Raw genomic sequence first — 115,343 nt, 5'->3', positions numbered from 1 at the left:
TTATTACAACTAGCTGCTCACACCTCGTATACCTTTGCATTAAATTAAAAAGAATAAAAAAATGCGAGGAAAATATATTTTAACAATTATCACTTTATTTTTCACTGTAGTAATTGTAAATGCTCAGGAAACTAAGTTGGTTTCATTAAATGACATTTTACAAAAAGTTTCAGAAAACAATTACACTATAAAAATTTCTGAGCAAGATTATAAAGCTTCAAAGGCAGATTATAATCAAACTAATTCAATTTTTTTGCCTAACATTTCTGTTTCGCATTCTGGTATTTCAACCAACAACCCATTAATGGCTTTTGGTTCAAAACTAAATCAGGAAATTTTAACTTCTGAAGATTTTAATCCAGCATTGTTAAATGATCCAGATAACATTCAAAATTTTTCAACAAAAATTGAAGTATTACAACCAATTTTTAATGCTGATGGTATTTTTATGCGTAAAGCCGCAAAAGCAAAAATGAATGCTATGCAATTGCAAACAAACAGAACTGCTGATGGTATTAAACTAGAAGTTACCAAAGCATATATGCAGTTACAATTAGCTTATAAAGCTGTTGAAGTTCTAAAAAAAGCTAAAGAAACGGCATTAGCAAATAAAAAGATAGCAGACAATAATTTTAAACAAGGTTATATGCAAAAAGCAGATGTTTTATTGGTTAACGTTTATGTTTCTGAAGTAGAAAATAAATTGTTTACAGCAAAAAGCAATGTTGAAAATGCATCAGATTATATTCACTTTTTAATGGGAGAAACTTCAAACAGCACTTTAATACCGAATTCTGAATTGGTTTCTGAATTAAACTTAGAGGTTTACAATAATCAAATTTCAAACTCTAGAGCAGATATTGAGGCTATGGAAATAAGTACTGATGCTTATGAAAATATGTATAAAGCTTCAAAAATGAGTTATTTACCTCGCTTAAATGCCTTTGGAAGTTATGAATTTTATGATGACAAAGTATTTAATGCTGATGCTAAAGGTTATTTAGTAGGTGCTCAATTATCGTGGAACTTATTTGAAGGATTTAAAAGAATAGGAAAAACTCAAAAAAACAAAGCAAATTTAGATAAGGCAGAATTAAGTTTAGATCAATATAAAAATAAGAGCAACTTAGAGTTTAACAAAGCTAAACGACAATTAAAAGATGCTGAAAACAGTATGAATTTAACAAGCCTAGCGGTTGAACAATCTGAAGAAGCCTTAAGAATTAGAACTAATCGTTTTAAACAAGGTTTAGAAAAATCATCAGATCTATTAATTTCTGAAACGCAATATTTACAAAAACAACTAGAGTATTTACAGTCTGTTTTTAATTACAATTACACAAAAACATACGTAGAATTCTTAACTAAATAAGTCTAAAAAACTTCAACCATAAATCAAACATTGAAAATTTCTAAAAAATGAAAAATATAACAAAATTATTAATCATAGCAGCGTTACTTATTGTTGCTAGTTGTGGAAAAGAAAAAATTACAACTGCAGATAACAGACCAACGGTGAATGTAAAAGTTAGCACTCCTGGTAGCGAAATTGGAACATTTATTTCGGCAAGTGGTAAAGTTGAAGCTGTGCAAAATGCCAATTTAAGCACACGAATGATGGGTTATGTAAATAAGGTGTATGTAAAAGTAGGTGAAAAAGTTTCAAAAGGACAGTTATTAGTAAGCATTAACAGTGCAGATATAAACGCTCAAAAAGCACAAGTTAGTGCTTCTATAACTGAAGCTACAGCGGCTTTAAAAATAGCAAAAAAAGATTATGACCGTTATAAAGCGTTATTTAATGAGAATAGTGCATCTCAAAAAGAAATGGATGACATGACTGCCAATTATGAAATGTCTAAAGCACGTGTAGAAGCTGCTACGCAGATGAAAAACCAAATAAACGCACAACTTTCTTACTCTAACATAACTGCTCCGTTTAGGGGAGTTGTAACGGGAAAATTTATTAATAAAGGAGACATGGCAAACCCTGGAATGCCATTAATAAGTGTTGAAACACCTGATAAATTTCAAGTAATAGCAATGGTTCCTGAAAGTGAAATTACTTCAATAAAAAACGGGACAGATGTAAATGTAGTTATAAGATCTACAAACGATGTTTTAAAAGGAAAAGTTACAGAGGTGAGTACTTCAACAAAAAACACAGGAGGACAATATTTAGTAAAAGTGATTTTAGATAAAAGTGCTATTAAACTTTTATCTGGAATGTTTGCTTCGGTTCAATTTCCAATTACTAAAAACGAAAAATCTTCAACAATTCTCATACCAACTTCAGCAATTGTAAAACGCGGTGAATTAAGAGGTGTTTACGTTGTAAGTCAATCTAAAACAGCCTTATTACGTTGGTTACGTTTAGGTAAAGAATTTGGAGACAAAACAGAAATATTATCGGGATTATCTGCAACTGAAAACTTTGTATTATCATCTGACGGTAAATTAGTTAACGGAGCAAAACTTAACATCCAATAATTATGAAAGAAGGATTAGCTGGTAGTATTGCCAAAGTATTTATAAATTCAAAATTGACAATTTTACTAATGATCATGTTTATGGTTATTGGTGTTTATAGTTCATTTTTAATTCCACGAGAAGAAGAACCTCAGATTGATGTGCCAATTGCAGATATTTTTGTTAGCTATCCAGGTGCAAGTCCGCAAGAGGTTGAGTCTAGAGTTATTAAACCTTTAGAAAAAATTGTTTCGAACATTAAAGGTATTGAGTATGTGTACTCTACTTCAATGAACGAACAAGCAATGTTAATTGTTCAGTTTTATGTTGGTGAAGATATTGAGCGTTCGTTTGTAAAGCTTTATAACGAAATTATGAAGCATATGGATGAAATGCCACAAGGTATTTCTATGCCATTAGTAAAAACCAGAGCTATTGATGATGTGCCAATGTTAGCATTAACATTGTGGAGCGAAACGTATGACGATTTTCAATTAAAGCAAGTTGCAAACGAGTTAACTAGCGAAATTGAAAAAATAAACGATGTTGCTATTACTAAAAAAATTGGTGGTAGAAACAGGCAAGTTCGTGTGGTGTTAGATAAAGATAAAATGGCAGAAAGCGGTTTAGATTTATTAAGTATTACACAAAAAATTCAAGCTAACAATCAACAACTAACTTCTGGTAGTTTTGATAACAACAATACTGAATACCTAGTAAATACAGGTAACTTTTTAAGTGATGTTGAAGATGTTGAAAATTTAGTAGTTGGTGTACAACAAAATCAGCCTATCTATTTAAAACAAATAGCGACCATTACAGATGGACCTGAAATACCAAAGGAATATGTGTCTTTTGGTTATGGAAAAGCAAATAAATTATCAGAAACTTATACTTCGGAATATCCTGCAGTAACCATTTCAATAGGAAAAAGAAAAGGTGCCGATGCAATGAAAATTTCAGAAAAAATACTGAATAAAGTTGAGTATTTAAAACAAGACTTATTACCTGACGATGTGCATATGACAGTTACACGTAACTACGGTGAAACAGCATCTCACAAAGTTTCGGAATTATTAATGCACTTAATTGGTTCTATTTTAGCCGTTACTATTGTTGTTATGTTAGCAATGGGTTGGCGTGGTGGTTTGGTAGTATTTCTATCAGTTCCAATTACGTTTGCTATGACATTGTTTAGCTATTATATGCTAGATTATACATTGAACAGAATTACATTATTCGCTTTAGTATTTGTCACCGGTATTGTGGTGGATGACTCCATTATTATTGCCGAAAATATGCATAGGCATTTTAAAATGAAACGATTGCCTTTTAAACAAGCTGCGTTATATGCTATTAACGAAGTTGGAAACCCAACTATTTTAGCAACTTTTACAGTAATTGCATCTGTGTTACCTATGGCATTTGTATCTGGTTTAATGGGGCCTTATATGAGTCCAATGCCAATTGGAGCTTCAATTGCTATGATTATTTCATTATTTGTAGCATTAACAATTACTCCATATTTAGGATACTATATTTTAAGAGAAAAAGAAACTCAAGAAGAGAAACAAGTAAAAGGTTTAGAAACTACTTTAATTTATAAAATTTATAACAAATTTGAAAAACCTTTAATAGAAAACAAAAAGAAGCGTTGGGCATTCTTAGGGTTTACATTCATACTTTTATTAGGTTCATTAGCGTTGTTTTATACAAAAGGTGTAGCAGTAAAAATGTTGCCTTTTGATAATAAAAATGAATTTCAAGTTGTGGTAGATATGCCTGAAGGTGCTACATTAGAAAACACATCAGCTGTTACAAGAGAAATTGCAAACTACTTGTCTCAAAGACCAGAAGTTGACAATTATCAAAGTTTTGTTGGTACTTCTGCGCCTATTACTTTTAATGGTTTAGTTCGTCATTACGATTTACGTGGAGGATCTAATATGGCAGATATTCAAGTAAATTTAATTGATAAATCTTTACGATCAGAACAAAGTCACGATGTTGCTAAAAAATTAAGAGCAGATATTCAAGAAATTGGAAAACGATTTAATGCAAATGTAAAATTAGTTGAAGTTCCACCAGGACCTCCAGTACTTTCTACTATTGTTGCTGAAGTTTACGGACCGGATTATCAAGAGCAAATTAAAATTGCAAAACAGTTAGAACATATTGTTGCTACTACTGATGATATTGTTGATGTTGATGACATGGTTGAGGCTGATCAAACAGAATACAATTTTGTTATTGATAAAGAAAAAGCAATGTTAAATGGAGTTGCTCCTCAGCAAATTGTAGCTACGTTAAAAATGGCACTTTCTGAACAACCAATTTCAACAATGTATAAAGAAACAGCTAATGAGCAAGTTGGTTTGGTTTTAGCTTTTGATGAAAAAGAAAAATCATCATTAAACGATATTAAGCAGGTGAAAGTTATTTCACAAATGGGAGTGGCAATTCCTATTGGAGATTTAATTAAGGTTGAAGAAAAAGTAAGAGCTAAAGCTATTTACCGTAAAAACCAAAAGCGCGTTGTTTATGTAGTTGCAGATATGGCTGGTAAATTGGAAAGCCCTGTTTATGGAATTTTAAATATGAGCGATCGTTTAAATGAAATTGAAGTTCCTAAAGGGTATACTTTAAACGAAGAATTTAATCAACAACCAGAACACGAAGATGATTATACTATTAAATGGGATGGAGAATGGCAAATTACTTTTGAAGTATTTAGAGATTTAGGTGCCGCTTTTGCCATTGCAATATTTGTAATTTACTTATTAATTGTTGGATGGTTTCAAAACTTTAAAGCTCCATTAGTAATGTTGGTTGCTATACCACTTTCAATGGTTGGTATAATGTTAGGTCATTGGATTTTAGGAGCTTTCTTTACAGCAACTTCAATGATTGGTGTAATTGCTTTAGCAGGAATAATGGTAAGAAACTCGGTGCTATTAATTGATTTTATAGAACTACGTTTAGAAGATGGAATACCTTTAAAACAAGCAGTAATTGAAGCTGGAGCAGTAAGAACAACTCCAATTTTATTAACTGCAGGAACAGTTGTAATTGGAGCATTTGTAATCTTGTTTGATCCTATTTTCCAAGGATTAGCAATTTCATTAATGGGAGGTACAATTACAGCAACTGTATTAACATTATTGGTGGTGCCATTAGTGTATTATATGACTGAAAAACATAAACACGAGGATAAAAAATAAGAATTTAGTGAAAACAAAAACACGTCATTCTGAATTTATTTCAGAATCTCATCGTATTGATTACCATAGTTATGAGAACCAGAAACAAGTTTAGAATGACGAATAAAAAAGCATAGCATTATTCACCAAAAACACCTAAAATGAAACTACTATTAATAACAAGCGTATTAGAATTTGAAAAAGAAGTTTGTAAACTTTTTAAGAAAGCAGAAGTAATAGTTTATAGTACTTCTGAAATTCAAGGGCATAAATTTTTTAAAGGAAACGATATACAAACTAATTGGTTTTCTGCACAACAGGATACGGTTAATTCTAAGCTATATTTTTCTTTTACATCAGAAGAAAAAATTGATACTATTTTTAAAGGTGTTAAAGAATTTAATGCTGAAAAATCAGACTCTAATCCAATTAAAGCAATTGTTTTAGATATTGAAAAATATATAAACTAAAATTTAAAAAAAGATGAAATCAAGATTAATGAACATAATTCCAGGAGCTTTAGTATTAATCAGTTTAGCTCTAGCTATAAAATTAAATATTAATTGGTTGTGGTTGGCTGCATTTGTTGGTGCAAATTTATTTCAACGTGGAATTACAAAATGGTGTTTGCTAGAAATAATATTAACTAAATTAGGAGTTAAAGATTAATTTCTTGTAATTTCGCCGCAAATATTAGATAATTAAAAACATAGTAAAACATATTATAATAAATGTACTAACAATAGCTGTATTGCTTCCTTTTGCAGTACAGTTTGTACATTCATTTGAGCATCATTCTCATGATGTATGTACTGTTAGTGATTTACATATTGATAAACATAAATTTGATTGTTCGGTTTTTCATTTTAAAATCAATCAGAATTCTATAGAATTTTCTTCGGAAATAGTAATAACTGAACACTTTATTTCAGATAAAATAATTATTTCTTCAGAAGCACAGTTAGCTTCAATTTCAACAACTTACAAAGCTTCAAGAGCACCACCTACATTATTGTTTTAAATAGAATTATTAGAATATTTTAACAATAAAATACATTATATATGAAATCATATATCATAATCCTATTTTTAGGATTATCTGCTGTTTTGCATTCTCAAAACACAATTACAGGTACCATTACAAATACTGAAAAAGAAAAACTACTAGGTGTTGAAGTTTATATTAATGAACTTCATAAAGGTACTTCAACCAATGAAAAAGGTTATTTCGAATTAAAAAACCTCCCAAGCAATACCTTAAAAATTACTGTTGCCTATATTGGTTATAAAACACAAATAAAAACAATTAAATTAACTAAAAAAATAACAACTTTAAACTTCATTTTAAAAGAAAGTGTGTTTAAAATGGATGAAGTTATTATCTCTACACCTTTCAATAAATTGCAAAGTGAAAATGTAATGAAAGTTGAAAAAGCAACCATTAAACAATTAAAAAATAAAGGAATTGTAACTTTAAGCGAAAGCATAAGTACTATTCCTGGAGTTTCAACAATGTCTACTGGTATAGGAATAGGAAAACCTGTAATTAGAGGTTTACGTGGAAACCGAGTATTGGTTTACAGTCAAGGATTACGACTTGAAAATCAACAATTTGGAGATGAACACGGCTTAGGTGTAGATGCTTCGAGTATTGAAAGTATGGAAGTTATAAAAGGACCAGCATCATTACTTTATGGTTCAGATGCTTTGGGTGGCGTACTGTATTTTAACCCTGTGAAATTTGCTTCAGAAAATAGCTTTGATCTTTCAGGGTCTCAAACTTTTTATTCGAATACCGAAGGAACAAACACAGCAATTAGCGCAAAACAATCGTTCAGTAAATGGAAATTTTTAGCTAATGGATCTTACAATTCACATAGCGATTATAAAACTGCCAATAATGATCGAGTTACTAATACACGTTTTAACGAAACCAGTTTTAACTCTGCTATTGGTTACAACAGCGAGTTAATTTCTAGTACTTTACGCTTTTTATACAGCAAAAGCACTATTGGTATTCCAGATGAGATTGGAGATCAAACTGCTTCAAAAGATAAATTATTTCCGTATCAAGGGTTAACAACAAAAATGGTTAGTTTAAGTAATACTATATTTTTAAATAATTCTAAAATTTCTACAGTTTTTGGATTTACTAGAAATAATAGAAATGAATTTGAAGAACACCATGATGACGAAGATGAGCATCACGATGATGAAGATCACGAAGAAGAGGAAGAACAACACGAAGATGAAGATTTAGAAGCAGCCTTACAATTAGTCTTAGATACCTATAGTTATGATGTTAAATGGCAATTACCAACATTTAAAAATATTGAAACAGTTGTTGGTGTTCAAGGTATGTACCAGGAAAACAGAAATTATGGCGAAGAAATATTAATTCCAAATGCAGATATAAATGATATTGGTGTTTTTGCTACGGCAATGCACACTTTTAATAATAATAGTATTCAAGGAGGAATTAGATTTGATAATAGAAATTTAAAAACATATTATCATGAAGTTCCTCACGATGATGAAGTTCATATTTTTGAAGCTATTGATAAATCATTCAATAATGTTTCTGCTTCATTAGGTTATAAAACACAACTATTTAACAAAATAACTAGTAGAATTAATTTAGCTTCAGGATTTAAAGCTCCTAATTTAGCTGAATTAACTTCAAACGGGGTGCACCACGGTTCTAATAGATTTGAACTTGGAAACAATAAACTTGAACAAGAACAAAATTATCAATCGGATATTTCTTTTGAATACAAAACAGATCATTTTGAACTAGTTTTAAATGGTTTTTACAATTATATAAACGATTATATATTTATTGCTCCAACAGGTGAAATTGAAGACGATTTTGAAGTGTATAGTTACACACAAGACAATGCAAAGTTATATGGTGGAGAATTTGGTTTACATCTGCACCCACATCCTTTAGACTGGCTGCATTTACATAGTAATTTTGAAATGGTAATTGGTAAACAAAACAATGGAGATTATTTACCTTTAATTCCAGCAAATAAATTAACAAATACTATTAGAGCAGAAATTAACAGTATTAAATGGTTACAAAATGGTTTTGCTTCAGCAACATTAGAAAGTACTTTTGAACAAAATAATTTAAGCAATTATGAAACAAAAAGTAATGCTTATAATTTGTTGAATTTAGGAATTGGTGGAACAATAAAACTAAATAAGTTAAGTTTTGATGTTAATTTCAACATAAATAATGCATTAGACAAATCTTATCTTTCACATCTATCTCGTCTAAAAATCAACGGGATAGAAAATATGGGGAGAAATTTTATAACAAGTTTAAAATTTAACCTATAAATAAGATAGATTAATTCTAAATTAAGAGTTAACAGAACAATCTAAAGCCTGATATTTAGATTGTTCTGTTTTTATAATTAGTTTTGTGGGATTTTAAAATTAAAAACCCAAGATGAAACTAACTAAAACCCAAAACATTTCAAACATTAAAAGTCCTGCCAGGCGCATAATTATTGGAATCCAATTTTTATTTGTTGCCTTTGGAGCAACTGTATTAGTTCCTTTATTAATTAATGTTGATCCTTCGGTAGCATTATTTACAGCTGGTGTAGGTACGCTAATTTTTCATATAATTACAAAAGGTAAAGTTCCAGTATTTTTAGGAAGTAGTTTTGCTTTTATAGCACCAATTGTAGCGGCAACAAAATTATATGGCTATCCAGGAACACTTGGAGGGTTAATTGCTGTTGGTATTGTTTATGGAGTAGTTTCTGCTATTGTAAAACTATGGGGATTAAAAGTTATTGAAAAAATATTTCCTTCAATTGTAGTTGGGCCAGTTATTATGATTATTGGTTTATCACTTGCTTCTGTAGGGGTAGATATGGCTAAAAACAATTGGTTAATAGCAATGGCGGTTTTAATAACTGCAATTGTTATTGTTGTATATGCAAAAGGAATATTAAAATTAATTCCAATATTTATTGGTATTGTAGTTGGTTATATTATATCAATTATTGCTGGTTTGGTAGATTTTACATCAGTAAATGAAGCAGCTTGGTTTGCGTTACCAAAGTTTACAGCACCTGAGTTTAACTGGGGAGCTATTTTATATATGATCCCTGTAGCTGTTGCTCCAATTATTGAACATATTGGAGATATGTATGCCATTGGAGGAGTTGCAAATAAAGAATTTGTAAAAGATCCAGGATTGCATAGAACATTACTTGGTGATGGTATTGCGACAGCTTTTGCAGGATTTTTAGGAGGACCACCAAATACAACATATAGCGAGGTTACTGGAGCTGTAGCATTAACAAAAATTACAGATCCTAGAGTTTTACGTATTGCAGCTGTAACTGCCATTGTTTTTTCATTGGTTGGGAAAATTAGTGCTTTATTAAAAACCATTCCTCCTGCCGTTTTAGGAGGGATTATGTTGTTGCTTTTTGGTATGATTGCTAGTATTGGTATTAAAACATTAATTGATGCTAAAACAGATTTTTCTAAAACTAGAAATCAAGTAATTGTATCAATTATTTTAACAATTGGGATTGGTGGAGCTCAAATGAGTTATGGTAATTTTTCACTTGCAGGTATTGGCTTAGCATCAATTGTTGGTGTTGTTTTAAACCTTGTATTACCAAGTAAATCTTCTCCTATTAAAGGAAGTCATGTGGAAGAATAATCAATATTAATTATAAAAAAAGAAGCCAATTTTAATTTATTAAAATTGGCTTCTTTTTTTATAATAGATTCTTATTTAAGATTCACTAACTTTTAGTCTTGCCGTAGCAGAAATAGTTTCTTTTGAAAAATCTTCTTCTAAATATTTTAAATAACCTACAATAGCAATCATACCTGCATTGTCGGTAGTGTATTCAAATTTTGGAATGTAGGTTGTCCAGCCAAGTTTAGCTTCACTTTCTTTTAAAACTTTTCTTATTTCAGAATTGGCACTTACACCTCCCGCAATTGCAATATGTTTAATTCCAGTTTGTTTCACAGCTAGTTTTAGCTTGTCAAATAAAATTTCAACAATTGTGTATTGAATAGATGCGCAAACATCATTTAAGTTTTCTTCAATAAAATTTGGGTTTTCTTTTACTTGTTTTTGAATAAAGTATAAAATACCTGTTTTTAATCCGCTAAAGCTAAAGTTTAAACCATCTACTCTTGGTTTGGTAAATTTAAAGGCTTTTGGGTTTCCTAATCGGGCATATTTATCTACCAACGGTCCGCCAGGATAGGGTAGTCCTAATATTTTGGCTGATTTATCGTAGGCTTCTCCAACTGCATCATCAAGAGTTTCACCTAAAACTTCCATTTTAAAATGACTTGAAATTTTAACAATTTGAGTATGTCCTCCACTAATTGTTAAACATAAAAAAGGGAATGGTGGTTTTTTATGGTTTTCGTCTTCAATAAAATGAGCTAAAACGTGCCCTTGCATATGGTTTACAGCAATTAAAGGAATGTCTAAAGCCAATGAAAGTGACTTGGCAAATGAGGTTCCAACTAATAAAGAACCCATTAATCCAGGCCCACGCGTAAAAGCTATGGCATTTAAGTCTTTTTTGTCGATATTTGCTTGGTGAATTGCTTGTTGAATAACAGGAACAATGTTTTGTTGATGTGCACGTGAAGCTAATTCAGGAACAACACCGCCATATTTGGTATGTATTTCTTGATTTGCAACAACATTTGATAGTATTTTTCCGTTGCAAATAACGGATGCACTAGTATCGTCACAAGAAGATTCAATACCAAGAATGTAAATTGGTTTATTTTTAATCATTTATTATTAAATAAAGGCACGAAAATTGCCGTAAAAATGCAAATTTAGCGCATATCAAACGAATTAAAAAAATAGTAGTTAAAATTTTTCTGGCACTAATTCTAATTTTAGTAATTGTCAGCCTGTTATTAAGCATTCCTGCTGTGCAAACTAGTTTGGGAAAAGCGGCTACAAATTATCTTCAAAAAGATTTTGGAGTTGATATTAATGTTAGTAAAGTGGATTTGTCTTTTTTAGGAGATGTTCAACTTAAAGAAATTCTTATAAAAGACCATCACTTAGATACATTAATATATGCTGAAAATTTACAAACATCAATTTTTAGTTATAAAAATATTATAAATAATAAACTTGAATTTGGAACAATTTCACTTGAAGATTTTATTTTTAATATTAAAACATATAAAAATGAAAATGATGATGGGTTAACTGTTTTTGTAGATAAATTTGATGATGGATCTACAAGTACAAAACCTTCTACTTTTTTACTTACAGGTACTAAATTGAAATTAAAAAATGGTTTTGTTGAAATATTAGACGAAAATGATGAGGATCCAAAACCAATATATTTTAAAAATATAATTGGAAGCGCAGAAGATTTTAAAGTTGAAGGGCCAAATGTTTCAGTGAAAATTAATAATTTTAGTTTTGTTGAAAATCATAATTTAGAGGTAAAACACTTTAGTAGTAAGTTTACATATACTAAAGAGTTTATGAATTTTGAGAATACTGAAATTGAAACTGCATCTTCAAAAATTTTAACAGATTTAAAATTCACTTATAATAGAGAAGACTTTTCAGATTTTAATAATTTGGTAAATTTAAATGCCCAAATTAAAAGTGCAGATGTTTCACTTATTGATTTAAAAAGTTTTTATAAAGAATTTGGAACCCATGATGTGTTGCACTTTTCTGGAAATCTAGAGGGGAAATTAAATAATTTCACATTTAAAAACTTAAAGTTAAATACGGATAAAAAAGCTATTATTAATGGTGATTTAAATTTTAAAAATGCTTTTAATCAAGAAAATGGTTTTGCTTTAGATGCTGATTTTTTAAATTTAACTTCAGATTATAATCATTTAAAAACACTATTACCTAGAGTTTTGGGTAATACATTACCATCTAGTTTTAAGGATTTAGGGAGATTTACAATAATTGGAAAATCTCATATTACTCCAAAAAAAATAGATGCTCAATTATTATTAAAAACGGATTTAGGCACCTCTATTTCGGATTTGGTTTTGACTAATATTGATGAAATTGATAATGCTTCTTATAAAGGTCATATTCAGGTTGTAGATTTTAAGTTAGGAGAAGTAATGGGAGATAGTTTGGTAGGTTTACTATCAATGGAAGCTGATATTGATGGTAAAGGTTTTACTCTTGAAAATTTAAACACTTCGGTTAAAGGTAAAGTATCTAAACATCAATATAAAAATTATACATATAGAAATATAAGCTTAAATGGGGTGTTTAAAAACAAACTATTTGATGGAGCAATGGAAGTTAATGATGATAATATTAAGCTTAATTTTAATGGGTTAGCAGATTTATCTCAAGAAATATATAAGTTTGATTTTAAAACTTCAGTAGACTATTGTGATTTAAACACACTTAATCTTTTTAAACGTGATAGTATTTCAAAAATAAAGGGAGATATAATTATTGATTTAAAAGGAAATTCTATTGATGATTTAGAAGGTAATATTAATTTTAAAAATTCACTTTATTTAAATCAAAAAGGAAACTATTTCTTTAAAGATTTTAATGTTACATCTTTATTTACAGATAGTATACGAACTATTACAATTAATTCTCCAGAAATAATTACAGGAGAAATTGTAGGTAATTTTAAATTTAAGGAGCTTGGGAAATTAACCCAAAACTCCATAGGTAGTATTTATTCAAATTATAAACCTTTTATTGTTGCTGCAAATCAAAAATTAGATTTTAAGTTTAATGTTCATAATAAAATTGTAGAAGTATTTTATCCCGAGGTAATATTGTCTCCAACTACTACAATTAGAGGAAGTATAAATTCGGATAATAATTTATTTAAATTAAATGTAAAGTCCCCAAAAGTTGATGCATTTAATAATGAAATTGAAAAATTAAGTTTACAAATAGACAATAAAAATCCACTTTTTAATACACAGCTAACAGTTGATAAAATTAACTCTTCAATTTATGATATTTCAAACTTGCATTTGGTTAATATTACCTTAAGTGATACGCTTTATTTTAGAACCGAATTTAAAGGAGGTACAGATAAAACTGAAGATTTTAATTTATCTTTTTATCACACCTTTAACAAGGAAAATAAATCTGTTTTTGGTATTCAAAAATCAAATTTTACATTTAAAGATAACAAGTGGATTATTAATCCCTTGAATGATTTAAAGAATAATGTTATTTACGATAGTAAAATAAATGAATATAATATAAGTCCTTTTTTAGTTGAATCTAATAATGAAAAAGTTGAATTTTATGGACGCTTAAAAGATTCAACTTACAAGGATCTTAATTTTAAATTTAAAGATGTAAAATTATCAAGTATTACGCCAAATATTGATAGTTTAAAGCTTGAAGGAATAATTAATGGTGTTTTAAATTATAATCAAATTAAAAAAGAAATTAAACCAAATGCAAAATTAACAGTAGCTAATTTTAAAGTAAACAATTCTCAACAAGGAGATTTAAAGATTAATATTGAAGGGGAGAATACCTTAACAAAGTATGATGTTAAAATGTCTTTGGAGAGAGATAAAAACATAACATTTTCAGCTGTTGGGGAGTTAGATTTTGAGCCAGAAAAACCAACAATGGATATTATTGTCGATTTTGAAGCCTTTAAATTAGATGCATTTAGTCCATTAGGAGAGGATGTATTAACCAATATAAGAGGTTTTGCTTATGGAAATGTAAACTTAACAGGTCCAATTAATAATCCTAATATGTTGGGAGATTTATATCTAGATCAAGCTGGTTTAAAATTTCCTTATTTAAATGTCGATTATAATTTTGACGGAACAAGTGTTGTATCTTTAAAAGGCCAATCTTTTAATTTTGAAGATGTTTTAATTGAAGATAATGTAAAAAAAACAAAGGCTAAATTAAATGGTTCAATTTCTCATAAATATTTTGATCGTTGGAAACTAGATTTAGATTTAGTAACTTCAAATTTATTAATATTAAATACAGAAGAGGAAGAAACATCGGTATATTATGGGAAAGGTTATTTATCAGGAGGTGCTACCATAAAAGGTTTAACAGATAAGTTGGTGATTGATGTAAATGGGAAAACCAATAAAGGGACATATTTTGTAATTCCAATAAGCGATGTAAAAACATTGGGCGAATCTCAATTAATAAGGTTTTCAAATTCAGAAATTGTAGTTAAAGGTTCTAAATCTAGAAAAGAATTTCTTTCTGAAAAGTTAAAAGGATTATCCATTAACTTTAATATAGAAGTAACTAAAGATGCCGTTGTAGAAATGGTATTGGATAAAGCTACCGGTAGTTATTTAAAGGGAAGTGGAACAGGTAATTTACAAATAGAATTAGATACAAAAGATAAATTTAAGATGTATGGAGATTTTATTGTTGATAATGGAATTTATAATTTTAAATATGGAGGTATAATAAATAAACCTTTTAATGTTCAAAGAGGTGGTAGTGTATCTTGGAGTGGAGACCCTTACACTGCAGATATTAATATTGAAGCCGTATATCGTGTTTCTGCCAATCCAAAATCATTATTAGAAAATATAACAACAAATAGAAAAATACCAATTGATTTGATAACTCGTTTTTCTGGAGAATTATTTAACTCAAAACGTACTTTTGATATAGAAATACCTAATTCAAGTTCAACCGTAGCTTCTGAGTTAGCTTTTAAATTAAATAATAATGATACAAATAGTAAAACTATTCATTTCATGGCTTTATTAGCTACAGGTAGTTTTTATAATGAAAGTAATTTAAGTGTTAATAGTTCAGGTTTAGTATATGGAACAACCTCAGATTTATTGTCAAATGCGTTTGATAATATTGTAAACAAAGGAAATAATAAGTTTAAATTGAAACCTGTTTATACCTTTGGAGAAAAAAATAATATTGATAATTTAAATATTAATGATCAATTAGGGCTAGATTTTGATTATCAGGTTAATGACAAAATTATAATAAACGGGAAAGCTAGTGTTCCAATAGGTTCAAAAGAACAAACAAGTGTAATAGGTGAGGTTACAATTAATTTTCTAATGAATGATGAAGGAACTTTAACGTCTTCAATTTTTAATCGTCAAAACGAAATACAATATTCAGAGCAAGACGAAGAAGGATATACACAAGGAGCAGGGTTAAACTACCAGATTGATTTTGATAGTAGTAGGGAGCTTTTTGAAAAATTAGGGTTAAAAAAGAAAAAACAAATTGATACTACCACTGTATCAAAAAAGGATTCAATATATAACACAAGAGTAACCAAGTTAATTAATATAAAAAGTAAAGAAAAATAATTATGAACAAGCCAACATTAGTAATTTTAGCTGCGGGTATTGGAAGTAGGTATGGTGGATTAAAGCAATTAGATACATTTTCAGCTCAAGGAGATACAATATTAGATTTTTCAATTTATGATGCTATTCAGGCAGGATTTGGAAAAGTTGTTTTTATAATTAGAAAAAGTATAGAACAAGATTTTAAAGATTTTTTCAACCTCAAATTAGAAGGTAAAATAGATGTTGAATATGTTTTTCAAGAAATTGATAATATTCCAGAAAAGTATAAGGATAATAATAGAGAAAAACCTTGGGGAACAGGACATGCTTTGTTAATGGCAAAAGATGCAGTTCCTGGAAATTTTGCAGTTATAAATGCGGATGATTTTTATGGAAGAGAGGCTTTTGAAGGGATTGCTTTAGCTTTAAATTCAATAGATGAAAATTCAACCAACTTTAATATGATGGCATATGTTCTTAAAAATACAATTTCAGATTATGGATTTGTTTCTAGAGGAGAATGTAGAGTTGATAATAACGACTATTTAACGGGAATAACCGAGAGAACTCATATTGAAAAAGTAGATGGTGTTTTAAAGTTTAAAAATGAAAATGAAGAATTAATCCCAATATCAGAAGAAACAGTTGTAGCTATGAACTTCTTTGGGTTTACACCAAAATATTTCGAGTTATCAGAATCTATGTTTATAGATTTTTTAGAAAAGAATTACAAAGAGCCAAAAAAGGAATTTTTTATTCCAACGGTTGTTAATAATTCTATTTTGAATAAAACGGCAACTATGAAAGTTTTACAATCCAATGCTCGTTGGTTTGGAGTTACTTACAAGGAAGATAAAGATTATGTAACCTCTGAAATTCAGAAATTAAAAGCATTAAAGGTTTATCCAGAAAACTTGTGGTAAGCTCTATAAATAAAAATGACACTAGTAGCAAATAAATAAAGTTTAATTAAAATTTAGTATTAAATTTGCTCATTAATTATGAAGAAAAAAATAAAAAAAATAGGTGTAATTACATCAGGAGGTGATGCACCAGGAATGAATGCTGCTATAAGAGCAGTTGTTCGTGCGTGTTCATATTATAAAATTGAGTGTGTAGGAGCATATAGAGGTTATCAAGGTTTAATTGAAGGAGATTTTAAACCAATGACAGCAAGAGATGTAAGTAATATTATTAATTGCGGAGGTACAATACTAAAATCAGCTCGATCAAAAGATTTTAGAACTAAAGAAGGCCGTAAAAAGGCACATGAACAACTGGTAAAAGAAGGAATTGATGGTTTAGTTTTAATTGGAGGTGATGGTACTTTTACAGGAGGAATGATTTTTAATGAGGAATATAATTTTCCTTGTATTGGAATTCCAGGGACTATAGATAATGATATTTTTGGAACTAATTATACAATAGGGTATGATACAGCTTTAAATACAGTTGTTGAAGTTATTGATAAAATTAGAGACACAGCTAGTTCACATAATAGATTGTTTTTTGTTGAAGTAATGGGGCGTGATGCAGGGTTTATAGCCTTAAATGCAGGTGTTGGAGCAGGAGCCGAAGAAATATTAATACCAGAAGAAAATTTAGGTTTAGAAAGACTTTTAGAATCTTTAAAAAGAACTAAAAGATCTGGAAAATCATCTAGTATTGTTGTTGTATCTGAGGGTGATAAAATTGGTAAAAACGTATTTGAGTTAGCTGATTATGTTGAGGAAAATTTGAAGGAATATGAAGTGAGAGTGTCAGTTTTAGGACACATGCAAAGAGGAGGCTCTCCAAGTTGTTTTGATCGTGTTTTAGCTTCTAGATTAGGTGTAAAAGCAGTTGAATTACTATTGGAAGGAAAAACGAACTTAATGGTTGGGCTTATTAATGAAAAAGTAAAAACAACAAATTTAGATAACGCAGTTAAAGGGCGTCACGAAATTAATAAAGAATTACTTCGTGTAAGTGATATAATGTCTATTTAAAATGGGATTAAAAGCTTCAGCTAAATTTAGTAAATGATAAGAGTTGGAATAAATGGATTTGGAAGAATAGGAAGACTAGCTTTTAGATCCATTATAAAAAGAGAAGGTATTGAAGTTGTTGCTATAAATGACTTACAAGAAGTAGATCAATTAGCTTATTTATTAAAGTTTGACTCTGTACATGGAGCCTTTAAAGGTTCAATTGAAATAGATAAAAACAATTTAATTGTAAATAAAAAGAACGTTAGAATTACTTCAGAAAAGAATCCTAAAGATATTAACTGGGGAGCTTTAAATGTAGATTATGTAATTGAATCCACAGGGTTTTTCACCACAAAAAAAGAAGCAGAATTGCATTTGTTGGCTGGAGCAAAAAAGGTTGTAATATCTGCTCCGTCTAAAGATGCTCCTATGTTTGTTATGGGAGTTAATAATTTTAAATTAACTAAAGAAAATATAGTTTTTTCAAATGCATCTTGCACTACTAATTGCTTAGCTCCAATTGTAAAAGTTTTAAACGATAAGTTTGGTATTATTGAAGGGTTAGCGACTACGGTGCATTCTACAACTTCAAGTCAGAATACTGTTGATGGTGAATCAGATAAATGGAGAAGAGGAAGAGCCGCATTAAATAATATGATTCCTACTTCAACTAGTGCTTCAGACGCATTAACTAAAATTATTCCAGAAATTGAAGGGAAAATTTTAGCTATGGCAGTAAGAGTTCCTGTTGCAAATGTGTCATTAGTAGATTTAACTGTAAGGCTAAAAAAAGAAACAACTTATTCTGAAATTAAAAAAGCAATGAAAACTGCATCTGAGAATAATTTAAAAGGAATTTTAGGTTATACAGAAGATGAGGTGGTTTCTAGAGATTTTATTTCAGAAACTAGAACTTCAGTTTTTGATGCATCTGCAGGAATGGAATTGAATAATCATTTTTTTAAAATTATTTCTTGGTATGATAATGAATTTGGGTATTCAACAAAAATTGTTGATTTAATAGAATATTCAGCATCATTAAAATAAAATAATTGAACTATATTTGAATAGTTTAAATAAAAAGTTATGGAAATTGCAATTATAGCACACGACGGTAAAAAGGCAGAAATGATTCAGTTTTTAATGGATTTTAAAGCCTTATTAATTTCAAAAGAAATTCAATTAATTGCTACTGGAACTACTGGTAAGAATGCAGAAAAAGCAGGATTTAAAGTCACTAAATTTTTATCTGGTCCTTTTGGTGGAGATGCTCAAATAGCAGCAAGAGTTGCGGAAGGAAAAACTGATATGGTTTTGTTTTTTAGAGATCCGCTAGGAATGCATCCTCATGAACCAGATATTGCAATGTTAATGCGTTTATGTGATGTACATAATGTACCTTTAGCTACAAACCCATCAACTGCTCAACTTTTAATTAAGTCTATTTAGAATTTGATACTTTCTTTAATTTTTGACTTCAATTATAAAGTGATTTATTTTATCGCAATCATTGAGATTTCAACATGAACAAATTTTGGTAAATTAGATACTTCTACAGTTTCACGTGCTGGAGCTGTATCAGCATTAAAGTAACTTCCATAAATTTCATTTATTTCAGAGAAATCATTCATATTAGTAATGGATATGGTTGATTTTATCACATTTTCAAAATTCATTTCAGCTTTTGCTAAAACAGCTTTTAGGTTTTCCATAACCTGCTTTGTCTCAGCTTTAACAGTTTCTATAACTAAATCTCCAGAAATTGGATTAATTGCAATTTGACCAGAAGTATATAATGTATTTTGAACTAAAATTGCTTGGTTGTAAGGTCCTATAGGTGCAGGAGCATTTTCTGTATTAATAATTGTTTTCATGTGTTTACATTTTTATGATAATGGTGACACAGGGCATTCGCTATTAGTCATTTCCATATGTGTCAAATTTGGATATGCTTGTTTCATATTAAAAAAGTGCTTTATCTGGTATTTGTCTTTTATCGTATTTTAAATCGCTTAACATTGATGATTTAATACCAATAAAAAAGTAATAGGTTTGTCTATCTCCAAAGGGTACCCAATTAAAGTTTAATTTCCAACTATCAAGATCTCTTGAGAATTTTAAATTTGTATAAGTAAATCCTTTTTCATTAATATCATAACCCGATGAAAATCCTATAGACCATTTAGGCGTTAGTTCTAAATCTCCATTAAACATTAAAGAGTTAGATGAAATATTCTTTTCCCGTGAAGTATTTGTATAATTAAGAGCGTAGGCCAATTGTAAAGTCCATGGTATTTTAGCTCCAAATAATTTAACTTCTGAACCTCCAGATTTTCCTTTATCAGGTTTGTTGTCTCTATTTGAGGTAGTTATATCTTCACCAAAAATCCCATCAGAATTATTAGCTTTAGCGTTTTTCTCTTCTTTAGATATTCCTTTTTCATTTTCTTTTTTGCTAGATAAAGAATAATTAAGTGTTAAACCAGCGTTTGTTAACCTAAATAAACTTCCTCCATTATCAAAATTAAACTTATCAATCTTTTTTCCGTTTACATCTAAAGCGTAAGGATCTAAGGTTGCTCTAACATTAACATTTAATTTATCATTAAATAATTTAGTTCCTGCATTCATACTAACGGGACTCCATTTTAGGGAGTCTGAAGCCATATTATAACTGGTTGAAAAGTTTAAATTATTTAACAATATAATTTTTTTAGCTTCAGTTTCTGATGAGTCTTTCTTTCTTAATTTAGCTTCTAGGTTGTTGTTTAAAGATAAGTTTAAACTATTTGAAAGCCCTGATCCTGGACTTCCAAAAATACCTTCACTAAAAGGAGAGTATTCAATAATATCAGTTGGATCTTCACTATTTTGAACTTCTTCGTTCTGGTAACTAAAATCTGGACGGTAACTATATGAAATACTAGGCCTTACAACGTGTCTTATTGCTTCAATATTTCCTTTTTTAAATTTAAACATACCATAAAAAGTAGTGCTCAAAGAAACGGAGGTGGAATATTCATTAAAACGACTAAAACTGCTAACTGTATCTGTAACAACTGCATTTTCTACATCATCAAAAGTTTTCTTTAGTCTGTCAAAATACCAAACATCTTTATATGTTAAACTTGGAGAAATAGTAAAAAATTTCAATGCTTTCATATTGGTATTCATTGTTAAATTATGTTGAATACCAGATTTAGCTTCATCAAACATCTGTTTTTTGAAAAAGAATTCTTCAGTAGTTTCTATTCTGTTATCACCTTTCATAGTATAAGATAACCCTGTTTTTTGAATTGCATTACTCTTTTTTCCTCCTTTACCCGTAAAAGGGTAAATTCTATCCATATTAACCTGTAAAGACGGCAAAGTCATATTAATCGCTTCAGTATTGGTGTTTTGAGAGTGAGTTGCTGACAAAGACATATTAAAAGGAGTTCCTACAAATGTTTTAGAATATGAAATAGACGAACTCATTGTGTTATTTAAGAACGCATTTGTATTTATTTCATTATTAGATTGCTTAAAATATTGACTACTACCTAAATTTACAGATGCTGAAAATCTTGAATTAGGACTTGCTTTTGCATCTTGAGAATGGCTCCATCTAATATTATAATTTGTGGCTTTTGAGTAATCATCAAATCCTTTTAAACTACTTTTTAGATTCTCATATCTAACATCAAAATTCCCGGAATATTTATACCTTTTTTTATAACTAGATTCGGCACGTAAACCCCAACTACCGTTTGAATAAATATCACCTAAAACGGCTAAATCAAAATTATCATTAAGAACAAAATAATAACCTCCATTTTGTAAAAAGAAACCTTGACTGTTATTATCTCCCCATGTAGGCATTAAAAAACCAGACGTTCTTCCTTTTGTTAATGGTATATATGCAAAAGGTAAAACAATAGGAGTTGGTATATCAGCAATTACAAGTTGGCTTGTACCAGCTACCAATTTTTTATCTTTTATAAATTTGGCTTTAGGAATTCTAATATAATAATCAGGATTTTTTTTGGTAGATGATGTTAATCTTATGTTTTTTATAAATATAATAGAATCATTAAACTTTTTACTTTCTTCACCTAAAATAATAATACCTTGTTGTTCAGTTCTTAAGTTCCAAATTTTAGCTTTTTCAGATTCAAAGTTAAAACTTATGGTGTCTTGAGTAGATTCTTGTTCTCCTTGTTTAAAAACAGGTAATTCAGAATATTGGCCAATACTATCTTTTATACCTTTAGCAATTACGGTACTAGTATTGTTATTAATTTCTATATATCCTGCATTTAAATCTATATCCTTATAATGAATATGAGCATTTTTATATAAAATAATTCTATTATTTAAAACATCTTGTCTAATTAAACTATCTGCACTATGCTCAATAATACCTTCTAATAATTCTTTAGGTTTCTTTATAGAATCTTTGCTTTTAATAAGTAATGAGTCTTTTTTAGAAATTTGAAGACTATCTCTAACGGGTTTAATTAAAGTGTCTATAGCTCTTTTAGGAATAGTATCCTTAGAAATCTTGTTTAGTTCTTGTGCATATCCATTTGCATTGAACAAGTGAAACACTTGAATCAAAAAAAAGATAAAACATATTTTTTTACTAATTGTTTTAATAATTAAAATATTTGTAAAATCATTATATAAAATTGGGTCGATCCCATAAGTTTTTTTATTTTAGCTTTTAAGCAATCAACCTTATTTTTCTAACATTATAAATGTATGGCTCAATAATTGTATTACCAAATAACAGATGCCAAAAATAATTAAAAATATTGATGAACTCACAACTCTTTTGCAAATTTAAATTAACAACGAAAAGCATAGTGTTTTTCGTATTCTTAACTGTATTTCTTTTTGGCGAAAATACTCTTTTTGCTCAGAAAAAAGAATTTGTTGTCGTATTAGATGCCGGTCATGGCGGAAAAGATCCTGGGAAAGTAGGATACAAAAAGGTTAAAGAAAAAGATATTGCATTAAAAATTGTACTTCAAGTAGGTAAACTTTTAAGTAAAAGAAAAGGTATAAAAGTTATTTATACCAGAAAAACAGATGTATTTGTTGATTTATGGGAACGTGGAAAAATTGCAAATAGAGCAGATGCTGATCTATTTGTGTCTATTCATTGTAATGCTCATAACTCTCAAGCTTCTGGCGCTGAAACTTGGGTTTTAGGAACGCATGCTAACCAAAGAAACTTTGAAGTTGCTAAAGCTGAGAATGCTGTAATTTTAATGGAGGATAATTATAAAACTAATTATAAAGGTTTTGACCCTAATTCACCTGAGTCTGTTATTGGACTTACTTTAATTCAAGAAGAATATCTAGATAAAAGCATACAATTGGCTAGTATTATTCAAACTGAATTTACCAATAAATTAAAAAGAAAAGATAGAGGTGTTAAACAGGCGGGATTTGTTGTGTTATACCAAACCTATATGCCAAGTATTTTAATAGAAACAGGATTTATAACAAATTATAAAGAAGGCGTGTTTTTAGGTTCAAAATCAGGTCAATCAAAATTCTCGGAAACTATTTATAGTGGGGTTTCTAAGTATATAGATCAATTAGAGTTGAATACAATAGCGGTTGAACATAAAATTACTCCAAAAACGGCTGAATCTGAAAAAAAGTCAAATATTGTTGCCAATTATTCCAACGTAGCTTTTAAAGTTCAGATTGCATCAGGTTCTAGAAAACTTGAAACTAAATCATATAATTTTAAAGGGTTGAAAAATGTTGATAGAGTTAAAGTTGGTAGGAGTTATAAATATTATTTAGGAAATACATCAGATTATTCTAGAATTAAAGAATTGCATTCATTAGCAAAATCTAAGGGCTATAAATCAGCATTTATAGTCGCATTTAAAAACGGTGAAAAAATTTCAATAGACGAGGTTTTAAAAAAATCGTAGTATTTTTGCCGTTTACAACCAAAAATTATTAGTAATATTGCTTTAAAAATTATAGAATTTTGAAAATTTCAAGAGAGTTTAAAACAGGATTTATAGCTATAGTAATAATTGCATTATTTATATGGGGTTATAACTATTTAAAAGGACAAAACTTGTTTGATGGTCCAATAAAAACATACTTTACAGAGTACAATAATGTTCAGGGGTTAAATACTGCAAGTGTAGTTACTATAAATGGTGTTGAAGTTGGTAAAGTGATTAATATTAACTTTAGTAAAGAAGAAGGTAAACAAGGGAATTTAATTGTAGAATTTAGTGTTGAACAAGATTTTGAATTCTCTAAAAATAGTATTGCCAAAATTTATAGCGCTAGCTTAATGGGAGGGAAATCTTTAGCTGTTGTACCTTCTTATGAAGGAGAAAAAGCACATCCGGGTGATTTTTTAAATGGAGAAATTGAATCTGATATATTTTCATCAGTAACGGAAAAATTAAATCCTTTACAAGCTAAAGTTGAAAATGTAATTGTAAGTGCAGATTCTTTAATGACTGGTTTAACCAATATTTTGGACGTGAAAAGCAGACAAAATTTAAAATTAAGTATTAAAGAATTAGGTGAAACTATTTCTAATTTTAAAACAGCTTCTCAATCTGTAAATAAATTAATTGAAAATAATGATGAAAAATTATCTGAAACATTAGATAATGCTAATCTTATGACTCAAAATTTATCTAAACTTTCAGATACATTGGTAAATGCAAATATTGGTTTAACAATTAAAAATATTGAGTCTACTATAGCAAATTTAAATTCAGTTCTATCTGGTTTAGAAGAAGGAGATGGTTCTTTAGGTAAGCTATTAAAAGATGAAGAAATGTATAATAACCTTACCAATGCTTCAAAAGAATTAGAAGAATTATTAAGAGAAATGAAATTACATCCAAAGAGATTTGTTCATTTTTCATTATTTGGTAAAAAAGAAAAAGGCTATGCACCTAACCAAGTAGAAAAATAATAATTAATAAGTTTATTAGTGGGGTTTCATATTAAAAAGGTAATCTAAACCTAAAAAAAATTATACAATTGTAATATAGAATCTAATAATAATGTAAATAACGTTATGTTTAGCAACATTTATTAGTGTTAGAAATACTTTTTAATGACAAAACTAAATTTAATCAGATTGTTTTAAATTTACAATCTGATTTTTTTTGTATAATATTTATTATTAAATAAGAGAAAACATTAAATTGCACTAAATTGATAATTAAATCCTGAAAGATTTAAAAAAGCTCCTTAAAAGATTTTATTAACATGAGTTTAATAAAAGTGAAATATTGAAAATCACTTAGGAAGTTGGATATTTTAATTAATCAAATAGAAAATATTAAGTTTGAGAGTAAATACTCAAGATGATATTTTAAGAAATTCGGAAAATTATAATTCTAATTATTGGTAATTGGAATCATCTATAAAAAGTAAAATGAATTATATTGACAACATAGCATTTGCAATTATTCTTTTTTTAGGAGTAGGTTTTTTTGTGAAAAACTTTCAAAAACTTATAAGAAATATAAAGCTAGGAAAAGATATTAATAGAAAAGATAATTCTAGCGCTCGCTGGAAAAATATGGCAAAGATTGCTTTGGGGCAGTCAAAAATGGTGAAAAGACCTATTGCCGGAATACTTCATATTATTGTTTATTTAGGTTTCATTATAATAAATATTGAAGTTATTGAGATAATAATTGATGGTTTATTTGGAACTCATCGAGTATTGTCCTTTTTAGGTAGTTTTTACAGTTTTTTAATAGGATCCTTTGAAATATTAGCATTTTTAGTTCTAGTCTCTGTTTCTATTTTTTGGATTAGAAGAATGGTGTTAAAAATTCCTCGTTTTTGGAATAAGGAAATGAAAGGCTTTCCAAAAAATGATGCACTTTATATACTGTATTTTGAAATGGTGTTAATGTCTTTGTTTCTTATAATGAATGCTACGGACGTTCCTTTTCAGCAAAACGATATAGGTAATCCAATTAGTCAATTTTTGGTTCCTTTATTTGAAGGATTTAACGCTTCAACCTTATTTATAGTTGAACGGACAGCTTGGTGGTTGCATATTACAGGTATACTAATTTTCTTAAATTATTTATATTATTCTAAACATCTTCATATTTTATTAGCATTTCCAAACACGTATTTTGCAAACCTTAATCCAAAGGGACAATTTACAAATTTAGAAAGTGTTACTAATGAAGTAAAAATGATGTTAGATCCAACAATAGATCCATTTGCTGCTCAACCCGAAGGAGCTGCAGACGAAATTCCAGAAAAATTTGGAGCAAGCGATGTACAGGATTTAAATTGGGTTCAACTATTAAACGCCTATACTTGTACTGAATGTGGTAGATGCACCGCGGCATGTCCTGCAAATATTACAGGGAAAGAACTTTCGCCAAGAGCTATTATGATGAAAACTCGTGATAGGCTAGAGGAAGTAGGTGAAAACATCAATAAAAATGGAAAATTTGTTGATGATGGCAAACAATTATTAAATGATTATATAAAACCAGAAGAATTATGGGCGTGTACAAGTTGCAATGCCTGTGTTGAAGAATGTCCAGTAAATATTGATCCGTTAGCTATTATTCTTGATATGAGAAGGTATTTAGTAATGGAACAATCAGCTGCACCACAAGAATTAAATTTGATGATGACAAATGTTGAAAATAATGGTGCTCCATGGCAGTATAACCAAATGGATAGATTAAACTGGAAAGACGAAAAGTAATACTAAATAAAAAAAATAATTACTTAGTAATAGCAACAAGATACCGAAGAAATTTATAGATTAAGTACTTAAAGATGTTACTATTGAAGTTTTTAAAAACGGTAAACACGAATAATATTAAAAATAGTTAGTATGAATGTACCTACAATGGCCGAGATGACGGCACAAGGAAAGCAACCAGAAATTTTATTTTGGGTTGGTTGTGCAGGAAGTTTTGATGACAGAGCAAAAAAAATAACAAAAGCATTTGTTAAAATTTTAAATAAAGCTGGAGTTGAATTTGCCGTTTTAGGAACAGAAGAAAGTTGTACAGGAGACCCAGCTAAAAGAGCAGGAAATGAATTTTTATTTCAAATGCAGGCTATGACTAATATTGAGGTCTTAAATGGTTATGAAATTAAAAAAATAGTAACAGCTTGTCCGCACTGTTTTAATACACTTAAAAATGAATATCCTCAACTAGGAGGTAATTATGAAGTTCTTCATCATACAGAATTGATAGAAACTTTATTGAATGATGGAAGGCTTTCTATTGAAGGAGGTAAATATAAGGGGCAAAAAATCACATTTCATGACCCTTGTTATTTAGGTAGAGCAAATGATATTTATGAAGCACCAAGAAGTTTAATTGAAAAATTAGAAGCTGAATTGGTTGAAATGAAGCGTTGTAAATCAGATGGTTTATGTTGTGGAGCTGGAGGAGCCCAAATGTTTAAAGAACCGGAAAAAGGAACTAAAGATATAAACGTTGAAAGAACCGAAGAAGCCATTAAAACAAAGTCAAAAATTATTGCAACTGGTTGCCCTTTTTGTAATACTATGATGACGGATGGTGTTAAAGCAACTAATAAAGAAGATGATATAAAAGTTCTTGATATTGCTGAACTTATAGCGAATACTGAAGACCTTTAAATTAATAGTACTACTTTTTTTAAATGATAAAACATTATATTGAAGCAGCACGGCTTAGAACTTTACCTTTGTCTGTATCCGGTATTATTGTGGGGAGTTCAATCGCCGCTTTTCAAAATATTTTTAATTGGAAAATATTTGTTTTAGCACTTTTAACAACAATAGGATTTCAAATTATTTCAAATTTTGCAAATGATTATGGAGATGGTGTAAAAGGGACCGACAATGATAATCGTATTGGGCCAAAGCGTGCCATTCAAAGTGGTGTTATTAGTCCAAATCAGATGTTATTGGCAATAAAAATTTCAGTAATTATAACTTTTTTTATTGCTATTCTTTTAATTTATACTTCTTTTGGTAAAGACGATTTTCTTAATCTGTTTGTGTTTTTTATTCTTGGGGTCTTAAGTATAGTTGCTGCAATTAAATATACAATGGGGAAAAAAGCATATGGTTATAGCGGTTTTGGAGATTTCTTTGTATTTGTTTTTTTTGGAATTGTAAGTGTAGTCGGTAGTTATTATTTACAGACTAAGGAGTTAAATACTTTCGTGTTATTGCCTGCAGTTACTATTGGTTTTTTAAGTATTGGTGTATTAAATTTAAATAATATGCGAGATAGAGAATCTGATATTAAGACAAATAAAAATACAATTGCCGTAAAAATTGGAAGTGAAAATGCTAAATATTACCATTATTTTTTATTAATTACCTCTTTTCTTTTTACTTTAGTTTTCACCATTATAAATTATAAATCTGTTTATCAGTTTCTTTTTGTAGTTGCATATATTCCTATTATAAAACATTTTATAGTTGTTTTTAAAAATAAAGAATCTAAGTTATTAGACCCTGAACTAAAAAAACTAGCAATAAGTACATTTGTTTTTTCAGTATTATTTGGGTTAGGTTTGTTTTTGTCAATTTAACAGATATCTTTGGCTTTTATTATTGTAATTTAATGAAGAATCAATTTTTCGGCATCTTTTTTTACATGCTCTATTTGTTGGCAATGGTTAGACCAATTGTTCCAATAATGGAGTACTATGCCAATTATGATTATATAGCTTCAGTACTTTGCGAAAACAGAGATAGACCATATTTGGAGTGTAATGGTAAGTGTTATTTAGAAAAACAATTAAACAAACTAACGAATAACCAACACGATCATAAATCAAATATTCCTCAAATTAGTTTTAAAGATTATCCAATAAGCCCGGTTACTCAATATTTATATGAGATTAAGGGCATAAAGGAATTCACTGTTGCAAATTTTGCACATGTTAATATATTACCAAAGAGTTTTTTCACAACCTTATTTAAACCGCCCCAAGATTCACTTTACTTTATTGTATAAATTTTTTAATTAAGTATTTTAAAAAGAATACCTAGTAAATATTTATACCTACTACATAAATTAATGAATCAATATTTAGAATAAAAATGAAAAACGTATTACTAAGTTTTACAGTAATGTTGTTTGCTATAACAATATATGGGCAAACATTACAAATAAAAGGGGGGATTATTGATGAGGATAGTTTCAACGCAATTGAAAATGTATCAATTATAAATTTAAATAATGGTACTAAAACAGTCTCAAACGCGAAGGGGGAATTTGCTATAAAAGGAAAAAGAAACGATGAAGTTAAAATATCTCATTTAGGATATAAAACTAAAATTGTAAAACTTCAGCAAAACATTAAAATTAAATTAGAATCAACTCAAATTGAATTGAGTGAAATAATAGTTTCGGCAAATCCGTTAAATGATATTTCACAATCTACAGTAATTAATGATGCTGAAAAAAGAATAAGTCAACCAAGAAGTGTTGGACATTTATTTAAAGAAATTCAAGGATTTGGTATTGCTAAAAGAGGAGCATATGCCTCCGAACCTGTTTTTCGTTCGTTTAAATATGAACAATTAAATATTCAATATGATGGTGGATTTAAAATGTTAAACGCTTGTCCTAATAGAATGGATCCAATTACTACACATGTAATTCCAGAAGAAATTGAAAAAATAGAAATTGTAAAAGGTCCTTTTACAGTAAGATTTGGACAGAATTTTGGAGGAATTATAAACTTGGTAAGTAAGAACCCTTCAAAAGGGAAAAAGGGATTACAAGGAAGCGTTGAAGGAGGTTATGAATCTAACGGAGGTAATTTAGTTACTGGAGCATCTTTATTGTATGTTGCAGATAATTATGATGTTTTGTTTACAGGTTCTTATCGTGAATTTGGTGATTATGAAGATGGTAATGGAGATGAAGTTCCTTCTTCTTTTAGAACTACAGATTATTCATTAAAAATAGGGTTAAATCCAACAGAAAATCAACGTTTGCAAGCTACTTGGAGACAATCTTTTGGTAGGGATATAAAACACGCCGGATTACCTATGGATTCTCCATTTGATGATAGTTATTTAGCTGGGTTAGATTATAAATGGGAAAACATTTCAGAAAAAATAGAAAATTTTAATGCAAAAGTTTTTTATTCATATGTTGATCATTTAATGACAAATACAAATCGTCCTAATTTTAATATGGTTGATGCTCAATCTCCAGTTGAAGTTTCAACTTATGGAGGAAAAGCAGAAGTTGTATTAACGCCTAGTGTAAAATCGAAAATATTTGTTGGTGTAGATGCGAATCTTATTCAAAGAGATGGTTCAAGAACTAGAATTGTTAAAATAATGAATGGTTCAATGTTACCAGAACCTAAAGTATTTATTGATAAAATTTGGCAAGATTCTAAATTAAATGATTTTGGGATTTTTGCTGAAGGTAAATTTAAAGTAGCAGATAAGTTAACTTTAACAACTGGAATTAGAGCAGATTTTATAAAAGCAGTAATAAATGATCCAGCAGCTGATTTTTTAGCGTTATATGGTGGTGAAATTGATGATAAAACAGAAACAAATATAAGTGGTAATGCAGCTATTAAATTTCAAGATAATGGTTTTCAAGCTCAGTTAGCTGTTGGTAGAGGAGTAAGAACGGCAAATATGATTGAACGATTTATCAACCATTTTGCAGTAGGTGTAGATCCATATGAATATGTAGGAAACCCAAATTTAGATCCGGAAATTAATAATCAAATTGAACTTTCAATTAATAAAAGGTTTAAAACGGTCGAAATTGGAGCATCTGTATTTCATTCCTTTTTGGAAGATTATATTGTGCCAGTAGTAAATTCTAGTATTCCTAGAAAATTTATGCCAACAACTCCACCAATTGAAGCAAAGCAATTTATTAATATTGATAAAGCTTCGCAATCAGGTGTTGAATTTAATTTTAATTATAATATAACAAGTAAATTAAAGTTTAATTCAGAATTGTCATATACGTATGCTAAAAATGAAGATTTAAATGAGCCTTTAGCTCAAATACCACCTTTTATGACAGTTTTAGGAGTTAAATTTGAAAATAAAAATTATTGGCTTTCATTAAATAGTCGTATTGTAGGAAAACAAAGTAGAGTATCTGATTCATTTATGGAACAGGAAACTCCAGGTTTTGAAACGTTAGATTTTAGGGCAGGTATAGAGCCTTTTAAAAATTTAACAATAGGAGTTGGTATTCTTAATATTTTTGATAAAACATATTATGAGCATTTAAATTTTTCATATGCAAATTCAAGCACTCTTTCCGGTCGTATTTATGAACCAGGTAGAAATTTCACTACTTATTTAAAGTATAAGTTTTAAATTTAAATAATAATTGTTAATTTGTTAAGAACCGCAAAGATTAATTCTTTTGCGGTTCTTTTTTGTGGAAAATATTTTTTAAATTGCAGTAACCAACAATAATAAACTTCACTATGAAAATAACTTATTTAGGACACGCCTGTATCAGTATTGAAACAAAAGACAAAACATTATTAATAGACCCATTTATTACAGGAAATGAATTAGCTAAAAACATTGATATTAATAAACTACAAGCTGATTATATTTTAATAACTCATGCACATGAAGATCATATATTAGATGTTGAAGCTATTGCTAAACGAACTGGGGCTAAGGTAATTTCAAACTATGAAATTGTAACTCATTTTGAAAAAATGGGAATTGAAGGCCACCCAATGAATCATGGAGGAAAGTGGAAGTTTGATTTTGGAACTGTGCATTTTACAAATGCAATTCATTCAAGTTCATTCCCGGATGGAACTTATGGAGGGCAACCAGGAGGGTTTGTAATAGAAACAAGTCATCATAGAATTTATGTAGCGGGAGATACAGCTTTAACTCTTGATATGAAATTAATTCCAGATGTTATTGGTGAGTTAGATTTAGCTATTTTACCGGTTGGAGATAATTTTACAATGGGAATAAAGGAAGCTATGAAGGCGAGTGCTTTTTTAAATTGTAATAAAGTTTTAGGAGTTCATTTTGATACTTTTGGATTTATTAAAATTGATAAAGTGGCAGCAATAAATAAGTTTGCAAAAGCTAAAAAAGAATTGATATTATTACCTATAGGTGAAAATGTTAAAATTTAAAATTATCTTAACTGCTAATATTAAACATTTATTATGAGTATTTTACTCTATATTTTTTTAGCAATAATATTTCTTGTTATTGTGTTGGGGTTAATTGCGCCAAAAAGTTATAACGTTAATAGATCAATAACAATTAGTAAACCGTTACCTGAAGTTTTTCAATATTTAAAATTATTAAAAAATCAAGATAATTGGTCACCATGGGCGGAAAAAGATCCAAATATGAAAAAGACATTTAAAGGAACTGATGGCGAAATTGGTTTTTTGTCTGCTTGGGTAGGAAACAAAGATGTTGGGGAAGGAGAACAAGAAATTACTGGAATTGTTGAAAATGAAGTTGTAAATTCTCAACTTCGATTTTTAAAACCATTTAAATCTACTTCCAATGCTTATTTAAAAGTGAAAAAAGAAGGGAATGGGACAAAGGTAATTTGGGGATTTTCGGGAAACAATAAATTCCCAGTAAGTATTATGATGTTGTTTATGAATATGGATAAATCTATAGGTAAAGAATTTGAGTATGGTTTAAACAAATTAAAAATTATTTTAGAAAGATAATTCATGAAGAAAAATTTAGTATGTTGGTTTCAAATCCCTGTAAATGATATGGCTAGGGCTGTCAAATTTTACGAAACAATATTTAGTGTAAAAATTAAAGTTGAAAATTTTGGTGAAGAATTAATTGGATGGTTTCCTGCTTCAGAAGATAAAACAGCACCCAATGCTGGCGGGCAGTTAATATTTAACCCAAAATACTACAAGCCAAATCCGAATGGAACACTTATTTATTTTGCCTCTCAAACTAATAATTTGAATGATGAATTAAGTAGAATAGAAGCTGCAGGAGGAAAAGTAATTGTTGAAAAAATGCAAATTACCGAAAAAATTGGTTTTATGGGGGCATTTATTGATTCCGAAGGGAATAGAATGGCATTGCATTCAACTAATTAAATTGTATAAAATATATTATTTTCAAAGACTTATATTGCTTTTTAATAAAGTAGATTTTAACTAAGTTTTTAGATAGCTAATATTCATTAAAAATTAATTATTCGTACTTTTCCGTTTTTTAAATTATTAATGAAAGCAACCTATAAAAAGTACCTATTAAATTTTAAACAAGCTAGTGGAACTTCTCGTGGAATTTTAAAAACTAAAGAAACTTATTTTTTAATTATTTACGATGAAGAAAAAATTGGATATGGAGAATGTGGTTTATTTAAGGGATTAAGTATTGATGATAGACCAGATTATGAAGAAAAACTACAGTGGTTATGTGCAAACATTCATTTAGATAAAGAATATTTACTAAATGAGTTAATACAATTTCCTTCCATTCAATTTGGTTTAGAGCAGGCGTTGTTAAGTTTAAAAAAAGATAATTCATTTGAAATATTCCCTTCCAATTTTACAAAATCTAAAGATGCTATTAATATAAATGGTTTAATATGGATGGGAAGTGAAGCTTTTATGAAACAACAAATTTCAGATAAATTAAAAGCTGGTTTTTCAACAATAAAAATGAAAATTGGGGCTATAGATTTTGAAACGGAACTTGAATTACTAAAAAGTATTCGAAAAGAATTTTCTTCAGAACAGATAGAATTAAGAGTGGATGCAAATGGAGCTTTTAACCCAAATATAGCTTTAGAAAGATTAAAAAAATTATCTGAATTTAAAATTCATTCTATAGAACAACCAATAAAACAAGGCCAAATAGAGGAAATGGCAGACTTATGTTCTAAAACTCCAATACCAATTGCTTTAGATGAAGAATTAATTGGTGTTTTTAATGTAACAAAAAAGCAAGAATTACTACAAACAATTAATCCGCAATATATAATTTTAAAACCAAGTTTGGTTGGAGGGTTTAAAGGAAGTTTAGAATGGATTAATTTGGCAGAAAAACAACAAATTGGTTGGTGGATAACATCAGCTTTAGAAAGTAATATAGGTTTAAATGCAATTGCCCAATGGACTTATTCTTTGGGTAATAAAATGCCGCAAGGCTTGGGCACAGGAAGCTTATTTACTAATAATATCAAGAGCCCGTTAGAAGTTAAAAAAGGGTATTTACATTATAATAACACAATAAACTGGAAAGTAGAACTATGAAATTTATACAAGAAGCTTATAAAGGTAATAATAGTTGGTGGGCGTATTTAATAACAATATCTATTGTTACTTTTCCGTTCTTAATGAATGTAGTAATTTACCTATTCTTTCCTGAATTATTGGATACTATGTATAAAGAAATGGAGGGAAGGGAACCTAGTAATTCAGATTTCTTAGCTAATTTATTACCATTTTTATTTTTGTTAATATTATTATTTCTATTTGTAAGTAAATTGCATAAAAGGAAAATTAAGACAATAATAACATCAAGAAAATCAGTAGATTGGAGCCGTTTTTTTTATGCTTTTTTTGTTTGGTTTTCTATTGGAGTGATAATGATTGGGGTTGATTATTTTATGTTTCCTAATAATTATGTTTGGAATTTTAAACCTGCTCCATTTTTTGGATTATTATTTATTTCCATAATATTTTTACCTATACAAACAAGTTTAGAGGAGCTATTGTTTAGAGGTTATTTAATGCAAGCTTTTGGGGTTTGGTTTAAAAAGTCTTTTGTGGCGTTAATTTTAACTTCAGTAATTTTTGGTTTATTACATGGTTTAAATCCAGAAGTAGAAAAACTAGGTTGGATTATTATGATCTATTATATAGGAACTGGTTTGGTTTTAGGTGTTTTTACATTAATGGATGAAGGTACAGAATTAGCCTTAGGTTTTCACGCAGCAAATAATATAGTTGCAGCGGTTTTAGTTAGCTCTAATTGGGCAGTTTTTCAAACAGATGCGCTATTAATTGATGTTTCGGAACCTTCATTAGATCTTTTAATGTTTGTTCCTGTATTTATATTATACCCTTTAATACTTTTTATTTTTTCAAAAAAATATGGTTGGTCAAATTGGAAAGGAAAACTATTAGGAACAATTAGAGAGCCTATAGTATTAAATGAAGATGAATTTATAGCATAGTTTGATAATTGTTTGGAGTAGAAATTACATTTAAGAGAAATGAATAAACAACATTTTCATAAAAACTTTAAACTACAAGGCTCTTCATTTAAAAATGTTGAAGAATTATTAGAATTTTCAGAATCAATTTCTGTTGAAGTTTATGATTTTTTATGTAATTGGTTTAACTCAAAAAAATATGTTCAAGTTAAAACTTCAGGTTCAACAGGAACTCCAAAGTTAATTAAACTTCAAAAAGAGTTTATGATAAATAGTGCTTTGGCAACAGGTACCTATTTTAATTTGGGTGAATATACTTCAGCTTTGCTATGTATGTCTGTAAATTATATAGCAGGAAAAATGATGCTAGTTAGAGCCTTAACCCTAGGTTGGGAATTAGATGTTGTTGCTCCAAGCTCCAATCCTTTAAAAGGAAATAAAGTTTATGATTTCTGTGCAATGGTTCCTTTGCAATTAAATAATTCATTAGTTGAAATAAATACAATTAAAAAGTTAATTGTTGGTGGAGGTGTGGTTTCAAATGAATTACTAAGTAAAATTCAAAATGTTGAAACTGAAATTTTTGCAACCTACGGAATGACGGAAACTATAACGCATATTGCCGTTAAAAAACTAAATAATTTAAAAAACGTAATTGCGAGTGAAACTAAGCAATCTCATTACAAAGTTCTTCCAAATATTTCAATTTCAGCAGATATTAGAGGTTGTTTAATTATAAAAGCTCTAAATGTTTCTTCGGAAGTTGTAAATACAAACGATATAGTTGAACTAATTTCAGAAAGTGAATTTAAGTGGTTAGGTCGTTATGATTCTGTAATTAATTCTGGTGGAATAAAATTAATTCCAGAACAAATAGAAGAAAAATTATCAAGTATAATTTCTGAACGATTTTTTGTGGCTGGTTTTAAAGATTCAGTTTTGGGTGAAAAACTAGTATTAATTATTGAGAAATTGGTTACCGAGAAGAGTAAAAGTTCTATTTCAAATAATAATTTATCTGAAAATATAATTTCGATTCCTCTTAATCACCAAAAAGAATATGAAGAAAAAGTGAGAAATCTAAAATCACTTTTAAAATTTGAAAAACCTAAAGAAATTTACTTTATAGCCAAGTTTATTGAAACACCTACAAAAAAGATTAATAGACAAAAAACAATACGTTTATTAAATCTAAACTAGCTTAAAAGTAGCTTTTACTAATTGAAACTTACCAGTTACTCAATTTCATTATTTAAATGTTTTATAACAATATACTTTTAAGTATTAATTGTTAAAACATTCAACTATGAAAACCTATTTGCCATTATTGTTATCGTTATTTATTGCATTTCAAGTAAATGCTCAAAAGAAAGTTATTACAGGGGTTATTTCTGAAGATTCAAATCCGTTACCGGGTGCTTCCGTTATTATTAAAGGAACAATGGAAGGAACTTTAACCGATTTTGATGGAAGGTATTCTTTAGAAGCTTCAAAAGGAGACACTCTAGTTTATTCATGTTTAGGATTTAAAATTGTTGAAATAAAAGTTGAAAATAGCACTGAAATTAATGTGAAAATGACGGTTGATTCTGCACTTTTAGAAGAAGTTGTTGTAATTGGTTATGGAACAAGTAAAAAAAGAAGTCTTACAGGTGCTGTTAGAGGTGTTAGAATAAGAGGAATGTCGTCAATAAGAAAATCTTATAGAAATAAAAAAGTGCAGAATTATGAAAATACAGTTTCTTCAAATGAATCTTATAAAAAAATTAATGAAAATGTATTTAAGAACTCTAAATTAAATCCGCTTTCAACATTTTCTATAGATGTGGATAAGGCTTCTTATACAAACGTTAGAAGAATAATAAATAATGGGCAAAAGGTACCAAAGGATGCCGTTAAAATTGAAGAGTTTATTAATTATTTTAAGTATAATTATCCTCAGCCAAATAGTAAACACCCATTTTCAATAAACACAGAAGTTGCTCAAACTCCTTGGAATAAAACTACTAAAATTGTTAAAATTGGTTTGCAAGGTAAAGAACTAGATAAAGAAAATATACCTAATTCTAATTTTGTATTCTTATTAGATGTTTCTGGTTCAATGTATAATTCCAATAAACTTCCTTTATTAAAATCAGCGTTTAAAATATTAGTAAATCAATTACGTGAAACTGATAAGGTTTCTATTGTAGTATATGCAGGAGCAGCAGGTGTTGTTTTAAAACCAACTTCTGGAGCTAACAAAGAAAAAATTATAGCAGCTTTAAATAAATTAGAGTCTGGCGGTTCTACTGCAGGTGGGCAAGGAATTAAGCTAGCTTATAAATTAGCTGAAAAGAATTTTATTAAAGGTGGTAATAACAGAATTATTTTGGCAACTGATGGAGATTTTAATGTAGGAGCGTCAAGCGATTCTGAAATGGAAAATTTAATTGTTGAAAAGAGAAAATCAGGAGTGTTTTTAACTGTTTTAGGTTTTGGGTATGGAAATTTAAAAGATGCTAAATTAGAAACTTTAGCAAATAAAGGAAATGGGAATTATGGGTATATAGATACTATGCAAGAAGCCAACAAAATTTTTGGTGAAGAGTTTGCAGGTACAATGTATACCATTGCAAAAGATGTGAAGATTCAAGTTGAATTTAATCCTAAAAAAGTTCAGGCTTATAGATTAATTGGTTACGAAAACAGATTGTTAAATGCAGAAGATTTTAAAGATGATAAAAAAGATGCTGGTGAATTAGGTAGTGGCCACACAGTAACTGCTTTGTATGAAATTATTCCGGTTGGTATAAAAAGTGATTATTTAAAAGGTGTTGACAAGTTAAAATATACCAAGGCATTAAATAATAATTATACAGATGAATTATTTACTGTGAAATTTAGATATAAAAAACCAGATGGAAATAAAAGTATTGAGTTAGTTAAAGTTGTAAAAGATTCTAATGGTACTTTTGAGCAAGCATCAACAGATTTTAAATTTTCTTCAGCTGTAGCTTTATTTGGTATGAACTTAACAAAATCTAAATTTACAAATAAAGCAAAGTTTAATAAAGTTATTGAGCTAGCAAAAGCAGGTAGAGGAAATGATGAAAGAGGTTACAGAGCCGAGTTTATTAGATTAGTAGAATCAATATAAATAAAAAAAGGCAGTAATTTAATTACTGCCTTTTTCATTAAAACACTAAATATATTTACTAAATATTTTTATAAGTACAAGTGACTTAATAACTATTAATCCTGTAAAGAACCAAATAGGAGTTTTTGTGGTTTCTTTCAATTCAAAATAAGCTAACTTAATAGCTACAGGCATATCTTTTAAATTGTATTTATGTTTACATTTATTACATTCTGAAATTCCTGATTTTCCTCCAGATATAAAAGGAACATGAAATAAATGCTTGTAAAACCCAAGAATTGAAACTTTTGTTGATTTTTGGGTATTACATTCTGGGCAAGTGATATTTTTTGAAGTCTCACTCTTTAAAATTGTTGATTTTTTTCCTGCTAAAAACATAATTATGCTTCCATTGAATGATATACGTTTTGCACATCATCTTCTTCTTCAAGCCGCTCCAATAATTTATCTACATCAGCTTGCTCTTCTTCATTTAAAGTAGTTGTAGTTGTAGGAATACGTTCAAAACCAGAAGAAAGAATTTCTAAGTTATTTTCTTCTAAATATTTTTGAATTGCACCAAATTGTTCAAACGGAGCGTAAATTAATATACCATCTTCATCTTCAAAAACTTCTTCAACTTCAAAATCTATCAATTCTAATTCAAACTCTTCAAGATCCATTTTTAAATCTTCGGTTTTAATTCTAAAATTACAAGTATGGTCAAACATAAAAACAACCGATCCAGATGTTCCCATATTACCATCACATTTACTAAAAGCCGCTCTTACATTTGCAACAGTTCTATTGTTGTTATCTGTTGCAGTTTCAACAACTACAGCAATTCCGTGTGGTGCGTAACCTTCAAATAAAACTTCTTTATAATCGGCAGTATCTTTATCACTTGCTTTTTTAATTGCACGTTCTACATTTTCTTTCGGCATATTCGCCGCTTTTGCATTTTGAATAACAGCTCTTAAACGTGCGTTAGTTTCAGGGCTAGGACCACCTTCTTTAACAGCCATTACAATATCCTTACCAATACGTGTAAAGGTTTTTGCCATTGCAGACCAACGTTTCATTTTTCTAGCTTTTCTAAATTCAAATGCTCTTCCCATGTTTATGTTTTATTTAAGTGATGCAAATGTAGAAATAACAAAGTGTTTTTACAATTAGATTACAGTTAAAATATTTAAGTCTAGGAGTAACTAGACAATTTGAATAAGAAAAAAACATTTGTGTGCTATTTTTAACTATAAGTACTTTAAATAAAATTAAGAAAACAATATGTTAGCTGTATATTTGGAAAGGTATTAATGATAATTAAAAAGAATTAAATGAATTATTCAAAACTTATAACAATACTAGTTTTTGTGTTGCTTATTTCTGAAGTTAATGCTCAGAAAGCAATTGATGTTTTAGTATTTTCTAAAACAAGTGGTTGGCGACATAAATCTATTGAAACAGGTCAGGAACAGATAAAAAAATGGGGCGCCAAAGAAAATTGGAAAGTTAGATTAACTGAAAAAACAGCTGATATTTCAAATGCAAATTTAAAAGATGTTGAAGTTTTAATCTTTTTAAATACAACTCTTGAAGTTTTAGATAAAGATTCAAGAGAGGCATTAAAAAAATACATAAATAATGGTGGAGGTTTTGTGGGAATTCATTCTGCAACAGATACAGAATATAATTGGCCTTGGTACCACCAAATGATAGGCGCTCAGTTTATAAATCATCCAAAAACGCAAACAGCAACTATGGATGTTAACCATACTTGTAATCATCCTTCAATAAAACATTTTGAAGATACTTTTACGGTAAAAGATGAATGGTACAATTTTAAAGATGAAGTTTTACCAAGAGTAAATGTGTTGTTAACTTTAGATGAAAGTTCATACGAAGGAAAGCAAATGGAGAAAAATCATCCTATTGCTTGGTATCAATACTATGAAGGAGGAAGAATCTTTTATACAGGAATGGGGCATACTAAAGAAATTTTTTTCAACCCTGTTTATATAAAACATGTAGTTGCAGGAGTAAATTGGGCAGCAAGTAGAACTAACGTTGAAATGAATAAAGATTGGGAAGATCTTTTAGATACAAGTCTTTCTAAATGGGATAAATTTATGGGAGTTCCTCATATTTCAGTTGATTTAGATGGGATTGAAAAAAGTAAAGATGGTAAAACTGGCACTCCACTTGGAGTTAATAACGATCCTAAAAATGTATTTTCAACAATTAAAGAAAATGGAGAAACAGTACTTCATATAACTGGTGAAATTTATGGAGGTTTAACATCAAAAGAAGAATATAGTAATTATCATTTTAAAGCACAGTTTAAATGGGGCGAAAAAAAATGGGCTCCACGTTTAAGCAGTAAACGAGATAACGGGATTCTATACCATTGTAATGGACCTCATGGTGCATTTTGGAATGTTTGGATGAGTAGTTTAGAATGTCAAATTCAAGAAGGAGATTGTGGGGATTTTATTGCGTTAAACGATGTTTATGGAGATGTTACAGTTGATAAATTATTAAGAGAAAATGGAAAGCCTTATTTTGTTTACAATCCAAAAGGGAAGTTAACACCATTAAAATGGGCAGAAGGATTTGAGGATGGGCAAGCTTCAAAAAGTAAGTTATATGAAAATCCAAATGGAGAGTGGAATACTATTGAAATTATTTGTGTTGGAAGAACTAGTATGCATGTTGTAAACGGACATGTTGTAAATGTTATTAAAAATGCTAGATATGATATTGGAGGAAAAACAACTCCAATTGAAAGTGGAAAAATTCAAATTCAATCTGAAGCTGCTGAAAGTTATTATAAAAACATTCAAATTAAACCAATAAATAAATTTCCTAGAAAATATAAAAAACAAGCAAAATTATAACATATGAAGTATTTATTAATTTTAGTAACATTACTAATAGTTTCTTGTTCACCAAAGCAACAAGAAGAAGCACAACAAGCACAAACACAAGAATTGCAAGAAGGAACTTTTCCTTATGAGTTTCCAAATGAAAAGCCGAACATTAAAACAAGTGCGGCTATGGAACGTAATTATACGCAATATATGGCTCCTCGTCCGCAAGATAATGAGTTGTATTCTCAATTTAAATATACTGAATTAAAAGGGTTAGATTATAACAATCATGATGGTACAATTACACGTAGAGATCCTTCAAAAGTAATTTTTGAAAATGGTAAATATTATGTTTGGTACACGCATAGAGAAACTCCAACACCACCTCAAGGTGCAGAAAAATGTACAGACGTAATTCCTTCAAGCGATTGGGATTTATGTGATATTTTTTATGCAACCAGTGAAGATGGTTTTACTTGGGAAGAACAAGGAGTTGCTGTACCAAGACCAGAAAAACCAAATGTAGGTTGGAGATCAGTTGCTACTACAGATATTTTAAAGTGGAAAGGGAAATACTATTTGTATTACCAAGGGTTTATGGAAGCTAGCGGAAAACGTGGTGATGATTGCCCTGTTGCTGTTTCTTATGCTGATTCACCTGATGGACCTTGGACACCTTATAATAAAATTGTAATTCCAAATGGAGCAGAAGGAGAGTGGGATCAATTTTCAATTCACGATCCATATCCAATGGTTTATAAGGGGAAAATTTACTTGTATTATAAGTCAGATTCTAATGGACAGCCTAATTTAATTAGAATGCAAGGATTAGCAACTGCTGATAACCCATTAGGACCGTTTACAAAACATCCTCAAAATCCAGTTATTAGTTCAGGTCATGAGACTACATTATTTCCTTTTAAAGAAGGAATTGCAGCATTGGTTATTAGAGATGGTAACGAACATAATACAGTTCAATATTCAAAAGATGGTGTAAACTTTAACATCGCTTCAATTACAGCAGATATGCCAAATGCAGGAGGACCTTTTATTCCAGATGCATTTACAGATACTAAATATGGAAAAGGTATTACTTGGGGGATTTCACATTTTACGGCAGTAAATGGATGGACTACGAATCACGCAGTTTTAGCACGTTTTGACTGTGATTTAAGTTTAGATGTTAATGATCCTGATATGAAAAAAACACATGTATACCATAGACCAGAATATTACTATAAATTGGGATTAAATGGTAAACAGAAAAAAAGAATTGGTGAAGAAAATAAAGCGTTAAAAAACAAGTAAAATGTATAAAAAGCTAATAACACTTTTAGTTGTTTCTTTAATGACTTCAGTTTTGAGAGCAGATCCACCAGATCCACCAGTAGGTAAAAGATGGGTGTTAAATGCAAAATTTTCTGATGAATTTAATGGAAACAAATTAGATGCTACAAAATGGTATGATTACCACCCAAACTGGAGTGGTAGAGAACCGGGAGTATTTTTACCTTCTCAAGTAAAAGTAGGGAATGGGTACATGTCTATTACTGGAAAAAAATTGGAGAAAGATTCTATTCAATTAAAAAAGGATGGAACAAAAAGAATTTATAACATTGCTGGTGGCGCAGTAGTTTCTAAAACTACAGATGCTTATTTTGGGTATTACGAGTGTAAATTCAAGGCTGCTAAAACCACGATGTCTACAACCTTTTGGATGTCAACAAGAGGAAGTTCAGAAGGACCAGCAGATTGTGATAATGATAAATATGGGTTAGAATTAGATTTTCAAGAATGTATTGGGAGAGAAGGAGATTTTGAGGGTAAATATTTTGCCAAAGGAATGAACTCTAATTCTCATTATTGGTATACAGACTGTGAAGGTGAAGGACATGATTATCGTGCGCCACAATCTAAAATTGAAACTGAAACAATGCCTTCAGAAGATTTTTATACTTATGGTGGTTGGTGGCACAATGAAAGTAAGGTGAGCTATTATTTAGATGATAGAAAGGTTAAAACTGTTAATTTTTACGATGCCATTACTAAAAAACCATTTAATAAAACAATGGGATTAAATATGGTTTCTGAAACGTATCCTTTTCCTTGGATTAAATTACCAAATGATGAAGAATTGGCTGATCCAACAAAAAATACATGTTATTACGATTGGGTGAGAGTTTACAATTTAATTGATATTGACGAGAAAGTTTCAAAAAACGGAACAGAAGATTTAAAAATTTTCAATGATAAAATTAATTTCAATAATAAACCAGCTGAAATTACTTCAGAAAAAAATATAGATTTAAGCTACTCATATATGTCTAATGTAGATAGAGAAGTTTCAATTAAGGTGTTTAAAAATAAAAAGTCAGTGCTTCAAGCAAAACATACTGCTTATGCTGGGTTTGGAAATAAAGATTTTCAATTAAAGTTGAATAACAAATTAAAAAATAACGAAACTTATGTTGTTCGAATTTATGTTAGACAACCAAACGAGAAAAAAGCGATTGTAACAGATGAATTTAAATTTGTTTACAAGAATTAAATATTAAGGATAAATAGAATAAAATGAATAAAATAAGTTACAAAATTTTAGTATTTCTAATTGTTTGTGGAGTAAGTCAACTAAAAATGAATGCGCAAGAAGTAGATTTTTCTTTTCAAGATTCTTCACTTTCAATAGAAAAACGAGTAGATATTTTAGTGTCTCAAATGACATTAGAAGAAAAAGTGGGTCAGTTAGTAAATTCTGCACCAGCAATAGACCGTTTAAATGTTCCAGATTACGATTGGTGGAACGAAGCTTTACACGGTATTGCTCGTAATGGAAAAGCAACAATTTTTCCTCAAGGTATTGGATTAGGTGCAACCTTTGATCCTGAATTGGCAAAACGTGTAGCATCAGCAATTTCTGATGAGGCAAGAGCTAAATATGCAGTTTCACAAAGTATGGGAAACCATAGTAAATATGCAGGTTTAACTTTTTGGACTCCAAACGTAAATATCTTTAGAGATCCACGTTGGGGAAGAGGTCAAGAAACGTATGGTGAAGATCCTTTTTTAATGTCTAAAATGGGTGTGGCTTTTGTAAGTGGTTTACAAGGTGATAATCCTAATTATTTAAAAACAGCGGCTTGCGCAAAGCATTTTGCTGTTCATTCAGGACCTGAAAGTATTAGACACACGTTTAATGCTGAGCCTAATAAACAAGATTTATATGAAACTTATTTCCCTGCATTTGAAGCGTTAGTAAAAGAAGGTAAAGTTGAAGGTGTAATGGCTGCATATAATGCAGTTTACGGAAAACCAGCAGCTGCAAGTCCATATTTGTTAAAAGAAGTTTTAAGAGATACTTGGGGGTTTGATGGTTATATAACTTCAGATTGTGGTGCAATAGGTGGTATTACATATAAAATGAAATACGTGAAGACTCCGGTTGAGGCAGCAGCAATTGCTTTAAAAGCAGGAACAAACTTAAATTGTGGTAATACATATAAACACGTAACGGAGGCTTTAGAAAAAGGTTTAATTACAGAAGAACTTATAAATAATAGAACAAAGCAATTATTTAAAACACGCTTTAGATTAGGAATGTTTGATAAAGACAATAAGAATCCTTATTTAAAATTAGGTGTTGAAGAAATTCATAGTGATGAGCATATTCAATTAGCATTAGAAACTGCTGAAAAATCTATAGTATTATTAAAAAACAAGAATAACTTATTGCCTTTACCTAAAGATATTAAAATTCCTTATTTAACAGGTCCTTTTGCAAATTCAGCAGATATGTTAATGGGAAGTTATTATGGTGTGAGCTCAAATATGGTTACTATTTTAGAAGGTGTGGCTGATGTTGTTTCATTAGGAACGTCATTAAATTATAGAAGTGGAGCATTACCATTTCATAAAAATATAAACCCGAAAAATTATGCACCAATTGTTGCTGGAGATTCTGATGTAACTATTTGTGTGGTTGGTTTAACTGCCGATAGAGAAGGTGAAGAAGTTGATGCAATTGCCTCTCAAGATATAGGGGATAAGGTAGATTTAAAATTACCTGAAAATCAAATTCATTATATAAAAGAATTAGCAAAAAATAAAAAAGGACCAATAGTTTTAGTAGTGGCAAGTGGAAGCCCAATTTCTTTAGTAGATGTTGAAGATGATTGCGATGCAATTTTACAAATTTGGTACCCTGGAGAGCAAGGTGGTGCAGCTGTTGCAAATGTTTTATTTGGAAATGTTTCTCCATCAGGACATTTACCAATTACATTTCCAAAAAGTATAGCTCAACTTCCTGCCTATGACGATTATTCTATGCAAGGAAGAACGTATAAGTATATGAAAGAAGAGCCAATGTTTCCATTTGGGTTTGGTTTAACATATTCAACAACTGAATTTAAAAACATTACTTTAAATAAAGAAAAACTAAAAAGTAAAGATGAATTAAATGTTCAAGTTGAGGTAACAAATACAGGTAATTTTGATATTGATGAAGTAGCCCAATTATATATCAGTCCTTTAGTAAATACTGATAATTTACCTTTAACTAGTTTAAAAGGTTTTAAACGTATTTCACTTAAAAAAGGTGAAACAAAAACTGTTGAATTTAAGGTTTTAGCTAATGAGTTAAAAGTTATTAATTCAGAAGGAGAAAAAGTTTGGAGAAAAGGTGATTACAAAGTTATTGTAGGTAATTCTTCACCTTCAGCATTGAGTGAAAGATTAGGTGCTGCGACTCCTCAATCAGAAAATTTTAGATTGAGATAAGTTAAAATATAAAAAGAGTTTGTCTTAAAAGTATAATTTATGTCAACCTGAACCTGTTTCGGGTTCTCATAACAACCAGCAGTCAACTGGAGGAGATTCTGATATAAATTTAGGATGACGGTTTTCCTCTCTTTTAAGATAAATTAGATATTATTAAGAATTTTCTTATAAAAAAACTCCCAACTGAAAAGTTGGGAGTTTTTTATTTTGTAAGTTATTTAAACTTGTATTATTCCAAGATTAAATTGTTTTTCAATAGGAGCGTGGTTTGCAGCCTTAATACCCATACTAATCCATTTTCTAGTATCTAAAGGATCAATTACTCCATCTGTCCATAAACGAGCAGCTGCGTAATAAGGAGAGGTTTGATCATCATATTTTTTCTGAATAGAAGCTAAAATCTCTTGTTCCTTTTCTTCAGTAATTTCTTCACCTTTCTTTTTTAATGAAGCTTTTTCAATTTGTAATAAAACCTTTGCAGCTTGTGCACCACCCATAACAGCAAGTCTAGCGGATGGCCAGGCAACAATTAATCTAGGATCATAAGCTTTTCCACACATGGCATAATTTCCTGCTCCATATGAGTTCCCCATAATAATAGTAAATTTAGGAACCACAGAATTACTCACTGCATTTACCATTTTGGCTCCATCTTTTATAATTCCACCGTGTTCACTTTTGCTTCCAACCATAAAACCAGTAACATCTTGTAAAAACACTAAAGGAATTTTTTTCTGATTACAATTAGCTATAAAACGTGTTGCTTTATCAGCAGAATCAGAATATATTACCCCTCCAAATTGCATTTCTTTTTTACCGTTTTTTACAACTTTACGTTGGTTTGCAACTATACCAACAGCCCAACCATTAATACGAGCATACCCACAAATTATAGTTTTACCGTAGTCTTTTTTGTATTCTTCAATTTCAGAATTGTCAACAATACGTTTAATTATTTCTCTTGTTTCATATTGATCTGTTCTTGTTTTTGGTAAAATTCCAAATATTTCATTTGGATCTTCTGTCGGTTTTTTAGATTTAATACGGTTATAACCAGCTTTATCAAAATCACCTATTTTATCTACTATGTTTCTAATTTTGTCTAATGCATCTTTATCGTCACTAGCTTTATAATCAGTAACACCACTAATTTCGCAATGAGTAGTAGCTCCACCAAGAGTTTCATTATCAATACTTTCACCAATGGCGGCTTTTACAAGATAACTTCCTGCTAAAAAAATACTAGCAGTTTTGTCAACAATCATTGCTTCATCGCTCATTATAGGTAAATAAGCTCCACCGGCAACACAACTTCCCATAACCGCAGAAATTTGTGTAATTCCCATACTACTCATAACTGCATTATTTCTAAAAATTCTTCCAAAATGCTCTTTATCTGGGAAAATTTCATCTTGCATAGGCAGGTAAACACCAGCACTATCTACCAAATATATTATAGGTAATTTATTCTCTATAGAAATTTCTTGTGCTCTTAAATTCTTTTTTCCTGTAATTGGAAACCAAGCACCAGCTTTTACTGTTGCATCATTTGCAACAACTATGCATTGTTTACTTTTAATATACCCAATTTTTACAACAACACCACCAGAAGGACAACCACCATGCTCTTTATACATTTCATCACCAACCAAGGCTCCAATTTCAATAGAATCACTGTCTTTATCAAAAAGATAATCAATACGTTCTCTCGCAGTTAATTTACCTTTTGCCTTGTGTTTTTCAATTCTAACATCTCCACCACCTTTGTAAACTTTTAGAAGTTTCTTTTTTAATTCTTTGAGTTGAAGTTTGTTATAGTCTTCGTTTTTATTGAAGTTGATATCCATACCGTAATAGCTATTTATAGTGCTAAAGTACAAAATGAATGTTAAATATTGTTAAAAATATACCACAACAATAAATACCCGGGTAATTAAAATTAATTATTGTATGTTTGCAGTGAATTTAAATTATAAAAAATGAAAACTAAAAAAATTATTTATTGGGTAAGTACAGGTTTATTAAGTGCATTGTTACTAATGTCTGCAGGAATGTATGTTTTTAATAATGAACAAGTAGCAGGAATGTTTACTAACTTTGGTTATCCAACATATATTATTTATCCATTGGCAGCTCTTAAAATTGCAGCCGTAATTGTGTTGTTAACACTAAAAAGATCAAATATTAAAGAATGGGCATATTCAGCATTATTTTTTGAATTTATTTTGGCATTTTTTGCACATGTTATGATTGGTGATGGTGAGCAAACTGCGGCAATAATTGCAATGGTTCTTTTATTAACTTCTTATTTCTTCGGGAAAAAAGTATTCAATTCTTAATTCTTTATAAAATGAAAAATATAATTACAATTGGTGGTAGTACAAGTAAAAAATCTATTAATAAAGTTTTAGCTGAATATTCTGGTGAATTACTTTCTAATGTTGAATTAACTAAAATAGATTTGAACGATTATGAAATGCCTTTATTTTCTGTTGATGTTGAAGCCGAAAATGGATTTCCAAAAAAAGCGCAAGAATTAAATAATCTTATTGAAGGGGCTGATGGTTTTATAATTTCTTTAGCAGAACATAATGGAGCATATTCAGCAGCTTTTAAAAATGCTTATGATTGGTTATCTAGAATAAACGGAAAAGTGTGGAGAGATAAACCTATGTTGTTAATGGCAACTTCTCCTGGTGCACGAGGAGGACAAACGGTTTTAGAAATAGCGTTAGGAAGGTTTCCTTATATGGGTGGGAATATTATAGGTAGCTTATCCGTTCCTTCGTTTTTTGATAATTTTAAAGAAGGAGAATTAGTAGATGTTGATTTAAAAGAAAATCTTTTAAAATTAGTTGAAGATTTTGATAAAGCGTTATAGTTATGGCAGAATTCTCTAAAGAAATAAATTCTGAATTTAAAAATGAGCATATTAAAGCATTTTTAAATTTAAAATTTACTGCAAATTATTTTGAGAATATAGAAAATATGATGTTTAAGCCTTTTAAAATATCATCGCAGCAATATAATATTTTGCGAATTTTAAGAGGCGCTAAAAAAGCCATTACAGTAAAAACTGTTAAAGAGAGAATGGTTCAAAAATCTCCTAATGCCACACGTTTAATGGATAAGTTATGTGATAAGGGATTAATAGTACGTACTAGATGTGAAAATGATAGGCGGGTTGTTTATGTACAAATTAATGAAAAAGGCTTGGAATTACTTAATAAAATTAAGGTAGATAATTTTAATGGTAATTTCAGTAATTTATCAGATGAGGAAGCTAAACTATTAAATAATTTATTAGATAAATTTAGGAATAATGAGAACAAAAATATTTAGAGCAAGTAATAGAGGAACAGCTAACCACGGTTGGCTAAAAGCAAATTACTCATTTAGTTTTGCAAATTATTACAATCCTGAACAATTAAATTATGGTGTTCTACGGGTTTTAAATGATGATTTTATTGATGGAGGAATGGGGTTTGGAACGCACCCGCACGATAACATGGAAATTATAACAATTCCATTAAAAGGAACAATGAAACATAGAGATTCTATGTCTAATAAATGGATTCCATTAAACACAGGGGAAGTTCAAGTTATGTCTGCAGGTAAGGGGATTCAACATTCGGAAATGAATAATCATCCGAATGAAGAGGTAAATTTATTTCAAATTTGGATTGTACCTAATAAAACAAATGTAGAACCAAGATATGAACAAAAGGTATTTAAAGTTTCAGAAAGAAAAAATAAGTTGCAAACTTTAGTTTCATCAATAAATAATAAAGTAGAAGGCTCATTAACTATTCATCAAGATGCAATAATTTCTAGAATAGATTTAGATGAAAATACTAAATTTATATATCATTTAAATTCTGAAATTAATGGAGTTTATGTAATGTTAATTGAAGGCGAGATTAGTATTCAAAATGAAAAATTAACTAAAAGAGATGCTTTTGGTATTGACCAAACTAAAGATTTTGAAGTAATTTCAAAAGCAAAGTCTCAATTGTTATTTATTGAAATCCCAATGAATTTATAAAGTAATTAATTTGAAATAGGTAGTGTAAATGAGAAAATACTACCTTTTCCAATTTGGCTTTTAATATAAAATTTACCTCCTTGTTTTTCAGAAAAATCTTTACATAATAAAAGCCCTAATCCAGACCCCCTTTCATTTTCAGTACCTGGTGTAGATTGAGTTTTACTGATATTAAATAGTTTTTTAAATTTTTCATCTGGGACTCCTATTCCAGTATCAGAAATATTAATTTTTAAATATTTCTCACCATTCTCAAATGTTGTTTCAGAAGAAATAGTTACAGAACCATTTCGGTTTGTAAATTTAATAGCATTAGAAATTAAATTACGGATAATAATTGCTGTTAAATCGGGATCTGCATTTACTTTAATTTTAGGGTCAATTATATTTGAAAAATTAATATCCTTTAAATCTGCTTGAATTTTTAATAGTGAAAAAAGTTCTTGATTTTTGTCATATATGCTGAAAGAAACTTTTTTAGCTGTAATAATACCTGTTTGTGACAATGACCATTTTAATAAATTTTCGAGAAGGTTAAATAGTTGATTTGATGATTTTTGAATAGTTTGAAGTAATGTTTTTTGTTTTTCAACATTAAATGTATCAAAACGTTCAAGTAAAAGGTCTATAAATGCTTTTTGGGTACCTGCAGGATTTTTTAAATCGTGTGCAATTATACTGAAAAATTGATCTTTCATTGCATTTAATTTTTTCAGTTCATCTTCCTTTCTTTTTTCTTCAGTAATATCAAAAGCATTTAATATTACGGTTTCATTAGATTTAAACGTTATTCTAGCAGAAAACCATTTTATTTTATCGTTTATAGTTAGTGGATATTCAATAATAACTAGTTTTTTAGTACTTAAGCATTGCTGAATAGCATTAAGTAACATTGTTGCTTTTTCAGGTTGAAAAATATCTTTTATGTTTTTACCAATTAAATCTTTTTCTGGTTTATATAATAAATTTATGTTATTGTAATTTATTTTTAAATAGTCTCCTTTTGAATTAAATTCAACTATTAAACTATCTAAAGAATTAAATATGGCTTTTAATTCTTTTTCATTTTGTTTAATTCTTAAAAAAGATCGAACAATAACCCAAATTAATAAACTAATAATAAATGAGCTAAATAATAAAATTATAAGCAGAGTTTTATCTTGATCTAAATAGGAACCCCATCCATGGTTAGGGATCGCCGCCATAACCCAATTCCCAATAGGTAAGTTTACATCAATTAAAACAGGGTTTTTATCAAAAATTTTAGGGTCTCCCCAAAATGTTTCACTATTATCACCAGTTCCGTTATAACCTTTTAATGCAAATTTAAAACCGTTTTCATGTTCAGAAAGTTTAGCTTCTTTAAATAAACTATTTACTTTAATAACAATATCAGTTATTCCCCAAAATTGATTTGGGTTTATTTCTTTTTTATTAAAAATAGGAGTGTAGCTAATAAAAGCATTTCCACCTTCTACTAATTCTAAAGGACCGGCTACAAAAGTAAGTGTTGTTTTTATGGTTTTCTCAACAATGTCTTTTCGTTCTGCATGCTCCAATAAATTTAATCCAATTGCTGATTCATGTTCTTCTAATGGGTAAATGGCATTAATAATACAATTTTTAGACAAAGCCATTGAACTGATTACGGTGTCATTTTTAACATATTCTTTTGCTAATTGGTAAAATTCTTCATTTGTTATTTTAGGGTTTAATCCAACATAAGCAGCAACACCACGAGTATAATAAATTCGAGAGTATAAAGCTTTTTCTAAATTGGATTTTTTACTAGTCATCATGTCCAATAAATTGGAACGCTCGTCTTTTTCCCATTGACCTTTGGTAAACCTATTATAGTTTAAAGCAGCTATAAATAAAACTGTAAAAACAATAAAGGCGTAAATTATAGGTAATCGTTTATTTAAAACCAATTTTTGGGGTGATGACATAAATCATTTTTGGCAAATTTAATAAAAATAATATGGAGAATAAGATCTTGGTTTTTTTTAGAGAAACGGTAATTATAAATGAATCTAAAGGTTTGATATATAGAATTTAGTAATGCTTTTAAAGATTTAATTACTGCATTAATATTAATTGTATAGTTAATTCTTGATTACTATATACTTACTTAAAGTTTAGCGTTTTCGGGTTAGAATTTTCTTTATTTATAATATTTTAGTCAATAAAGTGTTAGTTAAATAAAAGGAATTATTGTTATATTTAATACGCTCTTTATTAAAAGTGCGTTTTTTATGGTTCTAAATTAAAATTTACGATATTTGCGTTCTACAAATTTCTTTTATAGAAAACTAACCGTAACAAATTTAAAGAATATGAATAAAAATACAGTATTAGCTTGGGCAACTGCAATTATGATAATAGTTGGATTGGCATTAATTGCACTTGGCGCTTTTAGATATGATGATGTTGCTGGATGGGGATTTGCTTCCGTTGGAATTGGTTTTTTTGCAATTGCGTGGGTATTTAATGCGTTAAAAGGTAGAGTTTAAAATAATTAAGTAAACTTCAAAATTTGAAGTATATTCAGAAATATTATATAGAAAATGGCAGACGATAAGAAAATAATTTTTTCGATGTCCGGGTTAAGTAAATCTTATCAAGGGGCAAATAAACAAGTATTAAAAGATATCTATTTAAGCTTTTTTTATGGAGCAAAAATTGGTATTCTAGGTTTGAATGGATCAGGTAAATCTACTTTATTAAAAATTATAGCAGGTTTAGAAAAAAATTATCAAGGAGATGTAGTTTTTGCGCCAGGTTATTCAGTAGGTTTTTTATCACAAGAACCTAAATTAGACGATGATAAAACAGTATTGGATATTGTTAAAGAAGGTGTTTCTGAAACTATAGCTATTTTAGATGAATACAATAAAATAAACGACATGTTCGGTTTAGAAGAGGTGTATTCGGATGCTGATAAAATGGAAAAGTTAATGGCACAACAAGCAGAACTTCAAGATAAGATTGATGCTTCTAACGCTTGGGAAATTGATACCAAATTGGAAATTGCAATGGATGCCTTGCGAACTCCAGAAGGTGATACACCAATTAAAAATTTATCAGGAGGGGAACGTAGAAGAGTTGCTTTATGTAGGTTGCTATTACAAGAGCCAGATGTATTATTATTAGATGAGCCAACTAACCATTTAGATGCTGAATCTGTACATTGGTTAGAACACCATTTACAACAATATAAAGGAACTGTAATTGCAGTAACGCACGATAGATATTTCTTAGATAATGTTGCGGGTTGGATTTTAGAATTAGATAGAGGAGAAGGAATTCCTTGGAAAGGAAATTATTCATCTTGGTTAGATCAAAAATCACAACGTTTAGCGCAAGAATCTAAAACGGCATCAAAACGTCAAAAAACATTAGAACGTGAGTTAGAATGGGTTCGTCAAGGAGCTAAAGGACGTCAAACTAAACAAAAAGCTCGTTTGAAGAATTATGATAAATTAATGAGCCAAGATCAAAAGCAATTAGATGAAAAATTAGAAATATACATTCCAAACGGACCACGTTTAGGAACTAATGTAATTGAAGCTTCTGGCGTATCAAAGGCATTTGGTGATAAATTATTATATGAAAATTTAAATTTTGATTTACCACAAGCAGGAATTGTAGGGATTATTGGTCCAAATGGAGCTGGTAAAACCACAATTTTTAAAATGATAATGGGCGAAGAAACTCCAGACAAAGGAGAATTTAAAGTTGGGGATACAGCCAAAATTGCCTATGTAGATCAAAGTCATTCAAATATTGATCCTGAAAAAACAATTTGGCAAAACTTTTCAGATGAACAAGAATTGATTACTATGGGAGGTAAGCAAGTAAATTCAAGAGCTTATTTAAGTCGTTTTAATTTCTCTGGTAGTGAGCAAAATAAAAAAGTAAGTACTTTATCTGGAGGTGAACGTAATAGATTGCATTTAGCTATGACTTTACGTGAAGAGGGAAATGTTTTATTACTTGATGAGCCAACCAATGATTTAGATGTTAATACTTTAAGAGCTTTAGAGGAAGGTTTAGAAAACTTTGCAGGTTGTGCCGTGGTAATTAGTCACGACCGTTGGTTTTTAGATAGAATTTGTACTCATATTTTAGCTTTTGAAGGAGATTCTCAAATTTATTTCTTTGAAGGTTCATTCTCTGATTATGAGGAGAATAAGAAAAAACGATTAGGAGGTGACTTGATTCCAAAAAGAATTAAATATAAGAAATTGATTAGATAAATTAGTTGTTTCTTATTTTATACTATAAACTCTCAGTTTTTCTGGGAGTTTTTTTATATCCAATAACAATCTAAATAATCAGTTAGCATATGAAATAATAAGCCAATAGCTATTATTCTTGTTTTGCTAGGGATAAGAAGAATAAAATAGACTCCAATAGCGGTATAAGAGTGGAGTGGATGATAATTTATGCTACACCTTTCAGGATCAAAAATAGGAGTTGCAATTAAATGGTCCAAATCAACAAACATTGTTAGAATAAATATTACCCAAACTTTTTTCCAGTTTTGTTTAAAAAATAAATAAGCAATAATTCCCGGAACTAAAAAATGCATTCCGTAATGTGTAATAAACCGAATGAATTCCAACTCTAAAATGTGATTTTTTGAGATTCTAAATAATTTAGAGCATTAGGGCCTTCCATAAAAAGTAAATCTAAAATACTTAAATTAGATATAAAGCCTTTTTTTTGTTCAAATACTTGAATATAACGTTGAAAATTGTAACTCTTTTCACCTTTGGCAATAGCCAATTTTCTTAAATCTGTAATTTCAGTTTCTATTTGATACTCTTTTGTTTTTAAATAAGGAATATGAAGCTGTAAAGCATCCATAATTATTGAATGAGATAATAGGTTTAAATCTAATAAAAAACTATGTTGTTTATTAAAAATAGGTAATAAGTCATCAATATAAAATTCAAAAAAAGGAGAAGAACTATAGGCGGTTTTTAAGGTTTTTAGATGTAATTTATTCCAATCATCTTTATAATCAATTTTAACGTCTTTTGTTTGTTGTTTTATACCTTTATTATGTTGTACAGGAACATTGAGTAAATGTTTACCATTTGCAGTATAAATATAACAACGATTGCGGTAAGTTTGTTTTTGAAAATTATCTTCAACTTCAAAAATTACCTTACCAGAATTTGATATTGCTACATACTGACTAATTGGTGAAAAATAAGTAGGCTGGAGCAATATCATATCAATTAATTAGCTTTTAAATATTAAGAATATTAATATTTTATTCTTCTTTAGTTTTACGTTTTCTATATGAACTATAACCAAACCAAAGAACTAAAGCACCTAAGAAATAGTATAAATAGGACACTGGTTTACCATCTCCATGAACGGTAGTGAAAACTCTTTCCCATCTAATTTTATTGGCAATTCCTTCTCCGTTGGTGTCCCAACTAAACCAAATAAATACGGGTTTTCCTACTACGTGATCAAAAGGTACATAACCCCAATAACGAGCATCTTCAGAATTATGACGGTTATCTCCCATCATCCAGTAATAGTTTTGCTTAAATGTATAGGTTGTAGCTAATTTTCCATTAATAAAAATTTCATTTCCATTTACAGTTAAATCATTGTGTTCATATACTTCAATAATTCTTTTATAAAAAGGAAGGGACTCAGAGTTTAACTCAACTGTTTTTCCTTCTTCAGGAATATAGATTGGACCATAATTATCTTCAGACCATGGATAGCGTTCATCGTGAGGGAATACACGAGAATTGTATTTTCCTGCAGGATTAATTTGTTTGGTTATTTTTTTGATTAAAGGGTTGTTTTTTAGCTTAGCGGCATTTTCATCTGTTAAATTTAGGATGTAATAATCACCAAGGTTTCTTCCTTCAGTTACGTTATATCTCTTTAAAGTAGCACTGCTTAATTGTTGACCGTTGGTTTCAACTTTATGCATGTACTGTGGTTTAGCTCTGTCTGGTAAAACAGTTCTTTTACCGTTAATATAAATGTATCCATCTTTAATTTCTAATGAGTCACCAGCAATACCAACACAACGTTTTACATAGTTAGATTTTTTATCAATAGGTTTATCTATATGTATTTTTGATGTATCAAAGAATCTTTGTACCGTATCAACTGGCCAACTAAATACAACAATTTCATTTCTTTTTATATCTTGAAATCCAGGAAGTCTAAAATAAGGAAGTTGTGGTTTATTTAAATAAGATTTAGTACCAAAAAAAGGTAATGAATCATGAACCATTGGAGCGGCAATAGTTGTCATTGGAGTTCTTGCTCCATAATGAAATTTACTTACAAATAGGAAATCCCCAATTAATAATGATTTTTCTAATGATGAAGTTGGAATTGTATAAGGTTGCATTATATAAGTATGAACCAATGTTGCTGCAACAACAGCAAATACAATTGAACTTACCCATTCTCCTAACTCGGTTCTAGATTTTAAACTTCTATCTTCAACATATTTTACATCTTCAAAATAATTTAAGTAAAAGTTGTATAATCCTAATGATAGTACTGCTAAAAATGAATCTAAAGTTGAGTATTTTCCAAAACTTCTTACAGTTTCAATCCAAATAACAGGAAACATTAATAAATTAATAATAGGGATAAATAACAAAATAACCCACCAAGAAGGTCTTTTAATTATTTTCATTAAGACAATTGCATTGTAAATTGGCACTATTGCTTCCCAAGGTTTTCTACCTGCTTTAACATATAATTTCCAAGTTCCTAAAAAATGGATAACTTGAATAATTAAAAAAAAGATAAACCATTCAATCATTGTCATAATAAATATATTTTAATTTTATTTTAAACCTAAAACGTCTTTCATTGAAAAAACACCTTGTTTGTCACATAACCATTCAGAAGCAATTACAGCTCCTAAAGCAAAACCTTGTCTGTTATGAGCGGTATGTTTAATATCAATTGTATCAACTTCTGAAGTATATTCAACAGAATGAGTTCCTGGAACATCAGGAATTCTTTTCGCTATTATTGGTATAACATCTTTGTCATTTGTTACATTTAAAGCCCAATCTTTTTTTGAAGTATTATTAATAATGCCTTCAGCTAATGTGATTGCTGTTCCGCTTGGTGCATCTAATTTTTTTGTGTGATGAATTTCTTCCATTGAAATATTATACTGACCTAAATTTTTCATCATTTTAGCAAGTTGTTCATTCAATTCAAAAAAGATATTTACTCCTAAGCTAAAATTTGAAGCGTAAATAAATGCACCTTTATTTGAATTACATATTTCTATTGCTTCGTTATATTTATCTAACCAACCTGTAGTACCACAAACAACAGGAACATTATTTTTAAAGCAGTTGGTAATATTGTTAAAAGCAACTGAAGGGATACTAAAATCTATAGCAACATCAGCAGTTGAAATATCATAATCTTTTGTATTTTCATCTACTTTTAATACAATTTCATGTCCTCTCTGTAAAGCAATTTTTTCAATTGTTTTACCCATTCTTCCATAACCTAATAAAGCTATTTTCATTTTTAAAATTTAAAGTTAAGAGATGCAACCAAAGTAGATTTATTATTTGCAGCATCTTTAATTATTTGCGGAGATAATGATAAATTATTATCTACATTATGTTGTAATAAGTGAGCGTTGGTACTTGCTTCTAATATTTGCAGCACATACAACCCCAGAGTTACTAAAATTGTTAAATCTCGATCTTTTTTATAAGATTTTTGAGCACTTATTAATGCTGTTTCAGATAAGGTAATATTATCACCAACACCATCAAATTCATGAGGTTTTCCTGCTTGCATAAGTTTAAATGCAGTTCGTGCTCTTTTATAGCGTGTGTTGTTAAAGTCATAAAAATAAACACTTGTACCTAAGGCTCCATAAATAACTGGAATTTTCCAGTATTTATTATTATAAGCTTGTCCCAATCCAGGTAATATTGCTGAATAAAATGCAGCTCTTGAAGGCGCTAGCATATCAAATTCAATAGGGCTTATAGGAATTGAATCTTGAGCTGTAATAATAAGATTGTCTTGAGCAAAACTCTTAAAAGTTGCAAATGAAATTATTACAATTAAAAAATAAAGTTTTTTAGTAAACACTACTCTAATAATTTTTTTATACGGTTAAAATCTTCTTCAGAATGAAAAGGAATAACTATTTTTCCTTTATCCTTTCCAGATAATTTAACGTCTATTTTATGACCAAAGTATTCACTAAAAGTTTTTATACCACTATTTATAAATTTAGGAGTATCTACTTTTTTAGATTTAGCTGCAGGTTTTGTTTCAGATTCGCTTTTAAATTCTTTAACTAGTTGTTCTGTTTGTCTAACAGATAATTTTTGCTCTAAGATTTTTTCGTAAATCTTTATTTGGTCTTCAGTATCATCAATATTAATTAGAGCTCTTCCGTGTCCCATTGAAATAAATGTATCACGCATTCCTGTTTGAATAATAGGATCTAATTTTAATAAACGCAAATAGTTTGTAATTGTAGATCTTTTTTTTCCAACACGTTGGCTCATTTCTTCTTGAGTAAGATCAATTTCATCAATTAATCTTTGATAAGATAATGCAACTTCAATAGGGTCTAGATCTTTACGTTGAATATTTTCAACCAAAGCCATTTCCAACATTTCTTGGTCGTTTGCCAATCTTATGTATGCCGGAATTGTTTCATTTCCAATTAATTTAGAAGCTCTAAACCTTCTTTCTCCAGAAACTAATTGAAATGTATCTACATCTAATTTTCGAACCGTTATTGGTTGAATTACACCTAATGTTTTAATTGAATTAGCTAATTCTTGTAAAGCTTCTTCATTAAAATAACTTCTTGGTTGAAAAGGGTTTATTTCAATTTTACCTAATTCTATTTCAATAATACTTCCAACAACTTTGTCTGCATTTTTATCATTAGCTGAAGTAACATTTGAACTGTTTTCTTTTAATAGGGCAGATAGGCCTCTTCCAAGAGCTTGTTTTTTTGTTGCTTTTGCCATTTTATTTGTTGTGTTGTTTTAATATTTCGTGTGCTAAATTAATATAATTTACGGCACCTCTACTTGTTGCATCATATGCAATTATGCTTTCACCAAAACTAGGTGCTTCACTTAATCTTACATTACGTTGAATAATGGTATCGAAAACCATATCCTGAAAATGTTTTTTTACTTCTTCAACTACTTGATTTGATAATCTTAATCTAGAATCATACATAGTTAGTAATAAGCCTTCTATATCTAATTCTGCATTATGAATATTTTGAATACTCTTAATAGTATTTAATAGTTTACCTAAACCTTCTAAAGCAAAATATTCACATTGAATAGGAATGATTACAGAATCTGCTGCAACCAAGGCATTTAATGTTATTAACCCTAAAGAAGGTGCACAATCTATAAGAATATAATCATAATCATCCTTAACTTCATTTAAAGATTGTTTAAGCATATACTCACGGTTGTCTTTATCAACTAGTTCAATTTCAATAGCAACTAAATCTATATGTGCAGGAATTAGAGAAACATTTGGAGAATTTGTAGGAACAATTGCTTCTTTTGCTGAAATGTTATGTTCTAGTAACTGATAAGTACCAAACTCAACATCTTCAACATTTACACCTAAACCAGAAGAAGCATTTGCTTGTGGGTCAGCATCAATTAATAAGACTTTTTTTTCTAGCACACCAAGTGCTGCAGCTAAATTAACTGTAGTAGTAGTTTTTCCAACTCCTCCTTTTTGATTGGCTATTGCAATAATTTTTCCCATAAAAGAATTTAGAATTTATTTAAGATGTAAAAATACAATTATTTATGGTTTTTGAAAGGTAATATTGTTAACAAAGAATTAAAAAAAAATAAAAGCGATTGAAAATTCAATCGCTTTTGTTTTTTACTTTCTAACAGGAATATTTTCTAAAATTGTTAGTAAAAATTTCCAAAATTTTTGACTAGATTTTATATTAGCTCGTTCATCAGGTGAATGTGCTCCCTGAATAGTAGGTCCAAATGAAATCATATCCATTTCAGGATAGTTTGTTCCAAGTATTCCACATTCTAAACCAGCATGGCAAGCAACAACATTAGCCTTACTATTAAATAATTTTTGGTAATGACTAGATAAAACCTTTAAAATTGGAGAATCAACATTTGGTTTCCAACCAGGATATGAGCCAGAAAGAATAACGGTATAACCCGCCATTTCAAAAGTTGATGTTAATGAATTTGCTAAATCTTGTTTAGAAGATTCAACTGAAGACCTTGTTAGACATAATATTTTAATTAATTCATTTTTTACAATAACTCTAGCAATATTGTTTGAAGTTTCAACCAAATCTTCCATTTCATTACTCATCTTATAAACCCCATTATGAGCAGAGTATATTGTTTTAAGTAAGGTAGATTGACTAATGGCTGTCATAACCCTTTTTGGTGTTTCGCGCTCTTCACATACAATTTCTAAGTTTGGGTCAACTGTTTTAAATTCTTTTTTTATGTGTTTAGTAACTTTTTTAATAGTTCTTAAAAAGATATCTTTTTGTGATTTATACACAGAAATAATAGCAAAACTTTCTCTAGGAATTGCATTTCTTAAACTTCCTCCATTAATTTCAGAAATTCTTATGGAATCTTGAGTTTCATATAAAATACGGTTCATTATTTTGTTCGCATTTCCTAAGCCTTTGTCAATATCCATTCCTGAATGCCCACCGTTTAAACCAATAACAGATATTGAATATCCTAAACTGTTTAATGGTGTATGTACTTCATTGTAAACGTTTTCAGCAGAAATGTCAATTCCACCAGCACAACCTATATCTATTTCATCATCTTCTTCTGTATCTAAATTAAGCAGTATTTCACCATCTAGATATCCGGCTTGTAATCCCATAGCTCCAGTCATACCTGTTTCTTCATCAATAGTAAATAAAGCTTCAATTGCAGGATGTTTTATATCAGAAGAAGCTAAAACACTCATAATTGCTGCAACACCTAAACCGTTGTCAGCTCCTAAAGTTGTTCCTTCTGCTTTAACCCATTCACCTTCAATTTTCATTTTAATACCTTCATTATCAAAATCGAAAATAGTGTCAGAATTTTTTTGATGAACCATATCTAAATGTGATTGCATAACCACAGTTTTTCTATTTTCCATTCCTGCAGAAGCAGGCTTTTTTATAATTACATTTCCAACTGGGTCAACTACAGTTTTTAGGTTTAATTTATTTCCAAAATCAACCATAAATTGAATTACTTTTTCTTCTTTTTTAGAACCTCTAGGAACTGCATTTAAATCTGCAAAATTATTCCAAAGTGATTTAGGCTCTATAGATCTTATATCATTGCTCATAACTAAAATTTATATTTTTGATTTGTTAATTTATTTCTATTATTGTTTGGTTTAATGGTTTTCTAACTTTTTTTGTACCATTCATAACATCATCATCAGCACGATATCCAACAGGTAACATTAATACAGATTTTAAATTCAACTCTTTTAAATTTAAAAGTTCATCAACTTTAGTAGAAACAAAACCTTCCATAGGGCAGCTATCAATTTTTTCAACTGCGCAAACGGTTAATAAATTTCCTAAAACAATATAGGCTTGTTTATTTGCTGATAATTGACGGTCATTAATAGACATATTTTTATACATATCTATTAATTGTTTTCTAAAAGTTCCAATTACATCTTCTGAAGTTCCTCTTGTTTCTTTTTCTAAATCAAAATAGGTGTTAATATCTTCTGAAGTTGTATCATTATTAATACATAAAACAATTAAATGAGATGAATCTGCAACTTGGCGTTGGTAATAAGAATGTTCAACAAATTTTTCTTGAAGTTCTTTATTGCTTATTACAATCATTTTAACAGGTTGTAAACCAAATGAAGTAGCAGTTAAATTAAAGGCTTTTTTTAAAGTCTCAATTTTATCATTAGATAGTTTTTTTGAAGAATCGAACTTTTTTACGGCGTATCTCCATTTTAAACTATTAATTATATCCATATTTTATAAAGTTTTAAATACAAATTTACTTCAAATTAATTAAAAATAAAGTAATAGCTACTTTCAATTTTCATAAGTAAAAGTTAATTTTTAACTTTATAAAGTTATTCAATTGCTATGAACGAAAACTTACTGCATTTTATTTGGAAACTTAGGTTGTTTCCTAATGAAAATATATTTACAACTAAAGGAGAAAGAATTAGAATTATTTCTAATGGAATTCATAATTTAAATTCTGGGCCAGATTTTTTTAATTCGAAAATTGAAATTAATAATCAAGTTTGGGCAGGGAATGTTGAAATTCATATTCATTCATCAGATTGGTATCAGCACAATCATGAGTTAGATTCTAACTATGATTCTGTAATTCTACATGTTGTTTGGGAGCATGATGTTGAAATTTTTAGAAAATCTAATGAAAAAATACCAACCTTAGAATTAAAGAATTTAATATCTAGTGAGTTACTAAACAAGTATTATAAATTAATGAATGATAAAAAGAAATGGATAAATTGTGAAAATGAAATAGGAAGTATTGATTCGTTTGTTTTAAAAAATTGGACAGAGCGTCTTTTTATTGATAGATTAGAATTAAAATCGAAGTTAGTTTTAGAGTTGTTAAAAAGCAATAATAATCATTGGGAAGCTACCTTATTTAAATTGTTAGCTAAAGGTTTTGGTTTGAAAGTAAATGGAGAATCATTTTTAAATTTTGCTAATTCCTTTGATTTTAATATTATTAGAAAATTATTTGGTAACCAAGAACAACTAGAAGCATTATTCTTTGGGCAGGCGGCTCTACTTTCAAAAGAATGCGAGTCTCATTATTATTCAAAACTTAAAAATGAATATGATTATTTAAAGACTAAATTTAATTTAAATCCAATAGCTATAACTCAAATTCAATTTTTTAGATTACGTCCAAGCAATTTTCCAAGTATAAGGCTTTCCCAATTGGTTAGTTTGTATAGTGTGCATCAAAATTTATTCTCAAAAATTATTGCAGCCGAGACTTTAAATGAGTTTTATGATTTGTTTGAAGTAAAAACATTACCATTTTGGGAAACGCACTATACTTTTGAAACTGAATCTAAGAAGAGTACAAAAAAACTCACCAAATCTTTTATAGATTTATTAATTATAAACACAATAATTCCTTTAAAATTTGTCTATTTAAAAAGCATGGGTAAAAGTGATTTTAATTCATTATTAGAATTAATGGAGCAAATAAAGCCAGAAAAAAACACAATAATTTCAAATTTTGAAATGTTAAAAATAAAAAGTGAGAATGCGTTTACTACTCAAGCATTATTACATTTAAAAAAGGAATATTGTAATAAAAACCTATGTTTAAATTGTGCAATAGGTACTAATTTATTGAAAAACTAATTTGTACCATACCAATCTCTTAAATTCACTTTTATGTTTGAGTTTTTAGAGTTTACCATTTCTTTGAATTTTTTTACGTCGCTTAAACCATCTTTTCCTCTATAGTGGTAAGGGTAAACTATTTTTGGTTGAAATTCTAAAACAGCTGAAGAAGCCTGATAGATATCCATTGTATAAGGTAAATTCATACAAACAAAAGCAATATCAATATTTTGAAGAGATCTCATTTCAGTTGTATCTTCTGTATCTCCTGAAATATAAATCCGTTTATTATCAATATTTAATATGTAGCCATTTCCTCTACCTTTTGGATGTTTAGAATTTGATTCTTCAGGTAAATTGTACATTGGAACAGCTTGTATAAAATAATTGAATCTATGTATTCCTTGTTTATTTTTAAGAACTATAATTTTTGAATTGTATTTTGAAGGAAGTTTTTCAGCTACAGCATTTGGAACAATAAAAATACTTTTTGAAGTATCAATTTTATCTAATGTTTCTAAGTTTAAATGGTCTCCATGTATATCCGTAATTAAAATAATATCTGGAGATTTAAAATTTTTATAAAATTCAGAATTTTCATTAGGATCAACAATTATAATTTTATTATTATGTGATAAAACTAAACTTGCATGTTGAATTGGATAAATTTTTAAAACACCATTAGTCGTTTTAATTTCATCATAATTGTTCTGAGCAAAATTACTTTCTATAATTAATAATAGCAGAGAAAATAGGAGTATTTTAAGTTTCATTTTATAATTTTAATTAGCTTTAATAATAAATATACATTAATTACTAAAGCCAATTCTATGCCAAATAGATTAAAAAGAAATCTAACCTTTTTAGTTCTTAAGATTTTCTGCTTTCAAAATAATTTTTCACCCAAGCAACCATTTGATTTTCAGTGATTAAGTCACAGCTTTGTACGCCTAAAAGTTTTTTTGACAAACGCATATTAGATGAGATTTCTTTTTCAAGTAAATTTTTCATTTTTGAAGGTCCAAAGATTACCAATCCATCACAATTGTCTATTTCTTTAATTAAATCTTTAATGAAGTAATTTGTTTGGAGATTTTTTCTATTCAGCCTATTTTTTTCATAGGTTAAATACTGCCCCCCAAATCTTCCAAATTTTTTTGATTCTCCTTTAACTCGCTCACGAGTTTCAATATTAGATTCAATTTTTTTTACAGAATTTTTACTGTTGTAAGGATAATTAATAATAATAGCTTGTTTTGTGTCTATCCAAATTCCAATGTTTTTTTTCATAATCTTTAATTTAAGTGATTATACAATTGGTGTAGAAAAAGTATTTTTTACTACTATAAAGTTACAAAAAAAAATTACTGAAAAGAAAATAAACACAAAAAATACAATAACTTAATTGTTATTACATTTTTTAATGTAATTATAAAAAACATGTTTAATTCCCAGGTGAATAGATGCAAATATTTGATTTGGTGTTGTTTATTGTCAAATAATTATTTTATATTGAGACCTTATTAATTAAAAAAACAAATAAATATGAGAAAAAATTTAAAAAAGTTAATTGTTGTAGGTTTAGTTTCAAGTTTAATTTCTATTTCTTGTTCAGATTCAGGAGAAGATGTTATGCCTCAATCGGTCGAAAAAGAATTAAGTGCTAAAGGTGTTTCTAATCCAGAACCTGGATTAATAGCTACACGTAATTTAAATTTAACCTTTAGTAAAGATTTTTCTTTCAATATTGAAGATGCGATATCAGAAAGTGAATGTGGTCCAACCTTATTTAATGAGGTAATTGATCAATCAGTAAGTAGTAATTTAGATCAATTAGGATTTGATTATTATTATGATTATGTTGATTTTAATTTTTATTATACAATTACAGATGAAAGTAAACAGTATTTTGGAGATAAAGGGCAATATACCAACTTAGTTAAAAAGATAACCAGAAACTTAGAAAAGTTTTGGAATATGCCAAATGAAATTGAAGTAAGAGGTCAACATAATAATACTTTAAATGATCCAGAAAAAATAATTGAAATTTTAACATTTTGGTACGGTTATCCTCAAGAAGTTGCGGAACAATATGCTGATTTTTTTATAAATTATGTAAATCTAGAAAGCACATTCCTAATAGAAACTCCATTAATTTCGTTTGATGGTTTTGCAATATCATTAGATGGGTATTTGGGGCAAGGAGATCTTATTGTTATTGGAGATGGTTTAGTTGAATTAGCTTCGGAAGCAGGAGTTGACGCTAAGGTTGTATGGAATGGTATTTTAGCTCATGAATGGGCACACCAAATACAAACTAATAATAGAAGTGAATGGTATCCTAATGGGGCAGCAGATAATGTTCCTGAAGCAACTAGAACTACAGAGTTAGAAGCTGATTTTATTGCTGCGTATTATTTAACTCATAAAAGAGGAGCAACATATAACTTGAAAAGAGTTCAAGATTTTAATGAATTGTTTTTCAATATAGGTGATTGTGGATTTACAAGTGATGGACATCACGGAACACCATTACAAAGAGCTGAAGCTGCAAACCAAGGTTATTTATTAGCTAAAAACACATTTCCTAAAGGAAAAATTCTTAGTGTAAATGAAGTACACGAAGCTTTTATAAATTCATTAGCAACCATTGTGAATTAAAATAATCTACTTAAAAAAAGAAGTTAACTAAATAGTGATAGAAATTATTATTCTAATTTTAACTATTAATTATAAAAACCTGAACGTAGTTTAAGTTATCAGAAAATTTACTTTTTAGATAAGCTCTTTTGAATTAAATAAAAAATGCCATAACAATTAAGTTATGGCATTTGAATTATTGATTGATCGAATTAATTGTCTCTTAGAAACAATATTTGTTTTCAGCAATTAACTTTTCAGCAATTGCTTTTCTTAATTTTATAGGATTTGGGTTGTTTGTGTATTTTGTAAATCGTTTTAAACCCATTAGCATCATTCTTTGTTCATCTCCTTCAGCGAAATATAAAATAGCCTCTTTTCCAAAACTGTTAGCAGTTTCAACAGCATTAAATAAATTTAATTTAGCCATAGCAATTTGAATTTCAGCTTCTTTTTCTGAAGTAGATTTAGCTAATTTTTCAGCTTTTAAAATTGCAGATTCAGCCATATAAACTTCAATCATAATTTCGGCTGCCGCTAAAATTAATTGTTGATGTTGCTCTAAATCCATTCCAAAAGTTTGAACTGCTTTACCAGCAACCATTAAAAAGGCTTTTTTTAGTTTAGCTATCATTGCTTTTTCTTCTGAAAGTACTTCAGAATAATCAGGTGTGTCAAATGAAGGTATTCCCATTAAGCTATTACCAACTTCCATTGCAGGTGTTAATACATCAATTTCTCCTTTCATTGCTTTTTTAAGCAACATTCCAACGGTTAATAAACGGTTAATTTCATTAGTTCCTTCATAAATTCTGGTAATACGAGCATCTCTCCAAGCACTTTCCATTGGCGTGTCTTTTGAGAATCCCATTCCACCAAAAATTTGAATTCCTTCATCAGAAACAAATTGAGAAACTTCTGAAGCGTACACTTTTATAATTGCACATTCAATAGCATATTCTTGGAAAGAAGCTAATTCAGCATCTTGGTGAGATTTACCTTCAGCTAAACCTGCATCAATCATATTTTGAATGTCTTTTGCAGCTCTATAACAAGCAGCATCTATAGTAAAAGTTTTAGCACACATTTCACCATATTTTTTCTGAATTGCACCAAAATTGGAAATTACTGTATTAAACTGTTTACGTTCATTTCCATATTGAACGGCATTAGTTATAATTCTTCTACTTGCATCTAAACAAGCGGCACCTAATTTAATTCGCCCTACGTTTAAAGAGTTCATTGCAATTTTAAACCCTTTAGCTCTTTCAGAAAGCATATTTTCAACAGGAATCAGAGTATCACTAAAAAATACTTGTCTAGTAGAGGAGGAGTGAATTCCAAGTTTATGTTCTTCAGCTCCTAAAGTAACTCCATTCGGATTTTCTTTATCATATTCTAAAATAAAAGCTGTAATTTTTTTATCGTCTTCAATACGTGCAAACACAATAAATATTTCGGCAAAACCTGCGTTTGAAATCCACATTTTTTGACCGTTAATTTTATAATGCTTACCATCTTTAGTTAATTCTGCAGTTGTTTTACCTGAATTTGCATCACTACCAGCACCTGGTTCAGTTAAACAATATGCTCCAAATTTTTCACCAGAAGTTAAAAGAGGTAAATATTTATTTTTTTGAGCCTCTGTTCCATATAAGAAAATTGGCATTGTTCCAATACCTGTGTGTGCTCCAAAAGCAGTACCTAGAGATCCTGTTGCAGATGAAATATAATCTGTAACCAACATTGTTGAAACAAATCCCATTCCAATTCCGCCATATTGTTCAGGAATTGAAACACCTAAAAAACCCATTTCACCGGCTTTACGCATTACTTCTTCAGTAAGTGCATAATCTTTATTTTCAAAACGTTCTTTATGAGGCCAAACTTCACGGTCTATAAAATCTATAACCGCATCTTTCATCATATTTTGTTCTTCATTAAACTCTTCGGATATAAAAATATCTTCTGCTTTAATTTCTTTTATTAGGAATTCTCCTCCTTTTATTGTTGCCATTTTTTTAGATAGGTTTTATTTTAATAATTCATAAACACTTGCTGCACCTTGACCAGTACCAACACACATAGTTACAATACCATATTTGTTTTTACGTCTGCGCATTTCGTTAAATAACTGGACTGATAATTTTGCTCCAGTACAACCAAGTGGGTGACCTAAAGCAATAGCTCCTCCATTTACATTTACTATATCTTGGTTTATATCAAGTTCTCTCATAACAGCTAATGATTGTGAAGCAAATGCTTCATTTAGCTCAATTAAATCAATATCATTAAGTGTTAAGCTAGCTTGTTTTAAAGCTTTTGGAATTGCTTTAACGGGTCCCATTCCCATTATTCTAGGTTCAATACCTACTGCGGCAAAAGAGACCATACGAGCAATAGGTTCAATATTTAATTCTTTTACCATCTCTTCACTCATAACTAATAAAAATGCGGCTCCATCACTCATTTGACTAGAGTTACCAGCAGTAACGCTTCCACCTTGAGCAAATACAGGTCTTAATTTAGCCAATGCTTCCATTGAAGTTCCTTTACGTGGCCCTTCATCTGCAGAAACTGTATAATTTTTAGTTTGTTTTTTACCATTTTCATCTAAAAATATATTTTCAACTGTAATAGGAACAATATCATCATTAAAAGTTCCGTTAGCTTGGGCTTCTAAAGCTTTCATATGGGATTTAAAAGAAAATTCATCTTGATCTTCACGAGAAACTTTAAATTGTTCAGCAACAGCTTCAGCTGTTAAACCCATTCCCCAGTAATAATCCTCATTTCCTTCTTTAGCAGATTTATAATTAGGTACTGGCCTATAACCACCCATTGGAATATAACTCATACTCTCAACACCACCGGCAACAATACAATCTGCCATTCCAGATTGAATTTTAGCTACTGCAATACTTACAGTCTCTAGTCCTGATGCACAATATCTGTTTACTGTCATTCCAGGAACGTCTTCTATTTTTAATCCCATTAATGAAATTAAACGTCCAATATTTAAACCTTGTTCAGCTTCGGGCATTGCATTACCAACAATTACATCGTCAATTCTATGTTTGTCTAATTGTGGAAAATCTTTTAATAAATGTTCAATAGTTTCTGCAGCTAATTCATCAGGTCTTTTGAATCTGAAAACTCCTTTTGGAGCTTTTCCAACTGCGGTTCTATATCCTTGTACTATATATGCTGTTTTCATTTTTTTAGTTTCTTAAAGGTTTACCTGTTTTTAACATGTGCTCAATACGCTCTAAAGTTTTACGTTCTGTCATTAAACTCATAAAAGCTTCACGTTCAAGATCTAATAGATATTGTTCTGAAACCATTGTTGTCTCAGATAAATCTCCACCAGCCATAACATAACCTAGTTTATTGGCTATTTTTTTATCGTGTTCAGAGGCATAATGTCCTTTTTCTAAACTATCAGTTCCAACTAAAAACATACCTAATGCTTGTTGTCCGTAAACTTGTACTTTTTTAGGAACTGGTTGTGTGTAACCATCTTCAAGCATTTGAATTGCATGGCGTTTGGCTGTTGCAATTTGACGGTCTTTATTTACTACAACAATATCTTTATGCTCTTTAAAGAAACCTAAATCATACCCTTCGTGTGCAGAAGTTGCAACTTTGGCCATTGCTACATTAATAAAGTAATCACGTAATTTATTTAGTTTTACATCATCTTTTAATAAACCTTCTGAAGCTCTTAAAGCCATTTCTTTTGAACCGGCTCCACCAGGAATTATTCCAACTCCAAATTCAACTAAACCAATATAAGTTTCGGCAGCTGCAATAACCTTATCAGCGTGCATACTTAATTCACAACCACCACCAAAGGTGTATCCATGTGGCGTAATAATAGTTGGGCAAGAGGAGTAGCGAAGTCTCATAACCGTATCTTGGAAATATTTAACTGAGAAGTTTAACTCATCATATTCCTGTTCAACAGCCATCATAAAAACCATTCCTAAATTAGCGCCAACAGTAAAATTAGCTGCTTGGTTTCCAAGAATTACGGCATCATATTCAGTTTCAGCTAAATCAATACCTTTATTAATAGCTTGTAAAACTTCGCCACCTAGTGTATTCATTTTAGATTGGAATTCTACATTTAAAATTCCATTGCCTAAATGTTGTATGGAAGCTCCGGAATTTGACCAGATTGTTTTTGCTTCTCTAATATTATCAAGAATTATAAAACTATCTTGACCAGGAATTTTAACTTGATTTTTTGAAGGAATATCATAATAATATTTAGCTCCATCACAAACAGTGTAGAAGGATTTATTTCCACTGGCAACCATTTCAGTTATCCAGGTTGCAACAGGAATATTTTCAGCCTGCATTAACTCAATTCCTTTTTCAAGACCTATAGCATCCCAAATTTGAAAAGGACCGTGTTCCCAACCAAAACCAGCTTTCATAGCATCGTCTAGTCTATATAATTCATCTGATATTTCAGGAATTCTATTTTGAACATAGCCAAACATAGCTGCAAAATTCTTTCTGTAAAACTCTCCAGCTTTGTCTTTTCCTTTTACTAGAATTTTAAAACGGTCAATAACTTTATCAACAGTTTTAGTTAGCTCTAAAGTTGCAAATTTTGCTCTTTTACTTGGGCGATATTCTAATGTGTCTAGGTCTAGTGCAAATATTGATTTTTTACCTCCCTCAACAACTTTCTTGTAAAAACCTTGTTTGGTTTTACTTCCAAGCCATTTATTTTCCATCATTGTATTAATGAAAGCAGGAAGTTTAAACAATTCATGTGATTCATCGTTAGGGCAGTTTGCAAATATTCCATTTGCAACGTGCACTAAAGTATCTAAACCAACAACATCAACAGTTCTAAAAGTTGCCGATTTAGGGCGTCCTATAACCGGACCAGTTAATTTATCTACTTCTTCAACTGTTAAACCTAATTCTTTAACTTGATGAAAAAGACTCATAATACCAAAAATACCAACTCTGTTACCTATAAAAGCAGGAGTGTCTTTTGCTAAAACAGAAGTTTTTCCAAGGAATTTCTCTCCATACATCATTAAAAAGTCGATAACTTCCTGAGAACAATTTGGACCAGGAACAACTTCAAATAGTTTTAAGTAACGTGGTGGATTGAAAAAATGAGTAACAGCAAAATGTTTTTGAAAATCTTCACTTCTTCCTTCATTCATATGACTAATAGGAATTCCAGAAGTATTTGAAGTTATTAAAGTTCCAGGTTTGCGATATTTTTCTATTTTTTCGAATACAGATTTTTTAATGTCTAAACGTTCAATAACAACCTCAATTATCCAATCAACATTTTTAATCTTGTGTAAATCATCATCTAAATTTCCTGTAGAAATTCGAGATGCAAATTTTTGATTGTAAATAGGTGATGGTTTAGATTTTAAGGCTGCTTTTAAACTATTATTAACAAGCCTATTTCTAACAATTTTACTTTCAAGAGTAAGTCCTTTAGATTGTTCTATTGGATTTAATTCACGAGGAATTATATCAAGAAGTAAAACTTCAACACCAATGTTTGCAAAATGACAAGCAATACCAGAGCCCATAATTCCTGACCCAATTATTGCTACTTTTTTTATTGGTCTTTTCATTGTTTTGATTTTTTATATTGTTGTTTTTGATTCTGAAAATATAGATTTATTTGAGATTAAATTGTTTATAGTTTCAGTAACTTCAAAGAAATGATTTATTTTTTCTTCAGAGATAGACTTTCTAACAGTCTCATTAAATTTAATTACATGTTCGCGAGAAATTTCTCTTTTTTCTCTTCCAAAAGGTGTTAATTTTATTAAAACACTGCGTCCATCTACTGGGTTTTTTTCTCTGTAAATGGCTCCCTTTTCTTCCATACTTTTTAATATGCGTGATAGGCTTGTAGGTTCCATTCCCATTTGTGGTCCTAACGAAGTTGATGGAGTTCCATTTTTAGAATCTATATTTAAAAGTACAAAAGCCATGGCCATTGTACTGTTGTATTTTACTGCTTGTTCATTGTACATTTTAGCAACTGTTTGCCAAGTTGCTCTAAGTACGTGATCAATAGTTAGTTCTTTCTGCATTTCCCAAATATATAAAAAAATACTATGCACGCATAATAAAATTAAAAAAAATGTTTTACAATCGTTTTTTGTTTGGTTTTTATAAAAAAAAAGGATAAGTTTAACCAACTAACTTAAAACAGAATTTATGGCATCATTAGAATATGTTGGGAAAATTATTAAACAAGAAAATATAGATACGGTTGATGAAAATAAAATCCCTAGAACATTTGTGATAAATGTTCCAAACCCATTTAATTCATATTATAGTAGGTTTACGGATATTAAAAAACCCGATTCAATTATTTTTGTAACTAAAACCCCAAATTCTTTTGAGAAAATTTTAAGGGTTACAGCAGCTATTAATGAAAAGTATAATTTAAGTTTAGATAGTGCAAAGTGCGAGGTAACAATAGGTTCACGAAAATTAAATGGAATTCGTGTAAAAGGAATTAATAGATATACTGAAATTGAACAAATTCAACAATATTATAAAGATGCTGGTTATGATTTTGCCAAAAGTGAAAAATTTAAAGACACAGATTCTTTAATTAGAATAAATCGTTTTTTCGATATTGAAAAGTTAGCTGAAGGGGTATTTAAATCGAATATGGAACAAGATGTTTATTATGTAACTATTTCAAAATATATAACTTGGGAGGAGTTTAGAAAAATTACTTTTGAAATTAAGAACAACAGTTCAGATAAAAGTTATGATGTTGCAAAAGGGATTGTATACATAGATGGGGGGATAAAAGAATTTTTAAGAATTGTTAAACCTAAATTTTCTTTAGAAAGTATTCAGTTAATAAAGGATAGATTCGAACAAAAACTACATTAATTTTTCAGGAAGTGGTCAGTTTCTAATAAAATAAAAGTATTTTCGTTTTATTATTTAATAATGCGTAATGAAAAATGTTTTAAAAGTTGAAAACGTATGTAAAAATTATGGAAGTTTTACAGCGCTAAATAATGTTTCCATATCAGTTCCTGAAGGAAGCATATTTGGATTGTTAGGTCCAAATGGAGCTGGTAAAACTTCATTAATTAGAATTATCAATCAAATTACATTACCGGATTCTGGTGAAATATTTTTAGATGGAGAAAGATTAATTCCAGAACACGTGCATCAAATAGGATATTTACCAGAAGAAAGAGGATTGTATAAAAGCATGAAAGTTGGAGAACAGGTTTTATACTTAGCACAATTAAAGGGGCTTTCTAAATCTGAAGCGAAAACTAGACTTAAATACTGGTTTGAAAAATTTGATATTTCAGATTGGTGGGATAAAAAAATTCAAGAACTTTCTAAAGGAATGGCTCAAAAAGTGCAGTTTATAGTTACTGTATTGCATAAACCTAAATTGTTAATTTTTGATGAACCGTTTAGTGGCTTTGATCCAATAAATGCAAATTTAATTAAAGACGAAATTTTAAAATTAAGGGATGAAGGAGCAAGTATTATTTTCTCAACCCATAGAATGGAATCTGTTGAAGAAATGTGTGAGCATATTGCATTAATAAATAAATCCAATAAAATTTTAGATGGTAAGTTAAGTGATATAAAAAATCAATTTAAAGAAAATCAATTTGAAATTGGTTTAAAATCAGATACTCCAGATTTATTATATAATACAATTACAGAAAAATTTAAAACTGAAAAATCAAAAAACTATAATGGTGCTAATTTGGGTTTAAGAATACAACTTCCAAAAAATGAAGATTCAACAGGTTTAATTAAATTTTTAAATAATAAGGCCCATATAACTCATTTTACCGAAGTTATTCCTAGTGCTAATGATATATTTTTAAAAGCAGTTGCAAATAATGGATAAGTTAAAACTAATTATAAAAAGAGAGTTTTTTGCAAAAGTTAAAAATAAATCATTTATTATATTAACACTTTTAAGTCCTGTTTTAATGGTTGGACTTGTAATGTTAATTGTATTTTTAAATCAGAAAAACAGTGAAGATGTTAGAACTATTGGCTACATAGATGAAAGTGGACAAATAGCTACTATTCTTAAAGATACAGAGCATATAAAATATATAGATTTAAAAGCCTTAGGGATTGAAGAAGCTAAAAATAAAACAAATAAATTTTATTATGGTTTAATATACATACCAAAGGTAGATAGTCTTAAAAAATTAGCAAATAAAATATCCTTTTATTCCAATGAAACACCAAGTTTAAGTTTGGTAAGTGCTATTGAAAGTAAATTTGAAAGACGCATTCAAAATTTACGTTTGGAAGCAATGGATTTTGATTTGGAAAAATTAAGATCTACTGATACTGATGTAGATTTTATCACTGAAAACTTTGAAGGAGAAAAATCTTCTAAAATTGGAAGCGTATTAAAAATGTTTACCGGAGGAGCTTTTGGTTACCTTATTTTTATGTTCATTATTATATATGGTACTTCAGTAATGCGAAGTGTTATTGAAGAGAAAACAAGCAGAATTATTGAAGTAATTATTTCTTCTGTTAAACCTTTTCAACTAATGTTAGGAAAGATTATAGGAAATGCTTTGGCCGGAATTTTACAATTTGTTATTTGGATGGTTTCTGCAGGACTGTTACTTATTATAGTAACTTTTATTTTTGGTCCAGGAGCAACTAGTTTAAATTCGGGAGGAGTTAATATTCCTCCAGAAATGATGGAGCAGATTCAGCATTCTTCTTCTAACAATATTCAATTAGTCTTAGCTGAAATTAAGAATTTACCAATTATTACATTATTTTTCTCATTCATTATATATTTTATTGGAGGATATTTAATTTACAGTTCTATTTATGCCGCAATTGGTGCTGCTGTTGATAGTGAAACAGATACTCAACAATTTATGATACCTGTTTTAATGCCGCTAATGATCGCTATTTATATTGGCTTTTTTGTAATTGAGAATCCACATGGGCCTATTGCTTTGGCATTTTCATTATTTCCTTTAACATCTCCAATTGTAATGTTAATGAGAATTCCTTTTGGAGTACCTTGGTGGCAAATTGTCATTTCAATGGTACTTTTAATTATTACCTTTATTGCAATAGTTTGGTTTGCATCAAAAATTTACCGTATAGGGATTTTAATGTATGGTAAAAAACCTACTTATAAAGAATTGTATAGATGGTTAAAATATTAAAATTGGAAAATTTAAGCAAAATATTAAATTATCGTTTAATTGATAGTGAACAAATTATTATTACAGTAAAAGCGCTGTTAATTTTAATAATTGCTTTTATTTTAATAAATATTTCATTAAAATTATTAAGAAAACTTATAAACAAAAGATTAGAGGAAGAAGATAAAGGAAAGTTTAGAACAGTAATTTCTTTTTTAAAATATGTTCTTTATGTTTTTGTGATAATAGTAGTTTTAGAGTCTTCAGGAGCTAATGTAAGTGTTATTTTAGCTGGTTCTGCTGCATTATTGGTTGGTTTAGGATTGGGACTTCAAACTTTATTTCAAGATATTATTTCAGGAATTTTTATTTTATTAGATAAAGCACTACTAATAAATGATATTATTGAAATTGACGGAAAAGTTGGCAAAGTTTTTGAAATAAAATTAAGGACAACAAGAGTTGTAACTATAGATAATAGAGTTCTAATAATTCCGAATCACAAGTTTTTAACTAATATTCTTTTTAATTGGACTCAAAATGGAAAGCAAACAACAGAATCAATAGATATTGGTGTTGCCTATGGAAGTGATGTAGAAAAAGTTAAACAATTACTTATAGAAGTAGCAAATGAACATCCAAAAATATTAAAAAGTAAAAAACCAAATGTTTTGTTTATGGACTTTGGGGATAGCTCATTAAATTTTAGATTATTATTTACAATAAACGATAGCTTTTCTCATCTTTTTATAAAAAGTGATTTGCGTTTTAAAATTGATGAAAAGTTTAGACTAAATGAAATTCAAATTCCATTCCCGCAGAGAGATGTTCATTTGTTTCAAAAGAAAGATTGAAAGAATATAATCTTATAAATATTCTATCATAAATATAAAAAAAATATGCCAAAAATATTAATAATAGAAGATGAAGCTGCAATTCGCAGAGTTTTAATGAAAATTATTTCTGAAGAAAATGATTCTTACAAAGTTGAAGAAGCCGAAGATGGTTTAATGGGGATTGAAATGATTGCTAAATCTGATTTCGATTTAGTATTATGTGATATTAAAATGCCAAAAATGGATGGTGTTGAAGTGTTAGAAAAAGCTAAAAAAATAAAACCAGAAATTCCAATGGTAATGATATCCGGTCATGGAGATTTGGATACAGCTGTGAATACTATGCGTTTGGGAGCATTTGATTATATATCAAAACCACCAGATTTAAACCGTTTATTAAATACAGTTCGAAATGCTTTAGATAGAAAAGAACTTGTTGTAGAAAATAAACTTTTAAAGAAAAAGGTAAGTAAAAAGTATGAGATGATTGGCAATAGCGAAGGCATCACTCAAATTAAAAATATAATTGAAAAGGTAGCTCCAACTGATGCTAGAGTTTTAATAACGGGCCCAAACGGGACAGGGAAGGAACTAGTTGCGCATTGGTTACACGAAAAAAGTGATAGAACAAAAGCTCCAATGGTTGAAGTGAATTGTGCGGCTATACCTTCAGAATTGATTGAAAGTGAATTGTTTGGTCATGTGAAAGGGTCATTTACAGGAGCAAATAAAGATAGAGCGGGGAAATTTGAAGCTGCAAATGGAGGAACTATATTTTTGGATGAGATTGGAGATATGAGTTTGTCTGCACAGGCCAAAGTTTTAAGAGCTTTGCAAGAAAATAAAATTTCAAGGGTTGGTAGCGATAAAGATATAAAGGTTAATGTAAGGGTAATTGCAGCAACTAATAAAAATTTGAAAAAAGAAATTTCTGAAGGAAAGTTTAGAGAAGATCTTTATCATAGGTTGGCTGTTATTTTAATTAAAGTTCCAGCACTAAATGAAAGAAGAGATGATATTCCTTTATTAATAAGTTTCTTTTCTGAACAAGTAGCAAAGGAGCAAGGAAACTCGGTAAAATCATTTTCTGATGGAGCAATAAAATTGTTGCAAGAATATGATTGGACAGGAAATATTAGAGAACTTAGAAATGTTGTAGAACGTCTAATTATATTAGGTGAAAAAGAAGTTTCAAAGGCAGATGTAAAAATGTTTGCGAGTAAATAGCTAAACCTTATTTAGAAATAGTTTTAGTATAAAAAAATCTTATGTTAATATAAATAATTAGCATAAGGTTTTTTGTTTTATAATTTAATTTGAGATTATATTTGTAGAGCAAAAAAAGAATATTAATAATTAAAAATAATAAAAGAATGGCAACAGCAGTAGGGAAAAAATTTCCAGATTTAAACGTAGACGCAATGAACGAAATGGGGGATACATTTAAAGTTAATGTATTAGAAGAGGCAGTTAATAATAAAAAGAAAGTATTATTATTCTGGTACCCTAAAGATTTTACATTTGTTTGTCCTACAGAGTTACACGCTTTTCAAGCTGCTTTAGGAGAGTTTGAAAAAAGAAATACTATTGTAATAGGTGCTTCATGTGATACTCCAGAAGTACATTTTGCGTGGTTAAACACACCAAAAGACAACGGAGGAATTGAAGGTGTAACGTATCCAATTTTAGCAGATTCAAATCGTAATTTATCAAGTATTCTTGGTATTTTAGATATTGCAAATGAAACTTATGACGAAGAAACAGGAACTGTTCAAGTTGAAGGAGATAACGTTACTTATAGAGCAACTTATTTAATAGATGAAGATGGTTTAGTTTACCATGAAGGAATTAATCATATGCCAGTTGGTAGAAATGTAAATGAATATTTACGTTTAATTGATGCTTATACACACGTTCAAGAAAAAGGAGAAGTTTGTCCAGCAAACTGGGAAGAAGGAAAAGATGCAATGGCACCAAATGCAAAAGGAACAGCTGAATATTTAGCTTCACATTAAAAATTTATAATATGTTTCAAGAATTAACAGAAGATAATTTAGAACAAATTGTTGCAGATAATAAAACAGTGGTAGTTCAATATGCTGCTACTTGGTGTGGGAATTGTAGAATCATGAAGCCTAAGTTTAAAAAATTAGCATCGGAAAATCCAGATGCTACTTTTGTATTGGCTGATGCAGAAAAATTCCCGAATACTCGTAAACTAGCAACAGTTGATAACCTGCCTACATTTGCAACTTTTACTGGAGGAAGTTTTGTTAATCAAGTGCAAACAAATAAATTCGAAATTTTAAAAGATTTAGTAAATGAAGTTACCAGTAATTAAGCATTTAACTAATTTTATCGAAGAAAACGATGAAGATTATGTTTTAGAAACTATTGAAACTTTAGAAGCTTTAACTGAAGTTTCTTCATTAAAAGATGAAGAATTGGATGTAATTGGAGAAATAATTTCTAATTTATATGGAGCAATTGAGGTTGATAAAATGGTGAAAGGTGGAATGCCTAAAAAGGAAGCGTTAAATACTTTTATGAAACGTGTTTTAGGTTCTATTGACAATTAATTTACTACTAAAAAAATCAAAAATAAAAATCCCGAGTTTATAGCTCGGGATTTTTATTTTATATAAATATATAGTTTGAGTGCAAGATGTTTTTTTCAATTGAATTCAAACTAGTTAGGACCTAGATTCTTTTTCTCCATCATTATTAATATTTGCTACCGCCTGTTGCTTGTTTATCTGTTTTCTAAATTTGGAACTCTTCATTGTTAACTTTTATGTTGTATGAAAATTGAAATAAAGAGTTAAAACATTAGTTTTTGTTTTATAAAATATTCAATTGTAATATATTTAGACAAAATATTTTAAATGGAAAAGTATAAAGTTACATCTCAAATAAATTTGTCTGATTCCCCAACCAAAGAAGTTGACATAAATGCCGAAAAAAAGTTAAAAAAGATTCGTAAAAAAATAAGTAAAATTCAAGATACAATGTATGCTGAAGGCAAGTATGCAGCTTTAATTTGCTTACAAGGAATGGATACTTCAGGAAAAGATAGTTTAATTAGAGAAGTTTTTAAAGAGGTAAATGCAAGAGGTGTTGAGGTACATAGTTTTAAAGTGCCAACAGAATTAGAATTAAATCATAATTATTTATGGCGCCATTATATTGCACTTCCTGCAAAAGGGAAAATAGGAGTTTTTAATAGAACTCATTATGAAAACGTTCTTGTTACTAGAGTTCACCCAGAATATGTTTTTGGTGAAAATATTCCTTCAGTAAAAAGTTTAGAAGATTTAAATGATGATTTCTATAATAGTAGAATGAATGAAATCAACAATTTTGAAAGTCAGATTGCTAATAACGGAACCATAATATTAAAATTCTTTTTAAATCTTTCAAAAGAAGAACAAAAGAACAGGCTATTAAGAAGATTAAGATTAAAAGAGAAAAACTGGAAATTTTCTCCTGGAGATTTAAAAGAACGTAAACTTTGGGATAAATACCAATATTGTTATCAAGAGTTGTTAAACAAAACGTCTAAAGAGCAGGCTCCTTGGTTTGTAATTCCTGCAGATGATAAACCAACTGCACGTTTGTTGGTTGCAAAAATTATTTTAAACACTTTAAAAAAATATAATTTTGAAGAACCAGAATTACCTCAAAAATATAAAGTTGAAATTGAGAATTATAAAAATCAATTAGAAAATGAATAGAAATATTCAATTAAATCTTTGTTAAAAAAAACTTGATAACTAAGCTTGTAAATCTAAAATAGTAAATTGCATATTGTATATTTACGTTTTAAAAAAAATAAAGCTTACAAATGGAATTACAGTTAAAAAAACCTATTATATTTTTCGATTTAGAAACAACAGGAATTAACATTGCAAAAGATAGAATAGTTGAAATATCTATATTAAAAATATTTCCAAACGGAAATAAAGAAAGTAAAACATGGTTGGTAAATCCAGAAATGGAAATATCAAAAGAATCTATAGCAATTCACGGTATTACAAATGAGAAAGTTGCTACAGAGCCTACATTTAATGAACTTGCTAAGGAAGTAAGTAAAATAATAGAAGGTTGTGATTTAGCTGGTTTTAATTCAAATAGATTTGATATTCCTTTGTTGGCAGAAGAAATGCTGAGAGCAAAGGTGAATTTTGATATGAAAGATAGAGTAGCCGTTGATGTACAAGTTATTTTTCATAAAAAAGAAGAACGTACTTTAAGTGCCGGTTACAAATTTTACTGTGGTAAAAATTTAGATAATGCACATTCTGCTGAGGCCGATACAATGGCAACTTTTGAAATACTTGAAGCGCAATTAGATAAATATGAAGATTTAGAAAATGATATTAATTTTTTAAGTGAATTTTCTACGCATAATAAAAGAGCAGATTTTGCCGGTTTTATTATGTTTGATGAAGACAATGAAGAAATATTTACTTTTGGTAAATATAGAGGTCAGAAAGTTGTTGATATTTTAAAGAAAGATAAAGGTTATTTTTCTTGGATTCAAAATGCTGATTTTCCTTTATATACAAAAAAAGTATTGGCAAGTATAAAAGACAAAATGTTTGACAATAAAAAAGAAAGTACTTTAGAGGATTTACAAAATAAATTCAATCAAAAGTTTTAATTATGTTAGTGAAATTTGAAGATTTAGATAAAGATTCTAGGATTTGGATATACCAGTCCAATAGAGAATTTACAGAAAATGAAGTGGAGATGTTGGGGCCAATTGTTGAAGATTTTATTTCAACATGGCAACGTCACGGAGATGATTTAAAAGCTTCATATATTGTTAAATATAATCAGTTTATTGTGCTAGCTGTAGATGAAAAATTTAATGATGTTTCTGGTTGTTCAATTGATTCTTCAGTTAATTTAATAAAGAATTTAGAAACTAAATTTTCAGTTGATTTAACTAATAAAATGAATATTTCATTTAAAGACAATAACAATATTAACGTTGTTAAAATGGTTGATTTTCAAAAATTTGTAAAACAAGATAAAATTACTTCAAATACTATCGTATTTAATAATATGGTAACTACAATTAAAGAATTTGAAGAAAATTGGGAGGTAACTGCAGATAAAAGTTGGCACAAACGCTTTTTGGTATAATAATTTCATATTAATTATAAATTTCAGAATTTTCCTTTATGATTAAAAAAATTCTATTCATAGTTTTAGTACTGAATAGTGCTTTTTTTAAAGCGCAAACAATTTACCCTTTACAAACAAAAGATAGTATTGCTCAACAAAAATGGGTTGATTCTGTTTATGATGGAATGTCTGTTGAAGAAAGAATAGGGCAGTTGTTTATGGTTGCGGCATATTCAAATAAAGATAAAAATCATGAGAGTTTTATTCTTAATTTAATAGAAAAATACCATATTGGTTCACTAATCTTTTTTCAAGATGATCCTGTTAAGCAGGCTGAATTAACCAATCGATACCAATCAAAATCTAAACTTCCATTGCTAATTGGAATTGATGCAGAATGGGGATTGAACATGCGTTTAAAGGATACTTACAAATATCCTTGGAATATGACTTTAGGTGCAATTAGAGAAAATTCTTTAATAACAGCATTTGGGGTACAAGTAGGAAAACATTGTAAACGTTTGGGGATTCATATGAATTTTGGCCCTGTGGTTGATGTAAATACAAATCCGGACAATCCTATTATTGGAAACCGTTCTTTTGGTGAAAACCATATTAATGTTGCAGAAAAAGCAATTGCATTCACTCAAGGAATGCAAAGTGAAGGTATTATTGCAAGCGCAAAACACTTTCCTGGTCACGGAGATACTTCTAAAGATTCTCATTATGAATTACCAACAATTAATTTTTCTAAAAAAAGATTGGATTCAGTAGAATTGTATCCATACAAGAAAATTTTTGAAAAGGGAGTTGCTAGTGTAATGGTTGCCCATTTAAGTATCCCAAGCCTTGAATCGAGCACAACATTACCATCCTCGCTGTCTAAAAATGTAGTTACTAATTTATTAAAGGAAGAATTAGGATACAATGGCTTAATTATAACGGATGCTTTAAATATGAAAGCTTCAGCAGATTTTGCATCTTCGGAAGAAATAAATTTAGCAGCAATTTTAGCTGGAAATGATTTGTTAGATGTTCCATTAAAAATACCAGAAACTGTAGAGCGATTTAAAACGGCTTTAGAGTCAAAAGAACTTACTGAAGAACGTTTAGCTATTTCAGTGAAAAAAGTTTTACAGGCAAAATATTTAGTTGGTTTGAATAATTATAAACCAGTTGAAATTAATAATATTTATGAAGATTTAAATTCAATTGAAGATGAATTGCTTCATAGAAAATTAGTTGAAAGTTCAATAACATTATTAAAAAATGAGTCATTGGTTTTTCCTATTCAAAATCTGGAAAAAAGAAAAATTGCATATGTAAAATTAGGTGATTCGAATAATAATTATTTTGTAAATATGTTAAAGAATTATGGGGATGTAGATGTAATTTCTGATGGTAATTTGGATAACTTATTACTTAAATTAAAGAAGTATAATTTAGTTATTGTTGGTTTTCATAAATCAAATAGTAACCCTTGGAAGTCTTTTAAATTTTCCAATAGAGAGTTAGTATGGCTTCAAGAAATTGCGAGAACAAATAATATAATATTAGATGTTTTTGCGAGTCCATACAGTTTGTTGCAAATAAAAACTTTTGAAAATATAAATGGACTTTTAGTTTCTTATCAAAACAGTAAAATTTCACAAGAAATTTCGGCGCAAATGTTATTTGGAGCTATAGAGATAAAAGGAAAATTACCTGTTTCTATTAAAAATGTTTTTTCTGAAGGACATGGTTTAATGTCTACATCATTAAAAAGATTAGGGTATTCTATTCCTGAAGATGTTGGTTTAAGTAGTGAGAAGTTAAAAAGAATTGATTCATTAGCAAAAATAGCTATTGATAAAAAAATGACTCCAGGATTACAAGTTTTAGTAGCACGGTCGGGAAAAGTTGTTTATAATAAAAGTTTTGGATATCATACAGATGAGAAGAAAGTAAAAGTGAAAAATGATGATGTATATGATATTGCTTCTATGACAAAAATATTGGCCTCATTACCTTTGATAATGGAGCTTGAGGAAAAGGGAGAATTGGGATTAGAAAGTACATTAGGTAGTTTAATTCCCGAATTAAAAGGCTCAAATAAAGATACCTTAACCGTTAAAGAAGTTTTATCACATTATGGTAGATTAAAAGCTTGGATTCCTTTTTATGTAAGTACATTAGATAGTATTACTAAAAAACCTTCTGAAAAATATTACCGACAAAAAAAATCTAAAAAATTCCCAATTCAAGTAGCTAAGAATTTATATTTAAAAGTAACTTATAAAGATTCTATTTTTGATAGAATAGCAAAAGCAGATCAGCGTGAAAGAGTAGGGTACAAGTACAGTGATTTATCCTATTTTTTGTTTAAAAAATATCTTGAAAATTATTATCATAAAAACTTAAATAAATTAACACAAGAGCGTTTTTATAAGCCTTTAGGAGCAAATAAAATAGGTTATTTACCGTTAAAGAGATTTTCGAAAAATGAAATTGTACCTACAGAAAAAGATGATTATTATCGAAATCAGTTAGTACATGGATATGTACACGATATGGGAGCCGCAATGCAGGGTGGTATAGGTGGTCATGCTGGTGTTTTTTCCAATGCAAATGATGTTGCAAAAATGATGCAAATGTATTTGCAAAAAGGATACTATGGAGGGAAAAGATATTTTAAAACTGAAACAATTGATATGTTTAACCATAGATATTATGCAGATAAAGAGGTAAGGAAAGGTATAGGTTTTGACAAGCCTCAAATTAGAGAGGTAGAAAAAGCTACTTGCGGTTGTGTTTCTGGTGAAAGCTTTGGGCATAGTGGTTTTACAGGTACTTATACTTGGGCAGATCCAGAAACGCATATTGTATATGTGTTTTTATCCAATAGAGTATTTCCAACGGCTAGTAATATGGGTTTAGTTAGATATAATATTAGAACCGATGTTCAGCAGTTTATTGAAGATGCTATTATTAATTAATGGGTGAAGTTTTAGAGGTAATAATTGCAAGTAAAATTGTAATTACTAGATAACAGAGAGCTACCGTACTATTAAAAATATAACCTAATATTCCTGTCTGGATTAAATAAAAAAGCGGGAAAATAGTTAATATAAGAGCAAATCTATATGTGTTCATAAAAATTACTTCCGTAATTTTTGGTTTCAGATAATTCCAAATTAATAAAGGAAAGGCACTGTTTATTTTTGTAATAATATGCAAGGGTAAAAACCAATTAATTTTTTTAGTGCTAGGTTTAACCTTACTTTTTTCTATGTTTTTTACAATAGTATTAGCTTCAATCGGGTTGGTAAAATCAACATTTAAAGAGTTTGCTTTTGAAATGATTGTATTATAATTTTTTAAATCGTCTACATGTAAAGTTAACCCTTTTAACGCATTAGAGACTTCACACATAATTTTCGAAAACTTTGGATCGGGCTTTTCAATATTAATAAAATTGTTTGCTAAAATTGGTTTTCCATAATGAATTGAAACACTTGCCGGGAATTTTAATCTAGAATCATAATTTATACCTACAGGAACAATTTGTATTTCTAAATCTGGATGTTTTTTTAATGTTGAAGTTATTATTCGCGCAAAACCTTTTTTTAGGGGCATTATTCTTCTGAATAAATGATGTTGTCCTTCGGCAAAAATCTCAATTGCTTTTCCTTTTTTTAAAAGTTCTACACATTTTTCAAAAATTTCAATATTTTTTTCAACTTTTTTAAAACCATCTCTAATTCTATAAACAGGGATCATATTTAAAGAAGTTAAAAATGAACTTATTGGTTTGTTTTTAAAAGCGGCAGCTCTTGCTAAAAAATGAATATTTCTATTATTTGTAGTTGGGATAAGTATTGCATCTATTAGTGCATTTTGATGATTTCCAATAAAAATTACTGCTCCTTTTTTAGGGATGTTTTCTTTACCTATAACTTTAATCCTCTTGTGAAGGAAAAATAGCCCAGTTTTAATATAGGTACGCATTATGTAATACAAAAGATTTTCCAATTTAGATCAATATGTTTTTTGTTTAGACCAATATGCAGCTAAAGCTAAGCCGGAAAAAATATCCCAAATAGCCCAAAAAGCAACTAATAGAGCCATACCACCTAAACCATTGAAAAAGCTAAAAATTAATAATAAGCCCAACCCTGAATTTTGAATTCCGGTTTCAATAGATAGTGTTTTTTGATTTTCTTTAGATAATTTCATGATTTTTGCGGCATAATAACCCGTTGCTAAAGCTAAAATATTGTGTGCAATTACTAAAACTAAAACATAATGGATGTATTTAATAAAAATATCGAAATTATCATAAAAGGCAACAACAATAAATAGCATAAATATTATTAAAGAGATAGGTTTTAATACTTTTGAAAGTTTATCAGCTATTAAGGGTTTTCTTTGGCGAACCCACATACCTAAAAGAAGTGGAACTCCTAAAATTAATGAAACCAATTTAATAAGTGTCCAAGGATTTAGTTCAACTCTATGTAAAATTTCAGCTGTTGGAGCGTATAAATTTCCATAAAACTGAAGGTTAAAAGGAGTCATAACTAAACTAACAACAGTTGCAAAAGCAGTTAAGCTTACGGATAGTGCCGCATTTCCTTTAGCCATTTGAGTCATGAAATTTGAAATATTTCCTCCAGGACAGGCAGCAACCATCATCATTCCTAATGCAATACTAGGCATTGGGTTTACTAATTTTATAAAAATAAAAGTTACTAATGGTAATAATATAAATTGAGATGTTATTCCTGTTAAAAGGATTTTTGGATTTTTAAATAACCGTTTAAAATCAGTAATTGTAATACCTAATGCAACTCCAAACATTATTACCGCAAGTATAATATTAATTACCCAAAGACCATCCGTTCCAAATTTTATTTCTAATTCATCGAGGTTTTCTAGCATATTAGTTCTTAAAGGTATATTCAATAATGTTAGCTCCCATTTTTAGGGCTTTTTCTCTTAGTTCTCTTGGATCATTATGTACTTCTTCATCTTCCCAACCATCGCTTAAATCTGCTTCATAATCATAAAAACAAACTAACCTACCTTTATAAAATAAACCAAACCCTTGAGGACGTTTATTGTTGTGTTCATGAATTTTTGGAACACCTTCATTAAATTGAAAAGTTTGATGAAAAATTGGATGATTAAAAGGGATTTCTTGAAATTCTATATTGGGAAAAACTTTTTTAATTTCTCGTCTAATAAATTTATCTAAACCGTAATTATCAGAAATATGTAAAAAACCTCCTGAAATTAAATAATTTCTTAAATTATCAACAGAATCGTCATTAAAAATAACATTCCCATGTCCAGTCATAAAAATTATTGGATAGTTAAAAATATCAATATTATTGGTTTCAACGGTTTCAATATTTGGTTTTATTGAAGTATGAACAGTTTCATTACAAAATTTTATTAAATTGGGTAATGCTGTGGGGTTGGCATACCAATCACCACCACCATTATATTTTAGTATTGCAATTTGTTGACAATTTGAAGAATATGACAAAAAAAATACGGCAATTACTGAAAAAAGGAAGCTTTTAGATTTAATAAAAAATTTATATAAAAATTTCATGAATTTTATTGATTGATAAATGCGACACTGTGAACAGCAACTAAACCTGCTGTTTCTGTACGTAATCGGCTTTCTCCCAAAGATACAGGAATAAACTTATGTTGCAAACTTAGATTAATTTCTTTGGTTGAAAAATCTCCTTCAGGACCAATTAGAATTGTTGATTTTGCATTAGGTTTTAAGCTAGATTTTAGGTTGGCTTTATTTGTTTCTTCACAATGAGCAATAAACAAATCTCCATCTAATTGAGATTGTATAAATTGATTAAAAGTTATTGGTTCATTTAACTTAGGAAAATTAAATTTTAAAGATTGTTTTGCTGCAGAATGAATTATTTTTTCCATTCTATCTAATTTTATAACTTTTCTTTCTGAATGATCACAAATTATAGGAGTAATTTCATCAATTCCAATTTCTGTAGCTTTTTCTAAAAACCATTCAAAGCGATCATTTAATTTTGTTGGCGCTATGGCAATATGTAAATAATAGTTCCAAGTTTTAGGTTTGTTTTCAAAAGTGTTAATTTTAACCAAACATCTTTTATCATTAGCAATTACAACTTCAGAAGTAAATAAATCTCCTAAACCATTTGTAATATAAATATGATCACCTTCTTTTTTGCGTAAAACTCTTACAATATGTCTGCTTTCAGTTTTATCAAAAGTAAACTCTTTGGTTGATTGTTTAATTTCAGGATTATAGAACAACTGCATTTATAGACTTTTTTTATACGTACAACGCTTTTTATATGTAACGGGATCAAAATTCTTCCAAACAGCCGCAATAGCATTATTACTAGCTAATTCCGGAGTTCTTATGCAATTAACAATTCCAATTTTTTCAAAAGATTTCTGATACTCGTTAAAAATTAACGCATGAATTCCTTTTCCTTGGTATTCAGGATGTACGCCTATTAAATAGAAAATTGCATCTTTACTATTCTTTTTAGCTTTTAATAAATGAAAAATACCAAAAGGAAGTAGTTTACCTTTGGCTTTTTGCAAAGCTGAAGAAAAGGAAGGCATTGTTATAGCAAAAGCAACCATTTCTTTATTTTCATCAACTACAAATTTTATATATTCCGGATTTATAAATGAAATATACTTTTTCTTAAAATAGTCTATTTCAGTATCAGAAATAGGAACAAATGAAGGTAAAGTAGCATAACTTTTATTGAATAAATCAAACATTTTATCCACATAAGGCATTATGTCTTTAGTTCTTGTAAAGTTTAGTGGAGTTAGTTGGTATCGTTTTTCTAAAATAGTACTAATTCTTCTTAATGGTTTTGGAAGAACATTTTTAAATGGAAATTTATTTTCTAAATATTCCTTTTCAACTGTGAAGCCTAATTTTTCATAATGTGATTGAAAATAAGGATGGTTGTACCAAGTAACCATTGTACCAATTTGATCAAATCCTTCGGTTAAAACACCAACTTTATCTAAATTTGAAAATCCCACCGGACCTTCCATAAATTTAAGGTGGTTTTCCTTTCCAATTTCTTCAACTTTTTCTAATAGTTTTTTTGAAACTTCAATATCATCTATAAAATCGAACCAACCAAAGCGCATTTTTTTTAATTTTTGCTCATGTAGTTCTGTGTAATTTATAATAGCAGCTATTCGGCCAACTATTTCATTATTTTTTATAGCTATAAAAAAACGTGCTGCTGCATGTTTAAAAACAGGATTTATGTTTTTATCAAAACTTTCAAGCTCGTCTTTAATTATTGGAGGAACCCAGTAATTGTTATTTTTATATAATTTAAAAGGAAACTTAACAAAAGTTTTAAGGTCCTTTTTTGTTACCATTTCTTTAATTGTAATCATAGGTCTAAGATGCAATTATTTTCTTTTTTAATGAAATAATTTGTCAAATAATCTTCCAAAAAATCCTTTTCTTTTTTTCTTTTTCTTCTTTGATTTATCTGGAGCGGCTTTAAATTTAAATGTATCATAGTGACGGTCAAGTCTCCAAGAAAATCCAGTTGAAAAATAGTAATATGAATAATCGTCAAAGAAATTTGTTCTAGCAGAGGCGTCAATTTGTAAATTTTCATTTACTAAATAAGCCAAGCCTGTTCCAAATTGATATTGAGGAGCGTATAGATCCTGATATCTTCCTTGATTTTCAACAAAATAGGACCATCGCTGATTAATTGCATAGGTCATAGTTACTATATATGCGTAAAATTCATCGTCAGAAGAATAGTTGTCAGCAATTAAATTAGTTAATAAAACAAACCTGTCTGTAATGTCATTTTGTAATAAAACAGCTAATTTGTAACTAATTTTAGTGTTATCATCTTTATAATCTTTACTTATAAAAGGAGTGTGAACGCCAGCATAAACTCCAACTGAAGGAATTAATCTTTTCCAATCAAAAGCCATTCGTTTTTTGTAGCTTCTTATTTCTGTAGAATTATCAGTAAATTCTTGTTGTCTAATTAAGTACTTTGCTCCAATAGTAAGATCGCTGATTCCTTGTGTGGTTACATTTTTTCCAAGAGGATTTCGAATTTCATCTACTTGGTAGGCCAAATTTAAATTGAATTCTAATTTTTCTGAAAACTTACCATATCTTAATTGTAAATTAGTACCAAAAATATTTGGATGGGTTAAAATAGAAGGATTGTCATTATTTCTATAGAATAGTCCAGTTTCAAGCTGATAAATGTTTGTACCTACACTATATGGGCTTTCTGAAAACCCAGGTCTTTTAGAGTTAATAATTTCAGTATACTGAGCTGAAGCTAGGTGAAAACAAAATAAAACTAAAAGAAATGTTAAAACTCTTTTCATAGGTGTTGATTTAAGGGGTCAAATATAAGATTTTATATATTTAAACGTTTTAGTTACTTTCAAATTGTTATTTTTGAAAATTATATAAAACAGTATCAGATGGGATTTTTAAGAACAATTGCGATTCTTATAATTATTTATTATGCATTTAAATTTTTTAGTCGATATATTGCGCCTATATTTTTGAAAAAGGTAATAAATAATGTTGAAAAGAAATATAAAGAACAACAAAATCAATACGAACAAAAGCCAGAAGGTGAAGTTGGTGAAACTATAATAGCTAAAAAACCTTCTCAGGTTAAAGAAAGCAATAAGGATGTTGGTGATTATGTGGATTATGAAGAGATAAAAGATTAATTTTAATGAATTTTTCTATAAAAAAAGTCGCTCCTTATTTAATATCAATTGCCACATTTATAGTTGTATCTCTAGCTTATTTTTCTCCAGTTCTAGAAGGGAAAAAGATTCAACAAAGTGATATTACACAATTTATTGGTTCTTCAAAAGAAATAGTTGATTTCAGAAAAGAGAATAATCAAGAACCTTATTGGACAAATGCCACTTTTGGAGGAATGCCTTCATATGCGGTAAGTACTTATTATCCAAACAATTTTATTAAAAAGTTGGATAGTATTATAAGGTTTTTACCAAGACCAGCAGATTATTTATTTCTTTATTTTTTAAGCTTTTTTGTACTATTAATGGTGCTAAAAGTTGATTGGAAATTAGCTTTAGTAGGAGCATTAGGTTTTGGACTTTCTACGTATTTAATAATTATTTTAGGAGTTGGTCACAACGCAAAAGCGCACGCTATAGCCTATATGCCTTTGGTTTTGGCTGGAATATTATTAGTTTTTCAGAAAAGATATATATTAGGTTTTGTTTTAACAGCATTGGCAATGGCTTTAGAACTGAGTGCAAGTCATATTCAAATGACATATTACTTAATGTTTTTGGTAATTATTCTTGGAATTGTACAATTAATAGAAGCTGTAAAGAATAATAAAATACCTGAATTTGTTAAAAGTGTTTCAATACTTATTGTTGCGGTATTATTAGGGATTGGAACAAATGCCACGTCTTTATTAGCAACAAGTGAATATTCTAAAGAAAGTACTAGAAGTAAAAGTGAATTAACTATAAACCCTGATGGATCTATAAAGGAGTCAACATCTGGATTAAGTAATGATTATATTACTGAATATAGTTATGGAAAAGCCGAAACTTTTAATTTATTTATACCTCGTTTTATGGGAGGTACTAGTCATGAAGAGCTTAAAAATAGTGAACTTCAAAGTTTTTTACAAAAATCAATAAGCAAAGGGTTAAAAGCTGAAGATGCCAATTACATTTTTAGAATTTCTTCCATGTATTGGGGAGAACAACCAATTGTTGCTGCACCAGCATATATTGGTGCATTATTTATTTTCTTGTTTGTATTAGCGTTATTTTTAGTTGATAGAAAATTAAGAAATTGGTTAGTTGCTGCAACTGTTTTTTCAATTTTAATGAGTTGGGGTAAGAATTTATCGTTTTTAACCGATTTTTTTATAAATTATGTTCCCTTATATAATAAGTTTAGAGCAGTATCTTCAATTCAAGTAATTGCTGAAGTTTGTATTCCGCTATTAGGAATTTTAGGGTTGAAAGAATTATTTTCTTCAGTAAAAACAAACGAAGAAAAACTAAAAGCATTAAAAACTACTACAATTATTGTTGCAGGATTAGCATTAATTTTTACTGTTGCAGGAACAGGATTATTTTCGTTTGAAAGACCTTTAGATGTTCAAATTGATGAGCAATTGGCAGGTTATTTAGATGCTGTTACCGCTGATAGAAAAACATTATTTTTTAATGATAGTTTACGCTCTCTTATATTAGTTTCTGCCTTAGCAGCAATACTTTGGTTGTTTATTAAACAAAAAATAAATAAAAATATAGCATTGTTGGGATTTGTAGTTTTAATGCTATTTGATTTGGTAAATGTTGATAAAAGATACGTAAATGATGACTTTTTTATAGCTGCAAGAAAAGTAGATAAACCATTTCAAGCTACTGCAATTGATAAGGAAATTATGAAAGATAGAAGTTATTATCGTGTAGCAAATTTCACTAAGAATATTATGGCTGACGGTACTACTTCATATTTTCATAAATCTATTGGAGGTTATCACGCTGCTAAACCAAGACGTTACCAAGAACTGTATGATTTTTATATTGAATCTGGAAATGGAGAGGTTATAAATATGTTAAATACCAAATATATTATTGGTGCAGGTAAAGATGGAAAAGTAGGGTATGAGTTAAATAAAGGGGCAAACGGTAATGTTTGGTTTGTTTCAAGTTTAAAAGTAGTAAATTCTGCAGATGAAGAAATTTTAGCATTAGATAGTTTAAATACCAAAACTGAAGCGGTTATTAATAAAGCGCTTATTAATGAAAATTTTAAAACGAATTACCAGCTAAATCCTTTAAATAGTATTGATTTAATTTCTTATAAAGCTAATGAATTAGAATATCAATCAAATTCAGACAGCGATCAATTTGCTGTGTTTTCAGACATTTATTATAAAAATGGTTGGAATGCATATATTGATGGTAATAAAGTTCCTTATTATAATGTAAATTATGTGTTAAGAGGAATGGAAGTTCCAAAAGGAAATCATAAAATTACGTTTAAGTTTCAACCAACGGTTATTAAAAAAGGTAATACAATAACATTAGCATCCTATTTATTGTTGTTAATAATTCCTATAGGTTGGTTTTTTATAGAAAAAAAGAAAAAAGATGTACAATAAATTACCAGCTAAACGCTACAGACATACACTAGAATTTTTACAAAGTGTACTTCCAGCACCTGCTACAGTTTTAGATTTAGGTGTAAGAAATCCGTTTTCTGAAATTATGGAACAAAACGGTTATACAGTTTACAATACAAAAGGTGAAGATTTAGATGAAGTTCCTGAAATTGTAAAAGAACATAAAATTGATGCCGTTACATCTTTTGAGATATTTGAACATTTGGTATCTCCTTTGGCTGTTTTAAAGGCTATTGAAGCTAATAAAATTATAACTACAATACCTTTAAAATTATGGTTTGCTAAAGCTTATAGAAGTTCAGTTGATATGAGAGATCGTCATTATCATGAATTTGAAGATTGGCAGTTTGATTGGTTGCTTGAAAAAGGTGGTTGGGATATAAAAAAGAAACAAAAATGGACTAGCCCAATTAATAAAATTGGAATTAGACCTATTTTAAGAAAATTTACACCTCGTTATTACGCTGTGTACGCAGAAAAATAGAAATTATGCGCATAGGAATGATATTAGATAAAGTGTACCCTCCTGATCCTCGGGTAGAAAATGAAGCAATATCATTAATTAAGAAAGGTCATGAAGTTTTTCTATTTTGTTTAAAATATAACAATGAAAAGGAAAAAGAAGTTGTAAAAGGTATTAATGTAAGACGTTATTTATCTAATAAATTAGAATATAAATTATCGGCTTTAGTTTATACAATTCCTTTTTATTCTAAAATAATGTCTAAAAAAATAGCACATTTTTTAACTTCCAATAAAATTGAAACTGTTCACATTCATGATATTCAAATTGCCGAAGCTGTTTTTAATGCGAATAAAAATCTTCATTTAAATACGGTTTTAGATTTACATGAAAACAGACCTGAAATAATGAAGTTTTATCCTCATTTGCAAAAATTTCCTGGAAAGTTTTTAATTTCTTCAAAAAAATGGAAACTAAAAGAAGAGGAATTTATACAAAAGGCGACAACTATTGTTGTAGTTACCCAAGAAGCTAAGGAAGAGATTGTAAAAAGAGTAGGAAAAGATTCAAAAGATATTATTGTAGTTCCAAATACGGTTCATAAAACGTATTATGAAAATGCTGTATTTAATTCAGAAATAGCCAATAAATATAAATCTAAATTTGTTTTGTTATATGTTGGTGATACAGGATTGCGTAGAGGGTTGTTGACTGCAATTGAAAGTATTGCAAAATTAAAAGAAAAAATCCCTTCAATTAAATTGGTTATAGTTGGAAGTAATACTTCAGATTCAGTATTGAAGGCTCGAGTAAAAGAGTTAAAAATTGAAGATTATGTTGATTTTGAAGGTTGGAAAAATGAATCGTTATTTCCTTCATATATAAAAGCGAGTGCTATTTGTATTTCTCCATTACACAGAAATTTACATCACGATACAACTTATGCAAATAAAATTTTTCAATATATGAGTTTTGGAAAAGCATTGCTTGTTAGTGATGCTGTTTCTCAGAAAAATATTGTTGAAAAAGCAGGAGCTGGGTTGGTTCATATTGCACAAAATCATGATGATTTTACCGAAAAAGTTTTGGAGTTTTATACAGTAAAAACACTTCAAGAAAAAATGGGTGAAAGCGGAAAACAATTTATTGAAAATGAATTTTTCTGGGAGAAAACTTCAAAGGATTTAGTACAATTATATTCAAATTAAAGAATGAAAAAAGCTCTTATAATAACTTATTATTGGCCGCCATCAGGAGGTTCTGGAGTGCAACGTTGGTTAAAGTTTGTCAAGTATTTTCGTGATTTTAAAGTAGAGCCAGTAGTTTATACTGTTCAAGATCCTAAGTATCCAATTATAGACAGTTCTTTAGAAAATGATATTCCAGAGGGTATAGAGGTTTTAAAACAACTAATTTGGGAGCCAAATAATTTATTATCACTATTCGGAAAAAAGAAAGCAGAAAGTGCAGGTTTTTTAAATCCAAATCCAACTTTTTTTGGAAAAGTATTACAATATATTAGAGCAAATTATTTTATACCTGATGCACGAAAGTTTTGGGTGAAACCATCAGTAAATTATTTAAAAAAATATATTTCAAAAAATAATATTGATGTTATTATTACTACAGGTCCACCACACAGTTTGCATTTAATTGGTTTGGAATTAAAAAAGCAGTTAAATGTTAAATGGATTGCAGATTTTAGAGACCCTTGGACTGAGATAGATTATTTTCATAAACTTCCTTTATCAAAAAAAGCTATAAAAAAGCATCATTTTTTAGAGCAAAAAGTTCTTAAAAATGCCGATAGTGTATTAGTTGTTGGGAATACAATGAAAGTTAGTTATGCTAAGTTTAGCAACGTTGTTGAAACCGTAACAAACGGCTTTGATGGTGCTATAAATTCTTTAAGCAGTAAATTAGATAAAAAGTTTACAATAACCCATATAGGATTAATGAATGCAGATAGAAATCCACAAATATTGTGGGATGTTCTAGCTGAGATTGTTTCAGAAAACAATGATTTTGCAAAAGATTTTGAATTAAAATTAATTGGTAAAGTTGATCCGTCTGTAATTCAGCAAATTTCAAAAAACAAATTAGAAAAGAACGTAAATCTTATCAGTTACGTTTCGCACAATGAAGTGCTCGATTATCAAAGAAGTTCACAAGTACTGCTAATGTTGGTAAATAATGTTCCCAGTGCCAAAGGAATAATTACAGGTAAAATATTTGAGTATTTAATGGCAAAACGACCAATTTTAGCCATTGCTCCAACAGATGGTGATTTGGCTGTTATTTTAAAACAAACAAATTCGGGGAAAACAGTTGGTTTTAAAGATAGAAATTTATTGAAAAACAGTATTTTAGAGTTGTATGAGCAATTTAAAAATGGTGAATTAGCAGTAGATTCAAAAAACATTGAACAATACCATAGAAGAGAATTGACAAAAAAAGTTGCTGAAATTATTTATAGAATTACAAAATGAAAAAAATAGTAACCATTTTAGGAGCGCGTCCACAATTTGTAAAGGCAGCTGTATTAAGTAGGGTAATTAAAAAGCATGATAATGTAGAAGAGATTATAATACATACTGGGCAACATTATGACACCAATATGAGTGCTATTTTTTTTGAAGAAATGAATATTCCTAAACCAAAATATAATTTAGCGATTAATAGATTAAGTCATGGTGCTATGACAGGGCAAATGTTAACTGAAATAGAAAAAGTTCTTGAGATTGAAAAACCAGAATTAGTGGTGGTTTATGGAGATACAAATTCTACATTAGCGGGTGCTTTGGCGGCTAAAAAAATGCATATTAAAGTGGCACATGTTGAGGCTGGTTTGCGTTCTTTTAATATGAAAATGCCCGAAGAAATAAATAGAATTTTAACAGATAGAATTTCAGATATATTATTATGCCCTACAGATACTGCTATTGATAATTTACAACTTGAAGGTTTTCAGAACATTCCTTCAAAAATTGTAAAATGTGGTGATATTATGAAAGATGCGGTTGAGTTTTATAGTGAAACTTCAAAAGAGAAATCTTCAATTATTTCTAATTTAAACCTTCAGTATAATGAGTTTGTTTTAGCTACAATTCACCGTCAAGAAAATACGGATGATATTAATAGTTTAAAATCTATTTTTGAAGGACTTGAAAAAATAAATAATACCAAACAAGTAATTATTCCATTACACCCAAGAACTAAAGCTATTTTAAAGAAAAATAAATTGGCTTATAATTTAACTGTTATAGAGCCAGTAGGATATTTTGATATGTTAGAATTGCTGAAAAATTGTAGTTTAGTAGTTACAGATAGTGGAGGACTTCAAAAGGAAGCATTTTTCAATAAAAAACATTGTATAATTGCGCGTGAAGAAACAGAATGGGTAGAATTAGTTTCAAACGGTTTTGCTAAAATTGTTGGTAGTGATTCTACTAAAATGTGGTTGGCGTTTGAAGGATTTAAAAATTCAAAAATGGATTTTTCAATAAATTTATTTGGTAATAATGTTGGAGAGAAAATTCACAAAGAAATTCTTAATTTATTGTAATGGGAATTGTTTTAAAACAGTCGTTTAATAATACGGTAATCTTATTTTTAGGATTTGCTATTGGCGGAATAAATGTACTGTTTTTATATACTCATTTTTTACATGAAGACTATTTTGGATTGATAACTTTTTTGCTTTCAACGGCTAATATTATTATGCCTTTATTAGTTTTTGGGATGCAACATACCATTATTAAGTTTTATTCATCTTACAAGACTAAAAGAGAGCAGGATGGTTTTTTAATGACTACCTTAATATTACCACTGCTAATTATAATACCATTAGCTTTTGTGGGTGTTTTTATTTACAATATTATTGCTTCTTGGTTATCTTCACAGAACATTCTTATTAAAGATTATACCTATTTAATATTTATTCTTGCAATTTTTATGGGATATTTTGAAGTGTTTCATTCGTGGACCAAAGTTCAATTTAACTCAGTATTTGGAAATTTTATAAAAGAAGTATTTGCTCGTTTATGCACGTCTTTTTTATTGCTTGCAGTTTATTTTAAGTATATAACAAATGAAGAATTTATTTATGCTATTGTAGTAGTATATGGATTGAGAACATTAATAATGAAACTATATGCGTTTTTTGTATATAAACCCGTATTAAAGTTTAAAATACCTGAAAATATCAAAGAAATTTTATCATTTTCTTTTTATATTATAATTGCAGGTTCGGCTTCAGGAATATTGTTAGAGATAGATAAGTTTATGATTCCTCAAATAAAGCAAATTGCAGAAGTTGCCTATTATTCTGTTGGAATTTATATAGCAAGTGTAATAGCAATTCCTACCAGAGCAATGCAGCAAATTACAAGTCCAATTACAGCAAAAGAAATGAATGCAAATAATATTGTTGAAGTAGAAAATTTGTACAAACAAACTTCAATAAATTTATTAGTTGTAGGAGGGTTATTTTTTTTATTGATAAATATAAATATTTCAGATCTGTATGAAATTATTGATAAACCTCAGTTTACAAAAGGAATCTGGATTGTTTTAATAATCTCTATTGCTAAGTTAATTGAATTAGCGCAGGGAACCGCAAATGCTATTTTAGTGAATTCTAAATATTATAAAATATTTTTTTATTTATCATTGGCAATGGCAATAAGTGTAATTTTTTTAAACCATTGGTTAATTAATTTGTATGGAATTAATGGAGCCGCTTTAGCTACATTAATAGTGGTGTTTTTGTATAGTTTAGTTAAATTGGCATACATTAAATTTAAACTAAATATTCAACCTTTTGGGAGAAATACACTCAAAATATTACTAATTATTTTACTTGTTTATATTGGTTTTAATTTTTGGGTATTTAATTTTAACCCTATTCTTAATATAATTCTTAAAGGATTATTAATTTGTTTAATCTATGTGTTTTTAATTAAGAAATTTCAAATTTCAGAAGACATTAATAGTTTATTTTCAAAATTTTAAAATAGAAAGTTCTATTAGAGTCTTTTTTGCAACATTAATTGTAATTAATGTTGCACTTATATATAGTTAAAGTGTTATATTTAAATAATTTAACAATAATATTTTTGAATATATGAAGTGTTTAACTAATGTTTTTTTAAAGCGTTTTAATACCGTATTTAGGCCTGGTTTTTTCAGGGATGCTTAATATGTGGGGTTTAAAAATAAGATTAATTATAAGAGAATCGAAAAGTTTAAGATGTTCTATAGTTTCTGTATTTATGTAGTTTTTTAGGTGGGTATTGTGTTGTGTTTTACAGAATATTTTAATAATAAATATTGGTAATTAGTTGGTTAAATAAACTTGAATTTTTTATAGGGTTGTCTATATTTTTTATTTTTCACTTATAATTGGGTTAGGCCTGAGAAACAAATGGTTAAAATAATTATTTTATTAGTGAAATAATGATCTTGTTTATAGTATAGGCAGTTTTTACGTTAATTAAGATTTTGAAGTAATTTATTTTTATATTTGCAAAACTTAAAATAATTAGTTGAAATATGATTAAATCCATTGAAAAGAATTTGAATAGAGGGGTGCAACTTTTACAATATATTTCTGATGAAAATTACAGAAATGCTTCAATAGCACCTTATTATTCGAGTATTGGGGTTCATATGAGACATGTTCTTGACGTTTTTGATTGTATTTTTGAAGGTTTGCCATCAAATCAAATAAATCTGATTAATAGAAAGAGAAATGTTGAAGCTGAAAATTATACCGCACAAGGAATTATTTATTTCAATGAAGTATTAAATAAATTAAAAACTTTGGAAGGAGAGGACTTTAATAAAATAGTTAAAGTTACTGATAACCTAGGTTTAGGTGTTATATCTGCAGATTATACTTTAGGAGGAATTTTGATACAAGCTCATAGCCATGCAATTCATCATTTTGCGAGTGTTGGTTATGTAATTTGCCAACTAGAAATTGATTTGCCAGATGCTGATTTTGGGTTTAATCCTACTACTCCCAGAAAAATAAAAATTTAGAAAAGTGACTTTTTAATTAGTGTAGAGTCCTATTATTGTAGACTGTTTAAAATTCATTCATCGATAGGTAAATACCATTCACCGACATAAAATTAGAGCCAGACGAAAACACTTATGTTTCACTGTGTTTTGGATTACTTTTGCAGTAGTATTTAAATTTGTTAAAAAATATAATTTGAAGTATTTAGTATTTTTATTTTTATCCATTATCGGCTTAACTGCTTTTGCGCAAGTTAAGGTAGGAAATAATCCTTCCGAGATTGATATAAACTCGTTATTAGAATTAGAAAGTTCTAATAAAGTATTTGTATTGAATAAGATGAATAATAGTGAAATGAATGCAATTAAACCTTTACAAGGTGCTTTGGTTTATAATAGTGATGAGAACTGTTTATTTATTTTTCAAGGAACAATATGGAAAAGTCTTTGTGATAGTTACAATGTAGCAGTTACAACATCAACAACAGCTCCTCTAGGTAATAATTCAGGAGATATTTGGATTGATAATTCTAACCCAAAAGAACTTATAAGTATTTGGAATGGTAGTAAATGGGTTCCTATAAATTCTAACCCTAATAGAGGTAAAGGATTACCAACAGCACAAACAAATTTAAATCCTTTGGCAGGTGATATTTATGTAGATGAAACATCGGGAGATATTTTCTCATTTAATGGAACTTCGTGGTTAAACAATAGTGAGCATAGTAAATATACTGCAGCCAATGGAATTGTTAAAACGGATGAAAATTCTTTTGAACTTGGAGGTGCTTTAACTAAAGAAACTACACTAGAAACAAACGCCACAAATACATTAGCAATTAAAGGACTAGAAAAAACTATAGATGCTAACGCTAACGAAATTGTAGTTGTAAATAAAAACACTGGAGTTCTTCAAAAAATGCAAGCGTCTAATTTGTTAAGAGAAGAAGAAATTGTTGTTATAGCAGAAGAAGGGCAAAGTCAGTTTTCTCCGCCATATCCAATTGCAAACCCAAAACAAATTGATGTGTATAGAAATGGAGTAAGGATTAATTTTACAGTTGTAAATAATACTACCATAGAGTTAGAACCTGAAGCTATATGTTATAAAAATGATAAAGTTAGAATAGTACAGTTTTATTAAAAGAAAATAATTATAAATAAATAAACAACCCAAAATTTAAAATTAAAGAAAGATGAAAACAAGATTACAAAATGGATTAAAATTAGCATTAGTAGCGGTATTTATGTTGTCTATAGGTGCAGTTAGTGCGCAAACAACTTCAGGAAGTATAGGAAAAGCTACCGCGGCTGCGTTAGGTTCAAATGGAGGATCAGTTAAAGTTATTGATAATAAAGGTACTATTAAGTATTTACAATCAAATAACGGTATAACAATGTTTACTGATACCGCTCCTGATGGAGGAGTAATTACAACTTGGCAATTAGGAGGTTCATTAACAGAAAATACAAATATAAACACTGGTGATAAAGATTTTGAAATTACAGTTGATGGTGCTGCAGGAGGTACTTTCAAAATTCAAGGAATAGATTATATAGCTGCTACCGATGTTCCAGCTGCAGATGAGACAGCAACAACTGGTTATACTTTATTAGTTAGAGATGAAGCAACTGGAGTAACTAAAAAAATGTTAGCTTCAGATTTAGTTAGTGGAATAAGATTAGAATCTCCTCAAACTGCTAATGTAACTTCAGGAACTACTGATATTGCAGTTGTTGGGTTACCAACTTTAACAGCAACTAGTACAGCTGCTAAATTATTTGTATATAGAAATGGGGCTAAACTACGTTTTGGAACAGATTTTTCAATTGCTGCAGCTGGGACTGTTACTTTTGATAATGCAGAGGTTCCATTTTATGTTGGAGACATAATTGAAATCCAATATATTAAATAATTTAATCACTAAATTATATTTCTTGTTTAAAATATATGAAGAGTTGGTTGCTTTGTAATCAACTCTTCAAACAAGGAATAAAAATAATAAATAGTTAATTTTTAAAATTTAGATTAATAGAATAGTAAATATGTTTTATAAAAAAGTCATAAGATTTTTATTATTTACACTATGTGTAGCTTTTGTGCAAATAGGTTTTGCGCAACAGGTTACTGTTATTAATCAAAAAGGGACAAAAATTAACGTTACTAATAATAAAGTAACAACTTCAAATTCAGCTCCCATAAATCCTCAAATAGATGATTTATGGTTTGATACCAATGCTACTCCAACCGCAGTTAAGGTTTGGGATGGAACTACTTGGTTATCATTTGCGAGTGATTTTTGGTCTTTAACAGGAAACTCAGGTTTAACATCAGGAACTAATTTCTTAGGAACTACAGATGATGTAAAAATGCAAATTAGATCAAATAATTTGCCAATGTTAGAGTTTGGAAGAAGGCAAATATTAAATTTAACTCAATCTTATCCTGATTATACAGATAATGATCAGCCTTTGGTTTTTGTAAATGGAAATGGTTCAACTTCAGCATTACAGTTTGCAGCTAGTGGAGCTTCGTTTTATAAACCAATGTTTTATACTACTACTAATGGGAGTTTTAGATTAAAAGGAAGTGCAGGTGGTTCAGATTTATTTGAAATTGGTTCAGCAGGGGCAAGCAATAATGGACGATTAGAGTTTATTATTGGTGATGATGGAGCAGAGCCTTTTATATTTAAACGTTACAATTACTACGATAAAACTCACAAAGAGTTATTTAGAGTGCAAGGAAGTGTTAATTCATCAGGAGCAAAACCTAGATTTGGTATTAATATTAATCCTACAGGTGTTCCTATAGATGGAACTTATAATGGAAATGATACAGGAAATGTTGCAAATAGTACTTTTCAAGTAAAGGGATCAATTTCAAAATCAATTTTTACAACAACAAGTAATTTAACATTAGGTGAAGATCATTATAGTGTTATTATTGCTGGAAATCACAATATAACTTTACCAAACGCAAATACTTGCGAAGGAAGAATTTATATTTTAAAAAATAACTCAGGGAGTACAAGAACAATAACGTCATATTTAGATATGACAAATTCTGCGTCTACTACAATAGTTGATGAATCTTCATTACAAATACAAAGTGATGGTAGTAATTGGCATCAAATAAGTACTATATCTTCAGATGATCAAGAAATTGACTTTTTTGCTTTTAATGGTTCAACCTATGAATTACAAGTAGGTATAGAATCAGGAGGAACTCCTAAAATGGTGAATTTATCATCATTGGCAGCAGATGGATCAGAAACAAAAATTACTGGAGGAGGAATTAACCAAGTTTTGGGTTTAGGTACTTCAACTAGTCCTTATGAGATATTAGGAACTGAAGTTGATGGTAGCATAACAAACGAAATTAATACAGGTTTTACTTCATCGGCAAACACATTAACAGTTACAGATTCAAATGGAGCTTTATCAGCTCCAATAATTAATACAAACGCATTAAGTGTAGTCTCAGGGAATTTGACAAGTACTATAAATGGAGTTGCATCTACACTGCCATTAACAGATTTAGCGCATACAGGAACAACTGGTTCTGTATTTTTTGCAGGGTCTGATGGAAAACCAACAGAAAATAATTCCGAATTATTTTGGAATAATACAAATAGTAGATTGTATATAGGTAATTCAGCATTGTCAGGATCTAATACTTTAAATATAGGAGGAACAACAAGAACCAGTGGTTTAAATAATTCTAGAGGAACTGCAGGGCAGCCATCTTATAGATTTACAGATGATTCTAATACAGGAATGTTTAGTAATGTAGATGATGAGTTGGCATTAACAACTGGAGGAACAGAAGCGTTAAGAATAGATGCTAATCAACAAGTTAATATTCACAAAAATTTAAGTGTAGTAGGTAGTTATTTAGATTCAGATGGAAATGCTGGAACGGCAGGACAAGTGTTGTCTTCAACAAGCACAGGAACTAAATGGATAAATGTATTTTCACCAACAGTAGCTGAAATTTATGATGCAATTGGTGGACAAATTTTAGCACTAAATACATTTAACGATATTGAATTAAATACAGGTGGAATTGTGGATCCTGATTATACAACTTCTTCAAATTCCATTACAGTTACAAATGCTGGCCGTTATGAAATTATATATAGAGTTTCTGCAAAAACAAGTAATAACGCAAGAGCAGGTGCAGAATTCTATTTAGAGGCTGGTGGTTCTGAATTACCAGGAACAAGAGCTTATACTTATTCAAGAAATAATAATGTTGGAAGTTCTACAGCAACGGTTACTAAAATTGTTCAGTTAGCTGCAAATGCTACAATTAAAATAAAAGGACAAAGATTTAGTAATGCAAGTGGAAGTAATAATGGTATACCTGTTATGATTGATCAAGGATCTTCATTAATAGTTAAACGAATTAAATAATAGATTTACAAATGAAAAAAATTCTAACTATTATATTTTTATTAGGAGGTATTATTTTTGGGTATTCTCAAATTAAAATATTATCTTCAGAAGTATCGATTATTTCAAATGCGGGTGAAGGAGACCACTATATTACAACTGATACGGATGAATTATACGTTGGTATACAAACAGGAGAACTTAGAAAAATAACGGGAGAATCAGGTCCTCAAGGTCCAGCAGGACCAGCAGGAGCGGATGGAACTTCTCCTAAAATTGAGTTTAAAAAAGAAACTATTGGTTATGTATTTGCGGCTGCACAAGTACAAGCTAATGGAGATAATTCTTTTAATATTAATTGTAAGGTTTCTAAAACTGAAACTGGAAGGTTTACTGTTGAGTTTGGAGTAAAACACCCAAATGGTGCTAATTATGATATTACTTTTGGAGCGCAAGTAGAAGATGCTAATAATAGACGAGACTCAAGAATAGTTTCAGTTGTAGCAGGTACACAGACAGCAAAAGGTTTCGATGTGATTATTCTTACAGGTGATAATGGTACTACAGCAGATGTTTTAGTAGATGAAGTTTGGTCTTTTAATACTTCAGCAACAAAAGAAATTATAACAGATATTCAGGTAACAGAAACTAATAATCCACCTGTAACTGTAGGAGTAACACCTATAGGTACAATTGATGGAAGTACGTTGGTTTTAGATGATTTTGGGGATGCAAATGATTTTCACATGCAGTTTAGAAATAGTAAAGGAGCATCAATAGATTATGAAGTGTTGATTAGTAATACACCTTATAGTACTATTCCTAATATATCTTCAGGTAGCTATACGCTAAATTCAGCAGATAATGGGGATGGAACCTATAATCATTTAATTACTAGTACATCATCATTAGGTCCTTATTCTAGCGTAACTGTTAATGGGAACAAACCTTCACCTGCAGGTACTAATTATAATAAGAGTAATATTGCACCCATAACAATTACATTTTATACAAGATAATTATGAAAAAATATATATTAATATTTTTTTTTATTTTTAATAGTTTAATAGTTTTTTCTCAATTAGATGAATATTCTGTTATGGGAATTCCTTTAGGTTCAACTACCGAAATAAATTCGGTTACACCTTTAGAAGAAGGAGCCTTAGTCTATAATACAGATACTAAAAAAATGATGGTTTATAATGGTACAAACTGGGTTAGTAATGAAGGAGGACAAAGTGTTTATACAGGTTCTTTTACAGTTAGTAATAATAGTAGTATTTCAGTTTCAGGTTTAGGTTTTAAACCGAGCCAAATTACATTTGTGGCACATGCAAATGTTGAGGTATTTGGTACTGATGGTAATAATGGTAGCGGAAATAATAATGCAGGTTTTAATAATTCATTTGGAACAATGAATGGTTTTATAAACGGTACTAAACAAGGAGTTATTTTTGTTGGAGGTAATGGTAATTCAATTAATGATATCTCTAGATATTCTAGTTCGTCATATTGCATTGGTTTAAGGTATGGAGATCAAGATGGAAATAAGTTAGGAGTTATTAGAGGTAAATTAGGGGTTTTAACAAATGATGGATTTACAATTATTCCAGATTATGAAAAAGGATCTGCTAATTGGGGGCAATTTCAAAAAGAAAAAGTTCTAGTTTTCTATACAGCTTATAAATAGAAAAGAATGAGAGATCTATTTTTTATTGTGATATTTTTTGTTGGTCATTTTTGTTTTGCACAATCTGCATTTCAAAATAATGGTAATATACAAATACATGATAATGGAGCAATAGGTTTTCATATAGATTTGGTAAATAATGGTAAATTCGATAAAAATTCTGGTTCAGTAGGGTTTTATAGTCTAAATAACTTTTTAAAAGTTTCGGGTAGTAATAAGGCTATTTTTAATGATTTAGAGATTGATGTATATGATAATTTGTTTTTAGAAACATCATTGGGAGTATCTAATAATTTATCATTTATTACAGGTAAAGTAGTAACACCAAGAGATGATAATGAGATTTCACTAGATTTTTTAAATCATCAGTTATATGGAGGTGAAGGAGATTATACTCATGTAGATGGCTATGCTAAAATAGTAAGCGAAGGTGAATTTATCTTTCCAATTGGAGATAATGACTCCTTTAGACCAATGATTATTCCAAATCAGGTAAAAAATAGTATTTATAAAGGAGCTTATTTTAAAGAAGATCCAAATAACCCTTCGGTTTTTACAAAATCCTTTAATACAGATACAAAACAATTAATATTAGAAAAAATAAACGATACTGAATTTTGGGATTTAAATGGTTCTGTTGAAACTTCATTAATTTTAACTTGGAATACTGAAAGTAATATAGATCAATTAACGTCAGATATTGAGAGTTTACGTGTGGTTGGTTGGTCTAAAGCAACCGGAAAATGGGTAGATTTAGGAGGGGAAGAAATTAAAGGAGATATTGATTCTGGTACAATAAAATCAACCTCTTTTATTCCTGATGATTATGAAGTGTTAACAATTGGAACTGATCATCGTGAGGTGCAGGGAGTTACAGTTACTGAAAGTCATAATTTTGGTATTACACCAAACGGGGATGGTTTAAATGATACTTTTGTAATTGAAGGTATTGAGCAGAGACCAAATAATACAATTTATATTTACAATAGATGGGGAACATTACTTTACTCTAAAAAAGGCTATGATAATTCCTGGGGAGGAGTTTCTGAGCATGATTTAACTCTTAATAAAAGTAAAGGATTACCAGTAGGAACTTATTTTTACTTTTTAGAATTTCATGATGAAGATATTAATTGGCAAGGTTGGATTTATTTAAAACGCTAAACTAGTTTTTTTATAATTTTAGTATACTTTTTTAAATCTATTAAGCTTTTTAAAAAAACAGGCACTGTATCATATTTCACACCATTTTTATTATTGTTCACAGCTATTTTATAGATAATGCCCCAATGAAGTTTTAAACTTTTTAAAGCGTTGAAATAATTAATAGAAGTTGAATCATAAATATGAGTGGGTTCTGAAATAATACCATTTATTTCAAGAACTTTAAATTCATTTTTTTTAATTAAGTTTTCAAAAGAATTAAATTTAAGATCTAATCTACCGTAATAAAAATCTGGTATTTGTTTCATAAATTGATCAATAATTTTATTTAAATCTTTTGATATAAGATGATTGCCATTAATAAATTGAGTTCCCTTTGAATGGTTTCCTATAACGTTTAGTTGAATGTTGGTATTCTTGTTTGGGATGTTTTTAAAATCTTTATGATGCAGTTCTTTTAGAAAATCATAATAATGAAAAGCTCTTTTATCTTCTTTAATTAATTTTTCTAAATTAGAAGAACCATCTCCAATAACAGTCAAAAATTTCTTTAAAGTTATGGAACTAATTGCTCCATTTTTTTCATTTGGTATTCTATAATAAAAAATACCACATTCATTTTTAAAATCAATAAATTCTTGCAATATTAAATCTATACAATTGTACTTTAATAAATAATTTTGTAAATCTTTTTTAGAATGAAGTTGCTTAACAAGCAAACCTCTAAATCCAATATCTGGTTTAATAATAAGAGGGAACGTTAATTTTTTTATAGAAATTTCATTCAGAACCCAATTTAAATCTTCTTTCTTTTTTATAAAAATGGAAATAGGTATAAATTCATTCGGAATTAAATTTAAAGTTTTAAATTTAGATTCACTGCCATTACCAGAATGATTTATACTTGGGTTTGTGGCCGAATAAAAAACTAAATTTCTTGCTTTTATAGCTAAATAAATGGCATATGGAAGTATGGGAATATAAAACATATAAGAAGGCCAAAATTCCCAGTTATTAAAAGGTTTTGTTTTAAGTAATCTCATCTATTTTGAATTGAAAAAAGCATTTAATATTATACGTATTCCAATAAATCCTATTATTATTGCTATAATAGCTAATATAATTCCAAGAATTAACCAGATATAATTATTTTGATGTTTAATAGCTTTAAATCCTATTGTAATTAATATAGGAGAAATAAGTAAAAGGGGTAAAGCGGCAAATTCATATTTTATTCCCCTAGCAAGTTCTTTTCTATCTGTTCCCATTTTTATAATAATTTATAGCGTCCCTAACATTCAAATGTTTTAAAAGTAAACTCTTTGCTTCATTTTGTGAGATTTCCAACTCATCTATAAGCATTTTAGTTCCCCTTTCTATTAATTTTTGATTAGATAATTGCATATCTACCATTTTATTTCCTTTTATTTTTCCAAGAAGAATCATAACACTAGTAGAAATCATATTTAGAGTTATTTTTTGTGCAGTACCAGCTTTCATTCTTGAGCTTCCAGTAACAAATTCTGGTCCAACAATTACTTCTATTGGATGTTTAGAAACTTTAGACATTGGACTATTTTTATTGCAAGTAATACAAGCAGTTAAAATATTATTTTCATTGCATTTTTCAAGAGCTCCAATAACATATGGTGTGGTTCTCGAAGCCGCAATTCCTATAACAGTATCATTAGAGTTAATGGAGTATTCTTGTAAATCTTTCCAACATTGAGTTCTTGAATCTTCAGCAAATTCAACAGCTTTTCTTATTGCGGAATCTCCACCTGCTATTATTCCAATAACCAAATTATAAGATACACCAAAGGTAGGAGGGCATTCTGAAGCGTCTAAAATACCTAAGCGTCCACTAGTTCCGGCTCCAATATAAAAAAGACGTCCACCTTTTTTCATTCTTTCAACAATTTGATAAACAAGATTTTCAATATTCGGAATAACTTGTTCAACAGCTAAAGGAACAGTTTTATCTTCATTATTTATATTAGATAATAACTCTTTGAGAGTCATTTTTTCTAAATGATTGTATTTTGAAGATTGTTCTGTTGTTTTTATAAAACTCATTTTTCAAAAATAGTGAATTGAAAACTATTAATGAATGTGACCTTAATAAAAATGTGGTGTCATATTTTATATAACTAACAAATTTTAAATTATTGTTTATGGGAAATATTACAGATTCATTGTCAGGTTTTTTTAATTCTATTTCAGAAGGAATAGGAGATTGGGGATTAAATTTAATAGGAGCTTTTGTCTCTTTAATTATTGGGTTTTGGATTATTAGGATTATAATGAAAGGTATATCCAAAGCTTTTGAGAAATCAAAAATTGATGATACATTAAAACCGTTTTTAATTACATTAATAGGTTTTGCTCTTAAAGCTTTATTATTTATAACAATTGCTCAAATAGTTGGAGTACCTATGACATCCTTTGCAGTGCTATTAGGAGGTGTTGGTATTGCTATTGGAGCCGCATTTAATGGTTCTTTGGGACATTTAGCTTCAGGTGTAATGTTATTAATTTTTAGACCTTTTAAAGTGGGGGATTTAATTGAAGTAAATGGGGAATTAGGTTTTGTTAAGGAAATATCAGTTTTTGTTACAATTTTAGAAACATTTCAAAATAAAACATCAATTTTACCTAATGGTTCTATAACAGCTAATAAAATTATAAACTATACAACTATTGGTAACTTAAGGGTTGATATGCCTTTTGGAATTAGATATGGAACCGATATTAATAAGGCAAAATCAATTGTTAATGATATTTTATCTAATGATAAAAATGTTTTAGCAGATCCAAAACCAAGAGTTGCAGTTAATAATTTAGGGCCAAATGGAGTTGAGTTATTGGCATTACCTTATTCAAGTGTTGAAGGATATTGGGATGTTTATTGGGATACTCGTCAGAAAATAGTAGAAGCTTTAGGAGAGGCAGGGTATGAAGCTCCTTTCCCTCAACGTGTAGTTACTATGACAAAATAAAAGTTTAGAGAAATAAGAAAAAGAGAAAAAAAGCGAACAACTGATTTAGTTGTTCGCTTTTATATTTATATAAATTGTGGATTACATTAATACGTTTTCTGCAGGAATTGAAGCGATAATTTTATTAAATGTATCACTAGGTCTCATTGCCATATTAGTTAATTCTGTATTTGGCATATAGTATCCTTTTAGATCTATTTCTTTTCCTTGAGCACTATTTAGTTCAAGTAAAATTTTCGGTTTATTTTTTAGTAACTCTTTGTATATTTTGCTAAATAAAGCTTTTAAATCGGCATCTTTACTTTGTTTAGAAAGAGCTTCAGCCCAATACAAGGTTAAATAAAAGTGACTTCCTCTATTATCTAATTCATAAACTTTTCTTGAAGGAGATTTTTTATTTTCTAAAAACATATCTGTAGCTTCATCTAATGTATCTGCTAAAACCAATGCTTTTGAGTTATTAAAGTTTTCGCCTAAATATTCTAAAGAAACAGCTAAAGCTAAAAACTCACCTAATGAGTCCCAACGTAAATGACCTTCTTTTATAAATTGTTGAACATGCTTAGGAGCAGATCCACCAGCACCTGTTTCAAATAAACCTCCACCATTCATTAAAGGAACAATAGAAAGCATTTTAGCACTTGTTCCAACTTCTAAAATTGGAAATAAATCGGTTAAGAAATCTCTTAAAACATTTCCAGTTACTGAAATTGTATCTAAACCTTGTTTAAGTCTAATAAGTGTGAAAATAGTAGCTTCATAAGGAGCCATTATTTGAATATCTAATCCAGAAGTATCTTCATTTGGTAAATAAAGATTTATTTTCTTAATTATTTCATTATCATGAGATCTTGCTTCATCAAGCCAGAAAATAGCTGGTGTATTAGTAGCTCTTGCTCTTTTTACTGCTAATTTAATCCAATCTTGAACTGGAGCATCTTTTACTTGACACATTCTCCATATATCACCTTCTTCAACCTTATGTTCCATTAAAACATTTCCTGAAGCATCGGTTACTTTAACAATTCCATCTGATTTTATTTCAAATGTTTTGTCATGTGAACCATATTCTTCTGCTTTTTGAGCCATTAAACCAACGTTAGGAACTGTTCCCATAGTTGTTGGGTCAAAAGCACCATTCTTTTTACAGAAATCAATAGTAGCTTGGTAAATACCGGCATAACTACTGTCAGGAATTACAGCTTTAGTATCTTGTTGTTCTCCTTTGGAATTCCACATTTGACCAGAAGTACGAATCATTGCAGGCATAGACGCATCAATAATAACATCACTTGGTACATGTAAATTAGTAATTCCTTTTTCAGAATTTACCATTGCTAAAGCTGGTCCGTTTTCATAACATTTAATTATGTCTTCTTCAATCTCAGCTTTTTTGTTGGCTGGTAATGTTTGAATTTTAGAAAGTAAATCTCCAAATCCATTATTTTCTTCTACACCTAACTCTTCTAATAAAGCACCATGTTTTTTATATAAATCCTTAAAAAAGACTTTTACAGCATGTCCAAAAATTATTGGATCAGATACTTTCATCATTGTTGCTTTCATATGTAATGAAAACAAAACACCTTTCTCTTTAGCGTCTTTAATTTGTTCTTCTAAAAATGAAACTAAAGCTTTTTTACTCATTAAAGTTCCATCAATAATTTCACCTTTAAGTAATGCTAAATTTTCTTTTAGTGTTGTTGATACTCCAGATTTATCTGTAAATACTATATCAATACTTGTAGGTTCTTTTACAGTAACTGATTTTTCATTTGAGAAGAAATCATTATCACTCATTGTTGAAACATGAGTTTTTGAATTAGAAGACCAAGCACCCATTGAGTGCGGGTTGTTTTTAGCGAAGTTTTTCACAGCTTTAGGAGCTCTTCTGTCAGAATTACCTTCACGTAATACTGGGTTTACAGCAGAACCTTTAATAGAGTTGTATTTTTTTTGAATTTCTTTTTCTTCATCCGAAACAGCTTCTTCAGGGTAATTAGGAATTGCATATCCTAAATTTTGAAGTTCTTTAATTGCGGCAATAAGCTGAGGTACAGAAGCTGATACATTAGGTAATTTAATAATGTTTGCTTCTGGTTTATTTACCAAATCTCCTAATTCCAACAATGTATCTTCAACTTTTTGCTCAGTTTTTAAGTATTCAGGAAAAACAGCTAAAATTCTATTAGCTAAAGAAATATCTTTAGTTTCTATATCAATATTGGCTGGTTTTGTAAAAGCCTTAACAATTGGAAGAAAGGAATAGGTAGCTAAAGCTGGAGCTTCATCAGTTTTTGTGTAAAATATTTTAGGAGTCGTGCTCATAATATCTTGTAAGTTATTTAATTAATAATTGTTGTTAAATACAATTATAAAGATTGATATTAATTTTAAATTGTCTTTAACAAATGTAATAAATATCAATAAAATACAAGCCTCGAAAACGTTATAAATCGAGGTTTCAATTTGGAAATTGTGTAAAAATGAGGGATGTTTTTTAAGAGATTCGTAAAGAGGTAAAAAACAAAAGCCATAATACTGATTTCTCGCTATTATGGCTTTTTGCTGAAATACTTTTTTTAATAAGTTTCAATGAATTTAACCATTTTTGCCATTTTTTCAAATCACATAGTTAATGTTCATCTAATTAGTTACTTTTCAAAGAATTGTAACTTTTTATTAAACTAGTTGTTTCGTTTAAAAGAACTCCTAAAACTTTGTTGCAAAATTTAGTAAACTAAATATTACTCGCTTAGAGAGTTGTTTTAAAAATGCTTCTAAAATCATGTTTCCACTTATTTATGCTAAATACTTGGGCACATTACCTATTTAAAGTTAGATTTTAAAAACGTATGTTCAAGAACATTTTAGAATCAATTAAAAAATATTTTAAACTTTAAAAAGTTACATCTTAATGTTTAAACTAACTTCCTAATTAATTCTACTCTAAGATACGTCTTTTTACACTAAGTTAACAAATTAACTAAAGTTTATATATTAACAATATATAAACTAGACTTATTAACAATTGTTAATAACTAAAAAAACCACTTCGAATAGAAGTGGTTTTTAAATTTTTATTGAAATAAGACTAACGTCTTTTTTCAGCAATTCTTGCTTTTTTACCAGTTAATCCTCTAAAGTAGAAGATACGAGCTCTACGAACTCTACCGTGTTTGTTAACTTCAATTTTTTGAATAGAAGGTAAATTCATAGGGAATATACGTTCTACACCAACAGTTCCAGACATTTTTCTAATAGTAAAAGTTTCTGAACTACCAGAACCTCTTCTTTGAATAACCGTACCTTTAAAGAACTGAGTACGAGTTTTTTGTCCCTCTTTAATTTCGTAATAAACTGTTATAGCGTCTCCAGCGTGAAATTCAGGAAACTCATTTTTTGGTACATATTCGTCTTGTACAAATTTTACTAAACTTTCCATTTTTTTAATTTTAATGGTTTTCAATGACCAACATTCACGATTTTCGTCAGAGGTTGATTTTGAGTGTGCAAATTTAACTAAAAAAATTAGTCTTCCAACAAATCTGGTCTAATTTTTTTTGTTCTTTCAAAAGCTTGTTCATTTCTCCATTCTTCAATTTTAGGAAAATTGCCAGATAACAATATCTCAGGTACCTTAAGTTCTTTATATTCAGAAGGTCTGGTGTATACTGGAGGTGATAATAAATCATCCTGAAATGAGTCTGTAAGTGCAGAAGTTTCATCGCCTAAAACACCAGGAATAAGTCTTATAATGGTGTCGCATAAAACTGCTGCGCCTAATTCTCCGCCACTTAATACATAATCACCAATAGAAATTTCTTTTGTAACAAACAATTCTCTTACTCTTTGATCAACACCTTTATAATGTCCGCAAAGAATAATCATATTTTCTTTTAATGAAAGTGTATTGGCCGTTTGTTGGTTTAAGGTTGGAGCGTCTGGTGTCATATAAATTATTTCATCATAATCTCTTTCAGCTTTTAATTTAGAAATACATTTATCAATTGGTTCTATCATTAAAACCATACCTGCACCGCCTCCAAATTGATAATCGTCAATTTTTCCGTAATCATTTAAGGCGTAATTTCTTAAATCATGAAAATGAACTTCAACTAATTCTTTATCAATTGCACGTTTAATTATTGAAAATTCAAACGGACTTTTAATTAATTCTGGTGAAACTGTTATTATATCAAATCGCATGTTGCAAAGTTACTTTTTTGATTAAAATTTAGAGGTTTTATTATTTTAAAATACTAACTCTAACTTTTTTCTTTTTAAGCTTAGTGTTGTTTAACTTATTTATTAATTCATTAATGTTTGAATTTGAAACAGCTACATAAGCACAATCTTGTTTTAATTCAATAACACCTAGTTCTTCTTTGTTAATATTTCCTTGTTTAAAAAATAATCCTGCAATATCTCCTTTTGAAATTTTGTCTTTTCTTCCACCGGAAATATGAATTGTATTCCAGTTGCTTTTTGCTATATTTTTGATAGAATTTATCTGAAGTTCTTCATAATCTTTAATGAAAATAGGTAATTCTTCGTGTTGAGATTTTAAGATATAAGCTGTTCCATTACTATGCATTCTGGCAGTTCTACCATTTCTATGAATGAATTCATCGGGTCTTGTTGGTAATTCATAATGTATAATAAAGTCCATTTCGGGAACATCAATACCTCTGGCAGCTAAATCTGTTGCAACCAGTATTTTATGTGTTCCATTTCTAAATTTTATCAAAGCTCTTTCTCTATCCAATTGCTCTAAATCACCAGAAAAACAACCGTGATTTATTTTTTTATTGTAAAGAAAATTACTAACAATTTCAATACTAGCTTTTAAATTACAGAATATAATTCCACTTCCTTTTCCAACCTGACCTAACAATTTCTCTAAAGAATCTAATTTGTCTGGTTTGTTAGCAACTACAGTTTGAATTTTTAAGTTGGAAGTTTTTTTAGTTAAATAATTAATTCTTTTAGGATTTTTAAGCCCCATAAAAGAAGGGATTTTAACCTTTTGAGTAGCTGATGTTAAAACTTTTTTCTTTACAGACGATAATTCTTGTAAAATAAATTTCATATCTTCTTCAAATCCTACTTCTAAAGATTTGTCAAATTCATCTAAAATTAAGGTTTTAATATCATTAATTTCAAAAGTTTCTCTTTCAATATGATCTGCAACTCTTCCAGGTGTGCCAATAAGTATTGCTGGTGGATGTTTTAATTCAACTTTATCTTTTGATCCCGATCTTCCACCATAAACGGCATTGGCTTTATAACCGCTTCCCATTTCACGTATAACTTGTTCAATTTGTATGGCGAGTTCTCTTGATGGAACAACAATTAAAGCTTGAATATTTTTAATGTTTGGGTTTAATCCATCAATTAAAGGTAATAAAAATGCTAATGTTTTTCCAGTTCCTGTAGGTGATAATAATATAGTTTCTGCATTAGAAGTAACGGTGTTAAAAGCTTCTTCTTGCATTGCATTCAATTTTTCAATTCCTAATTTGGATAAAATTGCTTGCTGATTTTTTATGTTTTCTGCCATTTGGCAAAGGTACTTGTTTTAGTTGTAATTTAGAAGGTTGGAGAAATTAAGTAAAGTGTTGAATAAATTAAATTTTTTGTGAAACTCTTTTAATTCTAAATGTTAAGGTATTTTGTGATTTCTGTGAAGGAAAGAATCCTTAAAAAGTTGATTTAGATTTCTGTTTTATTCATACAATTATTAGTGCCTTTTTGGAGTTCATGAATCTTAAAGTAATAACACTTACTATTTTATTTAAAAGAATAATAACCAACAATTGTCAATTAAATACTAGCTTTTAACATTCTGTCTTCACCAAACATGTCTTTTTTTAGTTGAACATTTTTAAAATCTTTTTCACTAATTAATTCAGCTGTTTCTTTTCCTAAATATTGATTGATTTCAAAATAAAGATTTCCTTTTGAAGAAAGATGTTTTTTAGCTAAATCACCAATTTTGTTATAAAATAATAATGGATTGTCATCTTCAACAAATAAAGCTAAATGAGGTTCATTATCTAACACATTTTTCTGCATATGTTGTTTTTCAAGCTCTCTTACGTAAGGAGGATTACTTACAATGATTGAATAGGTTGAAGGTAATTCATCTAAATTTAAAATATCGGCTTCAATAAATTTTACAGAAGCATTATTTAAAAGTGCATTTTCTTTGGCGGTTTTTAAAGCTTCAGAAGAAATATCAAGAGCAAAAATGGTTGCGT

The 115,343-nt window shown here is 29.0% G+C and carries 102 protein-coding genes (1 of these 102 cut by a window edge); 66 read left to right on the top strand and 36 right to left on the bottom strand.

Features of this window, described 5'->3' with window-relative positions:
- The first annotated feature begins 61 nt into the window (after nt 1-61).
- The 8 genes from DAD81_RS16120 to DAD81_RS16085 all read left to right on the top strand — a co-directional run bounded on the left by DAD81_RS16120 (nt 62) and on the right by DAD81_RS16085 (nt 10,362).
- Nucleotides 62-1,372: a TolC family protein gene (locus tag DAD81_RS16120; RefSeq protein WP_111709333.1), complete on the top strand. Its 1,311-nt coding sequence runs from the start codon at nt 62-64 to the stop codon at nt 1,370-1,372.
- A 47-nt stretch (nt 1,373-1,419) separates the two neighbouring features.
- Complete coding sequence (locus DAD81_RS16115; protein ID WP_111709332.1) at nt 1,420-2,490, top strand: efflux RND transporter periplasmic adaptor subunit; 1,071 nt, start codon at nt 1,420-1,422, stop codon at nt 2,488-2,490.
- Nucleotides 2,491-2,492: 2 nt separating this feature from the next.
- Nucleotides 2,493-5,690, top strand: coding sequence for an efflux RND transporter permease subunit (locus DAD81_RS16110; protein ID WP_111709331.1), 3,198 nt, complete (start codon nt 2,493-2,495; stop codon nt 5,688-5,690).
- A gap of 140 nt (nt 5,691-5,830) precedes the next feature.
- Nucleotides 5,831-6,139: a hypothetical protein gene (locus tag DAD81_RS16105; protein ID WP_111709330.1), complete on the top strand. Its 309-nt coding sequence runs from the start codon at nt 5,831-5,833 to the stop codon at nt 6,137-6,139.
- Nucleotides 6,140-6,152: 13 nt separating this feature from the next.
- Complete coding sequence (locus tag DAD81_RS16100; protein ID WP_111709329.1) at nt 6,153-6,338, top strand: YgaP family membrane protein; 186 nt, start codon at nt 6,153-6,155, stop codon at nt 6,336-6,338.
- A gap of 82 nt (nt 6,339-6,420) precedes the next feature.
- The gene (locus DAD81_RS16095; RefSeq protein ID WP_111709328.1) at nt 6,421-6,690 is read left to right on the top strand and encodes a hypothetical protein; all 270 of its coding nucleotides are present in this window, start codon (nt 6,421-6,423) and stop codon (nt 6,688-6,690) included.
- A gap of 41 nt (nt 6,691-6,731) precedes the next feature.
- Nucleotides 6,732-9,014 carry a TonB-dependent receptor gene (locus tag DAD81_RS16090; protein ID WP_111709327.1) on the top strand — a complete coding sequence of 761 codons (2,283 nt, stop codon included), beginning with the start codon at nt 6,732-6,734 and terminating at the stop codon, nt 9,012-9,014.
- Nucleotides 9,015-9,126: 112 nt separating this feature from the next.
- Nucleotides 9,127-10,362 (top strand): uracil-xanthine permease family protein, encoded by a 1,236-nt coding sequence (locus DAD81_RS16085; protein WP_111709326.1) that lies wholly within the window; start codon nt 9,127-9,129, stop codon nt 10,360-10,362.
- A gap of 75 nt (nt 10,363-10,437) precedes the next feature.
- On the opposite strand, the gene tsaD is transcribed toward DAD81_RS16085, so the two are convergent.
- Entirely contained in the window at nt 10,438-11,472 is a 1,035-nt protein-coding gene (gene tsaD / locus DAD81_RS16080) for a tRNA (adenosine(37)-N6)-threonylcarbamoyltransferase complex transferase subunit TsaD (protein ID WP_111709325.1), read from the bottom strand.
- Between the two features lie 143 nt (nt 11,473-11,615).
- On the opposite strand from tsaD, the gene DAD81_RS16075 reads away from it, so the two are divergent.
- The 5 genes from DAD81_RS16075 (at nt 11,616) to DAD81_RS16055 (ending at nt 19,396) form a co-directional block, all read left to right on the top strand.
- A complete protein-coding gene (locus tag DAD81_RS16075; protein WP_111709324.1) occupies nt 11,616-15,995 on the top strand; it encodes a translocation/assembly module TamB domain-containing protein in 4,380 nt (1,459 codons plus the stop codon).
- A 2-nt stretch (nt 15,996-15,997) separates the two neighbouring features.
- The gene (locus DAD81_RS16070; protein ID WP_111709323.1) at nt 15,998-16,900 is read left to right on the top strand and encodes a sugar phosphate nucleotidyltransferase; all 903 of its coding nucleotides are present in this window, start codon (nt 15,998-16,000) and stop codon (nt 16,898-16,900) included.
- Nucleotides 16,901-16,978: 78 nt separating this feature from the next.
- A complete protein-coding gene (pfkA, locus tag DAD81_RS16065; RefSeq protein WP_111709322.1) occupies nt 16,979-17,965 on the top strand; it encodes a 6-phosphofructokinase in 987 nt (328 codons plus the stop codon).
- A gap of 33 nt (nt 17,966-17,998) precedes the next feature.
- Nucleotides 17,999-18,994: a type I glyceraldehyde-3-phosphate dehydrogenase gene (gene gap / locus DAD81_RS16060; protein WP_111709321.1), complete on the top strand. Its 996-nt coding sequence runs from the start codon at nt 17,999-18,001 to the stop codon at nt 18,992-18,994.
- A 39-nt stretch (nt 18,995-19,033) separates the two neighbouring features.
- Nucleotides 19,034-19,396 (top strand): methylglyoxal synthase, encoded by a 363-nt coding sequence (locus DAD81_RS16055; RefSeq protein ID WP_111709320.1) that lies wholly within the window; start codon nt 19,034-19,036, stop codon nt 19,394-19,396.
- A gap of 44 nt (nt 19,397-19,440) precedes the next feature.
- Here DAD81_RS16055 and DAD81_RS16050 read toward each other — a convergent pair whose 3' ends face one another.
- Nucleotides 19,441-19,821 (bottom strand): Rid family detoxifying hydrolase, encoded by a 381-nt coding sequence (locus DAD81_RS16050; RefSeq protein ID WP_111709319.1) that lies wholly within the window; start codon nt 19,819-19,821, stop codon nt 19,441-19,443.
- 88 nt (nt 19,822-19,909) lie between these two features.
- Nucleotides 19,910-22,537, bottom strand: a complete 2,628-nt coding sequence (locus DAD81_RS16045) for a putative LPS assembly protein LptD (RefSeq protein WP_245949327.1) — start codon at nt 22,535-22,537, stop codon at nt 19,910-19,912.
- 257 nt (nt 22,538-22,794) lie between these two features.
- Between DAD81_RS16045 and DAD81_RS16040 the strand changes: the two genes are divergently transcribed.
- The 14 genes from DAD81_RS16040 (at nt 22,795) to DAD81_RS15975 (ending at nt 38,248) form a co-directional block, all read left to right on the top strand.
- A complete protein-coding gene (locus tag DAD81_RS16040) occupies nt 22,795-23,883 on the top strand; it encodes an N-acetylmuramoyl-L-alanine amidase family protein (protein WP_245949324.1) in 1,089 nt (362 codons plus the stop codon).
- A gap of 59 nt (nt 23,884-23,942) precedes the next feature.
- Entirely contained in the window at nt 23,943-24,899 is a 957-nt protein-coding gene (locus DAD81_RS16035; RefSeq protein ID WP_245949323.1) for an MlaD family protein, read from the top strand.
- Between the two features lie 468 nt (nt 24,900-25,367).
- A complete protein-coding gene (locus DAD81_RS16030; protein WP_111709317.1) occupies nt 25,368-26,675 on the top strand; it encodes a (Fe-S)-binding protein in 1,308 nt (435 codons plus the stop codon).
- A gap of 132 nt (nt 26,676-26,807) precedes the next feature.
- Nucleotides 26,808-27,587: a (Fe-S)-binding protein gene (locus DAD81_RS16025; RefSeq protein WP_111709316.1), complete on the top strand. Its 780-nt coding sequence runs from the start codon at nt 26,808-26,810 to the stop codon at nt 27,585-27,587.
- A 26-nt stretch (nt 27,588-27,613) separates the two neighbouring features.
- Nucleotides 27,614-28,513: a 1,4-dihydroxy-2-naphthoate polyprenyltransferase gene (locus tag DAD81_RS16020; protein WP_394340171.1), complete on the top strand. Its 900-nt coding sequence runs from the start codon at nt 27,614-27,616 to the stop codon at nt 28,511-28,513.
- Between the two features lie 32 nt (nt 28,514-28,545).
- Entirely contained in the window at nt 28,546-28,941 is a 396-nt protein-coding gene (locus DAD81_RS16015) for a hypothetical protein (protein WP_157961160.1), read from the top strand.
- An 86-nt stretch (nt 28,942-29,027) separates the two neighbouring features.
- Complete coding sequence (locus DAD81_RS16010; RefSeq protein ID WP_111709313.1) at nt 29,028-31,295, top strand: TonB-dependent receptor domain-containing protein; 2,268 nt, start codon at nt 29,028-29,030, stop codon at nt 31,293-31,295.
- 113 nt (nt 31,296-31,408) lie between these two features.
- Nucleotides 31,409-32,089: a metal-dependent hydrolase gene (locus tag DAD81_RS16005; RefSeq protein WP_111709312.1), complete on the top strand. Its 681-nt coding sequence runs from the start codon at nt 31,409-31,411 to the stop codon at nt 32,087-32,089.
- A gap of 33 nt (nt 32,090-32,122) precedes the next feature.
- On the top strand, nt 32,123-32,647 hold the full coding sequence (locus tag DAD81_RS16000) for an SRPBCC family protein (protein WP_111709311.1): 525 nt from the start codon (nt 32,123-32,125) through the stop codon (nt 32,645-32,647).
- 3 nt (nt 32,648-32,650) lie between these two features.
- Entirely contained in the window at nt 32,651-33,040 is a 390-nt protein-coding gene (locus DAD81_RS15995) for a VOC family protein (RefSeq protein WP_111709310.1), read from the top strand.
- Between the two features lie 129 nt (nt 33,041-33,169).
- The gene (locus tag DAD81_RS15990) at nt 33,170-34,204 is read left to right on the top strand and encodes an o-succinylbenzoate synthase (protein WP_111709309.1); all 1,035 of its coding nucleotides are present in this window, start codon (nt 33,170-33,172) and stop codon (nt 34,202-34,204) included.
- Entirely contained in the window at nt 34,201-35,130 is a 930-nt protein-coding gene (locus DAD81_RS15985; protein ID WP_111709308.1) for a CPBP family intramembrane glutamic endopeptidase, read from the top strand. The genes DAD81_RS15990 and DAD81_RS15985 overlap by 4 nt, the downstream gene beginning before the upstream one ends.
- Before the next feature lie 39 nt (nt 35,131-35,169).
- Complete coding sequence (locus DAD81_RS15980) at nt 35,170-36,309, top strand: AMP-binding protein (protein WP_111709307.1); 1,140 nt, start codon at nt 35,170-35,172, stop codon at nt 36,307-36,309.
- A 106-nt stretch (nt 36,310-36,415) separates the two neighbouring features.
- Complete coding sequence (locus DAD81_RS15975; RefSeq protein WP_111709306.1) at nt 36,416-38,248, top strand: vWA domain-containing protein; 1,833 nt, start codon at nt 36,416-36,418, stop codon at nt 38,246-38,248.
- Between the two features lie 45 nt (nt 38,249-38,293).
- On the opposite strand, the gene DAD81_RS15970 is transcribed toward DAD81_RS15975, so the two are convergent.
- Both DAD81_RS15970 and DAD81_RS15965 read right to left on the bottom strand, forming a co-directional pair.
- Nucleotides 38,294-38,626 carry a hypothetical protein gene (locus tag DAD81_RS15970; RefSeq protein WP_111709305.1) on the bottom strand — a complete coding sequence of 111 codons (333 nt, stop codon included), beginning with the start codon at nt 38,624-38,626 and terminating at the stop codon, nt 38,294-38,296.
- A 2-nt stretch (nt 38,627-38,628) separates the two neighbouring features.
- Entirely contained in the window at nt 38,629-39,345 is a 717-nt protein-coding gene (locus DAD81_RS15965) for a YebC/PmpR family DNA-binding transcriptional regulator (protein WP_111709304.1), read from the bottom strand.
- Between the two features lie 219 nt (nt 39,346-39,564).
- Between DAD81_RS15965 and DAD81_RS21040 the strand changes: the two genes are divergently transcribed.
- Genes DAD81_RS21040 through DAD81_RS15945 form a run of 4 tightly spaced genes read left to right on the top strand, consistent with a single transcriptional unit; the run spans nt 39,565 to nt 45,870 of the window.
- Entirely contained in the window at nt 39,565-41,124 is a 1,560-nt protein-coding gene (locus DAD81_RS21040; RefSeq protein ID WP_245949321.1) for a ThuA domain-containing protein, read from the top strand.
- Between the two features lie 3 nt (nt 41,125-41,127).
- Complete coding sequence (locus DAD81_RS15955; protein WP_111709303.1) at nt 41,128-42,405, top strand: glycoside hydrolase family 117 protein; 1,278 nt, start codon at nt 41,128-41,130, stop codon at nt 42,403-42,405.
- A gap of 1 nt (nt 42,406) precedes the next feature.
- Nucleotides 42,407-43,645, top strand: a complete 1,239-nt coding sequence (locus DAD81_RS15950) for a LamG domain-containing protein (protein WP_111709302.1) — start codon at nt 42,407-42,409, stop codon at nt 43,643-43,645.
- Between the two features lie 23 nt (nt 43,646-43,668).
- A complete protein-coding gene (locus DAD81_RS15945; RefSeq protein WP_111709301.1) occupies nt 43,669-45,870 on the top strand; it encodes a glycoside hydrolase family 3 N-terminal domain-containing protein in 2,202 nt (733 codons plus the stop codon).
- Nucleotides 45,871-46,088: 218 nt separating this feature from the next.
- Here the strand turns inward: DAD81_RS15945 and DAD81_RS15940 are convergent, their stop codons facing one another.
- Nucleotides 46,089-47,717 (bottom strand): acyl-CoA carboxylase subunit beta, encoded by a 1,629-nt coding sequence (locus tag DAD81_RS15940; protein WP_111709300.1) that lies wholly within the window; start codon nt 47,715-47,717, stop codon nt 46,089-46,091.
- Between the two features lie 132 nt (nt 47,718-47,849).
- Between DAD81_RS15940 and DAD81_RS15935 the strand changes: the two genes are divergently transcribed.
- From DAD81_RS15935 to DAD81_RS15920, 4 genes are read left to right on the top strand one after another with little or no spacing between them, the layout of a single operon-like run.
- Nucleotides 47,850-48,209: a DoxX family protein gene (locus DAD81_RS15935; protein ID WP_111709299.1), complete on the top strand. Its 360-nt coding sequence runs from the start codon at nt 47,850-47,852 to the stop codon at nt 48,207-48,209.
- An 11-nt stretch (nt 48,210-48,220) separates the two neighbouring features.
- Complete coding sequence (locus DAD81_RS15930; protein WP_111709298.1) at nt 48,221-48,751, top strand: NADPH-dependent FMN reductase; 531 nt, start codon at nt 48,221-48,223, stop codon at nt 48,749-48,751.
- Between the two features lie 2 nt (nt 48,752-48,753).
- A complete protein-coding gene (locus DAD81_RS15925; RefSeq protein WP_111709297.1) occupies nt 48,754-49,212 on the top strand; it encodes a MarR family winged helix-turn-helix transcriptional regulator in 459 nt (152 codons plus the stop codon).
- Nucleotides 49,193-49,915: a pirin family protein gene (locus DAD81_RS15920; protein ID WP_111709296.1), complete on the top strand. Its 723-nt coding sequence runs from the start codon at nt 49,193-49,195 to the stop codon at nt 49,913-49,915. Before DAD81_RS15925 ends, DAD81_RS15920 begins: the two co-directional genes overlap by 20 nt.
- A 5-nt stretch (nt 49,916-49,920) precedes the next feature.
- On the opposite strand, the gene DAD81_RS15915 is transcribed toward DAD81_RS15920, so the two are convergent.
- A complete protein-coding gene (locus DAD81_RS15915) occupies nt 49,921-51,864 on the bottom strand; it encodes a sensor histidine kinase (protein ID WP_111709295.1) in 1,944 nt (647 codons plus the stop codon).
- A gap of 387 nt (nt 51,865-52,251) precedes the next feature.
- On the opposite strand from DAD81_RS15915, the gene DAD81_RS20845 reads away from it, so the two are divergent.
- Both DAD81_RS20845 and ettA read left to right on the top strand, forming a co-directional pair.
- On the top strand, nt 52,252-52,428 hold the full coding sequence (locus tag DAD81_RS20845) for a CAL67264 family membrane protein (protein ID WP_090123957.1): 177 nt from the start codon (nt 52,252-52,254) through the stop codon (nt 52,426-52,428).
- A gap of 54 nt (nt 52,429-52,482) precedes the next feature.
- A complete protein-coding gene (gene ettA / locus DAD81_RS15910) occupies nt 52,483-54,174 on the top strand; it encodes an energy-dependent translational throttle protein EttA (protein ID WP_111709294.1) in 1,692 nt (563 codons plus the stop codon).
- 53 nt (nt 54,175-54,227) lie between these two features.
- Here the strand turns inward: ettA and DAD81_RS15905 are convergent, their stop codons facing one another.
- From DAD81_RS15905 to DAD81_RS15865, 9 genes are all read right to left on the bottom strand, one after another.
- Nucleotides 54,228-54,542 (bottom strand): DUF6122 family protein, encoded by a 315-nt coding sequence (locus DAD81_RS15905; protein ID WP_245949319.1) that lies wholly within the window; start codon nt 54,540-54,542, stop codon nt 54,228-54,230.
- A gap of 2 nt (nt 54,543-54,544) precedes the next feature.
- Nucleotides 54,545-55,159 carry a WbqC family protein gene (locus DAD81_RS15900; RefSeq protein ID WP_111709292.1) on the bottom strand — a complete coding sequence of 205 codons (615 nt, stop codon included), beginning with the start codon at nt 55,157-55,159 and terminating at the stop codon, nt 54,545-54,547.
- A 40-nt stretch (nt 55,160-55,199) separates the two neighbouring features.
- The gene (gene lepB / locus DAD81_RS15895; protein WP_111709291.1) at nt 55,200-56,741 is read right to left on the bottom strand and encodes a signal peptidase I; all 1,542 of its coding nucleotides are present in this window, start codon (nt 56,739-56,741) and stop codon (nt 55,200-55,202) included.
- Nucleotides 56,742-56,759: 18 nt separating this feature from the next.
- A complete protein-coding gene (dapB, locus tag DAD81_RS15890) occupies nt 56,760-57,464 on the bottom strand; it encodes a 4-hydroxy-tetrahydrodipicolinate reductase (protein WP_111709290.1) in 705 nt (234 codons plus the stop codon).
- A gap of 2 nt (nt 57,465-57,466) precedes the next feature.
- Complete coding sequence (locus DAD81_RS15885) at nt 57,467-58,045, bottom strand: DUF5683 domain-containing protein (RefSeq protein WP_111709289.1); 579 nt, start codon at nt 58,043-58,045, stop codon at nt 57,467-57,469.
- The gene (locus DAD81_RS15880) at nt 58,045-58,944 is read right to left on the bottom strand and encodes a ParB/RepB/Spo0J family partition protein (protein WP_111709288.1); all 900 of its coding nucleotides are present in this window, start codon (nt 58,942-58,944) and stop codon (nt 58,045-58,047) included. The genes DAD81_RS15885 and DAD81_RS15880 overlap by 1 nt, the downstream gene beginning before the upstream one ends.
- Before the next feature lies 1 nt (nt 58,945).
- A complete protein-coding gene (locus tag DAD81_RS15875; RefSeq protein WP_111709287.1) occupies nt 58,946-59,713 on the bottom strand; it encodes a ParA family protein in 768 nt (255 codons plus the stop codon).
- A gap of 123 nt (nt 59,714-59,836) precedes the next feature.
- Nucleotides 59,837-61,294, bottom strand: a complete 1,458-nt coding sequence (locus DAD81_RS15870; protein WP_111709286.1) for an aminoacyl-histidine dipeptidase — start codon at nt 61,292-61,294, stop codon at nt 59,837-59,839.
- A 25-nt stretch (nt 61,295-61,319) separates the two neighbouring features.
- A complete protein-coding gene (locus tag DAD81_RS15865; protein WP_111709285.1) occupies nt 61,320-61,952 on the bottom strand; it encodes an NAD(P)H-dependent oxidoreductase in 633 nt (210 codons plus the stop codon).
- A gap of 117 nt (nt 61,953-62,069) precedes the next feature.
- Between DAD81_RS15865 and DAD81_RS15860 the strand changes: the two genes are divergently transcribed.
- Nucleotides 62,070-63,341, top strand: coding sequence for a DUF2851 family protein (locus DAD81_RS15860; protein ID WP_111709284.1), 1,272 nt, complete (start codon nt 62,070-62,072; stop codon nt 63,339-63,341).
- On the opposite strand, the gene DAD81_RS15855 is transcribed toward DAD81_RS15860, so the two are convergent.
- Nucleotides 63,338-64,096, bottom strand: a complete 759-nt coding sequence (locus DAD81_RS15855; RefSeq protein ID WP_111709283.1) for an MBL fold metallo-hydrolase — start codon at nt 64,094-64,096, stop codon at nt 63,338-63,340. The genes DAD81_RS15860 and DAD81_RS15855 overlap by 4 nt on opposite strands.
- Nucleotides 64,097-64,193: 97 nt before the next feature.
- Entirely contained in the window at nt 64,194-64,613 is a 420-nt protein-coding gene (locus DAD81_RS15850) for a hypothetical protein (RefSeq protein WP_111709282.1), read from the bottom strand.
- 255 nt (nt 64,614-64,868) lie between these two features.
- Between DAD81_RS15850 and DAD81_RS15845 the strand changes: the two genes are divergently transcribed.
- Complete coding sequence (locus DAD81_RS15845) at nt 64,869-65,984, top strand: hypothetical protein (RefSeq protein WP_111709281.1); 1,116 nt, start codon at nt 64,869-64,871, stop codon at nt 65,982-65,984.
- 202 nt (nt 65,985-66,186) lie between these two features.
- Here DAD81_RS15845 and DAD81_RS15840 read toward each other — a convergent pair whose 3' ends face one another.
- Genes DAD81_RS15840 through DAD81_RS15825 form a run of 4 tightly spaced genes read right to left on the bottom strand, consistent with a single transcriptional unit; the run spans nt 66,187 to nt 72,052 of the window.
- On the bottom strand, nt 66,187-67,980 hold the full coding sequence (locus tag DAD81_RS15840) for an acyl-CoA dehydrogenase family protein (protein ID WP_111709280.1): 1,794 nt from the start codon (nt 67,978-67,980) through the stop codon (nt 66,187-66,189).
- 15 nt (nt 67,981-67,995) lie between these two features.
- Nucleotides 67,996-69,180 (bottom strand): acetyl-CoA C-acyltransferase, encoded by a 1,185-nt coding sequence (locus DAD81_RS15835; protein WP_111709279.1) that lies wholly within the window; start codon nt 69,178-69,180, stop codon nt 67,996-67,998.
- A 4-nt stretch (nt 69,181-69,184) separates the two neighbouring features.
- Nucleotides 69,185-71,584, bottom strand: a complete 2,400-nt coding sequence (locus tag DAD81_RS15830) for a 3-hydroxyacyl-CoA dehydrogenase/enoyl-CoA hydratase family protein (protein WP_111709278.1) — start codon at nt 71,582-71,584, stop codon at nt 69,185-69,187.
- 12 nt (nt 71,585-71,596) lie between these two features.
- Nucleotides 71,597-72,052 carry a MarR family winged helix-turn-helix transcriptional regulator gene (locus DAD81_RS15825; protein WP_111709372.1) on the bottom strand — a complete coding sequence of 152 codons (456 nt, stop codon included), beginning with the start codon at nt 72,050-72,052 and terminating at the stop codon, nt 71,597-71,599.
- A 127-nt stretch (nt 72,053-72,179) separates the two neighbouring features.
- On the opposite strand from DAD81_RS15825, the gene DAD81_RS15820 reads away from it, so the two are divergent.
- The 12 genes from DAD81_RS15820 to DAD81_RS15765 all read left to right on the top strand — a co-directional run bounded on the left by DAD81_RS15820 (nt 72,180) and on the right by DAD81_RS15765 (nt 84,095).
- The gene (locus tag DAD81_RS15820) at nt 72,180-72,872 is read left to right on the top strand and encodes a hypothetical protein (RefSeq protein WP_111709277.1); all 693 of its coding nucleotides are present in this window, start codon (nt 72,180-72,182) and stop codon (nt 72,870-72,872) included.
- 67 nt (nt 72,873-72,939) lie between these two features.
- A complete protein-coding gene (locus DAD81_RS15815) occupies nt 72,940-73,866 on the top strand; it encodes an ABC transporter ATP-binding protein (RefSeq protein ID WP_111709276.1) in 927 nt (308 codons plus the stop codon).
- Complete coding sequence (locus DAD81_RS15810; RefSeq protein ID WP_111709275.1) at nt 73,859-75,172, top strand: ABC transporter permease; 1,314 nt, start codon at nt 73,859-73,861, stop codon at nt 75,170-75,172. Before DAD81_RS15815 ends, DAD81_RS15810 begins: the two co-directional genes overlap by 8 nt.
- Before the next feature lie 2 nt (nt 75,173-75,174).
- Entirely contained in the window at nt 75,175-76,005 is an 831-nt protein-coding gene (locus DAD81_RS15805; protein ID WP_245949316.1) for a mechanosensitive ion channel family protein, read from the top strand.
- Nucleotides 76,006-76,050: 45 nt separating this feature from the next.
- A complete protein-coding gene (locus tag DAD81_RS15800; RefSeq protein ID WP_111709273.1) occupies nt 76,051-77,214 on the top strand; it encodes a sigma-54-dependent transcriptional regulator in 1,164 nt (387 codons plus the stop codon).
- Between the two features lie 146 nt (nt 77,215-77,360).
- A complete protein-coding gene (locus DAD81_RS15795) occupies nt 77,361-78,002 on the top strand; it encodes a peroxiredoxin (protein WP_111709272.1) in 642 nt (213 codons plus the stop codon).
- Between the two features lie 11 nt (nt 78,003-78,013).
- The gene (locus DAD81_RS15790; protein WP_111709271.1) at nt 78,014-78,328 is read left to right on the top strand and encodes a thioredoxin family protein; all 315 of its coding nucleotides are present in this window, start codon (nt 78,014-78,016) and stop codon (nt 78,326-78,328) included.
- Nucleotides 78,309-78,566: a DUF6952 family protein gene (locus tag DAD81_RS15785; protein ID WP_111709270.1), complete on the top strand. Its 258-nt coding sequence runs from the start codon at nt 78,309-78,311 to the stop codon at nt 78,564-78,566. The genes DAD81_RS15790 and DAD81_RS15785 overlap by 20 nt, the downstream gene beginning before the upstream one ends.
- Nucleotides 78,567-78,872: 306 nt before the next feature.
- Nucleotides 78,873-79,721: a PPK2 family polyphosphate kinase gene (locus tag DAD81_RS15780; RefSeq protein ID WP_111709269.1), complete on the top strand. Its 849-nt coding sequence runs from the start codon at nt 78,873-78,875 to the stop codon at nt 79,719-79,721.
- Between the two features lie 110 nt (nt 79,722-79,831).
- Nucleotides 79,832-80,650 carry a 3'-5' exonuclease gene (locus DAD81_RS15775; protein ID WP_111709268.1) on the top strand — a complete coding sequence of 273 codons (819 nt, stop codon included), beginning with the start codon at nt 79,832-79,834 and terminating at the stop codon, nt 80,648-80,650.
- A gap of 2 nt (nt 80,651-80,652) precedes the next feature.
- Complete coding sequence (locus DAD81_RS15770) at nt 80,653-81,138, top strand: ABC transporter ATPase (RefSeq protein WP_111709267.1); 486 nt, start codon at nt 80,653-80,655, stop codon at nt 81,136-81,138.
- Nucleotides 81,139-81,176: 38 nt separating this feature from the next.
- Nucleotides 81,177-84,095, top strand: coding sequence for a glycoside hydrolase family 3 N-terminal domain-containing protein (locus tag DAD81_RS15765; RefSeq protein WP_111709266.1), 2,919 nt, complete (start codon nt 81,177-81,179; stop codon nt 84,093-84,095).
- Here the strand turns inward: DAD81_RS15765 and DAD81_RS15760 are convergent.
- The 6 genes from DAD81_RS15760 to DAD81_RS15735 are packed head-to-tail and all read right to left on the bottom strand — an operon-like array spanning nt 84,088 to nt 89,523.
- Entirely contained in the window at nt 84,088-85,107 is a 1,020-nt protein-coding gene (locus DAD81_RS15760; protein ID WP_111709265.1) for a lysophospholipid acyltransferase family protein, read from the bottom strand. The two genes, DAD81_RS15765 and DAD81_RS15760, sit on opposite strands and share 8 nt — an antisense overlap.
- 30 nt (nt 85,108-85,137) lie before the next feature.
- Nucleotides 85,138-86,040: a bile acid:sodium symporter family protein gene (locus DAD81_RS15755; protein WP_111709264.1), complete on the bottom strand. Its 903-nt coding sequence runs from the start codon at nt 86,038-86,040 to the stop codon at nt 85,138-85,140.
- A gap of 1 nt (nt 86,041) precedes the next feature.
- A complete protein-coding gene (locus tag DAD81_RS15750) occupies nt 86,042-86,719 on the bottom strand; it encodes a DUF4159 domain-containing protein (protein ID WP_111709263.1) in 678 nt (225 codons plus the stop codon).
- 5 nt (nt 86,720-86,724) lie between these two features.
- Nucleotides 86,725-87,432 (bottom strand): 16S rRNA (uracil(1498)-N(3))-methyltransferase, encoded by a 708-nt coding sequence (locus DAD81_RS15745; protein ID WP_111709262.1) that lies wholly within the window; start codon nt 87,430-87,432, stop codon nt 86,725-86,727.
- The gene (locus DAD81_RS15740; RefSeq protein WP_111709261.1) at nt 87,433-88,551 is read right to left on the bottom strand and encodes a GTP cyclohydrolase; all 1,119 of its coding nucleotides are present in this window, start codon (nt 88,549-88,551) and stop codon (nt 87,433-87,435) included.
- Nucleotides 88,552-88,578: 27 nt separating this feature from the next.
- Nucleotides 88,579-89,523: a transporter gene (locus DAD81_RS15735; RefSeq protein WP_111709260.1), complete on the bottom strand. Its 945-nt coding sequence runs from the start codon at nt 89,521-89,523 to the stop codon at nt 88,579-88,581.
- A gap of 99 nt (nt 89,524-89,622) precedes the next feature.
- On the opposite strand from DAD81_RS15735, the gene DAD81_RS15730 reads away from it, so the two are divergent.
- The 14 genes from DAD81_RS15730 (at nt 89,623) to DAD81_RS15665 (ending at nt 106,081) form a co-directional block, all read left to right on the top strand.
- Nucleotides 89,623-89,880 (top strand): DUF4834 domain-containing protein, encoded by a 258-nt coding sequence (locus DAD81_RS15730; protein ID WP_111709259.1) that lies wholly within the window; start codon nt 89,623-89,625, stop codon nt 89,878-89,880.
- A 5-nt stretch (nt 89,881-89,885) separates the two neighbouring features.
- On the top strand, nt 89,886-92,321 hold the full coding sequence (locus tag DAD81_RS15725; RefSeq protein ID WP_111709258.1) for a YfhO family protein: 2,436 nt from the start codon (nt 89,886-89,888) through the stop codon (nt 92,319-92,321).
- The gene (locus DAD81_RS15720; protein WP_111709257.1) at nt 92,311-92,826 is read left to right on the top strand and encodes a methyltransferase domain-containing protein; all 516 of its coding nucleotides are present in this window, start codon (nt 92,311-92,313) and stop codon (nt 92,824-92,826) included. The genes DAD81_RS15725 and DAD81_RS15720 overlap by 11 nt, the downstream gene beginning before the upstream one ends.
- A gap of 5 nt (nt 92,827-92,831) precedes the next feature.
- Nucleotides 92,832-94,013: a glycosyltransferase gene (locus tag DAD81_RS15715; protein ID WP_111709256.1), complete on the top strand. Its 1,182-nt coding sequence runs from the start codon at nt 92,832-92,834 to the stop codon at nt 94,011-94,013.
- Nucleotides 94,014-94,016: 3 nt separating this feature from the next.
- Nucleotides 94,017-95,294, top strand: a complete 1,278-nt coding sequence (locus DAD81_RS15710; RefSeq protein WP_111709255.1) for a glycosyltransferase — start codon at nt 94,017-94,019, stop codon at nt 95,292-95,294.
- On the top strand, nt 95,291-96,370 hold the full coding sequence (gene wecB, locus DAD81_RS15705) for a non-hydrolyzing UDP-N-acetylglucosamine 2-epimerase (protein WP_111709254.1): 1,080 nt from the start codon (nt 95,291-95,293) through the stop codon (nt 96,368-96,370). The genes DAD81_RS15710 and wecB overlap by 4 nt, the downstream gene beginning before the upstream one ends.
- Nucleotides 96,370-97,818 (top strand): lipopolysaccharide biosynthesis protein, encoded by a 1,449-nt coding sequence (locus DAD81_RS15700; RefSeq protein ID WP_111709253.1) that lies wholly within the window; start codon nt 96,370-96,372, stop codon nt 97,816-97,818. The genes wecB and DAD81_RS15700 overlap by 1 nt, the downstream gene beginning before the upstream one ends.
- 540 nt (nt 97,819-98,358) lie before the next feature.
- Nucleotides 98,359-98,850 (top strand): DinB family protein, encoded by a 492-nt coding sequence (locus DAD81_RS15695; RefSeq protein ID WP_111709252.1) that lies wholly within the window; start codon nt 98,359-98,361, stop codon nt 98,848-98,850.
- Between the two features lie 175 nt (nt 98,851-99,025).
- Nucleotides 99,026-99,973 (top strand): hypothetical protein, encoded by a 948-nt coding sequence (locus DAD81_RS15690; protein ID WP_157961159.1) that lies wholly within the window; start codon nt 99,026-99,028, stop codon nt 99,971-99,973.
- Nucleotides 99,974-100,025: 52 nt separating this feature from the next.
- Nucleotides 100,026-100,745 carry a hypothetical protein gene (locus DAD81_RS15685; RefSeq protein ID WP_111709250.1) on the top strand — a complete coding sequence of 240 codons (720 nt, stop codon included), beginning with the start codon at nt 100,026-100,028 and terminating at the stop codon, nt 100,743-100,745.
- Between the two features lie 130 nt (nt 100,746-100,875).
- Nucleotides 100,876-103,248: an autotransporter outer membrane beta-barrel domain-containing protein gene (locus DAD81_RS15680; protein ID WP_111709249.1), complete on the top strand. Its 2,373-nt coding sequence runs from the start codon at nt 100,876-100,878 to the stop codon at nt 103,246-103,248.
- Between the two features lie 11 nt (nt 103,249-103,259).
- Complete coding sequence (locus DAD81_RS15675) at nt 103,260-104,246, top strand: hypothetical protein (protein ID WP_111709248.1); 987 nt, start codon at nt 103,260-103,262, stop codon at nt 104,244-104,246.
- 2 nt (nt 104,247-104,248) lie between these two features.
- A complete protein-coding gene (locus DAD81_RS15670; protein WP_111709247.1) occupies nt 104,249-104,917 on the top strand; it encodes a hypothetical protein in 669 nt (222 codons plus the stop codon).
- Between the two features lie 6 nt (nt 104,918-104,923).
- The gene (locus tag DAD81_RS15665) at nt 104,924-106,081 is read left to right on the top strand and encodes a gliding motility-associated C-terminal domain-containing protein (protein WP_111709246.1); all 1,158 of its coding nucleotides are present in this window, start codon (nt 104,924-104,926) and stop codon (nt 106,079-106,081) included.
- Here DAD81_RS15665 and DAD81_RS15660 read toward each other — a convergent pair.
- The 3 genes from DAD81_RS15660 to murQ are packed head-to-tail and all read right to left on the bottom strand — an operon-like array spanning nt 106,078 to nt 108,157.
- Complete coding sequence (locus DAD81_RS15660) at nt 106,078-107,124, bottom strand: ATP-grasp domain-containing protein (protein WP_111709245.1); 1,047 nt, start codon at nt 107,122-107,124, stop codon at nt 106,078-106,080. The two genes, DAD81_RS15665 and DAD81_RS15660, sit on opposite strands and share 4 nt — an antisense overlap.
- A complete protein-coding gene (locus tag DAD81_RS15655; protein ID WP_111709244.1) occupies nt 107,125-107,349 on the bottom strand; it encodes a DUF6095 family protein in 225 nt (74 codons plus the stop codon).
- Nucleotides 107,336-108,157 (bottom strand): N-acetylmuramic acid 6-phosphate etherase, encoded by an 822-nt coding sequence (murQ, locus tag DAD81_RS15650; protein ID WP_111709243.1) that lies wholly within the window; start codon nt 108,155-108,157, stop codon nt 107,336-107,338. The genes DAD81_RS15655 and murQ overlap by 14 nt, the downstream gene beginning before the upstream one ends.
- Before the next feature lie 98 nt (nt 108,158-108,255).
- On the opposite strand from murQ, the gene DAD81_RS15645 reads away from it, so the two are divergent.
- Nucleotides 108,256-109,080: a mechanosensitive ion channel family protein gene (locus DAD81_RS15645; protein WP_111709242.1), complete on the top strand. Its 825-nt coding sequence runs from the start codon at nt 108,256-108,258 to the stop codon at nt 109,078-109,080.
- An 81-nt stretch (nt 109,081-109,161) separates the two neighbouring features.
- Here the strand turns inward: DAD81_RS15645 and DAD81_RS15640 are convergent, their stop codons facing one another.
- The 5 genes from DAD81_RS15640 to prmC all read right to left on the bottom strand — a co-directional run.
- Nucleotides 109,162-111,408, bottom strand: a complete 2,247-nt coding sequence (locus DAD81_RS15640; protein WP_111709241.1) for an NADP-dependent isocitrate dehydrogenase — start codon at nt 111,406-111,408, stop codon at nt 109,162-109,164.
- Nucleotides 111,409-112,174: 766 nt separating this feature from the next.
- Nucleotides 112,175-112,525 carry a 50S ribosomal protein L19 gene (rplS, locus tag DAD81_RS15635; RefSeq protein ID WP_111709240.1) on the bottom strand — a complete coding sequence of 117 codons (351 nt, stop codon included), beginning with the start codon at nt 112,523-112,525 and terminating at the stop codon, nt 112,175-112,177.
- A gap of 86 nt (nt 112,526-112,611) precedes the next feature.
- Nucleotides 112,612-113,289, bottom strand: a complete 678-nt coding sequence (trmD, locus tag DAD81_RS15630; RefSeq protein ID WP_111709239.1) for a tRNA (guanosine(37)-N1)-methyltransferase TrmD — start codon at nt 113,287-113,289, stop codon at nt 112,612-112,614.
- 40 nt (nt 113,290-113,329) lie between these two features.
- On the bottom strand, nt 113,330-114,643 hold the full coding sequence (locus tag DAD81_RS15625; protein ID WP_111709238.1) for a DEAD/DEAH box helicase: 1,314 nt from the start codon (nt 114,641-114,643) through the stop codon (nt 113,330-113,332).
- A 263-nt stretch (nt 114,644-114,906) separates the two neighbouring features.
- Nucleotides 114,907-115,343, bottom strand: partial view of a peptide chain release factor N(5)-glutamine methyltransferase gene (gene prmC / locus DAD81_RS15620; RefSeq protein WP_111709237.1) — the 3' portion only. Its footprint extends 409 nt past the window's final position; 437 of the gene's 846 nt are visible here — the last part of the coding sequence; the start codon falls outside the window, past its right edge — the gene reads right to left on this strand; it ends in the stop codon at nt 114,907-114,909.

It is taken from the genome of Lutibacter citreus (assembly GCF_003260195.1).
Classification (GTDB): Bacteria; Bacteroidota; Bacteroidia; order Flavobacteriales; family Flavobacteriaceae; genus Lutibacter; species Lutibacter citreus.
The sequence above is the reverse complement of the archived record's forward strand: the minus strand, read 5'-3'. Positions and strand labels throughout refer to the sequence as shown.

Excerpts from the sequence above, each read along its gene's own strand:
- DAD81_RS16120 (WP_111709333.1), top strand. The coding sequence starts at position 62 with ATGCGAGGAAAATATATTTTAACAATTATCACTTTATTTTTCACTGTA.
- DAD81_RS16115 (WP_111709332.1), top strand. The coding sequence starts at position 1,420 with ATGAAAAATATAACAAAATTATTAATCATAGCAGCGTTACTTATTGTT.
- DAD81_RS16110 (WP_111709331.1), top strand. The coding sequence starts at position 2,493 with ATGAAAGAAGGATTAGCTGGTAGTATTGCCAAAGTATTTATAAATTCA.
- DAD81_RS16105 (WP_111709330.1), top strand. The coding sequence starts at position 5,831 with ATGAAACTACTATTAATAACAAGCGTATTAGAATTTGAAAAAGAAGTT.
- DAD81_RS16100 (WP_111709329.1), top strand. The coding sequence starts at position 6,153 with ATGAAATCAAGATTAATGAACATAATTCCAGGAGCTTTAGTATTAATC.
- DAD81_RS16090 (WP_111709327.1), top strand. The coding sequence starts at position 6,732 with ATGAAATCATATATCATAATCCTATTTTTAGGATTATCTGCTGTTTTG.
- DAD81_RS16085 (WP_111709326.1), top strand. The coding sequence starts at position 9,127 with ATGAAACTAACTAAAACCCAAAACATTTCAAACATTAAAAGTCCTGCC.
- tsaD (WP_111709325.1), bottom strand. The coding sequence starts at position 11,472 with ATGATTAAAAATAAACCAATTTACATTCTTGGTATTGAATCTTCTTGT.
- DAD81_RS16070 (WP_111709323.1), top strand. The coding sequence starts at position 15,998 with ATGAACAAGCCAACATTAGTAATTTTAGCTGCGGGTATTGGAAGTAGG.
- pfkA (WP_111709322.1), top strand. The coding sequence starts at position 16,979 with ATGAAGAAAAAAATAAAAAAAATAGGTGTAATTACATCAGGAGGTGAT.
- gap (WP_111709321.1), top strand. The coding sequence starts at position 17,999 with ATGATAAGAGTTGGAATAAATGGATTTGGAAGAATAGGAAGACTAGCT.
- DAD81_RS16055 (WP_111709320.1), top strand. The coding sequence starts at position 19,034 with ATGGAAATTGCAATTATAGCACACGACGGTAAAAAGGCAGAAATGATT.
- DAD81_RS16050 (WP_111709319.1), bottom strand. The coding sequence starts at position 19,821 with ATGAAAACAATTATTAATACAGAAAATGCTCCTGCACCTATAGGACCT.
- DAD81_RS16030 (WP_111709317.1), top strand. The coding sequence starts at position 25,368 with ATGAATTATATTGACAACATAGCATTTGCAATTATTCTTTTTTTAGGA.
- DAD81_RS16025 (WP_111709316.1), top strand. The coding sequence starts at position 26,808 with ATGAATGTACCTACAATGGCCGAGATGACGGCACAAGGAAAGCAACCA.
- DAD81_RS16015 (WP_157961160.1), top strand. The coding sequence starts at position 28,546 with ATGAAGAATCAATTTTTCGGCATCTTTTTTTACATGCTCTATTTGTTG.
- DAD81_RS16010 (WP_111709313.1), top strand. The coding sequence starts at position 29,028 with ATGAAAAACGTATTACTAAGTTTTACAGTAATGTTGTTTGCTATAACA.
- DAD81_RS16005 (WP_111709312.1), top strand. The coding sequence starts at position 31,409 with ATGAAAATAACTTATTTAGGACACGCCTGTATCAGTATTGAAACAAAA.
- DAD81_RS16000 (WP_111709311.1), top strand. The coding sequence starts at position 32,123 with ATGAGTATTTTACTCTATATTTTTTTAGCAATAATATTTCTTGTTATT.
- DAD81_RS15995 (WP_111709310.1), top strand. The coding sequence starts at position 32,651 with ATGAAGAAAAATTTAGTATGTTGGTTTCAAATCCCTGTAAATGATATG.
- DAD81_RS15990 (WP_111709309.1), top strand. The coding sequence starts at position 33,170 with ATGAAAGCAACCTATAAAAAGTACCTATTAAATTTTAAACAAGCTAGT.
- DAD81_RS15985 (WP_111709308.1), top strand. The coding sequence starts at position 34,201 with ATGAAATTTATACAAGAAGCTTATAAAGGTAATAATAGTTGGTGGGCG.
- DAD81_RS15980 (WP_111709307.1), top strand. The coding sequence starts at position 35,170 with ATGAATAAACAACATTTTCATAAAAACTTTAAACTACAAGGCTCTTCA.
- DAD81_RS15975 (WP_111709306.1), top strand. The coding sequence starts at position 36,416 with ATGAAAACCTATTTGCCATTATTGTTATCGTTATTTATTGCATTTCAA.
- DAD81_RS15970 (WP_111709305.1), bottom strand. The coding sequence starts at position 38,626 with ATGTTTTTAGCAGGAAAAAAATCAACAATTTTAAAGAGTGAGACTTCA.
- DAD81_RS15965 (WP_111709304.1), bottom strand. The coding sequence starts at position 39,345 with ATGGGAAGAGCATTTGAATTTAGAAAAGCTAGAAAAATGAAACGTTGG.
- DAD81_RS21040 (WP_245949321.1), top strand. The coding sequence starts at position 39,565 with ATGAATTATTCAAAACTTATAACAATACTAGTTTTTGTGTTGCTTATT.
- DAD81_RS15955 (WP_111709303.1), top strand. The coding sequence starts at position 41,128 with ATGAAGTATTTATTAATTTTAGTAACATTACTAATAGTTTCTTGTTCA.
- DAD81_RS15950 (WP_111709302.1), top strand. The coding sequence starts at position 42,407 with ATGTATAAAAAGCTAATAACACTTTTAGTTGTTTCTTTAATGACTTCA.
- DAD81_RS15945 (WP_111709301.1), top strand. The coding sequence starts at position 43,669 with ATGAATAAAATAAGTTACAAAATTTTAGTATTTCTAATTGTTTGTGGA.
- DAD81_RS15940 (WP_111709300.1), bottom strand. The coding sequence starts at position 47,717 with ATGGATATCAACTTCAATAAAAACGAAGACTATAACAAACTTCAACTC.
- DAD81_RS15935 (WP_111709299.1), top strand. The coding sequence starts at position 47,850 with ATGAAAACTAAAAAAATTATTTATTGGGTAAGTACAGGTTTATTAAGT.
- DAD81_RS15930 (WP_111709298.1), top strand. The coding sequence starts at position 48,221 with ATGAAAAATATAATTACAATTGGTGGTAGTACAAGTAAAAAATCTATT.
- DAD81_RS15925 (WP_111709297.1), top strand. The coding sequence starts at position 48,754 with ATGGCAGAATTCTCTAAAGAAATAAATTCTGAATTTAAAAATGAGCAT.
- DAD81_RS15920 (WP_111709296.1), top strand. The coding sequence starts at position 49,193 with ATGAGAACAAAAATATTTAGAGCAAGTAATAGAGGAACAGCTAACCAC.
- DAD81_RS15915 (WP_111709295.1), bottom strand. The coding sequence starts at position 51,864 with ATGTCATCACCCCAAAAATTGGTTTTAAATAAACGATTACCTATAATT.
- DAD81_RS20845 (WP_090123957.1), top strand. The coding sequence starts at position 52,252 with ATGAATAAAAATACAGTATTAGCTTGGGCAACTGCAATTATGATAATA.
- ettA (WP_111709294.1), top strand. The coding sequence starts at position 52,483 with ATGGCAGACGATAAGAAAATAATTTTTTCGATGTCCGGGTTAAGTAAA.
- DAD81_RS15900 (WP_111709292.1), bottom strand. The coding sequence starts at position 55,159 with ATGATATTGCTCCAGCCTACTTATTTTTCACCAATTAGTCAGTATGTA.
- lepB (WP_111709291.1), bottom strand. The coding sequence starts at position 56,741 with ATGACAATGATTGAATGGTTTATCTTTTTTTTAATTATTCAAGTTATC.
- dapB (WP_111709290.1), bottom strand. The coding sequence starts at position 57,464 with ATGAAAATAGCTTTATTAGGTTATGGAAGAATGGGTAAAACAATTGAA.
- DAD81_RS15880 (WP_111709288.1), bottom strand. The coding sequence starts at position 58,944 with ATGGCAAAAGCAACAAAAAAACAAGCTCTTGGAAGAGGCCTATCTGCC.
- DAD81_RS15875 (WP_111709287.1), bottom strand. The coding sequence starts at position 59,713 with ATGGGAAAAATTATTGCAATAGCCAATCAAAAAGGAGGAGTTGGAAAA.
- DAD81_RS15870 (WP_111709286.1), bottom strand. The coding sequence starts at position 61,294 with ATGAGCAATGATATAAGATCTATAGAGCCTAAATCACTTTGGAATAAT.
- DAD81_RS15865 (WP_111709285.1), bottom strand. The coding sequence starts at position 61,952 with ATGGATATAATTAATAGTTTAAAATGGAGATACGCCGTAAAAAAGTTC.
- DAD81_RS15860 (WP_111709284.1), top strand. The coding sequence starts at position 62,070 with ATGAACGAAAACTTACTGCATTTTATTTGGAAACTTAGGTTGTTTCCT.
- DAD81_RS15855 (WP_111709283.1), bottom strand. The coding sequence starts at position 64,096 with ATGAAACTTAAAATACTCCTATTTTCTCTGCTATTATTAATTATAGAA.
- DAD81_RS15850 (WP_111709282.1), bottom strand. The coding sequence starts at position 64,613 with ATGAAAAAAAACATTGGAATTTGGATAGACACAAAACAAGCTATTATT.
- DAD81_RS15845 (WP_111709281.1), top strand. The coding sequence starts at position 64,869 with ATGAGAAAAAATTTAAAAAAGTTAATTGTTGTAGGTTTAGTTTCAAGT.
- DAD81_RS15840 (WP_111709280.1), bottom strand. The coding sequence starts at position 67,980 with ATGGCAACAATAAAAGGAGGAGAATTCCTAATAAAAGAAATTAAAGCA.
- DAD81_RS15835 (WP_111709279.1), bottom strand. The coding sequence starts at position 69,180 with ATGAAAACAGCATATATAGTACAAGGATATAGAACCGCAGTTGGAAAA.
- DAD81_RS15830 (WP_111709278.1), bottom strand. The coding sequence starts at position 71,584 with ATGAAAAGACCAATAAAAAAAGTAGCAATAATTGGGTCAGGAATTATG.
- DAD81_RS15825 (WP_111709372.1), bottom strand. The coding sequence starts at position 72,052 with ATGCAGAAAGAACTAACTATTGATCACGTACTTAGAGCAACTTGGCAA.
- DAD81_RS15820 (WP_111709277.1), top strand. The coding sequence starts at position 72,180 with ATGGCATCATTAGAATATGTTGGGAAAATTATTAAACAAGAAAATATA.
- DAD81_RS15815 (WP_111709276.1), top strand. The coding sequence starts at position 72,940 with ATGAAAAATGTTTTAAAAGTTGAAAACGTATGTAAAAATTATGGAAGT.
- DAD81_RS15810 (WP_111709275.1), top strand. The coding sequence starts at position 73,859 with ATGGATAAGTTAAAACTAATTATAAAAAGAGAGTTTTTTGCAAAAGTT.
- DAD81_RS15800 (WP_111709273.1), top strand. The coding sequence starts at position 76,051 with ATGCCAAAAATATTAATAATAGAAGATGAAGCTGCAATTCGCAGAGTT.
- DAD81_RS15795 (WP_111709272.1), top strand. The coding sequence starts at position 77,361 with ATGGCAACAGCAGTAGGGAAAAAATTTCCAGATTTAAACGTAGACGCA.
- DAD81_RS15790 (WP_111709271.1), top strand. The coding sequence starts at position 78,014 with ATGTTTCAAGAATTAACAGAAGATAATTTAGAACAAATTGTTGCAGAT.
- DAD81_RS15785 (WP_111709270.1), top strand. The coding sequence starts at position 78,309 with ATGAAGTTACCAGTAATTAAGCATTTAACTAATTTTATCGAAGAAAAC.
- DAD81_RS15780 (WP_111709269.1), top strand. The coding sequence starts at position 78,873 with ATGGAAAAGTATAAAGTTACATCTCAAATAAATTTGTCTGATTCCCCA.
- DAD81_RS15775 (WP_111709268.1), top strand. The coding sequence starts at position 79,832 with ATGGAATTACAGTTAAAAAAACCTATTATATTTTTCGATTTAGAAACA.
- DAD81_RS15770 (WP_111709267.1), top strand. The coding sequence starts at position 80,653 with ATGTTAGTGAAATTTGAAGATTTAGATAAAGATTCTAGGATTTGGATA.
- DAD81_RS15765 (WP_111709266.1), top strand. The coding sequence starts at position 81,177 with ATGATTAAAAAAATTCTATTCATAGTTTTAGTACTGAATAGTGCTTTT.
- DAD81_RS15760 (WP_111709265.1), bottom strand. The coding sequence starts at position 85,107 with ATGCGTACCTATATTAAAACTGGGCTATTTTTCCTTCACAAGAGGATT.
- DAD81_RS15755 (WP_111709264.1), bottom strand. The coding sequence starts at position 86,040 with ATGCTAGAAAACCTCGATGAATTAGAAATAAAATTTGGAACGGATGGT.
- DAD81_RS15750 (WP_111709263.1), bottom strand. The coding sequence starts at position 86,719 with ATGAAATTTTTATATAAATTTTTTATTAAATCTAAAAGCTTCCTTTTT.
- DAD81_RS15745 (WP_111709262.1), bottom strand. The coding sequence starts at position 87,432 with ATGCAGTTGTTCTATAATCCTGAAATTAAACAATCAACCAAAGAGTTT.
- DAD81_RS15740 (WP_111709261.1), bottom strand. The coding sequence starts at position 88,551 with ATGATTACAATTAAAGAAATGGTAACAAAAAAGGACCTTAAAACTTTT.
- DAD81_RS15735 (WP_111709260.1), bottom strand. The coding sequence starts at position 89,523 with ATGAAAAGAGTTTTAACATTTCTTTTAGTTTTATTTTGTTTTCACCTA.
- DAD81_RS15730 (WP_111709259.1), top strand. The coding sequence starts at position 89,623 with ATGGGATTTTTAAGAACAATTGCGATTCTTATAATTATTTATTATGCA.
- DAD81_RS15725 (WP_111709258.1), top strand. The coding sequence starts at position 89,886 with ATGAATTTTTCTATAAAAAAAGTCGCTCCTTATTTAATATCAATTGCC.
- DAD81_RS15720 (WP_111709257.1), top strand. The coding sequence starts at position 92,311 with ATGTACAATAAATTACCAGCTAAACGCTACAGACATACACTAGAATTT.
- DAD81_RS15715 (WP_111709256.1), top strand. The coding sequence starts at position 92,832 with ATGCGCATAGGAATGATATTAGATAAAGTGTACCCTCCTGATCCTCGG.
- DAD81_RS15710 (WP_111709255.1), top strand. The coding sequence starts at position 94,017 with ATGAAAAAAGCTCTTATAATAACTTATTATTGGCCGCCATCAGGAGGT.
- wecB (WP_111709254.1), top strand. The coding sequence starts at position 95,291 with ATGAAAAAAATAGTAACCATTTTAGGAGCGCGTCCACAATTTGTAAAG.
- DAD81_RS15700 (WP_111709253.1), top strand. The coding sequence starts at position 96,370 with ATGGGAATTGTTTTAAAACAGTCGTTTAATAATACGGTAATCTTATTT.
- DAD81_RS15695 (WP_111709252.1), top strand. The coding sequence starts at position 98,359 with ATGATTAAATCCATTGAAAAGAATTTGAATAGAGGGGTGCAACTTTTA.
- DAD81_RS15685 (WP_111709250.1), top strand. The coding sequence starts at position 100,026 with ATGAAAACAAGATTACAAAATGGATTAAAATTAGCATTAGTAGCGGTA.
- DAD81_RS15680 (WP_111709249.1), top strand. The coding sequence starts at position 100,876 with ATGTTTTATAAAAAAGTCATAAGATTTTTATTATTTACACTATGTGTA.
- DAD81_RS15675 (WP_111709248.1), top strand. The coding sequence starts at position 103,260 with ATGAAAAAAATTCTAACTATTATATTTTTATTAGGAGGTATTATTTTT.
- DAD81_RS15670 (WP_111709247.1), top strand. The coding sequence starts at position 104,249 with ATGAAAAAATATATATTAATATTTTTTTTTATTTTTAATAGTTTAATA.
- DAD81_RS15665 (WP_111709246.1), top strand. The coding sequence starts at position 104,924 with ATGAGAGATCTATTTTTTATTGTGATATTTTTTGTTGGTCATTTTTGT.
- DAD81_RS15660 (WP_111709245.1), bottom strand. The coding sequence starts at position 107,124 with ATGAGATTACTTAAAACAAAACCTTTTAATAACTGGGAATTTTGGCCT.
- DAD81_RS15655 (WP_111709244.1), bottom strand. The coding sequence starts at position 107,349 with ATGGGAACAGATAGAAAAGAACTTGCTAGGGGAATAAAATATGAATTT.
- murQ (WP_111709243.1), bottom strand. The coding sequence starts at position 108,157 with ATGAGTTTTATAAAAACAACAGAACAATCTTCAAAATACAATCATTTA.
- DAD81_RS15645 (WP_111709242.1), top strand. The coding sequence starts at position 108,256 with ATGGGAAATATTACAGATTCATTGTCAGGTTTTTTTAATTCTATTTCA.
- DAD81_RS15640 (WP_111709241.1), bottom strand. The coding sequence starts at position 111,408 with ATGAGCACGACTCCTAAAATATTTTACACAAAAACTGATGAAGCTCCA.
- rplS (WP_111709240.1), bottom strand. The coding sequence starts at position 112,525 with ATGGAAAGTTTAGTAAAATTTGTACAAGACGAATATGTACCAAAAAAT.
- trmD (WP_111709239.1), bottom strand. The coding sequence starts at position 113,289 with ATGCGATTTGATATAATAACAGTTTCACCAGAATTAATTAAAAGTCCG.
- DAD81_RS15625 (WP_111709238.1), bottom strand. The coding sequence starts at position 114,643 with ATGGCAGAAAACATAAAAAATCAGCAAGCAATTTTATCCAAATTAGGA.